The organism is Solirubrobacter phytolaccae, assembly GCF_027587195.1.
GTDB lineage: Bacteria > Actinomycetota > Thermoleophilia > Solirubrobacterales > Solirubrobacteraceae > Solirubrobacter > Solirubrobacter phytolaccae.
The window spans coordinates 1-113,531 of the sequence record NZ_JAPDDP010000016.1 but is presented as its reverse complement, the minus strand read 5'-3'; the positions used below and the strand labels follow the sequence as shown (position 1 = coordinate 113,531).

Genomic DNA, 113,531 nt, shown 5'->3' with positions numbered 1-113,531 from the left:
CGTGTCCCGCACGCCGTCGCGCACATCGATCGTGTCGTTCCCCGGTCCGGACGCGATGTCGTCCCGGCCTGAGCCCCCGTCGATCCGGTCCCGGCCGGACGCCGACTCGATCTGATCGTCGCCCGATCCGCCGTCGATCCGGTCGTTCCCGGACTCCGTCGCGATCAGATCGTCGCCCGCCCCGCCGTCGATCGTGTCCGACCCCGCCCCGGTCGCGATCCAGTCGTCCCCGGCACCGCCCTCGATCCGGTCCAGCCCGGTCCCGCCGTCGACCTCGTCGTCGCCGTCCCCACCGTCCACGCGGTCGTTGCCGGCGTCCGCCGAAAGCGAGTCGACCCCGGCGCCGCCCTCGAGCACGTCGTTCCCGCGCCCGCCGAGCAGGACGTCGTCCCCGTCCCCACCGCGCAGCGTGTCGTCCCCACCCGTGCGGTCGTCGTCGTCCGTGCACGCGTCGGGCCGCTCCGCGCCGGGCGGGCACACCCCGTCGCCGTGCAGCACGTCCCGCCCCGGCCCGCCGTCGATCCGATCGTCGTCCCCGAGCCCGAAGACGATGTCGTCCCCGCCCTTGGCAAGCACCTGATCGGCGGCCGGCGTGCCCTTCAGGAAGTCCGTGAGATCCGTGCCCTCGATCGTCGCGGGCGCGGCAAGGGCAAGCGTCGCGGCCGCGGCCGCCATCCATCCAGTCACGGGCATTAGAACCCAGGATGGCGCGTGGTGTTGCGGGCAGCGTGGGTAACGGCAACGGCTGACCACACCCACGGGCGCCGCGTCAAGCAATTCATGCCCGGGACGCCGAGGTTTTCGACGCGGTCGTCAGGAATTGCTTGACCCTTCGCGGCGGGCGTGGTGTGGGCAGGTGAGGAGGGTTCCCCTCACTGAGTGAACGCTCAGGCGTTCACCTCGACTCGATCACGAAGGACCAACCGTGACCGTTCGTGGAGGGGGTGCCGCAATTGGGCGCCACCTGTCGGCGGTCAGTTGCTGCACTCCCCTCGAACGGCGTGATCGAGGGGGTGCAGCAATCTCGTCACTAGGGGCGTGACGAGATTGCGGCACCCCCTGCGAAACCGGCCCTCGCTAGCGGTGCAGACGAGGAGCGATGATGCGGTAGGCCTTCAGGCCCAGGCCCAGCCGCTCGCGGTCCTCGGACAGCAGCGGGTCCAGCCCCGTCAGCTCCTTCACCCGCTCCAGGCGGTAGGCCACCGTGTGCCGGTGCGCGTAGATCGCCGAAGCGGTCGCGTTCATGTTGCAGTTGCGCTCCAGGTAGGCCGACAACGTGCCCACCAGGTCCGTCGAGTACTGGCCGTCGTAGGCGACCAGCGGCGCGACGGTGTCCTCGTAGAACGACCGCACCTCTTCGGGGTGCGAGGCAAGCACGCGGAACAGCAGCCGGTAGGTGCCGGTGCCGATGTCCTCGTCGATCGGGACGTCCGAGCGGCGGAGCACGTCGAGCACGAGCTCCGCTTCCTGGATCGCGCGCCCCAGGTCCGCCACGTCCGCGTAGAACGACGACACGCCGACCGTGCCGTGGCGCTGCAACCGCGCCGCCAGGCGGCGTGCCGCCGCCAACGTCGCCGACGCGTCCGCGCCGCCGACCGCCGGCAGGAGCGCATAGACGCGGCCGGAACCGCCACCGCCGTCCATGTGCTGGGCCAGCGCGCCGGGATGCTCCCCGGCGATCGTGGCCACGACGTGCCGCGGGCGGTCCGAGGACAGCTCCGCGCACAGGGCGACTGCGCCCTTGGAAAGATCACAGCCCAGACGCGCTGCCCGCCGCAGCACCTCGTCGGGTTCGATGTCGTCGCGTCCGCGCAGCTCCTCCAGGAAGGACCCGCGCAGGTTCTGCTCGACCTCCAGCCGGGCCTCTTCGACCGCGACCTCCGTCAGGCAGGCCACCGCCGCGACGTGCAGGAACTCCATCGCCTCGGGCGCGGGGGCCTCCTCGCCGAGCAGCAGGACCGCGCCGAGCTGCTCGTCACCGGAGACGATCGGCACTTCGGCCAGGATCCCGGGTGGCACGGCCGCCGCACGGTTGCGCGCCCGCTCACCCACGTACCGCCGTAGCGCCGGCAGCTCGGCCACCGGACCCGACGCGGCCGCCGCACCAAGGCGCGGGACCACGATCGCCACCACGCCGCCGGTCTCGCCGGCCGCAAGCGTCGCGACACCCTCGAGACCGTCACCGCTGAGCACGGCGTCAACCATGCGCAGGTGGATCGCCCTGACCCGCTCCATCACGGTGGCCCCGCGATCTTCGTTGGGGGCCTCCATCGCCACGTTCAATACGCCTCCTTCGCACGCGGGGCGGCTCTGGAGCCGCCCCGCGCAAGTCCGCCGTCTCTTAGATCAGCGCCCGCTAGGACGCCGGCTGCGCGACGCCCGGGTGGGCCTGCAGGGTCTCTTCGCCGGACTCGCCAGTGCGAATCCGGTAGGCCTCCTCGACGGGCAGGACGAACACCTTGCCGTCGCCGATCGAGCCGGTGCGAGCGTGCTTGAGGATCGCGTCGACGACCGTCTGGACGTCGCCGCTGGCCACGACGCACTCGAGCTTGACCTTCGGCCGCAGCCAGTTGGTCAGCTCCGCACCGCGGTAGCGCTCGGTGATGCCCTTCTGACGCCCGGAGCCCTTCACTTCCGAGATCGTCAGGGACGGGAACCCGAGCTCGAGGAGCTCGAGCCGGATCGGCTCGAACGCCTCATGTCGGATGTACGCCTCGATCTTTTTCACGCGGGAACCTCACGGGTCGTGGCCTTCGGAGACGCGGCGCCCGCCGGCGAAGCGGCCGGCGAGTAACCCACGAGCTCCGGGGCCGGGATGAACTGCTCCGGATACCCGTACATGCCGTGCTCCGAAATGTCCAGACCCGCTTCCTCTTCCTCGGCCGTAACGCGGAGGCCGTAGGTCTTCTTGATCAGCCAGAAGGTGACGAAGGAGGCCGAGAAGACGAAGACGAAGGCGACGACGACACCGACCGCCTGGTTGAACAGCTGGCCCGGGTCGCCCGAGTAGAACAGGCCCGGGTCACCGACCGCCGCGAGGCGCGGGGAGGTGAACAGACCGCAGGCGAGCGTGCCCCAGATGCCGGCCAGGCCGTGCGCGGAGAGCGCGCCCACCGGGTCGTCGATCCACTTGTCGATCGCGAGGATGCCGTAGACCACGATGCCGCCAGCCACGAGGCCGATGATCGGCGCCGCCCACAGCTCCACGAAGCCCGACGGGGCGGTGATGGCGACCAGGCCGCCGATCGCGCCGTTGCCGGCCATGCCGATGTCGATCTTCTTGACCTTCAGCCACATGATCGCGACCGCGGCGAGCACGCCACCGGCGGCGGCGAGGTTCGTGACCGCGGCGATCTCCGGGAACCGACCGTCCAGCGCGCCCAGGGTCGAGCCCGGGTTGAAGCCGAACCAGCCGAGCCACAGGATCAGCACGCCGAGGCCGAACAGCGGCATGCTGTGGCCCGGGATGGCGCGCGGCTTGCCGTCGTTGCCGTACTTGCCACGGCGAGCGCCGAGCAGGAGCAGCACCGCGAGGCCGCCGGTCGCACCGATCAGGTGGACCACCGTGGAGCCCGCGAAGTCCTGGATGTTGAACTGCTCGGCGACCCAGCCGCCGCCCCAGATCCAGTGCGCGCCGATCGGGTAGATGAGCGACGAGAACACGATCGCGTAGATCACGTACACGCCGAACTTGACGCGCTCGAGCGTGGTGCCCCAGACGATCGCCAGCGACACGGCGCAGAAGACGAACTGGAAGAAGAACAGCGTCTCGACCGTGACCGTGCCTTCGGCCACGTTGATGAGCGGGAACGAGGCGCTGGCGTTCTCGCCGGCCACGAAGAAGCCGCTCGTGCCGATCAGTGACCCTCCGTCACCGAACGCGAAGGCGAAACCAACGGCCCAGAAGCAGATCGCGGCGATCGAGAAGTTCACCAGGATCTTCGCGATGATCGTGCCCGCGTTCTTGCCGCGGGAGAACCCGATCTCCAGGAAGGCGAAGCCCGCCTGCATGAACATCACGAGGACGGCCGCAACCATCACCCAGATCGAGTTGATGCCGACTTCGATCGGCAGCTTGCCGTCGCCGGCCAGGCCCTGCGTCATGCCGTCTGCCATCGCTACCGCGGGCACGGCCAGTAGTGCGAGCAGCCCGGCCCCCATACCGGTCGCCCAACGGGTACTACGCATCGATCCTCCTCTGTGGAACAGCATCGACGAGCAGTCTCCGCGCTGAGCCCTAAACCGACATTGTCCCCGTGTCGAAGATTCGTTCGCCGCACTTCTCCCGACGGTCGATAGCCATCTATACGACCTGTCCAACGAGGACGGCGACGTCATCGCGCGCGACCCCGCCCCCGGCGCGAACCGCGGCCTCCAGGCAGTGCTCGGCGGTCTCGGCCGCGGTGGGCGTACGGACGGCGCGCAGCAGGTCCGCGACCTCTTCTGTGCTCAACGTCACCGCCGGTGCGCCCGCCTCGGTCAGGCCGTCCGTGTAGAGCAGGAAGGTGTCGCCGCGCTCGAGGTCGAGCTGCACGTCCTGCACGTGCGGGTCGTCGAGCACGCCGAGCAGCGTGCCCTTGACGTCGAGCGGCTTCGTCGCCCCGGACGCGGACAGCACGACCGGCGGCGGGTGCCCGCCGCACGCGACGGTCAAGGTGAAGCCCCCGCCCTCGCGCGCCGTCACGCGCGCGAAGATCGCGGTCAGGAACTGCCCCGGGCGCCCCTCGGCGAGCACGGCGCCGTTGAGCGCGGTCAGCACGGCGCTCGGCGCGAGCCCCTGCGCGGCCGCGGCGCGCACGGTGTGGCGCGCGAGCGCGGTCAGCGCGGCGGCGTCGACGCCCTTGCCGCACACATCGCCGATCGCGATCCCCCACGTGCCCTTCGCGATCGCGAACGCGTCGTAGAAGTCGCCGCCGACCTCGATCCCGGGCGCCCCGGCGTTCAGGCGCGCGTCGAGGTCGAGCCCGGGGATCTTCGGCACCTCGCGCGGCAGCAGCGACGCCTGGAGCGTCTGCGCGACCGTGTGCTCGCGCTCGTAGAGCTGCGCGCGGGCGAGCGCGACGGCGCACTGCGTGGCGAGCGCCTCCAGCAGCGCGCGTTCGCCGGTGTCGAACCGCATCGGGCGGTCGAACGCCAGCCCGATCACCGCCATCACGACGCCCGAGGCATCCGTGAGCGGCAGCACCGCGAGCGCCTGCGGGGCGTCGTCGTCGAGCTGCGGCCAGCGCCGCTCGATGTCGTGGCGCCCGCCCGCGTAGACGGGCTTGCCGAGCGTCACGGCCTCCGTCACCGGCAGCCGCGCGTGCAGTTGCACGGTCGCCCACCGGACCTCGTCGGCCGCGGACAGGCCGCGGTGGCGCAGCAGCGCGAGCTGCTCGCCGTCCAGCAGCATCACGGCGGCGCTCGCCGCCTCGCTCGCCCGGCGGGCCTCGTTGGCGGTCGCCTGGCCGACGTCGTCGACGGTGACGGTGGCGGCGAGCGCGGCGGTGGCGTGCTGCAGACGCTCGCGGGCCTCCTCGGCACGCCGGCGGGCCTCGATGTCCGACACCGCGGCGCCGACCGCCACCGGATCGTCGCCACCCGCCCGGACCGGGAAGTAGCTGGCCTCGAAGCGCCGTCCCTCGACGGCCACCTCCACGTCCAGCACCGGCCTCCCGGTGGCGAGGACGCGCTCGAGCGCGGCGACCGCGTCCGGGTGCGAGACGCGCTCGCCGATGTGCTCGGCCGCGGGCCGGCGGTTCATCCGGGCGAGCGCGTCGTTGACGCGCAGGTAGCGCAGCTCGCGGTCGACGAACGCGAGCCCGAGCGGCGCCTCGCGGAACACGGCGTCCAGCTCGGCCAGGTGACGCTCGCCGATCCGGCGCAGCTCGGACTCCGCCGCCTCCAGGCTCACGGCCGTGGCGTTGAAGGCCTGCGCGAGCTCGACGGTCTCGGGCGGGCCGGACTCCGGCAGCGCGCGCCGTAGCGGCGGGCGCCGAGGGCGCGCGCGAACCGCTGCAGGCGGCCGACGGGGATCACGACCGCGCGCACCGCGCCGTAGGAGATCAGGCCGATCAGCCCCAGCAGGACCGCGAAGCCGATGCTGGCGGTGATGATCGAGCGCTCGCGCAGGTCGGCGCTCTGCGCGCGGCGGCGCAGCAGCTCCTCACGCTCGGCGGCGTCGAGGTCGGCGAGGCTCTTGCGGACCGCGTCGAAGCGCTGCCGGCCGTCGACCGCCGTGGGCGCGCTGTTGTCCCCGCGCGCGACCACGTCCGCGAGGAACGCCGTGTACGCGTCCAGCTGGCCGCGCAGCTGGTCGATCCGCCTGCGCTGCGCGCCCGTCGCCCGGACCGCCGCGAGCCGGCGCAGCACGGCCGGCAGCTCACGCCGCGCGGCGTCGTAGGGGTCCAGGAACGTCTCCTCCTGGGTGAGCAGGTAGCCGCGCGCCCCGGTCTCGAGGTCCTGAGAGAGCCGCTGCACGTCGCCGATCGCGTTGCGCGCCTCCGTCACGGCGCGCGCGGGAGCCGCCGCGCGGTTCTGCGCGAGCAGCGCGTTCAGGAGCAGGCCGAAGGTGACCGCGGCGACCACCGCGATCGTTCCCGCCGCGGCCAGCACGCGGAATCGCAACCCCCAAGGTCGCCGCATCGGCCGCGAGTCTATGGCGTGAGGCGAAGCGGGCACAGCTCGATTTGGACACGTGGACAAAGAGTCATGCCTCGCGTGCGCCTAGGTTAAGAGCCGCTGTCTCGATCCTGAGGAGGACCACGCCCGACATGCCGACCCATTCCCGCACGCCAAACGTCGCCGCCGCTCAGTGGAGCCCGAACGGCGGCGCTCTCGGCCAGGCGGACCTGACCCAGCCCAGCGCCAACGTCTACGGAGCGAACGTCTTCTCGATCGCCGTCCAGCGCCAGCGGCTGCCGAAGGCGGTCTTCCGCCAGCTCGAGGCGACGGTCGCCAAGGGCAACCCGCTCGAGCCGGCGCTCGCCGACGCCGTGGCCTCGGCCATGCGCGAGTGGGCGATGGAGCGCGGCGCGACGCACTACACGCACTGGTTCCAGCCGCTGACCGGCTCCACCGCCGAGAAGCACGACTCGTTCTACGGCCCGACCGGCGACGGCAACGCGATCGCCGAGTTCTCCGGCAAGGAGCTCATCCAGGGCGAGCCGGACGCGTCCTCGTTCCCGTCCGGCGGCATCCGCTCGACGTTCGAGGCCCGCGGCTACACCGCCTGGGACCCGTCCTCGCCCGCGTTCATCCTCGAGAACCCGAACGGCGCGCTGCTCTGCATCCCGACCGCCTTCACCTCGTGGAGCGGTGAGGCGCTGGACAACAAGATCCCGCTGCTGCGCTCGATGGACGCGCTCTCGCGCAGCGCCATCCGCGCCCTCGGCCTGCTCGGGGAGACCGCCGAGCACGTCTTCACGACGGTCGGCGCCGAGCAGGAGTACTTCCTGATCGACGAGCAGTACTACTTCGAGCGCCCCGACCTGCTGACGACGGGCCGCACGCTGTTCGGCGCCAAGCCGCCGAAGGGCCAGGAGCTCGACGACCACTACTTCGGCTCGATCCCGGAGCGCGTGCTCGCCTACATGCTCGAGGTCGAGCAGGAGCTGGCGAAGCTCGGCGTGCCGATCAAGACCCGCCACAACGAGGTCGCCCCGGCGCAGTACGAGGTCGCCCCGATCTTCGAGAACTCGAACATCGGCGCCGACCACCAGCAGATCACCATGCAGGTGCTGCAGAACGTCGCCCGCCGCTACGGCCTCGTCTGCCTGCTGCACGAGAAGCCGTTCGCCGGCATCAACGGCTCGGGCAAGCACAACAACTGGTCGATGGGCACGGACACGGGCATCAACCTGCTCGATCCGGGCGACACGCCGCACGAGAACCTGCTGTTCCTGTTCTTCTGCAGCGCCGTGCTGAAGGCCGTCAACGCGCACCAGGCGCTGCTGCGCGCGTCGGTCGCCAACGCCGGCCAGGATCACCGCCTGGGCGCCAACGAGGCGCCCCCGGCGATCATCTCGATCTTCCTCGGCGCCGAGCTGGAGAAGGCCTTCGGTGCGATCGAGAGCGGCTCGGGCGACGCCGCCACGCCGCAGGCCTACCTCGAGATGGGCGCCTCGGTGCTGCCGCGCCTGCCGCTGCACGGCGGCGACCGCAACCGCACCTCGCCGTTCGCCTTCACCGGCAACAAGTTCGAGTTCCGCGCGCTCGGCTCGTCGATGTCGCTCGGCATGCCGAACACGATCCTCAACACGATCGCCGCGCAGGCCATCGACCAGCTCGCCGACCTCCTCGAGGAGGCCACCTCGGGCGGCACCTCGATCGAGGAGGCCGTGCTCGCGATCGTCAAGCAGACGTGGAGCGACAACAAGCGCATCGTCTTCTCCGGCGACGGCTACTCCGACGACTGGCACGCCGAGGCCGAGGCCCGTGGCCTCATCAACCTGCGCCAGTCCCCCGACGCGCTGCCGTGGCTCGTCGAGGAGAGCACCGTCTCGGTGTTCTCCAAGTACAACGTGCTCTCCGAGCGTGAGCTCGAGGCCCGCTTCGAGGTCGCCGTCGAGCAGTACGTGACGACGATCAACATCGAGGGCGAGACCGCCGCCGCGATCGCGCGCACGTCGCTCCTCCCGGCCGCCGTCCGCTGGCTCGGGACCCTCAAGGAGGTCGGCGTCGAGAAGCTCGTCGCCGAGACCTCCAGCCTCGTCGACGCGTTCATCGACGCGATCTTCGCGCTCGAGACCGCCAACCGCGACCACCCCGAAGGCGGCGAGGGCCTCGAGGAGGCCAAGTACGTCCAGGGCACCGTCCTCCCGGCCATGAACGCGGTCCGCGAGGTCGCCGACAAGCTCGAGAAGATCGTCCCGGACGACCTCTGGCCGCTCCCGAAGTACTCGGAGATCCTCTTCATCAAGTAGTCGAGGCGCTCCACCAGCTGTTCCCGAGGGCCCGCCATCGCGCGGGCCCTCGGTGTTTCCGGGAGTTCGGCGCGTCCACCCCCCACCATTGGTCCAAAAGTCGGACAAAGCCTCGGGGTGCCGGTAGGGTCCGGCGCCTCGATGTTGGTCGGACGGCTACGGATGGCTGTGGGGACGTTGGCTGCGCTGATCGCGTTCCAGGCGGCCCCGTCGGCCCAGGGTGCGACCTTCGCCGACCCGTTCGGCTCCTACGCCGAGACCGTGCTCGCCGACGCGCCCGCCGCGTACTGGCGACTTGGGGAGCGCGCGGGCACCAGCGCCGCCGACGCCTCGGGCAACGGTCGTACCGCGACCTACTCGGGCGACGTCGAGAACCACTCGCGCGTGGGCGCCCTCGCGTCCGACGAGGACCACGCGGTCGACGGCTGGAGCGAGGAGACGACGGTCGACCTGCTGACGGGTCCTGCCGCCGGGCTGCCCGCCGGTGACCGCACCGTCGAGGCGTGGGTCACCGCGAGCGCGCCGGGCACGCGGGTCATCGGCTACGGCGACTTCACCGTGGAGGTGGAGGACCGGGCGCTCGTCGCCGCCGGCCGGCGCTTCAGCCTCGGCGCCCACGAGAACCGGTTCCTGACCGACTCGCGCTGGCACCAGGTGGTCGTCACGTACGCCGCCGACACGCTGACCGCCTATCTGGACGGCGCGCCGCTCGGCACGCCGCAGCCGGTCCAGCTCGCCACCGAGACGACCGGCGCCTTCCACGCCGCGGGCGTTCCCGCCGGCGCGGGCGCGAGCTTCGACGAGCTGGCCGTCTACCCGCGCGCGCTCGACGCCGCCACCGTCGCCGCCCACTTCGCCGCTTCGGGCAACGTCCGCCCGTCCGCGGTCGTGGCGCTCGCGGCCACCGCGCCCGAGCCCAACCGCGTGCGCGTCGAGTGGGACCCCTCGGAAGGCGCGCACCCGGTCAACCAGCCGCTGGTCGACGACTACATCGTCGAGGCGTGGCAGGGCGACGTGCTGCGCGCCGCGCAGACGATCGATGCCAACCCGGTGACCGAGTCGTCCCCGACCGTGCGTACGTCCCGGACCGCACGCCCTGAAGGCGCGTTCGCCGCCGAGCTCACCGGCGTGCCCGCCGGGACGACCCGGGTGACGGTCCGCGCCGCCGGCGGGTTCGGCGAGAGCCCGGACGCCACGACGACGGTCGACGTCAGCGGCGAGCAGGCCACCTACCCGACCGCGGTCGCGGCCGATGCACCCGCGCTGTACTGGCGCTTCTCGGAGTCCGGCGGGCGGGTCAGCGACTGGTCCGGCCACGGTTTCGTCGCCCGCTACGGCAGCAAGGGCAACGCGTCGGGCGCGCTGGCCAACGACCACCGCGACGGGGCGCTCTCCTCCGGGCGCAACTTCGGCGGCGAACTCGTGTGGGCGCCGTCCGCCACCGGCCTGCCGACCGGCGCGCGCACGGTCGAGGCCTGGGTGGCGACCGACACACCCGGCACCACCCTCGTCGAGTACGGCGACTTCGACATCCAGGTCGAGGAGCGCGCGATCGTCGTCTCCGGCGAGCGCATCGCGTTGCCCGCGAGCGACCACCGGCGCCTGACCGACGACCGCTGGCACGCGGTCGCGGTCACCTACGACGCCGGCACGATCACGGCCTACGTCGACGGCGTGCTGTTCGGCACCGTCGCCAAGACGCTCGCGACGACGACGGAGGGCGCGCTGCGCGCCGGGCGCGTGCCCGACGAGACCCGGCTGCGCCTCGACGAGCTCGCCGTCTACCCCCGGGCGCTGGCCCCGGCCACGATCGCCGCGCACTTCGCCGCCTCCGGCAACGCCGTCCCGCCCGCGCCCGCGCTCCTCGGCACGTCGGTCGACGCCAACCTCGTCAGCCTCGGCTGGACGATCCCGGAGGGTGTCGCGCCCGACGGGCAGCGCTTCATCGAGGACTTCTGGGTCGAGGCGCACCGGGACGGCGTGCTGAAGGCCACGCGCGCGATCCGCGCCTACGAGGGGCCCAGCCTCGGCATCCAGCTGACCAGCCTGCCGCCGGGCCACTACGTGCTGAGCCTGCGCGCCCGCAACGCGTTCGGCGAGAGCCCGGCGACGACGGTCGAGGCCGACGTGGAGACGGGCACTGCGGACACGTACGCCTCGCGCCTGCTCGCGGACGCGCCCGCGCTGTACTGGCGGCTGGGCGACTACGAGAGCCCGCTCGTCCGCGACGTCTCCGGCCACGATCACCTCGCCTACGCCGTCGAGGACGTCTGGCCGGGCTCCGGCGCGATCGTCGGGGACGAGGACCGCTCGCTCAGCGCCTCGACGAACTGGAACGCCGGCCACGACCTGCTGCGGGCGCCCATCGCGGAGGGCCTGCCGACCGAGGACCGCACCGTCGAGGCGTGGGTGAAGACCGACGCCCCCGGCGCCCGTGTGCTCAGCTACGGCGACTTCAGCGTCGAGGTCGAGGACCGGGCCGTGCTCGTCGCCGGCACCCGCATCGGCCTGCCCGCGGGGGACCGGCGCCGGCTGACGGACAACCACTGGCACCACGTCGCCGTGACGTACACCGCGGGCACGGTGGAGGCCTTCCTCGACGGCGCCAAGCTCGGCGAGGGCACCGCGACGCTCGACACGCAGACGACCGGCGACCTCCGCGCGGCCTTCAGCCCGTCGGGGGCCGCGGTCAGCTACGACGAGCTCGCCGTCTACCCGCACGTGCTGGACGCGGCCACGATCGCGGCGCACTTCGCCGCGTCCGGCAACGTCAAGCCGGCCACACCCGCCGACCTCACCGTGACTCCCGGGGCGAACACGGCGACGCTGAAGTGGGCGGCCCCGGACAGCGCCACCGCTCCCTCCGGCACCGACCCCGTCGATCACTACCTGGTCGAAGCGCCCGGCGCGGCCCAGGCCGTCGCCGGCACCAAGACCGAGGTCACCCTCACCGGCCTGCCCGCGGGCACGACCCACGTCACGATCCGCGCCGTCAACGGCTACGGCGAGAGCGCCCCGGCCTCGATCGACGTGGACGTCACCGGGGCGGCCACCACCTACGCCTCGCTGGTCGCCACCGAGCAGCCCGCGCTGTACTGGCGCTTCGGCGAGAGCGCCGGCAAGGTCGCCGCCGACGCCTCGGGTCACGGGCGCGCCGGCGACTACACCGAGGACAGCAGCTGGGCCTCCCGCGCCGGCGCGATCGGCGGCGACGCCGACCGCGCGCTCTATGAGCCGTACGCGTGGAACGAGCGCGACCTCGTGACCGCCCCTTCCGCCGCCGGCCTACCCACGGGCGACCGCACCGTCGAAGGCTGGGTCATGACCGCCGCTCCCGGCGCGAAGCTGATCGGCTACGGCGACTTCAGCGTCGTGGTCGAAGCGCGCGCGCTGCTCGTCGCCGGGCAGCGCCTCGACGCCGGGCGCAAGCTCACCGACGACGTCTGGCACCACATCGCGGTCACCTACGCCGACGGCACCGTGACGGGCTACGTCGACGGTGCCCGCATCGGCGCCGCCCCCGCGACCCTCGCCACCGACGACACCGGCTCGCTCACCGCCGGGAACTCGTCGGACGAGGCGCCCACCGGCTTCGACGAGCTCGCCGTGTACCCGCGCGCGCTCCCCGCGGCCACCATCGCCGCCCACTTCGCGGCCTCCGGCAACGGCGTGAAGAGCGTGAGCGCGCTGCGGGCGACCGTCGCCGCCAACGCCGTCACGCTCACCTGGACCGCGCCCGCCGGCGCCCCCGCTTCCGGCACCAACGTGGTCGACCGCTACGTGGCCGAGGCCTGGCAGGGCACGACGCTGCGCGGCGCCCAGGCGACGGCCGGCGGCGTCACGACGGTCACGCTCGCCGGGCTCCCGGCGGGCACCTACACGTTCAAGCTGCGCGCGGTCAACGGCTACGGCTCCGGGGACGCCACGGTCGCGGGCACCGTCACCGGGAAGGCGACCACCTACGCCGGCGCCGTCACCGGTGACGCCCCGGCGCTGTACTGGCGCCTCGGCGAGCAGAGCGGGACCATCGCCGCCGACGCCTCGGGGCACGACCGGGTCGCCACGTTCGAGCGCCCCACGCTGCAGCGCACCGTGGCGGGCGCGGTCACCGGCGACGCCGACCGCGGCATCACCGCGACCTCGCCCTGGTACCGGTTCTACCTGCTGCGCGCGTGGGACCTCGCCGACCTCCCCACCGCCGAGCGCACGATCGAGGCCTTCATCTGGGCCGATCGCGCGGGCGGGACGATCGTCGGGCAGAGCACGGGGGACGTGAGCATCGAGGACCGGGCGCTCGTCGTCGGCGATGCCCGCCTCGAGCTGCCGGCCGACGACGACCGCCGCATCACCGACAGCAAGTGGCACCACGTCGCCATCAGCGCGGCCGCGGGCACGCTCACGCTGTTCCTCGACGGCGAGGCCGTCGCGTCCGCCCCAGGCACGATCGAGACGCCCGAGGACGGCATCCTCACCGCCGGCGAGGTCCCGCCGTACGGCGTCGCCGCCTTCGACGACCTCGCGATCTACCCGCGCGCGCTCAGCGCCGCTCAGGTCGCCGCGCACTTCGCCGCGTCCGGCCTGCCGTACCCGAACGACAAGACCGCTCCGAGCCCCGTGGTCGACGCCCCCGCCGCGGGCGCCACCACGACGACCCGCCCGAAGCTGCGCGGCCGCCTCGGCACCGAACCCGGCGACCTCGAGAGCGCTTCCGTCCGCATCTACAAGGGCACGGAGCTCCTGCTGGTCCGCGACGTCGACGGCGTCGGCGGTGCCTGGTCGTGGGACGTCGGGGTGGCGCTGCCGGTGGGCGACCTGACGGTCGAGGTCGTCCAGGCCGACAGCGCCGGCAACGTGGGCAGGACCGCACGGGCGTTCACCGTCGCCAACCGCGCGCCCGCGACGCCGACCCTGACGCTGGACAAGACCGACGGCGCGCTGCCGCTGGCCGTGCGTGCCGCCGTCGCCGGCACGGACCCGGACGGCGACCCGCTCACCTTCCACCTCGAGTTCGGCGACGGCGGCTGGGTCGACGGCGTGCTCCCGGTCTCACCGGTCGCGCACGTGTACGCGACCGCCGGCACGCACACCGTCAAGCTGACGGTCAGCGACGGCACGACCGAGGCGACCGCGTCCACGACCATCGCCACGCGCCTGGCCGAGCCGCTGAAGGCGGATGCCGGGGGCGATCGTATCGTCGAGGCCGGCACGTCGCTCACGTTCGACGCGAGTGCCTCCCGCCCGACGGTCGGGATCGAGCGCTACCGCTGGACCTTCAGCGACGGCACCGCCGCCGACGGCGCGGTCGTCCGCCACACGTTCGCCACGGCCGGCGCGCACACCGCGACGCTCGAGATCGGCAGCGGCACTCAGAGCGCCGCGGCGACCGCGAAGGTGACGGTGCTCCCGCAGGCGCCCGCCGTGACCGCGCGCGTCGTCAACAAGGGGAACCCGATCGCCGGGGCCGACGTGCTCGCGATCCTCGCCGACGGCCGCCGGATCTCCGCCACCACCAACGCGCAGGGCAGCGCGCGCCTCGCCGGTCTCCCCGACGGTCCGCAGACGCTCTACGCGTGGGCGCCCGGGATGCGTCCGCGCACGGCCGAGGTGACCGTCAGCGGCGGTGGCGGCAGCGCGAGCATCGCGCTCGTGGAGGGCGAGGTCGCCAGCGCGACGCTCGAGTCGCACCCGATGACGCACGCGGAGATCGTCGCCGCGGGCATCAATCCGAACACGCCGGGCAACCAGCAGGTCTACAGCTTCGAGGCCCAGATCCTCGTCGCCGGGCAGCCGCTCTCGCTGTCGGGCAGCCTGTCCGCGAACGGCATCTACGGCTGTGGCGCCGGCGCCCAGACCGGCTGCCTGGTCTCCAGCGGCGGGGGTGGCGGCACGGGCGGTGGCGGCGGCAGCTACGCGTACGCCTACCCGAGCTTCCAGAACGGCGTGCCGCTGCTGCAGTGGCTGATCCTGCCGGCGCGCGTCGGGTTCCTGAAGGAGTTCTTCCAGGTCTCGATGGTGGTCCAGAACCTCGCCGGGCCGGAGTTCACGCTCGAGCAGGGCAGCGCCTCGATCGACCTCCCCGCGGGGCTCTCGCTCGCGCCGACCGCGACGCCGCAGCGGACGACCGTCGCGCTGCCGGACATCGAGGGCGGCTCGGACGCGAAGACGAGCTGGATCGTCCGCGGCGACGCCGAGGGCGACTACCTCCCGCACGCCCGCTACTTCGGCACGCTGGACCCGATCGGCCTGCCGGTCTCGCTCGACGCGAAGCTGACCGAGCCGCTGCACGTCTACGGCTCGTCCGCGATGAAGCTCGTCGTCGACGCCGACGAGGAGCTCAGCGCGCGCCACCCCGGCCACGTCCGCGTCGGCATCCACAACGTCTCGCCGGTGCCGATCTCCAACGTGAGCCTGCAGGTGCCGGCCGCGGGCGCGGAGAACTTCGTCGCGCAGCCCCAGCAGCGGCGCGCGTGGACGGCCGCGAGCATCGCCCCCAACACAACGTGGTACCCGGACGCCGCCGCCGACCCCGACGACGACTTCATCATCGTCCCCAACGCGCACGGGGCGGTCGACCTCTCGAAGTCCTTCGTGACGTTGGCCGCCGGCGAGCAGTCGACCGTGCCCGCCGACTTGAAGACGCACCCGCGCGTGCAGGCCGCGGCGGACACCCCGCGGCTGGAGGCCTCGCGCCGCGGCGACTGGATCGCGCTGTGGTGGGAGACGGCGCCCGGCGACGGCTACCAGGTCTTCGGCGCGCCCGACGACACGACGGAGTTCGGCTCGACGCCGCTGGAGACCGTCGATCCGGCGAACCCGGGCGGCGCGACGCGCACGACGGTCCCCGCCGGTACGCAGCAGGTGCTCGTCCGCGCGGGCAACGCCAAGGAGATCGCGGTCTCCACCGTCAAGGGCACGCGGCTCGTGCTGCGCCATCAGGTCGCCGAGGTGGAGGACAACAGCGACCGCGGGCCGCTCCTGGGGATCGACAACCACCAGGAGTTCTGCAGCCAGAACGGTGGGACGCTGCGGGTGACCGGCTTCGACCGCGACCTGCCGATCAGCGAGCTGCAGGTCGACTGGGCGGGCGCCACCTACAAGCGCACCGTCACCGCGGACTACGACGTGGCGGCGACCTTCACCCTGCCCGTCTCGCCGTCGACCGAGACCGTGACGCTGCGCGCGGTCTACGCCACCGGCACCGTCGGCGAGGGCCGGACGATCACGCTGCGCAAGCGCGGCGACACCAACTGCGACGGCGTGATCCGCGCGGCGATCATGGGCGACTCGTACATCTCCGGCGAGGGCGCGTACAGCTACCTGCCGAGCACCGACGTCCACGCGGACGACGGGAACCTCTGCCACCGCTCGACCAACTCGTGGGCCGCGCGCGTGGCGACCTCGCTCGGCGCGACGCTCTGGGACCCGATCTACTCCTCCGCGCCCAGCGGGGATGCGGTCGCGTTCCTGGCCTGCAGCGGCGCGGTGACCAAGAACTTCCTCTGGGACACGCAGGCCGGCGACAAGAGCCCGCAGCTGAAGAAGCTCAGCGAGGACTACTGGCGCAGCGTCGACCTCGTCTTCATGTCCATCGGCGGGAACGACGCCGGGTTCGCCGACGTGATCAAGATGTGCACGGCGCTGGACTGCGCGACCGCGCTGCCCACCAGCCCGGTGATCGACGCGGCGATGGTCGCCTGGCGCAACTCGATGCTCGGCGGGCTGACCGAGGTCGGCCGCAAGATCGCCGGCGCGGAGCAGCTCGTGCGCGCCTTCGCGCCGTACGCCGAGGTCTACCAGGCCAACTACATGAACCCGCTGCTCCCGCTGCCGACCGTCACGTGCAGCTCGCTGAGCCCCTGGATCGCGCTCCAGGAGACCGACATCCGCTTCTACCTCGGCGACGTCCTCGGCATCCCGCAGTCGTTCATCCACCCGCTCATCCCGGACACCGGGTTCATCTCGCTGACGTTCGCCGAGCGTGAGTGGCTGGCCAACTCGTTCCTTCCCGGCCTGAACGCCACCGTGGCCAGCGTGGCCGCGCAGAACCTCGGGTCCTCGCACCTGCTCGACGCCAGCGGCGCGTTCGCGGGCCATCCGATCTGCTCCGCCGATCCCTACATCAACGGCTTCACGCTCGGCGACGACCAGCTCGGGATCCTGGGCAACGAGTCCTTCCACCCCAATGAGGCCGGCCACGCGCGCCTCGAGTTCCTCGCGAACCTGTACTGGGGCACCAAGTACGGCCAGAACCCGAACGAGGCCGGCTCGCTGAAGCGGGTCGCCGCCGCGCCTGCCGCGAGCACGGCGCCGCTGGGCCGGCTGACGCTCGACGCGCCGGCCTACGCCGCATCGGGCACCGGGACGTTGACGGTCGCGGAAGGCCCGCCGAACGCCGACGTGCGGGTGACGCTGGAGCCGTTGGCGACCGTCGTCGGCAGCGCCCGCACGGACGCCGACGGCAACGCGCGGATCGCGATCCGGATCCCGGCGACGGCCGCGCCCGGCTACCACCTGGCCACGCTCTGGAGCGGTGACGAGCGCGTGGGCCTCACCGCCGCGCTGATCGGCACGACGACCACCTGCGCGACCGGCGCTGACCTCGACGGCGACGGCCTGGCCGACGGCTGCGACGGCGACCCGCTCGACGGGCCCAAGGCCGACATCGACCGCGACGGCGTGACCAACGCCGGCGACAACTGCCCGCTCGTCGCCAACGCGGCGCAGGCCGACGCCGACGGCGACTTCGAGGGCGACGCCTGCGATCCCGACCAGGGCGCGGCCCGCACGGCGACGACGTTCCGCAACGGCGGCACCCAGACGCCGGCGGCCGCGCTCGCGCCGCGCAACGTGCAGGCCCGCGGCGACGGCCCGGGCCGCGCTGCGGTCACGTGGGACGCGCCCAACGGCGGAGCGACCGTCTCCGGCTACCGGATCAGCGCGGCGGGCCGCTCGACCGACGTGGGTGCGGATGGCCGCTCGGCCGCGCTCGACGCGCTCCCCGCCGGGGACGTGCGTGTGAGCGTGCAGGCGCTCACGGGCGCCACCGCGGGTGCGGTCGCGCTGTCGGACGCGATCACGATCACGGTCCCGCCCGCGGCGACCCCGACCCCGACCCCCGAGCCGTCCTCCACACCCGCGCCGTCCGCGGCCACCCCCACGCCCGTGCCGCCGGTCGCCACGCCCGTGCCCACCCCGGCCGCCAAGCCGTCGATCGCCTTCAAGGGCACGGCCAAGACGGTCAAGCTCGACCGCCGTGGCCGCTTCACCTTGCGGTTCACGGCCACCCCGCGCCTGTCCGGCACCTACACGATCACGGCCACCAAGAAGGGCGCGCTGAAGACGCTCAAGGGTCGCTTCACCGCCGACGCGAAGGGCAACGTCACGCTCACGCTCAAGCCGGCCAAGCCCCGCAAGCGGCCGGTGAAGCTCAAGCTCACCACGACGAGCGGCGCACTCCGCGCCACCCACGCCTTCACCCTGCGCTGAACCTAAAGCAACCTAAAGGGGTCTGACCCCTTTAACTTCGTTTAGGTTGCGTTCTAGGGGCGTGCGAGGCCGCGGTTGTGCTCCCAGCGGCCGCCGGCGCTGCCGACCAGCGGCGGCTGCGCGAACGTGTTGCGCAGCACCGTCCAGTTGTCCGGGGCCGCCGGCACCTGCATCGAATAAGACCCGCGCACCCGGCCGAAGGTGTTGCCGATCAGCGTCAAGCGGTCCGGGACCTTGCTGCTGAACAGGTGCCCTGAGCCGGCGTCGGACCCGGGCTTGAACACGCTGTTGCGGACGGTCACGTCGTCGGTGTCCTCGAGCCGAATGCTCTCGAGGTGCGGGAGCCCGTCGTTCTCGCCGCAGCCCGGGAGGTCCGGGGTCGGCGTCTGCTGGATCAGCCGCTTGCGGAAGACGACGCCGTCGATCACGGCGCCGTCCGCCTCGTCGAACAGCCACAGCGGCTCGCCGCCGCCCTCGGAGCAGGTGGTGCGCGGGAGGCCGTCGTCGTCCTCGCCGATCTCGCCGCCGAGCCACTTGAACCCGGGCGCGTTGACGGCGACGAACGGCTGATCGCCGTGGCACTTGAGGTCCTTGACGGTGACGTCGGTGGAGCCGGACGGGACGCGGAAGCAGCTCGAGAGCCCGGACACGTCTTCGCTGTCGAGCGTGACGCGGGCAAGCGTGAGGTGGTCGGCATCCAGGACGCAGAAGACGCTGATTGCGCCGAACACCTGCTCGCACTCGTGCGTGCCGACGAAGCGCACGCAGCCGGGCTCGCCGATCACCTTGGTCTCGCGCTGCTTGGGCCCCGACGCGCCCTGCCAGCCGTAGGTGCCGCAGGCTACGCGGATCGTGTCCCCCGCCTCGGCGACGGCCCACGCCTGCTCGACCGAGCACGCCTTCGCCGAGCCGGAGGCCGCGAGCGTCGTCATCACACGCGCGCGCGAGGGCGTCGTGTCGCAGTCGCCCTGGGCGACCCACACGTGGGCAGCCGGCGCGGTCGGATCGGCGGCGCGGTCGCCGCCGGACGCGCATCCGCTCAGGGCGCCGGCGAGGAGCAGGGTGGTCAGGCAGCGGCGCACGGGTGTCCTCTAGCCAATCACGCCACACGCGGTGCTCCCTCACCTTTCGTTCAGCTAGCTGAAGATCGCGTAGACAAGCAGTGGAGACCTCCTTAGCGTCGGGCGCATGTCCAAGGGTCATTCACTGGTCGCGATCCTTGCCGCGACTTTGATGCTGTTCAGCGCTTCGACAGCGCGAGCGGATAACAGCGGTCTGGTAGCTGCCTATGGGTTCGAGGAGACGTCCGGCGCCGCGGCGGCCGACGTCACGGGGACGAATCCGGGAACCATCACGGGCGCGACGCGCTCGACGGCCGGGCGCCATGGGTCCGCCCTGAGCTTCGACGGGATCAACGATCGCGTCGACATCGCCGACTCCGCCTCGCTGGACCTCACGTCCGGCATGACGCTCGAGGCCTGGGTGAAGCCGACGACGTCGAGCGACTGGCGCACGGCGATCCTCAAGGAGCGGGCCGGCGGGCTCGCCTACGCGCTGTACTCGAGCACGGACAACAGCCGTCCGAGTGCTGAGATCAGCCGTGGCAGCATGGCCGAGACGCGCGGCCCGTCGGCCCTGCCGGCCGGCACCTGGACGCACCTCGCCACCACCTACGACGGCGCCAACCTGCGCCTCTACGTCAACGGCACCGCCGTCTCCAGCGCCGCCGCCCCCGGGGCGATCACCGTCTCGACCGGCGCCCTGCGCCTCGGCGGCAACAACGTCTGGGGTGAGTTCTTCTCCGGCCTGATCGACGAGGTCCGCGTCTACAACCGCGCGCTGTCGGCGAGCGAGTTGGCGACCGACATGACCACGCCGGTCGCGGTCGACGCTGAAGCGCCCACGGCGCCGGCGCTCACCGCCGCGGTGCAGACCGGCAACGACGTCCTGCTCACGTGGACGGCCGGGACCGACAACGTCGGCGTCGCCCGCTACGACGTCTACCGCGGCGACACGCTGCTCACCCAGCGCGCCGCGAACCTGTCCCGCCAGTGGCTGGACTTCGACCGGCCCGCCGGCACGGCGAGCTACCGCGTCGTCGCGGTCGACGCCGCGGGCAACCCGAGCCCGGCCGGCACCGCCGAGGCGACGATCGCGGCGGACATCACGCCCCCGGCGGTCGAGCTGCCCGGCGACTGCACGGGCACGAAGCTCGCGCACGACCAGATCGAGCTCGCCCCGCTGGTCTCCGACGAGTTCGGCACCACGCAGGTGCGCCTGGAGCTCGACGGGCAGCCGCTGCACACGTACTCCGGCGGCGGCCTCTCCTACGGGTGGAACACGCGCACCGCCACCGACGGCGTCCACACGATCAAGGCGATCGCACGCGACGCGGCCGGCAACGAGGGCAACGACACCTGCGAGTACAAGGTGTTCAACCCCACGATCAGCGTCGCGATCATCGCCCCGGAGGCCAACGCGACGGTGCACGGCGACGTCGACTTCCGAGCGGAGGTGCGGGGCAACGGCGAGCCGCTTCCCACCGACGGCTGGTACGGCGGCGGCACGCCAGTGGACTACGTCGACTTCCGCCTGAACAGCGCCGCCCTCCGGCGGGTCGCCGAGGCCCCGTACGCGTTCACTATGAGCATGGTCCCGCTGACGCCCGGGACGTTCCCGTTGACGGTGACCGCGACCATCAACAGCGCCTGGGCCCCGAGCGCCCCGGTCACGGCGACCACGACGATCACCCTCGCCCGGCCGCCGGCGCCCACCGGGGTCACCGCGACGGTGGTCGACGACAACGACGTCAAGCTGACCTGGGATGCCGCCCCGGCTGGGTACGGCATCCAGTACTGGCGGGTCTACCGCGACGGCTGGCAGATCAGCTCCAACGTCTCGGGCAGGACGTTCACGGACACGGACCGGCCGCCCGGCACGTACCGCTACACCGTCAACGCCGGCAACGGCTACTACGGCGGCTTCCACTCCGAGCCGATCGACGTGACCGTCGGCGCCGACGCGACGCCGCCGACCGTCAGCCTCCCCGGGGACTGCACCGGTACCAAGCGGCTCTTCGGGACGCGTGAGCTCGCGCCGCAGACGTCCGACAACGTCGGGGTCACGCAGGTGCGCTTCGAGCTCGACGGCGCGCCGCTGCACACCGGCTCCACCTACCAGTGGGACACGAAGACCGTCGCCGACGGCGTCCACACGATCAAGGCGATCGCGCGGGACGCGGCCGGCAACGAGGCCAGCGCGAGCTGCCAGTACAACACCTACAACCCGGACTACTCGATCACGGTCACGCCCGCCGAGGGCTCGACCGTGCGCGGGATGGTCACCCACACCGCGACGGTCCTCGGAGACGGCGAGCCGCTCCCGGACGACGGTTGGCTGGACGGCAGCCCGGTGCAGGACGTGGAGCTCACCCCACCGTGGCCCGGCGCGAGCCCGGTCACCGACTCGACCGCGCCGTACGCGCTGACCCCATGGGACACGAGCGTCATGGGCTCCCGCCAGCAGCTGACGATCCGGGCGACGGCCAATCTCGTCGGCGGCGGCACGGTCACGGTCGCGAACACGTTCGTGGCCGACAACAGCATCCCGGCGCCGACCGGTCTGACGGCGACCGTCGTCAACGGCGACGACGTCAAGCTCACCTGGGATCCGTGGCCCTCGGGGTACGGCATCGCGTATTGGCGCGTGTACCGGGACGGCGTGATGCTCACCACCACGACGCTCACCCCGACGTTCACGGACGCGAACCGGGCACCCGGCACGTACCGCTACCAGGTCAACGCCGGCAACGGCCGCTTCGGCGGTGACTTCGCCACGGTGGACGTGACCGTCGCGGGCGACACCACGCCGCCCACGCTCTCCGGGCTCGCGTGCAGCCCGACCCCGGCGCAGAACACGATCACGTTCCGTCCCACGTACGCCGACGAGAGCGGAGGCGTGACGCTGACGATCAAGGTCGACGGCACGACGATCTACGAGGGCAGCGGGGGCGGCTCGCCGCTGTTCAACTGGAACTCGCGCACGGTGGCGAACGGCACGCACACGCTGTCGGCCGTCGCGCGGGACACGGCAGGCAACGAGACGCCGTTCTCGTGCAGCTTCTCCGTGCAGAACCCGGTGCTCTCGATCCCGTTCACGGCCCCCGCGGACGGGGCGACCGTGAGCGGGCAGGTCGTGGTCAGCGCGCAGCCGCGTGAGGACAACCAGCCGATCCAGTTCGTCGGGTCGGTCGAGTTCACCGGCGCGAGCGGGCTCGGCACGGCGACCTCGTCGCCGTGGCAGCGCACGTGGGACACGACGCAGGTCGCGAACGGGTCGTACACCCTGACGGCGAAGGCGTACCGCGGCACGGCGACGACGGCATCCGCGACGAGCACGCGCCAGGTCACGGTCGCCAACGTCGTGCCCAAGCCGACGGGCCTGGCCGCGACGATCATCGACGGCAACGACGTCCGGCTCACCTGGAACGCCGCGCCGGCGTCCTCCGGGGCGCTGGTCTATGACGTCTATCGCGGCGGGTCGTTGATCGGGATCGCCAACTCGACGTTCCTGGACCTCGACCGGCCGGCCGGGACGCACCGCTACACGCTCGTCGCCCGTAACGGCGGGGGTGAGGTGAGCGTGGTCTCCGACGAGCTGGCGGTGACGATCGATCCGCCCGCGCAGGCCACCGGGCTCGTCGCCGAGTACGCGATGGACACCGCCCCTGGCACGGCGACGGGCGCGGTGCCCGCGGCCGGCGGCAAGTTCGGCGGCGCGTTCTCGTTCGACGGCAACGGGGACTTCATCACGATCCCCGACGCCAACCCGTTCGACCTCCAGCCCGGCATGACGCTGGAGGCGTGGGTGAAGCCCGCGGCGGTCAGCGACTGGCGCACCGTGCTGCTCAAGGAGCGGCCTGGCCAGCTCGCCTACGCGCTCTACGCGGCCGCCGACGGCGGTCCCTGGGCCGAGGTCACGGCGGGCACCCAGCGCCAGGCGAACAGCGCGACGGCGATCCCCGTGAACGCCTGGACGCACCTCGCCGCAACGTACGACAAGAGCACGCTGCGGCTCTACGTGAACGGCACCCAGGTCGCGAGCGCGGCCGTCACCGGGAACCTGTTCAACTCCGCCGGGCCGTTGAAGATCGGCGGCAACGGCATCTGGGGCGAGTGGTTCAGCGGCCTCATCGACGAGGTGCGCGTGTACGAACGGGCACTCACCGGGGCAGAGATCCAGAGCGATTTGGCTCGACCGGTCGCTGCCGGGTAGCGAGCGGATGCCCGCCCTGGCCCATCGGCCAGGGCGGGCGCGCTCGCGCTCGGTTTAGGTCGGTGCATGAACGCAAGACGCCGGCTTTCGTCAATCACCGCTCTGTGCACCTGCACCATGTTGCTCGCCGCCCCGTCGGCCCTGGCCGCCAACGGCCTCGTGGGCGCCTTCGGCTTCGAGGAGGCGAGCGGCTCCGCGGTGACCGACGCTTCCGGGACCGGGAACAGCGGTTCCATCTCAGGCGCGACAAGGTCCGCGTCCGGACGTTTCGGCAAGGCCCTGACCTTCGACGGCGTCAATGACCGGGTCACGATCCCCGACGCCGCTTCACTGGACCTCACGAGCGCGATGACGCTCGAGGCGTGGGTCCGCCCGACCCGCGTCGACGACTGGCGGACCGTGCTGCTCAAGGAGCGCACGAACGGCCTGGCCTACGCGCTGTACGCGGGCGCGAGCTCCAACCGCCCGTCGACCGAGGGCGCCGGCGTCGAGTCGCGCGGCCCGTCCGCGCTCCCGCTCGACACGTGGAGCCACCTGGCCGCGTCCTACGACGGCGCGAAGCTGCGCCTGTTCGTCAACGGCACCCAGGTCGCCAGCAAGAACTCGACCTCCGGCCTGACGACGTCGTCAGGCGCGCTGCGGATCGGCGGCAACGCCGTCTGGGGCGAGTACTTCAAGGGCCGCATCGACGAGGTGCGCGTCTACAACCGCGCCCTGACCGCGACCGAGATCGCCGCGGACCTGGCCGCGCCGATCGTCGACACCCAGCCGCCCAGCGCGCCCGGCACGCTCACGCGGACCGTCGAGGGCGACGACGTGCAGCTCAACTGGGGCGCGGCGACCGACAACGTCGGCGTCACGAGCTACCGCGTCTACCGCAACGGCGCGCTCTACGACGAGACGCCCGAGACCAGCTACCGCGACATCGACCGCCCGGTCGGCAGCGCGACCTACAAGGTCGTCGCCGTCGACGCCGCCGGCCTCGCCGGCCCCGCCTCGAACACCGTGACGGCGACGATCACCCCCGACACCACGGCACCGACCGTGTCGCTGCCGAACGCCTGCAACGGCGCCACGATCCAGGGCTTCAGCTACGCGCAGGTCGCCTACAGCGACAACCGCGGGCCCGTCACGCTCACCGTCAAGGTCGACGGCGCCACGATCCACGGCCCGGTGACCAAGGGCGTCAGCGGGACGGAGCTGGTGCCGTGGAACACGCGCACCGTCGCCGACGGGCCGCACACGATGGTCGCGATCGCGCGTGACGCCGCCGGCAACGAGACGGTCAGCGCGCCGTGCCAGTGGACGGTCGACAACGTCGCGGTCGGCGTCTCGCTCGCCCAGCCGCTCAACAACGCGACGGTCGGCGGCACCGTGACGCTCAGCGCCCAGCCGACCGGCGACGGCCAGCCCGTCAACGGCTCGCCCGTGGACTTCGTCCGCTTCCGCATCGACGGGCAGGAGATCGGCGCGGCCTTCTGGGCGCCGTACGAGACCCAATGGGACACGACGACGGTCCCCGACGGCACCCACGAGATCGCCGTCGAGGTGATCTGGAGCGGCTACTTCACGCCGCTCGCGACGCAGACGATCACGGTCAACGTCGACAACTAGCCACCGCCGCCGGCCGCAACCTAAAGGCCCTGGGCCTTTAGGTTCGGTCGGCGAGCACGTTCGCGATGTCGCGGCGGAGCGCCATGGAGCGCAGCATGTCGAGGCGGTCCGTGTCCTCGGCCGCCTTCTTCTCGGTCTCCGTGTCGCCGCGTTTCTCGCGCTTCGCCGCGTTGGTGACCGGGTCGTTGTTGCGGACGGGAACGGCCTGGAGGCCGATGCGTGTGGCTGCAGCCATGTCGCGCGCGGTCAGCTCTTGCGCCGCGGGCGGGGTGGGCGGCGTGAAGCGCGCCGGGGCGAGGCTGGAGCCGTTGATGTTGAGGCTCATTCCTCCATCCCATCGGGTGCGCGCGTCACGATGCTGAGACGAGCGGGGACTGAGTCGACAACTGTTGGGTAAGACGCCCGCCGATGAAGACGCTCGCCGCCCGCGCCTGGATCACGCTCAAGCGCGCCGTGGTCGAGTTCGTCGACGACCGTGGCCACCGGGACGCCGCGCAGATCGCGTTCTTCGCCGTGCTCTCGTTCGTCCCGCTCTCGATGCTGCTCGTCGGTGGGTTCGGGCTGTTCTTCGACGACCGGGAGATCCGCGAGCGGGTCGTGCGCGCCGTGTTCGAGAACGTGCCGCTCTCGCAGGACACCGACCGCGCGCGGCTGGAGTCGACCGTCGGCGACGCGCTCGACAACACCGGCCGGCTCGGGCCGGTGTCCGTGCTGCTGCTGATCGTCGCGGCGAGCGGCGTGATGGGCGCGCTGCGCCACGCGATCAACCAGGCGTGGGACATCCACACCCGCCCGCCGCTGATCCGCCGCAAGGCGCTGGACCTCGCGCTCGTGCTCGGCGCGTCCACCGTGCTCGTGTTCAGCGTCTCGTTGAGCGCCACGCGCGAGGCTGCCGACTGGCTGGGCGACGCGGGCTGGGTACTCGACCTGCTCGGGGACGTGCTGCCGTTCGCGTTCACCGTCGCGGTCGTGCTGTTCCTCTACCGCGTGCTCCCGAGCCCGCGCCCCAAGACCAAGGAGATCTGGCCCGGCGCGGTCGTCGCGGCGCTGCTGATCAGCATCACGCGCGGGGCGCTGGAGATCTACTTCGAGCACCTCGCGGACTTCGGCGCGCTCTACGGGTCGCTCGGTGCGCTGATGGCGCTCCTGATCTTCGTCTACGCCGTGTCGATGATCCTCGTCTTCGGCGCCGAGTACGCCTCGGAGTGGTCGCGGCTGCCTACTGCTGAAGCTCGCGACGATCGCTGACGCCGAGCTTCTGCATCGCGCGGTAGATGTGCGACTCGACCGTGCGGACCGAGAGCGCGAGCCGCTCCGCGATCTCCGCGTTGGAGAGCCCGCGTGAGGCGAGCCCGACGAGCTGTGTCTCGCGGGGCGTGAGCTGGGCGGGCATGTCGTCCAGGCCCGTGATCACGATCGGCGCCGCGCCGTGCCCGGCGACCTGCAGCTCGCGGCAGCGCGCCGCGGCCCGCTGCGCGGAGTCCTGACGCCCCGCGGACGCGAACGCCTCCGCGGCGTGCGCGGCGCACTCGGCGGCGTAGCGGTCCGCGCCCATCCCCGCCAGGTGCTCCGCCGCCCGCATCAGCGGCGCCCCGTCGCGTGCCGCCAGCGCGGCCGCGTGCGCCGCGAACGCCGCGGACAGCGGCCCGTCCGAGCGCGCGGCCACGGCCACGAGCGCGTCGCAGGTCTCCCGGCCGTGCGAGCCCAGCCGGAGCGCCTCGTAGCGCAGCCGGCAGGCGTAGGCCGGCATCCAGTCCAGCGCCTCCGCGTGCGCGAGCAGGTGCCGCTGCGCGCGCAGCCCGTCGCCGCGCGCGACGAACGCCCACGCCTGCCCCAGCGCAAGGTACGGCAGCAGCGGTTCCGTGATCGGCAGCGAAGCGGCCGTCGCCTCGAGCCGCTGACCGGCCTCCACGCCGGCCTCGAAGGCGCCCGTGCCGAGCGCGGCCGCGACCTGGAACGCGCGCACGGGGACGAGGCTGCCGAACGGGTCCTGGCGCTCGAAGTGGGTGGCTGCCTCGGCCAGCCAGCGCGCCGCGTCCGCGTACCGCCCGGCGACGAGCGCGACGTCGCCGACCGTGACCGCGCACATGCCCGCGGCGGCGTGGTCGTTGGCCGCCACCGCGATCGTGAACTGCGCCTGGGCGATCTCCTCCAGCTCGGCCAGCCCGCAGCCGGAGACGGTGTTGACGATCGACCAGGTCGCGAGCGCGAGCGCGTCGTACTCGTCACGCAGCGGCAGCGCGGGCCGCAGCGGGTCGATCAGCGCCTGCGCCGCGCGCACCCGGCCGGAGTACAGGTGGTCGGCGGCGAGCGTGCGCTCCAGCCAGTGGCGGCTCTCGGCCGCAAGCGCGGACGACGCCAGGATCGCCTCCGCCTCGGGCGCGATCGTCCCCGGCGCGGTCGTGAGCGCTCCGAACTGCAGCCGGAGCGGCGCGAGCCGGACCTCCCACTCCGGGCGTGGCCACCAGCCGCGCGCGGTCTCGACCAGCGCGACCGCGTCCGCCGCGCGGCCGAGGCCCCAGAAGAGCACCGTCGCGCGCTGCTGCACGTACTCGTACGCGTCGTCCTGGTCGTCCAGCTCGCCCTCGACCGTCGCGAGCACGGCCTCGGCCGCGTCGTAGCGCTTCTGGATCGCGTGTGCGCGGGCGAGGATGAGCGCGGCCTCGACGCTCGCGCCGCCGTCCCGCGCGACCTGCGCGAGGTCCGCGGCCAGCTCGGGGTCGGCGGAGCGGCTCGCCGCGCGCGCCGCCGCGAGCGCGAGCAGCGGGTCCACCGGCGCGCCCGCGTCGAGCTGCCAGCGCGCGATCCGCAGCGCGTCGTCGGCGGTCAGGCTCGGCCGCTCGGCCAGGGCCTCCGCGAGCTTCAGCCGCAGGGAGCGCGCGAGCGTGATCGGCAGCGCGGCGCGCACCACCTCGCCGTAGAGCGGGTGCGCGAGCCGGAACTCACCCATCGACGCCGTCACCAGGCCCTGGGTCTCGAGCGCGATCAGCGCCTCGGGGTCCATCAGCCGCAGCACCTCGGCGAGCCCGAGCGGCTCCCCCAGCGAGAGCAGCTCCAGCGCGAGCCGCTCGGCGTCGTCCAGGCCCCGTAGGCGATCGGAGATCAGCTCGCGCAGCGGCTGGCTCGGCGCGGGCCGGCGGTGCAGCGCCCACAGCCCGCCCGAGTGCACGAACGCGCCCTCGGCGAGCCAGCCCGAGACGATCTGGTGCAGGTAGAGCGGGTTGCCGCGGCTGTAGGTCCACGCCCACCCGTGGGTACGTGCCTCGACCGGGCCGCCGAGCGCCGCCTCGACGAGCTGCTCGGTGGCCTCGGCGGTGAGCGGCTCCAGGTCCAGCCGCATCGACGCGCCGTCCTTCCACAGCGCCGTGACCGCGTCCGGGCACGGCTCGCCCGACCGCACGGTCGTGATCACGAACGCGGTGCCGCTCAACTGCAGGTGCAGCAGCAGCGCGGCCGACGTCGGGTCCAGCAGCTGCGCGTCGTCGACGCCGAGCACGAGCGGGCGGCCGCCGCTGCGCTCGGCCAGCGCCTCGGTGGCGCCGCGCAGCAGCGCCAGTCGGTCGTCGGAGCGCACGTTCGTGGGCAACACGCCGGCGAACGCGCCGAGCGGGAGCGCGGCGGCGCTGCGCGTGGCCTGCACCCAGACCGCGAGCGCGCCGTCGGCCTCGGCGTCCAGCAGCGCCTGGCGCGCCAGGCGGGACTTGCCGACCCCGGCGCCCGCGTGCACCGTCACGCCCCGCGCGCTTGCGAGGGCGCGCGCCTGCGTGATGTGCGCCAGCTCGCGCTCGCGGGCCACAAAGGGCCAACTCTGCGGCGGTGCGGTGGAATCCGCCATGTCGTGAGCGTATCCGTGCCAGTACCGTCTCGCGAGAAGAGATGCCACACCGGTTGTCATCTACGCAATGGCCGCTCGTCGGACGAAGCGATGAGCTGGACCGCCTCACCCGTCTGCGGACCGCCGCGTCCGGGGTGGTCCTGAGCGGGCCGGCGGGGATCGGCAAGTCACGGCTGATGCGTGAGGCACTGGCGGTCGGCCGCGAGTCCGGCGTGCACGTCGAGTGGGTCCAGGCCACCCGCAGCGCGGCCGCCGTGCCGCTCGGCGCGCTCGCGAGCCTGCTCGACGCGGAGGCCCGCTCGACGAGCCCGCTGCACGTGATGCGCTCGACCGCGGAAGGGCTGCGAGCCCGGGCCGGCACCCGGCCGATCGTGCTCGGCGTCGACGACGCCCAGCTCCTGGACTCGGCGTCCGCCGCGCTCGTGCTCCAGCTGGTCACCACCCGGACCGCGTTCGTCCTCGCGACGCTGCGTTCGGGCGAGCCGGTCCCGGACGCGATCGTCTCGCTGTGGAAGGACGCCGGCGCGGTGCGGATGGACCTGCAGGCGCTCGACGAGGCCGAGACGGGCGCGCTGATCGAGAGCGCGCTCGGCGGGCCGGTCGAGCAGGCCGCGAAGCGCTGGCTGTTCGAGAGCAGCTACGGCAACGTGCTCTACATCCGCGAGCTGCTCGTCGGCGCGCTCGAGGGCGGCGCGCTGGTCGAACGCGACGGGCTCTGGCGCCTGCCTGCCCATCCACCGCTCAGCCGCTCGCTCACCGAGCTCGTCAACGAGCGCATCTCCGGGCTCGACGACGCGACGCTGCGCGTGCTCCAGACGCTCGCGCTCGGCGAGCCCTTGACGCTCGCGGACACGGTGGAGATCGCGGGCGAGTCGGCGCTGATCAGCGCCGAACGTGACGGGCTGGTCACGGTCTCGGCTCCCGCCGACGGGGACGCGGTCCGCCTCGCGCATCCGCTCTACGGCGAGGTGATCCGCGCCGCGCTGCCGCTCGTGCGCGGGCACGAGCTGCGGGTGCGACTGGCGGCGATGGTGCAGGCGCGCGCCCCGCTGCGCGGCCGCGACGCACTCAAGGTCGCGCGCTGGCTGCTCGACGCGGGCGAGGCCGTGGGTCCCGACCTGCTCACGGACGCGGCGCGCGCCGCCAACGCGGCCGGCGACCCCACGTTCGCCGCCCACCTCGCCCAGCGCGCGCTTGCCGGGGGAGCGTCCTCCCGCGCGGCGCTCGCGCTCGCCCGCGCCCACATCGACGCGCGCAACTTCGAGGCCGCCGAGGCGGTGCTCGCGCCGCTCGAGGGGCGGCTGGACGGCCAGGACGCGGCGCTCGAGTACCTCGAGCAGCGCGTGATCGTGCTGTTCTGGGGCCTGCAGCGCCACGCCGAGCTGCCGGCGTTGCTCGAGCGCGCGCAGACGTGGTGGCCGGGGCCGGAGTGGTACCGCCGGCTCGTGTTCCTGCGCATGCACGTGACCGCGCTCGACGGCAACTACGAGCGGATGACCGAGGTGACGGCCGCGGCGCTCACCGACCCCGAGCTCGACGACGCGTCACGCCAGCAGATCGCGCCCTTCCACGGCCGCAACCTGCTCTATTCGGGCCGGACGCGCGAGGGCTACGAGTGGGCGCGCGCCCGGCGCCCGCAGCTCCCCCTGCGCGACTTCAGCGACGAGGTGGCGTTCGCGGTCTGGATCTCCGCCGCCGTGCAGTGCGGCTACGACTGGCCGCAGCTCGAGGCCGAGCTGCCGGGCGCGCTGGTGGAGGCCGTGCGCGCCGACGACCACGCGGGCGCCGGCCTCGCCGCGTTCGGGCTCGGCGGCATCGCGATGGGCGCGGGCCGGTTCGCCGACGCCGCGCGCTGGTTGACCGAGTCCGAGCTCCACTTCGGCCACCACGACGCCATCGACATGCTGCCGATCGCGATCGTCATGCGCGTGAAGGCGGAGGCGGGCGCGGGCGAGGTCGACACGGCGAGGACCGCGCTGCAGCGGTTGCGGGTGACGTTCGCGAGCCGCGAAGGGCTGGCGCGGGACGCGCCGCACTTCGCGGCCGCCGAAGCCGCGGTGGCCGCCGCCGACGGGGACCGGGCCACAGCGCGCCGGCTGCTCGCCGAGGCCACCGAGCAGGTCCCGCACGTGGCGCTGTGGGGCGCCCAGTTCACGCACGACGCGCTGCTCGAGGGCGCCGAGGCCGACCCCGCCGCCGTCGCGCTCGAAGCGCTGCGGGAGCGCTGCGACGCGCCGCTCGTGGTGGCCTTCGCCGACCACGCACGCGCCCGCGCCGACGACGACGCCGCCGCACTGGTCGCCACCGCCGACCGCTTCGAGGCGCTCGGCGCCCAGCGCGCGGCACTGCTCGCCAGCGTCGATGCCGCCCAGGCGTTCCTGCGCGCTGGCGATCAGGACTCGGCGCGCCGGGCGGCCGTGCGCGCGGACGCGCTGCACGTCGCCGGCCAGGGCACCGAGCCGCCGCAGATCGAAGGCCTCGGCGCCGTCGCGCTCAGCCCGCGCGAGCGTCAGCTCGTCGACCTCGCCGCGCAGGGTCTGACGAGCCCGGAGATCGCCGAGCAGCTCGTGCTGTCGGTCCGCACCGTCGAGTCACACCTGTACCGGGCGATGAACAAGCTCGGCATCAGCGACCGGCGCGAGCTCGCGAAGCACCAGTCGTAGGGGTCATTTTTTCGACAATTGTCGGAAGCGCGAAAAATCGCTCAAGGTTCTGAGAGAGCTGCCCGATGTAGGGATTGAGCCCGCCAACCCCCCTCTCGTCGGGCTCACCCTCCCCTCAAAACCCCGGCTTATCCGGCCTCGCCTCCCCCGGCGGGGCCGGTCGCCGTTAAGGGGTGCTTTCTTCGTCGTCCGAGACGAGCCCGCGCGTGGCCGCCCAGTGGCTGACCTCGTGGCGCGAGGTGAGCTGGAGCTTGCGCAGGACGTTGCCGACGTGGGTCTCGACCGTGCGGTCGCTGATGCCGAGCCGCGCCGCGATCCGCTTGTACGCGTAGCCGCGCGCGAGGTGGTGCAGGACCTCGCGCTCGCGTGGCGTGAGCGCCTCCAGCTCGGACTTGGGCTGGACCGGCGCCGAGAACGCCTGCAGCACGAACGCCGCGAGCCGCGGGCTGAAGTACGCGTCACCCGCCGCGACCGTGGCGAGCGCGACGAGCAGCTCGCTCGTGTCGATCGTCTTGGTGACGTAGCCGAGCGCGCCCGCGCGGATCATCGGCACGACGTCCTCGGCGGCGTCGGAGACCGACAGCGCGAGCACCTTCGGCGCACCGTCGCCGGCCAGCGCCTCGAGCACGGCGACACCGCCGCCGTCGGGCAGGTGCACGTCGAGCAGGACGACGTCCGGCTTGGCCTCGGCGATCACCGCGACGGCCTCGGCCGGCGTGCCCGCCTCCCCCACGACCTCGTGGTGCGGCGTGAGCTCGGCGCGGACACCCGCCCGGAACAGGTGGTGGTCGTCGACGACGACGATCCTCATCCCGTCACCCCGATCCGCAGCGCGACCTCGGTGCCTTCACCCGGCACCGAGTCGATCTCCGCGCGCCCGCCGACCGCCTGCATGCGGCCGATGATCGAGTCGCGCACGCCACGGCGCTCGGTCGGGACGGTGGCGAGCTCGAAGCCCGGGCCCTCGTCGCGCACGAACACCTCCGCGCCGTCCGGCGACGCTTGCGCGAAGACGAAGATCGGCGAGCCCGCGTGGCGCGCCGCGTTGCGCAGCGCCTCCCGCGCGGCGGCCGCCAGCGCCTCCGCCTCACGGTCGAGCACGCGCTCGCCCAGGATCGTCACTTCCACCGTCGCCTCATAGTCGTCTTCCACCTCGGCCACAGCCTTGCGTAGCGCCGCGCCGAGCGTCTCCGTCCCGAGCTCCACCTCGCCCGCCATCCAGGCGCGCAGCTCGTGCTCCTGGCGGCGCGCGAGCCGCTGCACCGCGGCCGGGTCGTGCGCCTGGCGCTGGACGAGCGCGAGCGTCTGGAGGACGGAGTCGTGCAGGTGGGCGGCGACGCGGCGGCGCTCGTCCTCGCGCGCGGTGGTCAGTCGCGCGCGGTCCGAGCGGGCCAGCCCCGCGATGAGGAGGGGCACGGCGATGATCGCCGCCGCGCCGCCGCCCAGCACGAGCAACAGGACCAGGGACAAGAGGTCACTGCTGCCACTGGCGCCGATGTAGCCCAGCCCGAGGATGAGGGCCAGACCCACCAGCGCAAGTCCACCGACGGCCCGCCAGGGCGCCGGCAAAGGTCGCTGCGCCGTGCCCGTCAGCCGCTGCCACGGCGTGAGCCCGCGCTGGGCGAGCCCGAAGCGGGCACGGAGGTCGTCCGCGATCAGGATCAGCCCGCCGAGCGCGGCCAGCGCGATGATCGCCAGCGGCACGAGCGCCACGACCAGCTCCGGGATCATCCAGAGCGTGCGGCCGTCGGCGAAGTAGCCGAAGAAGACGGTCATCGCGAGCGGGAGCGCGGCGAGCGCGACGCCGATCAGCAGCGCCGGGTGGCGGCGGACACCCGCGATCGCGCGCGGGACGAGCACGAACAGGCCGAGGACGGTGCCCGCGCCGAGCAGCGAGAGCGGCAGCGTCGAGCTGCCGCCGTCCAGGGACACCGCGAGCGCGGCGACGAGGAGGGCGCCGGCGACGGCGGTGATGCGCCCGGCGGGATCGGTGACGGCGTTCATCGGGCCTTCTTCCGCCGCTTCTTGGTCGCCTTCTTCGGCTTCGCCTGCTCAGCCGGCTTCGCGCACGGGCCGGCGATGTCGCGCTCGACGCGCGCCTTGTCGACCTCCTGCTCGGCGCGGCGCACGCGCCACTCGGCCAGCAGCTGCTCGCGCTCCTCGGCGAGGAGGCCGGTGGTGTCGGGCCGCTCCTCGGGATAGACCATGTAGCCGGGCCAGTCCGGGTTCCGGCGCGGCTCGACGTCGTCCGGATAGTCGCGGACGACCAGCTCGCCGCCCATCGTCTCGTAGTCGATCTCGAGCGTCGGGCCGGGCGCGGTCACGGTGGCGGTGGCGGGCGCGAAGCCGACGCTGTTGCTGCGGGTGGCCGCCTCCTCGTCGGTGACGGCGCCGTACTGGCCGAACAGGACCGGCGTCGGGCTCGCGAGGTTGCCCTCGCCCAGCAGCGCGGCGCCGACGCGCAGCGCCAGCGGCGGCTCGCGCTGGTCGATCTTCACGTGCACGCAGCGGTCGTGGGGGAGCGCGACCAGCGTCCGGCGCAGGCCGGCGTCGATCTTCAGCTTCACCGTCCCGCTCGCGGGCAGCGTGGTCTTGCGCAGGTCGAACGTGAGCAGGCCGAGGCCGCTCGTGTACTGACCGATCTCGGTGTAGGAGCCCGGCCTGACGGTCACCGAGTCCGTGCTCGGGTCCACGCGCACACCGCCCAGGGCGAGCGCAGCGCTGGGCAGCACGAGCGCGCCGATCGGCAGCAGCGCCCACGCCGGGCCGAGCTTGGCCCAGCCCGCGAGGGTGCCGACGAGGATCGCGCCGGCGAGCGTGACGATCACCCACCCGAAGCCGAACACCGTGGCCAGCGCGCCCGCGACGGCCAGCGTGCCGAGGCCGAGCAGCGTGCCGCACGCCTGGGCGAGCAGCACGATGCCGCGCTGGCCCGGCGTGACGCCGTCCTCGCTCTCGGCGGGGAAGATCAGCCAGGCCGCGACGTACACCATCACGCCGAGGCCGAACAGCACGCCGGCGACCGCGAAGCCGAGCCGCACGCGCGCGGCCGGCACGCCCCAGCGGGAGGCGAGGCCGGCGCACACGCCGCCGAGCCAGCGGCCACGGCGGGGGCGGGTGATCGGTGTGGGAAGTCCTTCGTCCATCGAGGAGCATTGTGTGCCGGGGATGCGGCCTTCACCAGTCGTGATGGCCCGGAACCTCCCTCCGGGATTTCACGGATACTTCGGACGATGGAGCGTGTGCTCATCACCGGCGCGGCGGGCGCCATCGGCACCGTGCTGCGCGAACCGCTGCGCTCAGGGCTGGTCGAGCTGCGGCTGTCCGACGTGGTCGACGTGACCGACCTGGCCGAGAACGAGACGTTCGTGCGCGCCGACCTCACCGACTTCGACGCCGTGCTCGCGGCGGTCGAAGGCGTCGACGCGGTCGTGCACCTCGGCGCGGTCCCGAACGAGGCGGCCTGGGACGTGATCGCCGGCCCGAACCTGCACGGCACCTACCACGTGTTCGAGGCCTGCCGGCGCCACGACGTGTCCCGGATCGTCTACGCGTCCTCCAACCATGCGACGGGGATGTACGACGTCGGCCTGCCCCTCGACGGCGAGGTCGCGCCGCGGCCGGACGGGCTCTACGGCGCGTCGAAGGTGTTCGGTGAAGCGCTCGCGCGCATGTACGTGGACCGCTTCGGGCTGAGCGCCGTATGCCTGCGCATCGGATCGTTCAAGCCACAGCCGGAGGAGGAACGCGAGCTGTCGACGTGGCTATCGCACGCGGACGGCGTCCGGCTCGTGCAGGCCGCGCTGACCGCGGACGTGGACTTCGCGATCGTGTACGGCGGCTCGCAGAACACGCGCCGCTGGTGGCCGGCGGACACGCTGATCGGCTTCGCGCCGGAGGACGACGCCGAGGCCTTCGCGCCGCTCCCGTCCAGTGCCTGGACCCGACAGGGCGGCCCGAACACCGACCGCGACCACGGTGGCTGGGTCGCATGACTCGCGCTGCGCGCTCGCATGCTTCGGCGAGAGCTCGCCTGGCGGCTCGCTCTCGCGCCGTTGCGAGGGGCATATGAGGTCCGTCGACGCGCTGCGCGCCCGGTTCGACGCGCCGGACACGATCGGCTACGGGATCGAGGAGGAGCTGTTCCTCGTCGACCACGAGCGGCTCGACGAGCTCCCGCTCGCCCGCGAGGTGCACGAGCGCGCCGACGGCGACCCGCGCTTCAAGCTCGAGCTGATGGCGGCGCAGTTGGAGATCGTCACGCCGCCTTCGCCGGACGTGGAGACCGCGGTGGAGGCGCTGCGCGTCGCGCGGCGCGACCTCGCCACGCTCGCCGAGCCGATCGGCCGGCTGATGAGCGCGGGCGCGCACCCGATCGCGCCCGAGCTCAGCGTGCTCACGGACGACCCGCGCTACCAGCACACGCTCGACGACTACGGCGAGCGCGCGCGTCGCCAGCTGGTGAGCGGGCTCCATCTGCACATCTCGCTCGGCGGCGCCGACCGCACGCTCGCGGTCTACAACGCGCTGCGCTCGCACCTGCCCGAGCTCGCCGCGCTGGCCGCCAACGCGCCGTTCCACGCCGGACGTGACACCGGGCTCGCCTCGATCCGCCCGACGATCGCCGTCAACCTGCGCCGCCAGGGCGTGCCGCCGCCGATCCCGAGCTGGGAGTGGTTCGCCGAGGCGCTGCAGTGGGGCCGCGCGTCGGACACGGTGCCGGACACGCGCCGCTGGTGGTTCGAGCTGCGCCTGCACGCGCAGTACGGGACGCTGGAGCTGCGCGCGCCGGACGCCCAGGCCAGCATCGCCGACGTGCACGGGGTCGCCGCGTTCGCCTTCGGGTTGATCGAGTCGCTGGCCGCGCGGCACGACGCCGGCGAGCCGCTGCCGGTGCACGACTCGTGGCGGATCGACGAGAACCGCTGGTCGGCCATGCGCGACGGCGTCGAGGGCACGCTCGCGGACCTCTCGACCGGCGAGCGCACGCCGACGCGCGAGCTGCTGCGCTCACGGCTGCCGTCGCTGCACCCGGAGACCGAGCGGCTGCTGGAGGCCAACGGCGCCCTGCGCCAGCGCGCGGCCGGCCTGGACGGCGCCGCCGCGTACCTCGTCGACGCCTACAACAATGCCGCGACGTCAGCGCCGTCCAGCGGGCGCGCGAAGTGATAGCCCTGCGCGAGGTCGGCGCCGAGCGCGCGTAGCCGGTCCGCCGCCTCGGCGGTCTCGACGCCCTCGACCAGCGCCACCAGCCCCATCGCGTCGGCGAGGCCGAGCAGGCCGCGCATCACGCTCGTGTCCTGGAGCCGGGCGGTGAAGGAGCGGTCGATCTTCAGCATCGCGACGGGGAGCCGGTCCAGCCGGGAGAACGACGAGTAGCCCGTGCCGAAGTCGTCGATCGCGAGCCGGATGCCGAGGCGCTGGAGCGCGGCGAGCGCGGTCATCACCGTGCCGGTCTCGTGCGCGAGCGCGGACTCGGTGACCTCGACCGTCAGCCGGTCGGGCGGGAACCCGGTGCGCTCGAGCACCTCGTGCACGCGCGGCACGTAGTCGGGGTGCTCGAGCTCGCGCACGGACACGTTGACGCCGAGCTCCAGGTCCCAGCCGACCGCGCTGCGACACGCCTCGGCGAGCACCCACGCGCCGACGTCGACGATCGTGCCGGTCTGCTCGGCCGTGGGGATGAAGTCGAGCGGCGGGACCAGCCCGCGCTCCGGGTGCGCCCAGCGCACGAGCGCCTCGACGCCGACCACGCGGTCGCGGCGCAGCGACACGACCGGCTGGTACTGCAGCCGCAGCTCGCCCCGTGTCGTCGCCCCGCGGACGTCCTCCGCCAGCGCGAGCCGGTCGACCGCGCGTTGGTGCATGGTCGGCCGGTAGGGCGCCCAGCGACCTTTGCCGGCGCGCTTGGCCTCGTACATGGCGAGGTCGGCGTTGCGCAGCAGCTCCTCGTACGTGCCGCTGCCCTCGTGGCCGGCGACGCCGACGCTCGCGCCGACCGTGAGCGAGCGGCCCTCGACGCCGACCGGGAGATGCAGCACGTCGAGCAGGCGCTCGGCGGTGACGTCGGCCTCCGCCGCGGACGCGCCGCGCAGCAGCACCGCGAACTCGTCCCCGCCGAGCCGGGCGACGACGTCCTCGGTGCGCAGCGAGCCGCGCAGCCGCTCGGCCATCTCCGCCAACAGCGCGTCCCCCGCGACGTGGCCGAGGCTGTCGTTGACCGCCTTGAACTCGTCGAGGTCGATCAGCAGCACGGCGATCCGTTCCTCCGGCGCGTGCTCGAGCGCGGAGACGACGGCGGCGGTGAAGCCCGCGCGGTTGGCGAGGCCCGTCAGCGGGTCCTCCAGCGCGCGCCGCTCGTGCAGTCGCGCGAGGGCGCTGAAGAGGTCCGCGACGGACACGCTGCGCACGCGGTCGCCCGGGCCGGTGACGAGCAGGTCGTCGTAGCGCCAGCCCGTCGGGCGCTCGAGCGCGCGCTGGCCCGCGGTGGTCAGCGGGGTGGACGCGTCGACCGCGAGGGTCGCCGCGCCCGTGAGCAGCTCACCGACGGGGCGCCGCGCGTGCAGCGCCCGGCCGAACCCGAGCCGGCCCGCCATGTGCAGCGAGAACCGCCGCAGCGTGAGCATCTCCAGCCGGCCGTCGGGCCAGCGCACCACGAAGCACGACAGGTCCGGCCGGCCGCCGAACTCGAGCTCGACCTCGGGACAGCGCATGTCGGCCTCGACCACAACGGCATCGACGGCCACGTCTTCAACGGCGGAGGCGGATTGCACGCCTTCGTTGTCGACGATGGCCGGGCCGTTTCGAGGATTCGTTCACGGCCCGGCCACAAATTTCGGTCAGTCGCGGGACGGCGCGAACCAGTCGTTCACGCGCAACCACGCCTGCGCGGCGGCCTGCGCGTTGAAGCGCGCGGGGTTCGTGTCGTTGAAGAACGCGTGCTGGGCCTCGGTGAACGTGAGGATCTCGTAGTCCACGCGCGCGGCCTCGAGCGCGCCGCGGGCCGCCTCCCGCGTGGCGTTCACGCGGTCGTCGACGCCGGCGAACACGCCGAGCACGTCGGCCTTGATCCCGCGCACGTCACCGCCGGTCGGGAACGGCCCGTAGAACGGCGCCGCCGCCGACAGCCGCTTCTCCTTCGCCACCAGCAGGCGCCAGATCATGCCGCCGCCGAAGCAGAAGCCGATCGCCGACAGCGGCGTGTGGCGGCCGACCCGCTTGGCGATCTCGGTCAGCGCGGCCTGCATGTCCTCGTCGAAGCGCCCTGGGTTGTTCGCGGAGATCTCCGACAGCTTGGCCATGATCGCCGCCTCGTCCGGGAACGCGGGCGTGCCGCCCTCCTCGGAGAGCAGGTCCAGCGCGAGCGCGGAGAACCCGTTGGCCGCGAAGCGTCCCGCCACGTTGGCGATGTGCGGCGTCAGCCCGCGGTTCTCGTGGATGACCAGGACGCCGCCCTTGACCTTCGGCGTCGCCGGCTGCGCCCATGCGCCGAGCAGGTTCCCGCGCGGGCCCGCGAACGTGATCGGCGTGGTCGCGACCGGCGCCCACGCGGTCACCGCGCGGTCGGGGTGGCCGTGCCCGCCGCCGCCGTGGCCATGCCCATGGCCGGGCTTGTCCCCGCCGCTGTTCTTGCCGCGCGTGCGCGCGTCGGCCTCCGCCGTGATCATCCCGGCCGCCGCCGTGGCGCCCACGCCCAGCATGGCGAGGCGCCGCATGGCCTCCCGCCGCGTGATGATCCCGTCGACATGGTCCTCGGCGATCTCTTCCGCCAAGTACCGCTCCAGCTCAGTCATCCGACCCTCCCGTCTCGATTGACCAACCTCGGCAGAGGTTGCCAGATGGGATACGCATGAGAACGCGTTCGAACGCGCCAAAACCCTGAACGGTCTGATTATTCGCGTTCGCGCCAGCGTGCCAGCAGCCCGGGGAGCTCGTCCCCGAGGAAGGCGAAGAACGAGGCGGAGTCCTGCAGACGGTGGCCGGCCGGTGTGTCCTCGCCGACCGCGGCGACGCCGTCCGACAGCGCGCGCTCCCAGCGGGTGATCAGCGCCTCGCGCCGGTAGATCGCCTCGTACCACGGGTCGTCGCCGAGCCGGTAGACGTCGCGGCGGGACCCCGGCTCGCGCTCGCGCTCGACCAGCTGCGTCTGCACGAGGTACCGCACGGCGCCGGAGACCGCCGCCGGGCTGACCTGGAGCTTGTCGGCCAGCTCCGCCGCCGTCAGCCGACCGCCGTCTGAGGCGAGCAGCGCGGTGAACACCCGCGCCGGCATCCGCGGCATGCCGCCTTCGACGAGCACCCCCGCGAACCGCTCGATGAACCGCGCGACCTCGTCCGGCACGGCACGGACTTTACATCCTTCACAAGATTCACGAAGTTGTGTATGTTCCGAACGGTGTCGGCGATCGCGATCTCCGGGCTGGTCAAGACGTTCGGTGCGTCACGTGCGCTTGACGGGCTGGAGCTCGAAGTGGCCGAGGGCGAGGTGCACGGGTTCCTCGGGCCGAACGGCGCGGGCAAGTCGACGACGATCCGCGTGCTGCTCGGGTTGCTGCGCGCGGACGCCGGGTCGGTGTCGCTGCTCGGCGGTGATCCGTGGGGCGAGGCGACCGCGCTGCACCGGCGGCTCGCGTACGTGCCGGGCGACGTGACGCTGTGGCCGAACCTGAGCGGCGGCGAGGTGATCGACCTGCTCGGCCGGCTGCGCGGCGGCCTGGACGAGGAGCGCCGCGCCGCGCTGCTGGAGCGCTTCGAGCTCGATCCGGCCAAGAAGGGCCGCGCCTACTCCAAGGGCAACCGCCAGAAGGTCGCGCTGGTCGCGGCGTTCGCGAGCGACGTCGAGCTGCTGATCCTCGACGAGCCGACGTCCGGCCTGGACCCGCTGATGGAGGAGGTCTTCCGCGCCTGCGTGGCCGAGGAGCGCGCCCGTGGCCGCACCGTCCTGCTCTCCAGCCACATCCTGTCCGAGGTCGAGGCGCTGTGCGACCGCGTGACGATCATCCGCGCCGGCCGCACGGTCGAGTCGGGCTCGCTCGCCGAGCTGCGCCACCTGACGCGGATCACGATCGAGGCCGAGACAACCGCCGGGCCGGTCCACGAGCAGGTCGAGCCGGGCGAGCTGCCCGCCACGCTTCAGCGCCTCGCACACGCGGGCGTCACGAACCTCGTCGCGCATCCGCCCACGCTCGAAGAGCTCTTCCTGCGCCACTACGGTGCCGCGCCCGAGGAGGCCGGACGGAGCGAGTGACCGGCCTGCGCATCCTCTTCGGGCTCGCCCTGCGGCGCGACCGCGTCATGCTGCCGGCGTGGGTGCTCGGGCTGGGCGCGGCCGTGCTCGTCACGTCCACGTCGTACGCCGACCTGTACAAGGACCCCGCTTCGCGGCGCGAGGTCGTCACGACGCTCGGCGAGACGCCCGCGACGCTCGCGCTGTACGGGCGCATCTACGCGGACTCCGTCGGCGGGCTCGTCGGCTGGCGGCTCGGCGGGATCGCGCTCGCGCTGGCCGGGCTGATGACGATCCTGCTCGTCACCCGACACACGCGCGCCGACGAGGAGACCGGCCGCGCGGAGCTGCTCGGCGCGACCGTCGTCGACCGCCGCGCACCACTGGCTGCCGCGCTGCTGGTCGCGACCACAGCGTCCCTCGCCCTCGGCGTGGTGGTCACGCTCGCCGTGCTCGCGGCCGGCGGCGGCGACGCCACCGCCAGCGCGCTCGTCGACGGCGCCACGCTCGCCTCGGCGGCGACCTCCGGCGGCACCACACTCGCCGACACCGCCGCCCTCGCCGCGGCAACCACCGGCGGCACCGCGCTCACCGACACCGCCGCGCTCGCCTCCGCGGCGACCACCGGCGGCACCGTGTTTGCCGACGGCGCGACGCTCGTCTTCGCGCCCGCCGCGAGCGCGGGGACCGGCATCGACCTCGCCGGGGCGCTCGCGCTCGGCGCGACGTTCGCGGCGGTCGGGCTCGCGTTCGCGGGTGTCGCCGCCGTCACGGCGCAGGTCACGGACTCCTCGCGCTCCGCGAACGGGCTCGCGGTCGGCGTCCTCGGTGCGGCGTTCGCGATCCGCGCGCTCGGCGACGCCGGGCCGCACTGGCTGTCGTGGCTGTCGCCGATCGGCTGGGGCCAGCAGGTCCGGGCGCTCGCCGAGAACCGCTGGCCGGTCCTGCTGCTCCCGCTCGCCCTGGCAGCGATCCTCACCGTCGTCGCCACCGTGCTGCACGCCCGCCGCGACCTCGGCGCGGGCCTGTTCCCGCCGCGCCCCGGCCCGCCGCGCGGGGCGCTCGCCACCCCGCTGCAGCTCGCGTTCCGCCTCCAGCGCGGCGCGCTGGTCGGCTGGGCGGCGGGCTTCGCGATCCTCGGCGCCGCGTTCGGCAGCATCGCGCAGGACATCGGCGACGTGATCGGCGACAGCACCGACGTCAAGCACGCGCTGCAGACGCTCGGCGGCCAGCAGGACCTCGTCGACGCCTACCTCTCCGCCACCTTCGGCATCCTCGCGCTGATCGCCGCCGCCTACGCGATCCAGGCCGTCCTACGCCTGCGCGGTGAAGAGACGAGCGGCCGCGCGGAGCCGATCCTCGCCACCGCCACCAGCCGCACCCGGTGGGCGCTCAGCCACGCGAGCATCGCCTTCGCCGGCGTCGCGCTCCTGCTTGCCGCCGCGGGCCTTGCCGCCGGCCTCGGCCACGCCGCGCAGACCGGCGACGCGAACGAGATCCCACGCCTGACCGCTGCCGCGCTGACCCAAGCCCCAGCCGCCTGGGTCCTCGCCGCCCTCGCGCTCGCCCTGTTCGGCGCCATCCCCAAGGGCACCGCCGCAGCCTGGGGCGCGCTCGCCCTCGCGCTCGCGTTGGTCGAGCTCGGCCCGCTCGCCGACCTCCCGCAGACCCTCATCGACGTGAGCCCGTTCGCCCACTCGCCGCAACTGCCCGGGGGCGAGCTGGGCGCCGGCCCGATCCTCAACGCCACCCTCGCCGCGGGGCTGGCCGCCGCAGGCCTGTACGGCCTGCGGCGGCGGGACCTCACTTCGTCTTAGCCACCAGCGCGCCCTTCGCGGTCTTCCCGACGCGCACGGTGAACCGCTTCTCAGCCGTCCCCGACGACACGGTCACGACGAGCTTCTGTGTCTTGCGCAGCCGCTTCGCCGCCTTGAACTTGACCTTCACCGCGCCCGTGCCCGACCGCGTGACGGTGCGCGACGTGTTCTGCACGCGCACCGCGCTCTTGAGCTTCGCCCCGTCGCCCGGCGGGACCGCGGTGATCGTGCAGCTGATCGACCGGCCGTCACCGGAGAGATCGCACGTGATGCGCACGTTCGGCGCGTCGCCCTTGTCGCCCTTGGGCCCTTGAGGACCGACCGGCCCCGCGGGACCGGGCGGACCCGGGACCTGGACGGGCGTGGCCGTGGGCGTGGGGGTCGGGATCGGCGGCGTCGTCGGTCCCGTTCCGCCGCACGGCCCCGCGGCGCTCCAGTCCAGGTCCACGCCCGCGCAGCCACCCGCGTCCTTCTGCGTCTGCACCATCTTCGCCACGTCGGCGAGCAGCGCCTTCGCGTCGTAGACGACGCCGTTGCGCACCGTCCACCGCACACCACCGACCCGCTCGAGCTTGCCCGTCGCGTCGTTCAGGCGCCCGGTGCCGGTCCCGTAGAGCGTCTTGAAGTTCGCCAGCGGGTTCTCCGGAGCGATCACCAGATCCGCGATCTGCCCGACGCGCACCATGCCGAACTCGGGGTCGGTGATCCCTTTCGGCTCCATCAGCGTCCGGGCGGCCTGGCGCGTGTAGGCGTTGATCGCCTCGTGCGCGGTGAAGCCGGCCTCCTGCATGAGCTCGAGCTCGCGGATCGCCGCGAAGCCGTAGAGCGAGTAGATGAAGCCCGCGTCGGTGCCGCCGGCCACGCGCCCGCCGATCGACTTGTAGTCGTTGATCAGCTGCATGTAGCGGTGGATGAAGCGCTTCCAGGACACCTCGTCCGCGGTCGTCCAGTCGTAGTAGAACGACCCGTGGTTCTCGCGGTTGGGCTCCCAGAACTTCCAGATCGACGGCATCGCGTACGTGCGGTGCCACTCCTGGGTGCGGGCGCGCATCAGGTCACGCCCGGCCTCGTAGACGCTCATCGTCGGGCCGAACGTGACGCCGTTGGCCTTCTGCTCGTTCAGGTACGCCCACCACTGCGGCGAGCCCGGCTCGAACGTGTAGTCGATCACCTTGGCCACGTGACGCCAGCGCGACTGCTCGTCGGCGTAGTTGTAGTCGTCCGGGAACGGGTGCGTCCGCCCGCTCTTGAGGATCGACTCGAAGTGCCCGTAGAAGTGCGTGACGGTGCCGAGCCCCATGCGCCCGGTCTCGACCGCGTTGACCTCCGGATAGACCGGCGGCGAGTGGTGCATCGTCGTGCCGAGGCCCAACTTCTTCGCCTCGTCGATCATCGCCGCCAGGATCCGCTTGTCCTGGTCGACGCCCGTGCCGGCGAACTTGACGCCGTCGACGCCGTTCACCGACGCCCAGCGCACCCACTCGCGCGCCTTCTCGGGCGTGTTCGGCGATCCACCGCTCCAGCCCGCCCCGGGCCGCTGGTAGTTGATGATGCGCGGCGCGACGATCGTGTTCGCCTCGGAAGCCGCCTTGTCGCGCACCGCCGCGGCGTTGCCCGTCAGGTTCACGCCACGCACCGTGGTCACGCCGTGCGCGAGCCACAGCTTGTAGGCGTACGTCAAAGGCGTGCCGCCCTGCTCGGCGTGCACGTGCTCGTCGACCAGGCCCGGCATCACCCACATGCCGGTCGCGTCGATCTCGTGGTCGAAGTCGCGCGGCGGCCGGTTCGGCTGCATCGGCAACCCCGGTGTCCCCGCCGACCGGATCTCCGTGATCCGGTTGCCCTGGATGACGATGTCGCGCGGCCCCTGGACGGTGCCGCCCGAGCCGTCGATGACGTTCACGCCGCGGATGACCAGCTTCGTGAACGGACCCTTGCCCTCGTCCGGCCCTCGCGGCGGCGTGGCCTGCGCACCCGCCGCAACGGGCACGGCGCAGGAAACGAGCAACGCGGTGGCGACCGCGCGCATGCGGAACCCCATGAATCCCCCCTGTTCTGACCCCCCGCACGGGCTTGTATCAAACGAGTCCTACGCGGCGTCGTCGCCCAACCTTGCCAAACTTGTGTCAAGGTTGCGCTAGCCTGTCTCGCAATGCGCGATTTCCTTGCCGCCACTCGTGACCGCGTCATCGTCTTCGATGGCGGTATGGGCGCGACCCTCGAGCAGTTCGACCTGTCGCTCGAGAAGGACTACAAGCTCCCCGGCCGCTGCCACGAGGCCCTGATCCTCAACCGGCCGGACGTCATCGAAGGCGTCCACGCGTCGATGGTCGAGGCCGGCGCGGAGGTCGTGGAGACCGACACGTTCCAGGCCTCCCGCCTGAAGCTCGAGGAGTGGGGTCTCTCCGAGCACACGCGCGAGATCAACGTCAAGGCCGCGCAGATCGCGCGCAAGGCCGTCGGCGAGGACCGCTTCGTGGCCGGCTCGATCGGCCCGACGGGCTTCCTGCCCGCGTCCGAGGAGCCCAGCCTCGGCCAGATCCGCTTCCGCGAGCTCGTCGCGATCTTCGCCGAGCAGGCCCACGGCCTCCTGGACGGCGGCGTGGATCTGCTGATCGTCGAGACCGCGCAGGACATCCTCGAGGTCAAGGCCTCGATCTTCGGCATCCGCGAGGCGTTCAAGCTCGCGGGCCGCTCCGTGCCGATCCAGGCGTCCGTCTCCCTGCTGCCCAACGGCGGCAAGATGCTGCTGGGCACGGACGTCAACGCCGCGCTCACGACGCTCGAGGCGCTCAAGGTCGACGTCATCGGCCTCAACTGCTCCACCGGCCCCGAGGACATGCGCGACGCGATCCGCTTCCTCGGCGAGCACTCGCCGGTGCCGGTGCACTGCATCCCGAACGCCGGCATCCCGCACCAGGGCCCGGACGGCGAGACCGTGTTCCCGGAGGAGCCCGGCCCGCTCGCCGAGAGCCTCGGCGAGTTCGTCGAGCGCTACGGCGTGAGCATCGTCGGCGGCTGCTGCGGCACCACGCCCGAGCACATCCGCGCGATCGCCGAGCGCTGCGCCTCGCACACGATCTCCAAGCGCCCCGCCGCGCGCCCGCCGCACGTGTCGAGCATGATCGCCGCCGCGCCGCTCGTGCAGGAGCCGGCCCCGACGATCGTCGGCGAGCGCGTGAACTCGCAGGGCTCCCGCAAGGCCAAGGAGCTGCTGCTCGCCGACGACTACGACGGCCTGCTGCAGGTCGCCGAGGACCAGGTCGAGGGCGGCGCGCACGTGCTCGACCTGTGCGTGGCGCTCGTCGAGCGCACGGACGAGGACGAGCAGATGCGGCTCGTGGCGAAGAAGGTCTCGCTCACGCAGCCCGCGCCGATCCAGGTCGACTCGACCGAGCCCGACGTCATCGCCACCGCGCTGGACCAGATCCCGGGCCGCGCGATCGTCAACTCGGTCAACCTCGAGGCCGGCGAGGACAAGCTCAACCAGGTCACCCCGATCGCGATGGCGCACGGCGCCGCGCTGATCGCGCTGACCATCGACGAAGTCGGCATGGCGAAGACGCGCGAGCGCAAGCTCGAGATCGCCAAGCGCATCACGGACCTCGTCTGCAACCAGCACGGGATGGACCCCGAGCTGCTGATCTTCGACGCGCTGACCTTCACGCTCACCACCGGTGACGAGGAGTGGAAGCCGTCCGCGGTCGAGACGATCGAGGGCATCCGCCTGATCAAGCAGGAGCTGCCGGGCGTCAAGACGTCCCTCGGCGTCTCCAACGTCTCCTTCGGCATCGGGCTCGCGGCCCGCTCCGTCCTGAACTCCGTGTTCCTGTCGCACTGCGTCGAGGCCGGCCTCGACCTGGCGATGGTCAACCCGAACCACATCACGCCCTACAGCGAGATCCCGGACCTCGAGCGCGAGCTCGCCGACGACCTCGTCTTCAACAAGCGTGAGGACGCGCTCGAGCGCTTCATCGCGCACTTCGAGTCCAAGGGCCCGGAGACCGAGGCCGACAAGGCCGACCCGACCGCCGACATGGAGCCGGAGGAGGCGCTGCACTGGCACATCCTGCGGCGCAAGAAGGACGGCGTGGAGGCCCAGATCGACGCGGCCGTCGAGAAGCTCGGCGCCGTCCCGGTCCTCAACGACGTCCTCCTGCCGGCCATGAAGGAAGTCGGCGACAAGTTCGGCGCGGGCGAGCTGATCCTGCCGTTCGTGCTGCAGAGCGCCGAGGTCATGAAGCGCGCCGTCGCGCGGCTCGAGCAGTACCTCGACAAGCTCGAGGGCTACACCAAGGGCACGGTCGTCCTGGCCACGGTGTTCGGCGACGTGCACGACATCGGCAAGTCGCTCGTGAACACGATTCTCACGAACAACGGCTACACCGTGATCGACTTGGGCAAGCAGGTTCCGATCCAGACCATCCTCGACGCGGCGAAGGAGCACGACGCGACGGCCATCGGCCTGTCTGCGCTGCTCGTGTCCACGTCGAAGCAGATGCCGCTCGCGATCCAGGAGCTGCACTCGCAGGGGCTCGAGTACCCGGTCCTGCTCGGCGGCGCCGCGATCAACCGCAAGTTCGCGCTGCGCGCCCTGTATCCGAAGGGCAAGGAGGACGACACGGTCTACGAGTCCGGTGTCTTCTACTGCCAGGACGCGTTCGACGGCCTCGCCGTGATGGACCGCCTCATCGACGCCGAGAAGAAGCCCGCGCTCGTCGAGGAGGTGCTCGCCGCCGGCGCCAAGCTGCGTGAGACGGGCGAGGAGGAAGAGGTCCTCGACACGACCGACGACACCGTCCGCTCGGCCGTGCGCACCGACGTCCCGGTCCCGACGCCGCCGTTCTGGGGCGTGCGCGAGATCGAGGTCGACATGGAGGAGCTCTACACCCAGCTCGACACGCACGTGCTCTTCAAGCTCCACTGGGGCGGACGTGGCGTGAAGGGCGAGGAGTGGCGCAAGCTGCTGGAGGAGGACTTCCGGCCGCGCCTGGAGCGCATGTGGGCGAGCGCCGACTACCTGCACCCGCGCGCGCTGCTGGGCTACTTCCCGTGCTACTCCGAGGGCAACGACATCGTCGTGCTGGACCCGGAGGATCGCGAGACGGTCCTGACCCGCTTCACCTGCCCGCGCCAGCCGAAGAACGACCGGCTGTGCCTGGCCGACTTCTACCGCCCGAAGGACAGCGGCGAGCTGGATGTCGTCGCCGTGCAGGCCGTGACCGTCGGCGACGACGTCACCGAGCTGATGGCCAAGCTCGAGCAGGAGGGCGAGTTCGCGGAGCAGCTCTTCACGCACGGCCTCGGCGTGCAGACCGCCGAGGGCCTGGCGGAGTGGCTGCACTGGCGCATCCGCCAGGACCTGGGCATCCCGGTCACGCAGGGCCGCCGCTACTCGTGGGGCTACCCGGCCGTCCCGGACCAGTCCGAGCACCTCAAGGTCGAGAAGCTGCTCGGCCTGGAGTCGATCGGCATGACGATCTCCGACGGCTTCGCGCCGGTCCCGGAGCAGTCGACGTTGGCCGTCGTCGCGCACCACCCGCAGGCCACCTACTACGGCATGCGCAACGGCCGTCTGCTGGTCGACGGCTCGCCCGATGACGTCATCCGCGGCACCGACCGCGATCCGTCCTCGTTCGCGGATGCTGAAGCGCTGGCGAACTGAGCTCATCGCCTTCGCCGTGGCCATCGGCCTCGGCGTCGGCGTGGCGCTGGTGTTCGGCGTGGGTCGCACGTCGGAGGAGGACAAGGTGCAGGACGTCGCCGCGACCTATCTGGCGGCGTTCGCGGACAACGATCCGGTCGCGCTGTGCAACGCGATCAGCCCGGTCGCGCGCGTGCAGTTCGAGTTCGCCTCGTCCGACTGCGCGACGAGCGCCAAGACGGCGATCCTGAAGGTGCCCGAGCAGGAGCGCGCGGCGTTGCGTGAGCCGTCGATCACCGTCGAATCGGTCAACGATGCCGAAGCGCGTGTACAGTTCTCGCCGAAGCTCAGCGGCTCCGGCGACATGCACCTCATCAAGCGCAACGACACCTGGTTCGTCAGCCCGTGACCCGGGCGCTGGCGATCGACGGCGGAGGGATCCGCGGGCTCATCCCTGCGCTGGTCCTCGCCGAGGTCGAGCGCCGCACGGGCCGCGGGATCGCGTCGCTGTTCGACCTCATCGCCGGCACCTCGACGGGCGGCATCATCGCCTGCGCGTTGACGAAGCCGCAGCCGATGTCCGCCGAGGAGGTCGCGGACATCTACGTCAAGGACGGGCCGAAGATCTTCAACCGGACGCTGCTGAAGACGATCAAGTCGGTCGGCGGCCTGCTCGACGAGGTCTACGACAAGCGCGGGACCGACGAGGTCATGGCGCGGCACTTCGGCGCCGTGAAGCTCGGCGAGGCGAGCACGCGCGTGCTCGTCACCGTCTATGACGTCGAGGCCCGTGAGCCGCTCGTGCTGCGGTCGACGACCGACCCGGACGTGACGATGGCCGAGGCCTCGTACGCGACGTCGGCGGCGCCGATGTACTTCGAGCCGATCCGCGTCGGCGAGCGCACGCTGATCGACGGCGGCATGTTCGCCACCAACCCGGCGATGTACGCCTATATCGAGTCGAGCCCGCGGCCGGAGCTGCTGCTCGCGCTGGGCACGGGCCGTCAGACCCGCCCGCTCCCCTTCGCCGACGTCAAGGACTGGGGCAAGTGGGAGTGGGGCAAGCCGCTCGTCGACATCGTCTCCGACGGCTCCGCGGGCGCCGCGGACACGTACCTCGCCGCCCTGGCCGGCGACACCTACGTCCGGATCCAGAACCGCCTTCAGCACGCGAGCGACAACCTCGACGACGCGAGTGCGGGCAACCTCGCGAACCTGCGCCGCGACGCCGAGCGGATGATCGCCGAGCACGACGCGGTGCTCGACCGTGTCTGCGCGCAGCTCGTCTCCTAGAAGCCGAGCGGGAACTCCTGCGTCCAGGTCTTGCCGCCGCGCAGGTGCGCGGTGACCTTGAGCTCGCCGTCGATGAAGTCCCCGTCGTAGACCGCGAGGAACGCGCGCCCGACCTCCGACGGCACGAGCGTGCGCACGTCGCGCGGGGTCTGGAGCGTCACGCGCTCGACCTCGGCGGAGCACTGCCCGTTGACCGTGGACCGCCCGGACTGCAGTCGGCGCTCCGAGCGGGCCTGGGCGAGGAACGCGTCGTTGCGCTCGAGCTCGACGTCGGCGCGGTAGCCCCAGCCGATGTCGCACGGCGTCTTGGCGTCCGGGCGAGTCTCCAGCGGGCGGCAGTACTGGCCGTTGGGGCGAGACTCGGTGAACAGGCCGAGCGCGAGGTCGACGTCGCCGGCGCGGTCTTCCACGACGCGCGCGGGCTGGCCGACGCACGGCGTTCCCTCCTTCGTCCGCGCGACCGGGAGCGCCCAGCGGGGGCCGCCACCGGGGTCGGGCGCGGGCGCCTCCGCGAGCTGGGCGCCGGGGAGCAGGGTCGGGAACGTGATCCGGCGGCCGACGGGGAACTCGGCGATCGGGTTGATCTCGTACGTCTTGCCGCCGGCGGTGATGCTCCCGCCGGGCCGCGCGTTCGGTCCACCGACCTTCAGGAAGACGCCGTCGCGCGTGGCCGCCGCGCCGTCGGCGGCGCCGGTGCCCGTGACGGTGACCGACGACGCGCCCGGGAGCAGGCCGTACACGACCGAGCCGGCGAGCTTCGGCGCCGCCGGGTCGGTGATCGCGAGCGTGCTGCGCAAGCTGACGATCGTGGCGGGGCGCTTGCGGCTCGTGCACTGCATCAGCCGGTCCTCGATGCCGGTGCGCCGGAAGACGCCGTCGCCGTAGACCCAGCCGAACGTCTGCCCGTCCAGCCGGCCGAGCTGGACGCAGCGGTTGCGCCCGATGACGTGCGCGCCCTTGAGCGTCCTGGCCGGAGCGTCGAGCGTGAGGCGGTCGGCCTCGAACGCCTTCACGACCCACGGGAGACCGCCGGCCGGGTCCTCGACCCGCACCGGGTAGCTGACGTTGCGCACGCGGTAGTGCGTGTAGGACGAGTCGTAGCGGCCGTCGGCGGTGCGGCCGCGCGGAGCGGCGGTCGGGACGGGCACGGGCGTGGCGGTCGCCGCGGCGATCGGGGCCGGTGCCGGCGCGGCCGGTTCCTGGGCCTGGACGGCCGCACCGGCGGCGCCCGCGAGCGCGCCGGCCACCAACGCGGAGATCAGTGCGGAGCGCTTCATCGGACGATCCTCGGTGGCTTGACGGTGGCGTGCTTGGGCCCGAAGCGCTTGCCGTCCACGGTGACCGTGACGGCCTTCGCGTCGGTGCCCTCGGGGAGGAAGACGAGGAACCCGCCGTTCAGGCGCGGCTTCGTGGTCGCGGAGAACGCGCCGCTGCGCACGACGACCGCCTTGCGTCCGGTCGCGGCGCCCCACACGGCGGTGCGCCCGCTGAACCGGCGCGTGGCGAAGAACAGCGAGTCGTGCTTCACGCCCGCCCGGGCCGGGGCGAGCCCGCAGACCGGCGGGGAGACGTTCGGCTCGGGCGTCACCCGGCCGCCCGGCTCGTGGCCGGTGGGCTCGGGCCGCGCCGGCTGGATGGTCACGCACATCGGCTGCAGCCGCGGCGACCGCTCGCCGGGTTCGACGGTGCCGTAGACCGTCCCGGAGATCCTCCACGCGGGCCCGCCGTCGGGGTCGACGACCGTGTAGCCGCTGCCGCCCGCGAACGCGTAGCGCCGCGGCTCGCCCGTCGCGTACGTGATCGTCACGACGGGAGCGAGGTCCTCGGGGTAGCTGCGCAGCGCGAGCACGAACGCGCCCTCGGGCGAGTGCGGCACGACGCGCGGCTCGCCGCCGCGCACGGAGACCATGACGCGCTTGACGCCCTCACCGGCGACGCCGTTGATCACCGTGCGCACGTCCTCCCGACGGTCGGCGGCGAACACGCGCGTGCCCAGCAGCACCCCCTCACCGCAGGAATCGGCGTTGGCCTCGGGCAGCGCGCGGAACGTCCCGTCGAGCCCGACGAGCCCGAACTCGCGGTCGCGCACCTGTCCGACCGTCGTGCACACGAGCCCCGTCCCCGAGCGGCTCACCCGCACCGCCCACGGCGCCAGTCCGCGTTCGGGGTCGGCGGCGCGCGGTTCGAGCACCCGGCTCGTCCCGGGCGCGACCCGCTGCTCGGGCGTGACGTCGGCGGCCGCGAACGGCGCGATGCTGCTCGCCCGCAGCGCGAGATAGGTGCCGCCGGCCGCGGTCCCGGCTACGCCCAGCGCGAGCGTGCCCGTCAGCGCGAACGCGGCGAACCGCCGCCGTGGCGAGCGCACCCGCTTGGCCGCCGCGCGCACGAGATCACGCTCGACGTCGTCGAAGAATCCGCGGCTCATCGCCCCACCTCGCTTCGTCCGGCTCCGTCGCGCACGTCACCCGCGCGGCTCATGCCACCACCCCCAGTCGGCGGCGCAGCGCCGACAACCCTCGTGCCACCCGCTGACGGACGACGGCCTCCGAGCAGTTCCACTCGGCCGCGAGCTCGCGGTAGTCGCGCTCCTCGACGATCCGGGCCTGCAGCGCGGCGCGCTGCTCGTCCGGAAGCTCGGCGAGCAGGGCGTCGAGGTCGCCCGCCATCCGCTGCGCGTCGATCAGCTCCTCCGCCCGTTCGAGCTCGGGATCGGTCACCGCGCGGACGGGCATCCCGAGCGCGCGCCGTGAGCGGTCCACGACCGCCCCGCGCCGCGCGGAGTCGCTCAGCTTGTTCGAGGCGATCGCGAACAGCCACCCGCGCGCCGAGCCGGTCGGCTCGAACCGCGACAGCGACTGCAGCGCGCCCGCGAACGTCTCCGCCGCGAGGTCGGACGCCAGGTCGGGCCGCCCGGTGCGGTGCACGAGGAACGCGAGCACCGCGCGCAGGTGCCGCCGGTAGAAGACGGCGAACGCCTCGGGGTCGCTCGCGGTGGCCGCGAGCAGCGCCTCATCGGTGCGTGGGTCCTCGGTGTCCACGCCCTATAGATCGCACGACCCGCCAAGCTGTGACCGCGTGCCCCGCGAAGCGCTCCCACCGATCGTCGGCCCGGACCTGCGGGTGCTGTTCGTCGGCATCAACCCGGGGCTGCGCTCGGCCGAGGTCGGGCACAACTTCGCGCGGCCCGGCAACCGCTTCTGGGGCGCGCTGCACGCGAGCGGGTTCACGCCCCGGATCCTCGAGCCCGAGGAGGACGGCACGCTGCCCGACTACGGGCTGGGCATCACCAACATCGCGCCCCGGCCCACCCGGGCGGCGGCCGAGCTGTCAGCCGATGAACTGCGCGAAGGGGCGGCGACGCTCGAGCGCCTCGTGGCGCGCATCACGCCGAAGCTCGTCGCGATCGTCGGCGTCACCGCCTACCGCACGGCGTTCGGTCGCCGCCGCGCGCAGCTCGGCCTGCAGGAGGACACGATCGGCGGCCGTCCCGTGTGGATCCTCCCGAACACCAGCGGGCTCAACGCGCACCACACGCCCGCGAGCTTCGCGCGCCTCTTCGCCGAGGCGCGCGAGTACGCCGAGGGTCTCTAGTAGCTGCAGTCCTTCGCGCCGCGCACCCACTGCAGCGGCCCGAACTGCTGGTTCGGCGGCCCGGACTGCGGCGAGCGGCCCGGCCCCCAGTAGCGCCCGTAGGCGACGCCCTGGTTGGAGACGCTCCAGGAGTAGAAGACCGTGTTGCCGTACGAGGACAGGTAGTACTCGACGCCCCACGAGCCGTCCGCGCCGTGCTCGGCGCCGCTGATCTGCGAGATCTCGCCGACCGAGCGGATGTCGCTGCCCGACGTCGGCGTGAGCCGGCAGTAGTAGTGCGAGCCGTCGGCGAAGTGCGAATAGCGCTCCTCGACCGCGCAGTTCGGCCAGCTCGCCGGGCAGTCCGTGAACCGCGAGTCGGCCAGGTAGGTCTTGATCTCCTCGAACGCCTGGTTGCCCGTGGTGGCCGCCGCCGGCGGTGGGAAGAGCGTCGTCGGCGCGGCCGGTGTCGGGGCGGGCGCGGTGGCCGGTGGCGCGGTGGGCGCGGGAGCGGGCGGCGTCGGCGCGGCGGGGACCTTCACGCTGATCGTCTTCGTGGCCCCGCGCGCCGGACGGACCTTCACCTTCACGGTCGTCCCGGCGATGCTCGGCACCGGCGTCAGTACCTTCGTCCGCCACTTCGAGCCGCTCTTGCTCAGCGTGTGGCGCTTCCCGGCCACGACGAGCGTGACCGCTTTCGCCTTCGTGCCCTTGACGGTCACGACCAGGCGGGAGCCGCTCACGGCGACCGTCGCAGTGACGGCGGCCTGCGCGGGAGCGGCGAGCAGCGCCGTGAGCAGCACGGCGACGGCGGCGAGGCGAACGAGCATGCCGCATGCTCCGCGCTCCACCCGCGTGTGACAACCGCAGTGTTACGTAACACGCGCCGAAGCGATAGGTGCGGACTAGTCTCCAGGCATGCGCCGCCTGATCGCGCTCGCCCTCCTGAGCGTCGCCTGCGTGGCCTGCGGCGACAGCGCGGCCGACGAGCGCCAGATCCGCGCGACGCTCGACGCCAGCCAGCGCGCCTGGATCGCTCAGGACGTGACGAAGGCGTGCACGCTGATGACCGCGCCGGCCCGGCGCGCCGAAGCGCCGTGCACCGAGCGGGAACCGCAGGAAGCGGCCGTCGTCCTTCTCGTCGGCAAGGCCCCGCCGATCACCGACATCGACGTGGACGGCGACACCGCCGAGGTCCACCGCGAGACCGGCGACCCGACCCGCATGCGCAAGCTCGACGGCCGCTGGCTGATCGACTGAACACCCAGTGCCCAGGCTCCGTCATCTCCCCGTTCTGGTCGCCCTGGCGCTGTCAGCGACGAGCTGCGGCGCCTCCGAGCCCCAGCACATCCAGGCCGCGCTCACCGCCTGGGACCTCGCCTGGGAGACGAACGACTATGCGGCGGCGTGCGCCCTCATGACGAAAGCGCGCCAGCGGCAGGACATGGGCTCCCGCGCCCACCCGCGCGATGCGACGTGCACCGAGGCCCTCACGGCCGTGTACGAACCCCTGGAGGACGACCCCTATTTCGACTCCACGTCGCCCGCCGAGGACCCGTACGCCACGTCGCCCATACGCACGACCGGCATTCGCGTCACCGGTGACGCCGCGGTCGTCGCCTACTCAGACGGCTACCGCGAGCGAATGGCGAAGGTCGACGGTCACTGGCTGCTCGACGCGCAGCGCTAGGCCTCGACCGGCTCGGGCTTCTTCGGCGCGGGCACGGATAACGAGACCGGCGCGCTGTGCATCGCGCGCAGGCGCACCTCGCGCCAGCTCAGCCCTTCCTTGACCAGCGCGGGCGCGCCCATCACCAGCGCGGTCACGACCTCGACGGCCTGCAGGATGATCCCGTAGCCCAGCGCCTGCGCCGGGGCGACGCCGTACGCGCCCACGAGCACCGCCATGCACGCCGCCTGGAAGACGCCGACGTTCGACGGGGTGACCGGCAGGACCGCGGTGACGTTGACGGCGAACAGGATCGCCGCCGCGGCGCCGAGATCGGCGCGGTGCTCGAGGCCCAGCGCGACCAGCAGCACGTAGCACGACACCCACTGCAGGGCCCACGCCCCGAGCTGCATGCTGATGGCGACGAAGCCCTCGCGCGGCCGCTTGAAGACGACGAGGCCGCTCCGCACCCGTGCCACCGCCGACCGGGCCTGCGCGACCCAGCGTGACCGCGCGGGCCGGCGCGACCGGATGAGCGCCGGAGCGACGAGCACGACCAGCAGCAGCGCGAACGGCGCGACCGCGTACCAGAGCAGCGCGCGCTGCTTGCCGTCGAACAGGCCGATCGTGGAGAACATGACCGCGCCGAGGATCACGAGCGCGAGCACGTTGATGAGCGTCTGGGACACGATCGTGCCGAGCACGACGGGCAGTCGGTCACGGGCGCGGCCCAGCCGGCGCGAGACGATGAGCGCGCGGGAGGGCTCGCCGAGGCGCGCCGGGAGCGTCGCCGACATCAGCACGCCGATGTTCGTGCCCTGAACCGCGTCCGCCAGCTTCGGGCGCGCGCCCGGGAGCGCGGCCTTCAAGATCGCGTGCCAGGAGACCGCGCGCAGCAGCATCGAGGCGCACATCAGCGCCACGCCGAAGAGCACCCACGGCGGGCTGGAGCGCACGAGCGCGTCGCCGATCCGCGCCGGGCCGATGTGCTCGACCGCCGCGACCGCGCCCGCCACCGTGGCCAGGCCGGCCAGGCCGATCGCGCCGCGGCGCAGCGCCGCTCCGCGACGGCGCTCGGGCGCCGGCTCCAGCGAGGGAAGCCGCTGCGCGGGCACGCGCGGGCGCCCGTCACGCGGCGTCGCGCCGACCTTCACCGCCGCGCGGGCCACCCGACCGCCCTCCACGGCAGGCACGACCTGCGCGTCCTCGTAGGCGCCGACGACCTGCTCGGCGACCCGCGGCCACGCGTAGCGCTCGGCGCTCACGGCCGCGCCGCGGGCGAGCGTCTGCACCCGCTTCGGGTCCAGCGCGAGGTCGCGCAGCGTCTCGGCCAGGGCGGTCGCGTCGGCGCGCGGCACGAGGACGCCGTCCACGCCGGCGGTCACGACGTCGCGGTAGCCCGCGATGTCCGAGGCGACGACCGGCGTTCCCGCCGCGAACGCCTCGGTCAGCACCATCCCGAACGACTCGCCCCCGAGCGACGGCGCGCACAGCACGTCCGCGTCGCGCAGGACGGCGGCCTTCACGACGTCGTCGACACGGCCCAGGGCGGTCACGCCCTCGCCTTCGACGAGCAGCGGCGCGAGCTCCTCCGGGGTCAGCCCGATGACCGTGAGCTCGGCGGGGATCTGCCCGCGCAGCGCCTCGAAGGCGCGCAGCAGCACCGGGAGCCCCTTGCGCTCCACGGCCTGGCCGACGAACACCACCCGCAGCGGCTCGCCGGCCCGGCGTACTCGCGGCCACGGCACGCCGCCCTCGGGCAGCACGACCCCGTTCGGGATGATCCGGTAGCGGCCGCCGTAGAAGCGCCGGCCGGTCCACGCCGCCGCCTCCGACACCGCGATCGAGACGTTCAGCCGGTTCAGCTTCCGGCGCGCGCCGAGCAGCGCGGCGACCTTGTGCGGCGCCACCGACTCCGAATAGCAGTGGAACGTGCCGACGAGCGGCGCGTCGGCGCTGGTGAGCGTGTCCCAGCCCGCGACCGGAGCGACCGGCTCGTGCAGGTGGATCACGTCGAAGCCGCCCGCGCGCAGCTCCCGTCGCAGCTTGGAGACCGCCGACGGCGAGCCCGAGACGTTCGAGACGGCGCCGTTGGACGGCCAGCCGATCGTCGCCCCCAGCGGCGTCAGCCACTCGGGCACCGGGCGCGCCTGGGGCCGCGCCCCGCGATGCATCCACGCCGTCTTCCGACGGTCGTGATCAAAGGGGGCGAACACGCGGACATCGTGGCCGGCACGGTCCAGCTCCGCCCGCAACGCCTCGATGTGGCGGGTCACCCCGCCGGGATATGTCCACGAGTACGGGGAGACCAGCGCGACCCGCATTGCGGGCGATCCTATTCGTCGAGGCGGCGAAAAAGGGTGCGGCTAACCGCTCTTCACGTATCCTGCAGGCCATAGCCGATGCCTGAACGCCAGTTCGTCAAGTACACGTTCCTGAAGGTGGACCCCGCCTGGAGGCGGCTGGACGCCGAGGAACGCGCCATCCACAAGCGCGAGTTCCTCGCCGCCTGCGAGGACTTCTCGTCCGAGCGCCTCCTGCGCGCTTTCTCACTGGTGGGTACGCGCGGTGACGCCGACCTGCTGCTCCTCACGCAGGCGACGAACCTCGAGCGCATCCACGAGTTCCACGTCGTGCTGTCGCAGAGCGGGCTGATGGGCTGGGCGGAGACGCCGTACAGCTTCCTCGCGATGACCAAGCCGAGCGAGTACTCCGACGAGTCCCGCCTCGAGGTCCGCCCGCAGCACTCCAAGTACCTGTTCGTCTACCCCTTCGTGAAGACCCGCGAGTGGTACGGGGTCGATCCGAAGGAGCGCTGGCGGATCATGCAGGAGCACATCCGGGTCGGCAAGGAGTACCCGGACGTGGACCTCAACACGAGCTACTCGTTCGGGCTGGACGACCAGGAGTTCGTCGTGGCCTTCGAGGGCGACGAGCCCGCGGTCTTCCTGGACCTCGTGCAGCGCCTGCGCACGACCGAGTCCAGCCTCTTCACCAAGCGCGACACGCCGACGTTCACGTGCATCGCCATGTCCGTCGAGCGCGCGCTGAACGCGCTCGACGGCGCCACGGTCGGCGTTACGGCGTAATTATCTCGGGCGTTCGGGCGCGGTCGCGGTCGAAGCGCCCGGTCGCGTCCTCGAGGTCCTCGCCGCGCATCGCGGCCTCGACCTCGCGGTCGACCAGCTCCGGGTCGTGCAACACCTTCTGGAAGTGCGCCTCGTCGAGCTCGCCCTGCCACTTGGCGATCACCATCACGGCGACCGAGTTGCCGATCGCGTTGGTGAGCGCACGGCCCTCGGACATGATCCGGTCGATGCCGACCACGAGCGCGATGCCGACGGCGATCGACTCGGCCGAGAAGAACGTGCCGCCGAAGGCCGTCAGCGAGGCGGTCAGCGTCACGAGGCCCGCACCCGTGATGCCCGCCGCGCCCTTGGAGGTGAGGATCATCAGGCCGGCGAGCGCGATCTGCTCGCCGATCGCCATGTCCTGCCCGGTCGCCTGGACGATGAACAGCGCGCCCAGCGTGAGGTAGATGCAGGTGCCGTCGAGGTTGAACGAGTAGCCCGTCGGCAGGACCATGCCGCTCACCTGGCGGGAGGCGCCCGCGGCCGTGAGCTTGGCCAGCAGGCGCGGCAGCACCGTCTCCGACGACGACGTGCCGACGATGATCAGCAGCTCGTCGCGGATCAGCCGCACCATCCGGAAGATCGAGAAGCCCGACGCGCGCGCCACGAGCCCGAGCACGACGAACACGAAGAACGCGCACGTGCCCCAGAAGACGACCATCAGCTGGCCCAGGTTCGACAGCGACTCCGCGCCGAACACCGAGACGGTGTAGGCCATGCCGCCGAACGCGCCGAGCGGCGCGGCCCACATGATCAGCCGGATCACGCCGAAGACGACCTTCGAGGCGATCTCGAAGACGTTGACGATCTGCTTGCGCTGCTTGTCGGCGAGCATCGAGATCGCGGCGGCGACGAAGATCGCCAGCACGAGGATGCGCAGGATCTCGTTCTCGACGAACGGCTGAACGAAGCTGGTCGGCAGCAGGTCGTCGGTGATGAAGCCGACGAGGCCGCCTTCCTCGCTCGCGCCCGCTTCGTCGATCGACTCCTGCGCGCTCGCCCGCGCCGCCTCGCTCGGATCGCCGTCGAAGCCCGACCCCGGCGCGAAGATGTTCGCCGCCAGCAGCCCGAGCGTGAGCGCGACGACCGTCATCCCGAAGAAGTAGCCGAGCGCCCGGAGCGCGAGCCCGCCCGCGCGCGCGAGGTTCCCGAGCGACGCGATGCCGATGACGACGGTCAGGAAGATCACCGGGCCGGTGACCGTCTTGATGAGCTGGATGAAGGCGTCGGCGAGCCATTTGGACTTCTCCGCCGCGCCTGGGAACACCAGGCCGAACACGATGCCGAGGGCGATCGCGACGATCACCCAGAACCACAGCTGCTTGAAGAGCCCTCTCTCCTTCATGGCTCATCTAAGTACCCGCTCACTGAACTTTCAGCGCGTACCGCCGACTAATCCGGGCAATGACTCCGACTATGACCTCCACCCACGCCGAGCGCTACCGGCTCGTCACCCGGTCGGACTTCGACGGGCTCGTGTGCGCGGCGCTGCTCAAGCACCTCGGCATCCTCGACGACATCCTGTTCGTTCATCCGAAGGACGTCCAGGACGGCAAGGTCGAGATCGGTCCCAACGACGTCACGACCAACCTGCCGTACAACGCCGACGCGGCCATCTCCTTCGACCATCACAGCTCCGAGGCCACCCGCGTCGGTGGCCCGCGCGCCAACCACGTGATCGTCCCCGACGCCCAGTCCGCGGCCCGCGTGGTCTACGACTACTACGGCGGCGCCGAGGTCTTCCCCGGCATCGAGGAGCTGATGGACGCGGTGGACAAGGGCGACGCCGCCCAGTTCACGCTCGACGAGATCCTCCACCCCACCGGGTGGGTCATGCTCAACTTCCTGATGGACCCGCGCACCGGCCTCGGCCGCTTCCGCGAGTTCCAGATCTCCAACTACCAGCTGATGATGGAGCTGATCGACATCTGCACCGCGATGTCGGTCGAGGAGATCTTCGAGAACCCGCACATCAAGGAGCGCGTCGAGCTCTACAACGCGCACGCCGCGGCCGCGGAGGAGCAGATCCGCCGCTGCACCACCGTGCACGGCAACCTCGTGGTGCTGGACCTCCGCGAGGAGGAGGTCATCCACCCGACCAACCGCTTCACGCTCTACGCGCTGTTCCCGCAGTGCAACATCTCGATCCACGTCCTCTGGGGTCTGCGCCAGCAGAACACGGTGTTCGCGACCGGCAAGTCGATCATCGACCGCGGCGCCAAGACCGACGTCGGCGAGCTGATGCTCAGCTACGGCGGCGGCGGGCACCACGCGGCCGGCACCTGCCAGGTCGAGAACGAGGACGCGCCGCGCGTTCTGCAGGAGCTGATCACCCAGATCAACGCCGACGGCTAGGGGATAACCTGCCGCGGCCATGGAGGCCGCCGACGCGCATCTCGCCAAAGACCCCGTGATGGCGGGGCTGATCGAGCGCTTCGGCGGCCCGCTCGACCGCGACGAGGACGGCTCGTCGCGCCGCCCGGCCGATCTCTACGGAGCGCTCCTGCGCTCGATCACGGGCCAGCAGCTGTCCGTGAAGGCCGCCGCCGCGATCTACGGCCGGCTGATCGCGCGCTTCGGCGACCGCGCGCCGACGCCCGAGGAGATCCTCGCCGACGACCCGGAGGAGCTGCGCGCCGCCGCCGGGCTGTCCCGCGCGAAGACGGCCTCGCTGCGCTCCCTGGCCGAGCACGTCATCGAGGGCCGGCTCGAGCTCGACAAGCTCGACGCGCTGCCCGACGAGGAGGTCGCGCGCGAGCTGATCGCGGTCAAGGGCATCGGCGAGTGGACAGCCCACATGTACCTGATGTTCACCCTGCACCGGCCGGACATCCTGCCCACGGGCGACCAGGGCATCAAGAACGCGATCATGACCGCCTACGGCCTGGACGCGGTGCCGTCGCCCGACGCGATGACCGAGCTCGCCGAGCCGTGGCGCCCGCACCGCACGCGGGCCTGTTTGTACCTCTGGCGCTCGCTCGACAACGAGCCATTGCCCTGAGGGCAATGGCTTGGCGAGTCCGCCGACGCGGCGCGGCGCGGCGAAGCCGCGCGCGGACTCGCGGGCGGGGCTAACGGAGCCGGGCTTCTTCGAGATCGAGGTCGCGCTCGATCTGGCGCTGCACGTCCTGGGAGATCCGCCCCTGGTTGCGCAGGCCGAGCACCGCGGCGCGCTCGGACTTGATCAGGTCGCGGCGCACGTCGGAGAAGCGCATCCGCTGCTCCTGGAGCACGTCGGGTGCCTTCTCGCCGCCGAGGACGGCCACGCACTGCTGGAAGCGCGCGCGGTAGAGCTCCCGCAGCCGGCGCAGCGGCTCCTCGTTGATGCGCTCGTCCTCCTCGAGCTCGTCGAGGCGGTCCAGCGCCGTCTGCGCGGCCTCCAGGCGGGCGATCGCCTCCTCGGGCGACCACTCGCGCTCGGACGGGATCCGCAGCGCCTTGACCACCGCCGGGAGTGTCAGGCCCTGCCCGACGAGCGTCACCAGGATCACGATGAACGTGAGGAAGATGACCTCCTCGCGGCCCGGGATGTCGGCCGCGATCGACAGCGCCGCGGCGAGCGAGATCGCACCGCGCATCCCGCACCAGCCCACGACGACGCGCTCCTTCACGCCGAGCCCGGGCGCCACCGGGAGCAGCGCGAACGCGAGCCGCACGACGATCACGATCCCCGAGATCGCGACGCCGGCGAGGATCAGCGACGCCGCGCGGTCGCTCCCCAGCTCGTCGATGATGTTCTCCAGCTGCAGGCCGAGGAGCACGAACAGCAGCGCCTCGAGCCCGAAGGTGAGGATGTTCCAGAACGAGTTGGCGGTCAGGCGCGTGTCGGCGTCGAAGTAGTCCGACTGCTTCCAGCCGCTGAGGACGCCGCAGGTGGCGGCGGCGAGGATGCCCGACGCGTGGATCTCCTCGGCCGCGATGTAGCTCGTGTAGGCGGCGAGGATCGTCAGCAGGACGGAGACCGTGACGTCGGCCTGCTTGCGGATCGCGCGCAGGCCGAGCATGGCGACGACGGCGCCGACCGCCACGCCGCCGACCGCGGCGACCAGGAACTCGACCGTGGCGTCGAAGAGCGAGAACGTGCCCGCGGTGGCCGCGCCGACCGCCACGCGGAAGCCGGTCAGGCCGGTCGCGTCGTTGATCAGGGACTCGCCCTCCACCAGCCGGCGCACGCGGCCCGGGACGCGCACGGTCGCGAACGTGGCGACGGCGGCGACCGCGTCCGTCGGCGCGATCACGGCGCCGAGCATGAACGCGGCCGGCCACGAGAGCCCGTCGACCAGGCCGTGCGCGGCGACGGCGACCACGCTCGTGGTCGCAAGCACGAGCGCCAGCGCGAGCAGGCCGAGCGCGCGGCTCTCCGCCCGCAGCTCACGCGCCGACGACGCCCAGCCGGCGCTCATCAGCAGCGGCGGGATGAAGACCAGCAGCACGACGTGCGGGTCCAGGTCCACGCGCGGCACGCCGGGCACGAAGGCGAGCGCCAACCCGCCCAGCACGAGCACGATCGGGTACGGGACGTGCAGCCGGTCCGCGGCGCGCACGAGCAGCACCGCCAGGAACAGCAGCGCGAAGAGGAGCTCGAGTTCGCCCACTGGGGTGGGCAGTCTAGGGCGCTATATCGCGCCACTAGCGGCTTCGCCGCTGGCTTTCGCGATCTCGGCTGAAGAGATCGCTTCGCGGATCTCTAGGATCGACGCGCCCAATGCCCCTTCCGCAGCCCATCGACGAGCACGATCACGTCGCCGGACCGTTCGACGCGCCGCTCGAGCTCGTCATGTACGGCGACTTCCAGTGCCCCTACTGCGTCGCCGCCCAGTCGATCGTGCGCCGCGTCCGCGAGCGCCTCGAAGGCCGCCTGCGCTTCGTCTTCCGCCACCTGCCGCTGACCGAGGTCCACCCGGACGCCGAGCGCGCCGCCGAGGCCGCCGAGGCCGCGTCCCTGCAGGGCTCGTTCTGGGAGATGCACGACGCGCTCTACGCGAGCGGCGGCAAGCTCTCCGACACCGACCTGCTCGCGCTCGCCGACCGCATCGGCCTGGACACCGAGCGTTTCAGCGCCGACCTCGCGACGGGCGCGCCGGCCGAGCGGGTTGCGCGCGACAACGAAGCCGCACGCGCGGCCGGGATCGCGTCCACCCCGGCGTTCTTCGTCAACGGCCGCAGGCATGAGGAAGCGTTCGACGCCCGTTCGTTGGTCGAGGCCCTCACGTCCGATTCGCCTGACGGCGACTAACCTAGCCCCGTCATGGCCCGGTTCGTTGCGCTGCTCGCTGCTGTTCTCGCCCTGCTGGTCGCCGCCTGCGGTGGCAGCGACACGCCGGACACGCCCAAGGATCCGGTGGAGAACGTGCCGCAGGAGGCGGGCGTCCGCGAGCGTGTGAAGGTGGCCGTCGGGCCGGACGAGGCCGAGTTCCCGCCCGCCGACGGCAAGACGCTCGAGGAGCTGGCTTCCGGGATGGCCGCGGGCCCGTCGCTCGGCTTGGCGACCTCGATCTTCACGACGGGCGAGCCCAGCCGGATGGCGTTCGGCGTCATCGGCGCCGACGGCAAGCCCGTCTACGGCCCGACCGCGATCTACGTGGCGCCGACGCCGGGAGAGCCCGCCGAGGGTCCCTTCGTCGCGCCCGCCGACGTGCTGCTCACCGACGCGCGCTACCGCTCCAAGCAGGCCGCCACCGAGCAGGACCCGTTCGCCGCGATCTACGCCGCCAACGTGGACTTCCCGAAGCGCGGCCAGTACGCCGTGCTCTCCGCCACCAAGCTGCCCAACGGCAAGTTCACCGGTGCGACCGGCCAGGTCCAGGTGTCCACCGCGGACGCGGACCCGATCCCGGCGGTCGGCGACGAGGCCCCGAAGGTCAAGACGGACACGCTGGAGACGACCAAGGGCAACCAGGAGATCCTGGACACGCGCGTGCCGCCGAGCGACATGCACGAGGTGAGCTTCGACGAGGTCGCCGGCAAGGAGCCGGTGGCGCTGCTGTTCGCGACGCCGCAGCTGTGCGCGTCGCGCGTGTGCGGCCCGGTCGCGGACATCGCGCTGCAGCTGCAGGCCAAGTACGGCAAGCAAATGAAGTTCATCCACCAAGAGGTCTACGTCGACAACGACGTCAGCAAGGGCCTGCGCGAGCCGCTGCGGCAGTTCAACCTGCCGTCGGAGCCGTGGCTGTTCGTCGTCGACAAGTCCGGGAAGATCACGTCCCGGCTCGAGGGTTCGATCGGCGTCCAGCAGTTCGAGGACGCCATCAAGACCGGGCTGTGAGACGCGCCCTCCCGGCGGCGGCACTGGCCGCCGCGCTTCTCTTCCTCGTCCCCGCCGCGGCCGAGGCGCACGGCCTCGTCCAGCGCCCGCCGCTCCCGATCCCGCAGTGGCTGTTCGCGTGGGCCGCCGCCGCGGTGCTGGTCATCTCCTTCTTCGCGCTGGCCGTGCTGTGGCCGACGCCGCGGCTCGAGCAGGACGACTGGCGTCCGCTGCCCGCCGGGCGCGCGCTGGCGAGCGTCCCGCTGCAGATCTTCTGGGGCACGCTCGGCGTGTTCCTGCTCGTCGTCACGATCCTCGCGGGCTACCTCGGGTCGGGCACCGCGCTGGACAACTGGGCGCCGACGTTCCTGCTGATCACGTTCTGGGTCGGCCTGGTCTTCCTGTCGATCCTGTTCGGCGACGTCTTCCGGGCCTTGAGCCCTTGGCGCGCGCTCGGCCGGCTGCTCCCGCAGCTGAACCGGCCCTACCCGGAGCGGTTCGGCCGCTGGCCCGCGGCGGCGTTCCTGTTCGCCTTCACCTGGATCGAGCTCGTCTCGGGCTGGGGCGACCATCCGTCGACGCTCGTGACCGCGGTCGTCGGCTACACGGTCGTGACGCTCGCGGCCCAGGTCTACTTCGGCGTGGACACGTGGTCGCGGCGCGGCGAGGCGTTCGCGGTCTACTTCAACCTGTTCGCGCGCATGTCGGTGCTGGAGACGCGCAACGGCACGCTCGGCTTCCGGCGCCCCCTGGGCGGCCTGCCGAAGCTGGACACCCCGCCGGGCACGGTCGCGTTCATCACCGTGATGATCGGCACCGTCACCTTCGACGGCCTGAGCCAGGGCTCGCTCTGGCTGGATCTCTCCTCGGGCGTGGTGGACACGCTCGACAGCCTCGGGATCGGCGCGCTGACCGCCTCCAAGATCGCGTCGACGCTCGGCCTGCTGTTCGGCGTCGGGCTCGTGTGGGGCTTCTACCGCCTCGGCGTCGAGGGCGCCCGCTCGGTCGGCGGCAACCTCAGCATCAGCAAGCTCGAGAACGGCTTCGCGCACTCGCTCGTGCCCATCGCGGCCGTCTACGTCGCCGCGCACTACCTCACGTTCCTCGTCTTCGAGGGCCAGGCGATCACCTATCTGGCGAGCGACCCGTTCTCCCAGGGCTGGAACCTCTTCGGCACGGTCGACTGGGGCATCGACTACACGGTCTTCCCGCAGGAGAACACCTGGTACGTCCAGGTCGCGGTCGTCGTCATCGGCCACGTCGCGGCGCTCGCGCTCGCGCACGACCGGGCTCTGACGCTCTACGGCGAGGCCAAGCTGGCGGTCCGCTCGCAGTACTGGATGCTCGGCGTGATGGTGGGCTTCACCTCCCTCGCGCTGTGGCTTCTGGCGCAAGCCGGTTCTTAAAGGCCCTGGGTCTTTAGGTTCGCGGGCAACCTCGCGGCAAGCGAACGGCAAGCGGCGCCGCCGATCATCGGCCGCATGATTCGCACTCTCTTCGCAGGCTTCGCCGCCGCCTTCATCGTGCTGGCGTGCGCGTCGAGTGCCTCGGCCGATTCGATCGCCTATGTCAAGGACGGCAACGTCTGGCTCACGACCCCGGACGGGTCGCGCCAGTACCAGGTGACTTCGACCGGCGGCTACTCCGACGTGACCCAGTCCGACGACGGCACGATCGTCGCCCTCAACGGCGTCCGCCTCCACCGGCTGGCGCGCGACGGCGCCGTCCAGGCCGACTTCGCCACGCCCGTCTCGAGCACGAGCCCGGGCAAGTCGTTCTGGGGTCCGTACGACCCCGCGATCTCGCCCGACGGCACGAAGGTCGCCTACACCTACTACTGGCTCTCGCAGACCACGACGCCGGACTGCTTCCCGCCCAAGTGCCTCGTCGCCCTCAACGAGGGCGGGACGGGCTACACGTGGTCGGATCGCATGACCGACTGGAAGACCGGCGACGCGATCGGCTACCACTCGGGCTGGCGCCACCCGTCGTGGATCGACAACGACATGACGCTGCTCGCCAACCCGACCCACCTCCCGAACCACGACCTGCTGCTCGACCGCATCTCCGACGGCGGCAACGGCCACGGCAACATGGTCATGGCCTGGTTCAGCGACACGGGCGACAACCCGCACATGAGCGGCGCCGAGCTCACGCGCGACAAGCGCAAGCTCGCGGCGCAGACCGGCGCCAACGACAGCACGCTCAGCGTCTACCTCATCCGTGGCTTCCCGAGCGGGTGGAAGGACGGCAACCCGATCGGCTCGGACGTGGTCCGTTGCTACCGCTACGAAGGGCCGGTCGGCGGCTCCTACAGCCAGCCCACCTGGTCGCCGGACGGCTCGAACATGGCGTTCACCGACGGCGCGGGGCTGAAGATCGCCGCGGTGCCGAACTTCGCCTCCGAGTGCACGCTCGACGGCGCCACGCCGACCCCCGCAGTGCTCATCCCGGGCGCCACGGAGCCCGACTGGGGTCCCGCCGACGTCCCGCCGGCCCGCCCCGCCCAGCCCACGCCTCCGGCTCAGCCGACGCCGCCCGCCCAGCCGACGCAGCCGACCGGCAAGTCGCTCTCGGTGACGGTCTCCAGCGCCAGCAAGAAGTCCGGCGTGAAGCTCTCCGTGAAGGTCACGGGCAAGGGCAAGCTCTCCGCGGTCGCCAAGGCCGGCTCCAAGACGGTCGGCAAGGCCTCCGCCAAGGTCAAGAAGGCCGGCACCGCCAAGCTCAAGCTGAAGGTCTCACGCAAGGGCAAGCTGTCCGTGAAGGTCACGTTCAAGCCGTCCTCGGGCGCCACGATCAGCAAGACGCTGAACGTAAACGTGCGCTAAAGGAAGCCTAAAGGCCCTGGGCCTTTAAGTTCCGCAGGCGTCTGCGGGAGGGGGTGCGGTCGCCGGCCGTGCCCCGCCCCAGGCCTGCCATTCCCGCAGCGCCGGGCGGGTCTCGGTGAGGTCGGTGGAGAACAGGCCGACCGGGAACTTGTCGTCCTCGCGGACCGTGTACTGGAAGGCCACGGTCACGCGCGGGTCGTTCCACCACTGGACGAGGCGCTCGTGCAGGTCGCGGCAGCCCGCGGCCGCGGGGTCCGGCACCGCGGAGTACTCCTCGGGCGCCGGACCGACGCCCGTCTCGGTGATCCAGATCGTGTGCGGCTCCGGGCAGCCCCGCGCGGCCAGCGCGGTGGCGGCCTGCTCGACCGGGTCGCGGCCGCCGATGTACGCGTGCTGGGAATAGACCGTCGAGGAGCACACGAGCTCCTCCGGAAGGCCGCGGATGAACTCGCCGACGCTCGTCACGAGCTTGGTGTCCTTCAGCAGGCCCGCGGTCTCGCCGATCACCAGCTGCTGCTCGCCCGGTGCCTCGTCGAGCGCGCTCGTCAGGGTCTTCGCCAGCTCGGTGTAGACGCCGGGCGCGAGGCTCGGCGAGGCAGGGTCGCACTCCGCCCGCTGCGGCGACACGAACGGCGGCAGGTTCGGCTCGTTCCACGGGCTCCAGAACCGCAGCGTCGCCCCCTCCTCCCGCGCGACCGTGAGCACGTCGAGCACGAGCTGCCGGTACGCGGGCAGCGTCTCGGGCCGGGGCGCCCGGGCTCGCACGGTGGCCTTCTCGCGCTCGCAGCCGGACGGCGGCGCGGCCGCCCACTCCGGCGTCCCGGTCAGGACGACCAGCGTCTGCCAGCGGTCCGGATCCTCCTTCTGGCGCGAAGCGAGCGCCGCGAGCTGCTGCCGCACGCCCGCCCATCCCAGGCACGGCTGGACCTCGCGCATGCACCCGGTCTCCGGCTTGTTCAGATCCGCCGGCGCCTCCGCCGTCGCCTGCAGGTGGTGCCAGTCGATCACGAGCCGGAAGAACGTGGGGTCGAGCGCCCCGATCGCCTGACGCGCCTGCTCCCACGGCTCCGGCGCGGGCGTGTCCGCGGCGACCAGGTTCGGGTTGAACTCCGTGATGCCGACCGCGAGGCCCGGCCCGGCGGCGGGCACCGGCGCGAGCGGCGAGGTCGTCGGCGCGGGAACGGGCGTGGCCCCGGGTGGCGCGATGACGTTGATGCTGATCGAGAGATCCGCCGTGTCGTCGCGGCTCAGCTCGAACGCGGACGCACCGACCAGCACAGCGGCCGCGAGGGCATAGAGGATCACCGGCCACCGCATCTGCATCGAGGCTACCCGCGCCGGCGCGGGTTACGGCACGTACGGCGGCGCGACGCCCCAGCCCCACCGAGGCACGGGGGCGTGCTCCACGACCTCCGCGCCGTCCGCCGAGTTCTGGACCGCCAGCCGCGTGCCCCACTCCGCGTAGCCCATCAGCGCCGCGCGGAACTCCGGGTCGTCAGGGAGGGCGGCGAGGTCGGCCGCGTGCGAGAGGAGCGTCACGAACGTCAGCCGCTGCTCCGGCGTGATCCCAAGCCCGACGTGCTTGGAGAGCATGTGCGCGTAGCCGCCGTGGTGCTCCGTGTAGGCGGCCGGACCGCCCATCACCTCGCACCACCAGGTCGTGACGTGCTCGCGGTGCTCCTCGCTGACGGTGCCGCCGAACAGCGGCGCCAGCTCGTCGTCGTCCTCGACGAGGTCGTAGAACGCGTTCAGCCAGCGCGAGAACGCCTCACGCCCGCCGCCCCACTCGTAGATCGTCGGTGTGTCGTCGGCCACCCGGCGAACGCTAGTAGATCGACGACCCCGCCCCGGGACGAGCGTTGTCCGGATAGGGCACGAAGTCGTCGAGGAAGCCCGGCAGCGCGCGCACGCGGTCCAGCCACGCGGCCACCGCGCCCGGCACCTCGACCGGCGCCACGCTCACGTACGCGAACAGCGACAGGTCCGCGATCGAGGGCGCCGCCCCCACGACCCAGTCGCGCGCCATCAGTTGGTCGCCGAGGATGGCCAGCGCCTCCCGGCCGGTCGCCAGCCGCGGCTCGACCTCCTCCGCCGTCGCGCGCCCGGTGAGCAGCCGGAACCGCGGTCCGCCGAGCCCACCCATCACCCGCTCCTGCTCGAACGACAGCCACTGCGCGACCTGCGCCCGCCCGAGCGGCGTGTCCGGCAGCCACGCCGTCCCCTCCGCGAGGTACCAGAGGATCGCGTTGGACTGCGTGATCCGCTCGCCCGAGTCCAGCTCGAGCACCGGCGTCTCGCGCACCGGGTTGAGCATCGCGAACTCGCAGGTGAGCGTGTCCCCGGCGAAGATGTCGATCGGCACCCGCTCGCAGTCGAGGTCCAGCATTCCGAGCAGGAGCCGGACCTTGAAGCAGTTCCCGGACGCGGCGTAGTCGTAGAGGCGCATGCGCCTCTAACGCACGAGCTCAGCCGAGTGTGAAGACGTCCTCGCTGTCGAGCCCCTCGGTCAGCCTCAGGTCGTTCGTGCTGAAGACGCCGTCGCGGATGCTGAGAAAGCGCCGCGTCCCGTCCGCCAGCAGGGCGACGATCGCGAAGTTCTTGGCGTCCGGGGCCCAGAAGCCCACCTTCCCGAGGGCCGGGGACTCATCCGGCGTGGCGAGCTCGACGACGTCCGGCCCGAGCAGCGTGTGCATCTTCTCGAGCGTGGTGTTGCCCGGGACCTTGAAGTCCGGCGAGAGCGCCGCACCGAGCAACGACGCGGTGAACGCCAGCTCGATCGTCCGTGCCCGCTCGTCGAGATACGCCGTGCCGGCGGGCGTGAGCGCCACCGCCACGCGCACGCAGAGCTTCGAGCCGACCTCAGGCGCGAAGCACAGCTCCTCGCCCTTGACCTTCTTGGTCGCGATCGCGCACAGCTCGGCCTTCGTGGTGCCGAGCCGCACCGACCCGCGGCGCTTCGGGAGCTTCCTGGTCGAGCTGAACCCCGCGCCGACCACGTCGAGCGGCCCAGCGTCGTTCCTGACGATCCGGGTGTTGCAGCTGATCTCGGCCGTCTTGCCGGCGATCGCCTTGTAGAGCTTCGCGGCCTTGGCGTCGAAGCGGATCACGTCCTCGCCGCTCGCGCGCTTGACGGCGCGGACGCCGTCAGCGGCGTCGTAGAACGGCAGGATCGAGTCGGCGACCGCCGCGTTCGCCGACGGGGCGAAGCACGCGGAAGCGAGCAGGGTCAGGCACAGCGCACGAATCTTCACGCGCGGCAGTAAAGCGGCGCGGAGGGCGCCGCTCAATGCAACAGGCGCCTAGACCGCGGAGACTTCTTCCTCTTCCTCAACGCGGAAAGAGGAGCCGCAGCCGCAGGCCGCGATGACGTTCGGGTTGTCGACCTTGAAGCCGGCGCCCTGCATGGACTCGACGTAGTCGACGACCGCACCCTTGACGTAGGGGAGCGAGGGGCCGTCGACGAGGATCCGCAGGCCGCGGTCGGTGAAGACCTCGTCACCCGGGCGCTCCTCGTCGAACGCGAGCGCATACTGGAAGCCCGAGCACCCGCCACCGCGCACACCCACGCGGAGGCCGGCGGTCTGCACGTCGGTGCTCTGGGACGCGAGAAACTCCTGGACCTTCTCGGCGCCCTTTTCGGTGAAGGTGATCAAGTGTCAGTACTCCCGTGCGGGTTTCCCAGCCAATACTTCCCGAAGTGTAGCGACCGCTACCCTTCCGGTGAATGCCCTCCACCGACGACCTCAAGCTGCGCATCGAGGCCGCGATCCCCGGCTCCTCCGCCGCCGTGACCGACCTCACCGGAACGGGAGATCACTTCCGCGCCACCGTCGTCGCGCCGGAGTTCGCCGAGCTGAGCCGCATCGAGCAGCATCGCCGCGTCTACGCGGTGTTCGGAGCCGACATCGGCGGTCCGATCCATGCCCTATCCCTCGTCACGAAGGCGGAAGCGTGAGCGCCACTGAGAACCCCATGCGCGACGAGATCCAGAACGCGATCTCCTCGCACGAAGTCATCCTCTTCATGAAGGGCCGTCCGGAGCAGCCGATGTGCGGCTTCAGCGCCCGCACGGTCGCCGCCCTGGACGCGCTCGGCGCTTCCTACGCGGCCGTGGACATCCTGCCCGATCCGCGGATCCGCCAGGAGCTGTCCGCCATCTCGAACTGGCCGACGATCCCCCAGCTGTTCGTCAACGGCGAGCTCGTCGGCGGCTGCGACATCGTCACCGAGATGTACGAGACGGGCGAGCTGGCCTCCACGCTCGGCATCGAGCCGAAGGCCGACGCGCCCGAGGAGGCCCCCGTGGCCTCGGAGCCGGGCGCCCCGCCCCTCCAGATCCGCAACGACCTCGCTTCCTAAGCCGCTCCTCGCCCTCGCGGCCACCGCTCTGGTGGCCGCGGGCGGCGACGGCAACGAGCAGCCCGCCCGCCGGACCGAGCCCAAGCCGCTCGTGTCCTCCTCCGGCCTCGAGCAGGCCACCACGTTCGCCAAGACCCGCGCCGGCACGGTCGCCTGGGCCGTCGCCACCGAGGATGGCAAGCTGCGCGGCCACAACGCCGCCGTCCAGTTCCGCTCCGCGAGCATGGTCAAGGCGATGCTGATGGTCGCCGTGCTGCGCCGCGCCGCCACCCGCACGGTCACCGCCGACGAGGCCGCGCTGCTCTCACCGATGGTCACGGCGTCCGACAACGACGCCGCGCACACCGTCTACGCCGCGGTCGGGGACGCGGGGCTCGCAGCCGTCGCCCGCGCGGCCCGGATGACGCACTTCCTCCCGGTCGGCGCCGTGTTCGAGACCCGCATCACCGCGGCCGACCAGGCCCGTTTCTTCCTGCGCATCGACCGGCTCGTCCCCAAGCGCCATCGCGCCTATGCGCGCGGGCTGCTCGGCGGGATCGTCAAGCCGCAGCGCTGGGGCCTCGCGCCCGTCGCCGAGCGCCGCGGCTTCCGCGTCTTCTTCAAGGGCGGGTGGCGCAGGGGCATCACCCACCAGTCCGCGCTCCTGGAGCGGGACGGCCGGCGCGTCGCGCTCGCGGTCCTCACGAGCGACGAGCCGAACCAGACCTACGGCCAGGCTACCCTCGCCGGGGTCGCCTCCCGCGTCCTGCGCCCATGACCCGCATCGCCGTCATTCACCATCTCCAACAGCCGTTCCTCGGCAACGCGGCCGCACCGCTCGGTGCGGTCTCCGAGCACTTCCGCGGCGAGCTGCCGTCGCTGGACGGCCTCGACGGCATCGTCTCCTTCGGCGGTGAGCAGGACGCGTGGGACCCCGCGCTGGCGCCCGAGGTGGAGTGGATCGCGGCCGCGGTCGAGCGCGAGGTCCCGTTCCTCGGCGTCTGCCTCGGCGCGCAGCTGCTCGCCCGCGCGACCGGCGGCGAGAACCTGCGGCTGCCGAAGCGGTTCGTGTCGTGGGAGCCGCTGACCGTGCTCGACCCGACCGACCCGGTGCTCGGCGCGATCCCCGACGGCGCGCACGCGCTGCACTGGAACCAGGACGGCTTCGAGCCGCCTGCGCACGCGGTCGAGGTGTACGCGCGGCCCGATGGCGGGCGCGCGGAGGGCTTCCGCGTCGGGCGCTGCGCGTGGGGCGTGCAGTTCCACCCGGAAGTCGACCAGCCCGCGTTGGACGGATGGTACGCGGGCTGGCCGGACTCCGTGACCGCGGCAGGGACGACCGAGGAGGACGCCCGCCGCGCGGACGCCCGCCACCTGCCGGATCAGACTGCGCTCTCGACCGCGATCTTCGGCGCCTTCGCCCGCTTGGTCCGGGAGAACGCGCGGTCGGCCCACGCCTGATCGCTCATCCGCGCGACCAGCACACCGATCCAGCCGAACCCGGCCAGCATCAGGACGGAGCCGATCGCGGCCAGGACGAGGCTGACCTCGGTCGCCATCGGGACGAGCCAGCCCGCGGCGATCAGCAGCGCGGTCCAGCCCGGCGCCGCGCCGGCACGCCAGGCGGCGACGCCGAGCACGATCAGGCCGATGATCACCGGGAACGCGCCGGTCATGAACAGCAGGATCGGCGCCCAGCCCTCCGTCGCCGCGTCGGCGATCTTCACGGACTCCTCGCGCGGGAGCGCCTCGGCGAGCGCCAGGTCGTAGAAGTCCGTGACGAGCAAACCCGGCAGCGTGGCGAGGCCGAAGATGGCGAGCAGCCCACCGACGTGCGCGAGCTTCGGCGCCGCACCGCGGGCGAGGTGCATGAGCCCGAGCGCCGCCGGCAGCAACAGCAGGAACCCAAAGTGCAGCAGCGTCGCCGCCACCTCCGCCTGGTCCGGGTGAGCGGCGAGCGCGTCGTGGTAGGCGGCGGTCGTGCCTTCGTCCTCCCACGGGGTCGCGACCATGCCGGCGAGCACCAGCAACGGCGCCGCGATCAACGAGAACGCGGCGATCAAGCGTGAGAAGCGGCGGGGATCCGAGAGCATGCGCCGACGCTACGAGCCCGCCACAGCCGGGTCGTCATCCGCAGGTCGGCGGCGCCTCAACCTAAAGAGGGACAGTCCCCTTTTAGAATTCTTGACCCGATGGCAAATGGGGTTGGCAGCTCGGGTGGGTGCGCCTATCGTCGGCGGCGTGCCTGCTCCTGATGCCATCGCCTTCGTCCGTGCCGCCCTCCCTCCGGCGCCCGCCCGCGTGCTCGAGATCGGCGCCGGGGACGGCGCGCTCGCGCAGGTGCTGCGCCGCGCCGGGTACGACGTGACCGCGATCGACCCACGCGGGGAGGGCGACGTGCTGCCCGTCCCGCTGCTCGAGCTGGAGGCGGAGCCGTTCGACGCCGCCGTGGCGATGACGTCGCTGCACCACGTCGAGCCGCTCGCCGACTCGCTCGCGCACCTGGCCGAGCTGCTGCGCCCCGGTGCCCGGCTGCTCGTCGACGAGTACGACGTCGGCGCCCTGGATGAGCGCGCCGCCGCGTGGTGGATCGCGCACGCCGGCGGGCATGAGAAGACGCCGGCGGAGTTCGTCGCCCACATGCGCGACCACATCCACACCGTCGCCCACGTCCGCGAGCAGCTCGCCCCGTGGTTCGACGTCTCCGAGCCCGTGCCCGGCGCCTACCTGTATCGCCACAAGATCGGCTGGCAGCACCGCGACGAGGAGGAGGCGAAGATCGCCGCGGGTGAGCTCCCCGCGACGGGCTCGCGCTTCATCGCTGTCCGCCGCTAGCGAGTCCGCGCTCGACCGCGGGGCGCGACGCCGCTTCGGCGGACTCGCCGAAGCATCGCCCCCTGGGCGATGCGACTAACGCTTGGCGAGCCGGCGTGCGCCCGCACCCGCCGGTGTGTAGTCGAGCGAGTAGTGCTCGTAGGTCTTGGCCTCGTCGTCGAGCGTGAGCTCGGTGTCGGTGTCGAAGCTCGGCGCCTTCTTGAAGACGGCCTTGCGGCGGTCCACGCGCACGTAGTCGCGTCCGACGCTCGCCCGCAGGAGCGGCACCAGCGTCAGCGACTTGGACACCAGGCCGGTCTTGACGGCCGCGAAAGCGGGCTCGTCGGTCTCGCCGTCGTAGTAGACCTCGTCGAGCTTGCCGAGCTTCTCGCCGTTGGGGTCCACGACCTCCTGGCCGCGCCAGTCCGCGATGTTCTCGACGGGGATCATGCGGTGGATCTACCCACCGCCCGCGCTCACAAGTCGCGCCGGCGGAACGCCCACAGCGAAACGAGCGCGATGGCGCTCAGGTACAGCACCGTGTACGGCCACAGGAACGCGCCGAACTCCTGCGCGCCGCCGAACGGCCCGAGGTTGATCGCGTAGCGCGTGAAGCCGGACGAGTCGGCGGTGATCTCACTCAGGGCGTCCTGGTAGTGCGCCTCGAACGGCAGGATCCAGGACGTGACCTGCGAGACGTCCTGGAGCGTGTCCGAGTCCAGCGCCTCGCCGATCTGCCCGAGCAGCCCCGCCGTCAGCCCGGCGCCGAAGAGCATGAAGATCGCGATCCCGTTCGCCGTGCTGGACAGCAGCACCGAGCCGCCGAGCGCGAGCGCCGCCAGCACCGCGACGGCGACGCCCATCTGCAGCGCCGGGGTGAGCAACCGGTCCGGCCACCAGTCGATGAACAGGTGCGTGATCACGACGGAGGCCAGGAAGACGAAGACGGTGTAGGCCACGCACACGCCGGCGGCCGCGACGTAGCGGCCGAGCAGGAACGTCGCGCGGCCGAGCGGCCGGACGACGATCGGTTGCAGCAGGCCGCGCTCGGCGTCGCCGCGGACGGCGTTCAAGGTCAGGAAGACGGCGAGGATCGCGCCCAGGAAGAGCGTCGCGAACATGGCCAGGCCGAGCAGCGTCGCGCCCGCGACGGTGTCCGGTTCGACGCCCGCCTGGAAGTCGCCGAATTCGGTCACCTCACGCGAGACGCGCCACACGCCGAGCCCGTACAGGCCGAGGAAGGCGACGGTGAGCAGCGCGACGACGACGAACACGCGCCGGCGCACCGACTCGCGCAGCGCGAAGCCCGCGACGATCCCGACGCCGCTCATCGCCCGCCCACCAGCTCGAGGTACGTGTCCTCGAGCGACGAGCGGATGACGCGGATCTCGTACACGTCTTCGCCCGCCTGCACCAGCTCGCGCACGAGCCGCGGGATGTCCTCGCGCGTGGCCTGCGCGAACAGCCGCGCGCCACGGCCGGTCGTGATCTCGATGCCACCCGCGTGCGAGAGCTCGGCGGGCGTGCCGGCCGCGACCACCTCGCCGCGGGCGATCATGATCACGCGGTCGCACACCAGCTCCACCTCGGACAGCAGGTGCGAGTTCAGCAGCACCGCGACGCCGCGCCCGCGCAACGTCTCCAGCAGCTCGCGCACGGTCCGCCGACCGGCGGGATCCAGCGCGCTCGTCGGCTCGTCGAGCAGCAGGAGCTTCGGGTCCCCGAGCATGGCCTGCGCGATCCCGAGCCGCTGCTGCATGCCCTTGGACATGTGCCCCACGCGCCGGTCCGGCACGTCGCCGAGCGCGACGAGCTCGAGCAGCTCCCGCCGCTCGGCAGCTCCCCCGCGTGACCCGACGAGCTTCTGGTGCAGCTGCAGCAGCTCGTCCGCGCTCAGCCAGTCCGGGAAGCGGAACAGCTCCGCGAGGTAGCCGAGCGCGGCGTTCGCGGCGGCGCTGCCGGCCTTCGCGCCGGCCACCTCGGCCGTGCCCGACGACGGGCCCACGAGCCCGCACGCGATCTTCACGAGCGTCGACTTGCCGGCGCCGTTGGGGCCGAGCAGGCCGACCAGCTCGCCTTCGCCGACCCTCAGGTCGACGCCTTTGAGCGCCTCGTTCGCGCCGTAGCGCTTGCGCAGGTCAGTAACCGAGAGGGCATCGGGCACGGCGCTCATCCTGCCCGATTCTCAGTGCGACCCGACCTTCTGCACCGAATCTGCACTCAGTCGTCACATCCGAAGTGCACGATCACGGGCGCGTACTGCGCCTCGGTGCCGTCGACGATCAGCGCCTCGGCGAGCGGGACGATGCCGCCGCAGCGGCCGCCGCCGTCCAGCACCGCCGGGTCGCGCTCCCGGGCGTAGTAGCGGTACACGGGGAACACGAGCACGCCGGCGGCCACGAGCACCGCACCGACCACGGGCGCGGGCGGCCGTTCACCCAGCACGAGCGCGACGAGCCCGCACAGCACGGCCGCGATCACGACGGCCACCACGAACGCGAACGCCGCGACGATGAGCCCGAAGCCGTACGCGTCGCTCCCGTCCTCCCGCGCCGCGTTCAACCCGCCGATGGCGAGCGCCAGGCCCAGCACCGCGAGCATCCAGCGGACGCGCATCTAGGGCGAGCGTAACGCGGCGAGCCGAGTGGTGAGGAAGTCGCGTTCCACCGGGCTCTCGGTGAGCGCGAGCGCAGCGCCGTAGGCCGCCTCGGCCTCGTCGAGGCGCTCCAGCCGGCGCAGCAGGTCGGCCCGCGCGGCGTGGAAGAGGTGGTAGCCGTCGAGGTCGCGGATGGCGTCCATCGCGGCGAGCCCGGCCTCCGGCCCGTCGCGCTCGGCGATCGCCACCGCGCGGTTGAGGGCCACGACCGGTGTCGGGGAGACCGCCCACAGCTCGTCGTACAGGGCCGCGATCCGCGCCCAGTCCGAGCCGCGCGCGTGCTCGACGGCGATCGCCGCCTGGATGAGGTAGACGCCCAGCCGCCCGAGCGCCCACCCACGCGCGACCAGCCGCTCGCCCTCCGCGATCTGCTCGCGGTCCCAGCGCGAGCGGTCCTGGTCGGCGAGCAGGATCAACGCGCCGTCCGCGTCCACGCGCGCCTCCCGCCGCGAGTCCTGGAGCAGCATCAGCGCCAGCAGCCCGGTCGCCTCGCTCTCGTCGGGCATCAGCGCCGCGAGCAGCCGGGCGAGCCGGATCGCCTCCGCGCACAGCGCCGCGCGCACGGGCGGGCCGTAGCCCGCGTTGAAGATCAGGTAGAGCGTCGTGAGCACGCTGCGCAGGCGCTCGGGAAGGTCGGCGTCGCGCGGGACCTCGTACTTGATGCCCGCGCCCGCGATCTTCTGCTTGGCCCGCGTGATGCGCTGCGCCATCGCCGGCTCGGCGACGAGGAACGAGCGCGCGACCTCGGCCGTCGTGAGCCCGCCGAGCGCGCGCAGGGTGAGCGCCACGCGGGCCTCCGGCGCCAGCGCGGGATGGCAGACGGTGAAGATCAGCCGCAGCCGGTCGTCGACGATCGGGCTCACGGGGTCGTCCTCCTCGGCCGCCGGCTCGCCGACCGTCCGCAGCTCCGCCTCGAGCGCCCCGCGCCGCCCGATCCAGCGCTTCTCGGAGCGCAGCCGGTCGAGCGCGCGGTTGCGCGCCGTCGTGACGATCCACGCCGCCGGGTTGTCCGGCAGCCCGTCCCGCGGCCAGCGCTCCAAGGCGACGAGGAACGCGTCCTGCACGGCCTCCTCGGCACGGTCGAGGTCCCCGAACACGCGCGCGAGCACCGCGACCGCCTGCCCGGACTGGCGCCGGAACAGGCGGTCGACGACGGCGACCTGTGGCCCGCCGGTCAGGCCCCGTCCGCGCCTTCGAAGCTCATGATCGGCCGCACCTCGACCGAGCCGTGCTGGGCCTCCGGGATCTGCGCCGCCCAGTGCAGCGCCTCATCGAGGTCCTTGCACTCGAGCACGTAGTAGCCGCCGATCGCCTCCTTGGTCTCCGCGTACGGCCCGTCGGTGAGCATGCGCTCGCCGTCGCGCACGCGCACCGTCGTCGCGGAGGTGGTCAGCTCGAGCGCCTCGCCGCCGACCAGCACGCCGGCCTGCCCGGCCGCCGCGCCGAACGCGTTGTGCGCCTCCATCGTGGCGGCCATGTCGGCCTCGGTGGCGTTGGTCCACCGGGCCTCGTCGGCATACAGCATCGCCAGGAACTTCATGGTCTGCACCCTCCTCGGGCGTCGTGGGTCGACCCTTCGACGTCCAGCGGGACGGTAATCGACATTCGTGGCGCGTAGGCGCTCATCCGCCCGTGGCACCGGATAGGGTTTGCGTGCGATGTCCAGGATCGCGGTCGTAACCGACACCACGCAGTACCTCCCCACCGAGGTGATCGAGCGTCACGGGATCCACCGTGTCTCGCTCTACGTCAACTGGGACGGGAAGACCGATCGCGAGATCGACCTGCCGGACTACGACGGCTACTACGACTACCTGAAGGGCGCGGGCGAGCTGCCCACCACCTCGCAGCCGTCGCTGGGAGACTTCCTGGAGGTCTACGAGCCGCTCGTCGAGCAGGGTGACAAGGTCCTGTCGATCCACCTGAGCGGTGGGATCTCCGGCACGGTGCGCACGGCCGAGCAGGCGCGCGAGCTGCTGATCGAGCGCGGCATGCCCGCCGAGCAGATGGTCGTGGTGGACTCGCGCACCGGGTCGGCCGGCCACGGCTTCATGTCCGTCGCCGCCGCCAACGCGATCGAGCGCGGCGCCGACCTCGCGGGTGCCGTCGAGGCCGCCCGCAAGCTCCGCGAGGACCTGCAGATCCTCGTGATGGTGGACACGCTCGAGTACCTGCGCCGCGGCGGGCGGATCGGCGCGGCCGCGGCCTGGATCGGCGCGACGCTCAAGGTCAAGCCCATCCTCACGATCGAGGGCGAGATGAAGCCCGTGGAGCGCGTGCGCACCGCCGGGCGCGCGTTCGAGCGCCTCGTCGCCCACCTCGAGCAGCGCCGCGAGGACGGCTGCGACGCGTTCGCCATCCAACACATCCAGGCGTCCGAGCAGGCCCAGCGCCTCGCCGAGCGCGGCCGCGAGATCTACGGGCGGGACCCGGAGCTCATCTCCGAGATCGGCCCCGTCATCGGCACCCACACCGGCCCGGGCATCCTCGGCGTCGCGGGCCTGCGGACCGAGCTACTCGGACCGATGTAAATGGAGGACTTCGCCGCGCGGGCTTGAAAGCTCCGCGCGGTGGGCGTCCCCCTCGATCCTCCGAAACGCCGCGAAGAGCCGCCGACCGTGCGCGTCGAGCCCGCGTTCTCGCCGCGGATCATCATCCGCACGCTCTTCATCGTCGTCTTCTTCGCGCTCGCGCTCTGGCTCGTGTTCCTTCTGCGCAAGCCGATCAGCTGGGTCCTGATCGCCGTGTTCCTGGCGGTCGCGCTCAGCGGCCCCGTCAACTGGCTCGACCAGTGGATGAAACGCGGGTTCGCGATCACGATCGTCTACCTCGCGCTGCTGCTGATCCCGATCGGGATCGCGAGCATCATCGTCCCACCGCTCGTCACCCAGGGCAACAACCTGATCCAGAACCTGCCGACGTACGCGCAGGACGCACAGGAGTTCGTCGAGGGCAACTCGCGCCTGCGCAGCCTGGAAGAGGACTACAACATCACCGAGAAGCTGCAGGAGGAAGCGGAGAAGCTTCCCGCGCGCATCGGTGACGCGGCCAACGTGCTCGGCGACATCGGCCTCGGCGTCGTCAACTCGCTCTTCGCGCTGTTCACGATCCTCGTGCTGACGGCGTTCCTGCTCGGCAGCGGACGGGGCTGGGTGGAACGCGCGATCGAGCTGCAGCCCCCAGCGCGCTCGGCCCGCATGAGCAAGGCGCTCGGGCACATGGGCAAGGCGGTCGGCGCGTACGTCGGCGGCGTGCTCGCGCAGGCCACGGTCGCGGCGGTGAGCGCGTACATCGTGCTGATCATCCTCGACGTGCCGTTCGCGGCGGCGCTCGCGATCATCATCTTCTTCGCCGACCTCGTGCCGCTTATCGGCGCGACGATTGGCGCCGTGCTCGTCGGCGTCGTCACGGTCTTCGCGGACTTCCCGACGGCGACGATCGTGTGGGCGATCTACTCGATCATCTACCAGCAGGTCGAGAACACGCTGATCCAGCCGCAGATCCAGAAACGCGCGGTCAACGTGCACCCGTTCATCGTGCTCGTCGCCGTGCTGTTCGGCTCGACGCTGCTCGGCGTGCTGGGCGCGCTGGTCGCGATCCCCGTGGCCGCGTCCGTGCAGATCGCGATCCGCGAGTGGTGGGACTACCGGCACGAACGCCACCGGGCCGAGCTGACGGCCGGCGCGGTTCCGCCCGGGGACATCACGCCCCCGAAGCCCGCGCCGGCGTAGCGACCTAGTAGTACCGGCGCGAGTTTCGGCGGCCGGTCAGCAGACCGGTCATGGCGGCGATCCCGCCGCCGACGACGAAGCCCGCGACGGCCGCGCCGATGATGACCTCGCGCTTATGCGCCTTCAGCTGCGAGCGCCAGTCCGTGGCCTTGACGATCTCGCCGCGGAGGTTCTCCACGGCGAGGCCGAGCTCGGCCCGGTTGGCCTCGATCGAGCGCCGGATCTCCTCCGGCGTGCGCTGAGCACTCATCGCTTGGCCTCCACCTTGCCGGGGGTGGTCGGCGCCACGACGCCCTGGGGCGTGGCCGGCTGCGACGACTGAATCGTGGCCTTGATGAGCTGTGCCTCCTCGATCGCCATCTGCGGGGTGGGCGGCGTGCCCTTCTTGAAGAAGCGCGCGGCCAAGAAGCCCGCGATGCCGCCGAACAGGAACAGCGCGCCCGACAGGATCAGGTAGCCGAGCCACGGGTTGGACCCGAGCACGTCCGCGATCAGCAGCGCGAGGAAGTGCAGGAAGTAGATGAGCCCCGCGAGCACGAAGATGCCGGCGGCGGCGCCGACGGCGATGCCCTTGACCAGGCCGGTGACCTTCTCGGTCACCTCGGCCTTGGCCAGCGCGATCTCCTCGCGCACCAGCAGCTGCCCCTTCTCGGTGACCTCTTGGATCGCCTTCGCGAGCTCTGATGTCTGATGTTCCGGGGGCACTAGTCGACCAGCCTCTTGAAGATGCGAGCGGCCAGGAAGGCGCCCACGAACACGGCGCCCGCGAGCACCTCGGGACGGTCGAGCGGGCCGGGCTCGCCCGGCTCCTTGGCGACGGGCGGACGGTACGCCGCCCCGCCGGCCGCCGACGCGGCGACGGCCGGGTCGGTGTCCGAGCCGAGGCCCGGGCTCATGACGTTGGCGCCCGAGACGGTCGCGGGCGCTTCCTTGGCGGGCGTGGAGGACTCGACCTTCAGCCGCTCCGCGGCCCCGGCCTGCTCACGTGCACGGCGCGCTTCGGCTTCGGCCCGCTCGGCCTCTTGGCGCGCGCGCCGCTCCTTGCGGGTCTGCTTCTCCTCTTCGCGGCGAGCGGCCTCGGCCTGCTCATGCGCCTTGGCCGTCTCCTCCTCGGCGCGGCGCGCGTCGGTTTCGCGCAGCTCGGCGCGCAGCTCGGCGCCACGGGCTTCGGCCTTCTGGCGCTCGGCCTGCTCCTCCGCCTCGCGTGCGGCCGCGGCGGCCGTGGCTTCAGCGGCCGTCGAGCCCGCGGCGGCGCTGCCCGCCTCGGCGGGCGTGCCGGGCGGCACGAGGTCCGGCGGAGCGTCCCACTCCTGGGTGCGGTCGGGATCGTTCGTGCTCACTCCGGCGGATCTTCCCCAAAGATGCGGCGGAAAACCACCGCGGCGAGACGCGTCGTCGCGATCGAGGCCAGTGCTCCGACGCCGGCGAGCAGGCCAGACCAGGCCAGGCGCTTGACGAGATCGTTGTCCATAGCGGCGGAGTCTATGCGGCCAGGCCACCGCAGATGGTCTGGACGATGTGGGCCTTGGCGCTGTCGTACGCGTCCTCACCCTCGTCGAGCAGCCCGAAGATCCATCCCGTCAACACCTGCTCGATCGCGCCGTAGAAGGACATGACCGCGAACTCGGCCGGGATCTCGGACCGGAATTCGCCGCGTTGCTGCGCCTTCTCGACCACCCCCCGGATGAGTGCGTAGGCCTCGTCGATCTTGCGGATGTGGACGGCGCCGAACGAGTTCGCGGCCCGCGTGACCTCGACGATGATGACCTTCATCAGGTCGGGATCGTGACGGTAGGAGTCGATGATGAAGCCCGCGATCGCGTGCAGCTTCTCCTCGGCGGGCAGGTCCGTCGCGTCCGTGTGGCGGATCGCCTCGAGCAGGACCTCCCAGCGCTCGAGGAAGAGCGTGTCGAGCACCTGGTCCTTGGACTTGAAGTAGTGGTAGACGAGCCCGTAGGCCACGCCCGCCTCATCCGCGATGTCCGACACGCGGCACTTGTGGAACCCGTCGCGCGCGAACACGCGGACGGCGGCGTCGAGGATGATCCGCCGCTTGTCGACGGGCGCCGCCTTCGTCACGCGGGGATCTCGGACGGCCACACGTACGCCTCCGGGCGCCGGTTGGCGAGCGAGGGCAGCGTGCGGCGGATCTCGGCCTGGCGCTCGAGGTCCAGCTCGGCGACGACGAACGTCTCCGTGTCCGGCGCGGTCGCGAGGACGACGCCCCACGGGTCGACGACCATCGACCGGCCTCCGGAGCGGATGCCGGGCGCGTGCTCGCCGATCTGGTTGGCGGCGACGACGAACGCCTGCCCCTCGATCGCGCGGGCGCGCAGCAGGATCTCCCAGTGGTCGCGCGTGGTCGCGAACGTGAACGCGGCCGGGACGGCGACGATCTCCGCGCCCTTGACCGCGAGGATGCGGTAGAGCTCCGGGAAGCGGACGTCGTAACAGATCGAGAGGCCGAGCCCGGTGCCGTCGCTCGTCTCCGAGACGACGATCTCCTCGCCCGGCGCCTCGTTGGCGGACTCCTTGTAGACGCGCCCGCCGACCTCCACGTCGAACATGTGGATCTTGCGGTAGGTCGCGCGAATCTCGCCGTCCGGCGAGACGTGCAGCGACGTGTTGCTGTGCCGCGGCTCGCCCTGCTCGGTGAACGAACCCGCGACCAGGTCGATCGACAGCTCGCGCGCGAGGCTCCGCGCCCACTGCGCGACGGGACCGTCCAGCGGCTCGGCCGCGGCGATCGTCTGCTCCGGCGTGCCCAGCGCGGGCCACTTCTCCGGCAGGACCACGAGCTCGGCGCCCGCCTTGGCGGCCGCCCGCGTCAGGCGGTCGGCGGTGGCGAGGTTGCGGTCGCGGTCAGGGGTTGACTGCAGCTGAACGGCGGCGGCGCGCACGGGGAAGTGTCCTCCTTCGTCGGGTTGACTAACGAGTCAATCCGGTGGCTGAGCATATCGTGTGAACCGCATGCCGCTACGGAAATCCTGGCGCTGGATCGGCGCGTTCGGCCCCGACACGATGCTGTGCGTCGCGCACGCCCGCGTCGGCGTGATCCGCCGCTCCTGGTGGGCCGTGTGGGACGGGACGACGCTGCACGAGGGGACGCGTGCGCCGTTCGACCTGCAGGTCGACCACGGCGAGCCGATCGAGGTCACGACCGGCCCGGCGTTCACGCGCAAGACGCCGCTCCGCGTGCGCGGGACCGTGCTGGGGAAGGACATCGACCTGCCCGGCCTGCTCGACGAGTCCCACGGCCGCCACGCGCGGCGCACGTCCTGGATGTGGTCGGCGGGCGCGGGGCGCACCGTCGACGGCACGCCGGTCGTCTGGAACCTCGTCGACGGCCTGCACGACGGGTCGCCGAGCGAGCGCACCGTCTGGCTCGACGGCGTCCCGCACGAGGTCGGCGCGGTCGTCTTCGACGGCCTCGACGGCGTCGCCGACCTGCGCTTCACCGCGTCCGCCACGCGGGCGAAGAAGGAGAACTACCTCGTGCTCGCCTCCGACTACGAGCAGCCGTTCGGCACGTTCACGGGACGCCTGCCGACGGGCGAGACGCTCGCCGAGGGCTACGGCGTGATGGAACGCCACGAGGCGCTGTGGTGAACATAAAGCCCCTGGGGCTTTATGTTCGCGCGGGGCGCGCGTGATCTTCGCCGCGGCGGCGCTCGTCGCCGCCATCGCCGCCGCGATCGCGCGGCGCGCGCCCGAGGCCCTGGTCGCGCTGGCGGGCGCGGCACTGCTGCTCGTGATCGGCGTGCTCGAGCCGGCCGACGCGCTGGACGAGGCCGAGTCGCTCGCGTCCACGCTCGTCGTGCTCGCGGCGCTGCTCGTGCTCGGTGACGGGTGCCGGCGGGCCGGGCTGTTCGACGCGCTCGCCGCGCGGATGGCGGCCCGCGCGCGCGGCTCGGGTCCGCGGCTGCTCGCGTACGTGTTCGCGGCCGCCGTCGCGGTGACCGCCGTGCTCGGGCTCGACGCGACCGTGGTGCTGCTCACGCCCGCCGCCTTCGCCGCCGCCGCGAAGGCGCGCATGCCCGGCCGGCCGCACGTCTACGCGACCTCCCACCTGGCCAACTCCGCTTCCCTCCTGCTGCCCATCTCCAACCTCACGAACCTGCTCGCGTTCAAGGCGACGGAGCTGTCGTTCGCGGGCTTCGCGGCGAAGATGGCGCTGCCGACCGCGGTCGCAGTCGCGATCGAGTGGCTCGTGCTCCGCCGCGTGTTCCGGAACGCGCTCGAGACGCCCGGCCGCGCGCCCCGCACCGACCTGCCGCCGCTCCCGAAGCGGCCGCTGATCATCCTCGCGCTCACGCTCGCGGGGTTCGTCGCCGCGGGCCCGCTGGGCATCGACGCGGCGTACCCCGCCGTGCTCGGCGCGCTGGCGATGGTCCCGCGGCTGAAGGCGATCGACCTGCCGCTGATCGCGTTCGTGCTCGGCCTCGGGCTGATCGTCCGCGCCCTGGCCGACGCCGGGCTCGCCGACGTCGTCGAGGACATCCTCCCGCACGGCACGGGGCTGCTCGCGCTGCTCGGCGCGACGTTCCTCGCTGCGGCACTCGCGAACGTCCTCAACAACGTCCCCGCCCTGCTCGTGCTGCTGCCCGCGGCCGCCGCGGCGGGCCCGCACATCGTGCTCGCGGTGCTGATCGGCGTCAACGCCGGGCCGAACCTCACGTACACGGGCTCGCTCGCGACGCTCCTCTGGCGCCGCGTGCTGCGCGAGCAGGGCGAGGAGGTCAGCCACCGCGAGTTCCACCTCCTCGGCGCGCTCTCGGTCCCCCCGATCCTGATCGGCGCTACGGTCGCCCTATGGCTGACGGTGTGAACGTCCTCGCCTGGATCACCGAAGGCGGCTGGGAGGCCGCGATCGACGCGGTCGCGCAACTGCACGCGACCGAGGTCACGCTCGTCCACGTCGACACGGTCGACCTGCCCGGCCGCGGGCATCGCCACCACGAGGTGATGGAGCGGATGCACGCGCTCGCCGGCGAGGCCGCGCTCGCGCTGCTCGAGGATGCGGAGGAGCGGCTCGGATACGCGACGACCAAGCGCGCGGAGACCGGCGTCGCCGAGACGATCGTCTACGCGCTGGCGCAGGAGCACGACGTGCTGGTGGTCGCGCGTGACGGACGTCACATCGGCCCGCACTCGATCGGGCATGATCAGCGTTGGGTGATCGATCACGCGCCCTGCACCGTGATCGTCGCCTGGCCCGAAGGCGCGCCCGATCCCCGCGACGAGCCGCCGAAGCCAAAGCCGAAACCGCCGCACAGCAAGCCCAAGCCGAAGCCAAAGCCGAAACCGCTATGAGCCTCCCGCCCGGCCCGTCAGGTCCTCACATCCTGCAGACGATGGGCTGGCTCTCGCGCCCCGGCCCGTACTCGCGCCGGCTGCGCGCCCGCTACGGCGACGTCATCACGCTGCACGTCGAGCAGCACGCGCCGTGGGTGCTGCTCGGCCACCCAGACCACGTCAAGCAGGTCTTCACCGGAGACCCGAACGTCCTGCACGCCGGGGAGGGCAACGCGATCCTCAAGCCGCTGCTCGGCCCGCGCAGCGTGCTGCTGCTCGACGGCAAGGAGCACCTGCAGCAGCGCAAGCTGATGCTGCCGCCCTTCCACGGCGAGCGCATGCAGGCCTACGGCGACATGATCCGCGAGATCGCGCGTGAGGAGGTCGCGAGCTGGCCGACGGGCGAGCCGCTCCCCACCCGCCTGCGAACGCAGGCGTTGACGCTCGAGATCATCATGCGCGCGATCTTCGGCACGCGCGACGAGCGCCTGCGCGACGCGATCAACACGCTGCTCGAGTTCGTCGGCCGTCCGAGCTCGCTCGTGCTCGCCGTGGTCGGCGGCAAGCGCGCCAACCACTACGTGTACGGCCGCGTGCGCGCCGAGGTCGACCGGCTGCTCGCGGAGCTGATCGCCGCCCGCCGCGCCGACCCGGAGCTCGACCACAAGGACGACATCCTCTCGCTGCTGATGTCCGGCACCGACATGGACGACGCGACGCTGATCGACGAGCTCGTGACGCTGCTCGCGGCCGGGCACGAGACGACCGCGACCGCGCTCGCCTGGGCGCTCGAGCGGCTCTCCCGCCATCCCGCCGCGTGGGCGCGGCTGCGCGAGGGCGAGGACGACTACCTGGACGCCGTGTGCAAGGAGACGCTGCGCCTGCGCCCGGTCATCCCGGCCGTGATCCGGATGCTCAAGGCGCCGTACGAGATCGGCGGCTACGAACTGCCCGCGGGCGTCGCCGTCGTCCCGTCGATCCATCTGGTGCACACGCGCGAGGACACCTACCCGGACCCGCTCGTGTTCCGCCCCGAGCGGTTCCTCGAGCAGCCCGCCGGGACCTACACGTGGATCCCGTTCGGCGGTGGCGTGCGCCGCTGCCTCGGCGCGACCTTCGCGCTGTTCGAGATGCGCTGGGTGCTGCGCGCGATCGCCGACGCGGTGGTGGACCTGCAACCGGCGACGCCACGCTCGGAGGGCACCAAGCACCGCAGCATCACCCTCGCGCCGCAGGCCGACGGCCGCGTCATCGTGGCGCGACGAACAACGCCTGCGCGCCGCGCGCAACCGGTCCCGACCGGTCGCTGAGCACGCTCGAAGCGAGCCCCGCCCCACCTTCCGCGAGCTGCGTCGCGGCGTCCAGCAGCACCCACTCGCCGACCGGCTCGCGCGCGAAGTGCACGGTCAGCTCGGTGTTGATGAACAGGTAGCGGCTCCAGTCGAGCACGTTCGACGCGCCGTTGCCGGAGTCGGCGACGACCACCACGCGCTGCCGCGGCGACGGCTCCTCGCCCTCCACGAGCGGGAGCTTCATCCGCGTCCACACGGTCGCCGGCCCGCGGTCCAGCCAGCCGCCGCGCACCCACCGCCACTCGACGGCGTGCGCGTACCCGAACGCCTCGCCGAGCGCCGCGGGCGGCACGTCGTCGGCGTCGGGCAGCGAAGTTAAAGGACCTGGGGCTTTATCTTCGGGCATCCCCACCGGCGAGGCCCGTACCCGCCACGCCCGTGCCCGCAGCACGTCGCGCCCGTCCGCGCTCAGCGTTCCCGCCAGCAGCTCGACCGACCGTCCTGGCCGCTCGACCTCGGCACGCACCTCCAGCTCGCCGATCGGGACCGGCCCGAGGATCTCGACCGTCATCCGCGCGATCACGAGCTCCGAGCCGTCGAGCTGCTCGAACGCGCGCAGCAGCAGGGCCGACGGCGGCCCGGCGTGCTGGTGCTGTGGGTCCCACGGCCCGCTCGTCCGCTCGGTCGCGCGGAACCGGCCCTCGCCCAACGGCACGTAGAACGCGCTCACGACAGACCCAGCAGCGCGCGCGCCTCGTCGACGGTCGCCAGCTTGCGTCCCGCGTCGATCGCCATCCGCGCGCCGCGCGCCACGAGGTCCCCGTTCGACCGCGCCATCTCGCCCTCGGGCAGGTAGAAGTTGTCCTCGAGCCCGACGCGGATGTTCCCGCCCAGCGACAGCGCGGCGGCGAGCAGGCCCCACTGGGCGCGGGAGATGCCGATCACGCCCCACTGGTGCGGCACGTCCGGCACCTGCTCGGCCATGTGCGCGACGTTGCGGGCGGTCGGCCGGATGCCGCCGGTCACGCCCATCACGAACGACACCTGCAGCGGCGGCGTCAGCACGCCCATGTCGAGCAGGGGATCCAAGGACGCCACGTGCCCGGAGTCGAAGCACTCGTGCTCAGGCCGGATGCCGGTTTCGACCATCGTCGCCAGCAGCGCAGTGATGTCGTCGAACGAGTTCTCGAACACGGCCTTGAACACGAAGTCCTTGCGACGGGCCGAGTACTTGGCGTAGTTCATCGAGCCCATGTTCAGCGCGCCGACCTCGGGCCGCAGCTCGCGCAGATACGCCTGCTTGGTCTCGAGCGGCACGCCCAGCGCGCCCGTCGAGTAGTTGATGATCAGCCCGCGCCCGACCTCCGCGCGGATCGCGTCCGTGATCGCCGCGAAGTCCTCCACCGCGTGCGACGGCGTGCCGTCGGGCCGGCGCGCGTGGATGTGGATCATCACGCCGCCCTCGTCGGCGATCCGCCGCGCCTCGGCCGCGTATTCCAAAGGCGTGTACGGGATCGCCGGGCACTGGTCGCGCGAGGCGAGCGCGCCGGAGACGGCGCACGTCAGGATCACGGGGTCGTCCACGCGCGAAGGCTTATCGCAACGAGCCGTTGCGCGCGCCCTTGTCCACGTACATCGCCCGATCGGCGTGCGCGAGCAGGTCCTCGGCCGTCCCGCCGTCGGACGGGTACAGCGCCACGCCGATCGCCGCGCCCAGCTCCATCTCCTCGAACGCCGGGACGAGCGCCTCGCGCACGCGCTCCACGGCTTCGGCCACCGCGCCGGCGCGCTCGAGGTCCGTGAGCACGACCACGAACTCGTCGCCGCCGAGCCGGGCGACCAGGTCGCGCTCGCGCACGCAGCGCCGCAGCCGCGCCGCCACCTCGCGCAACGCGAGATCGCCCGCCGCGTGCCCGCGGGTGTCGTTGATGGCCTTGAAGCCGTCCAGGTCGAGCATGACCACGCCGACCGCACGGGAGCGCGCACCCGCCCGCCCCAGCGCGGCCTCCAGCGTCCGCTCGAGCGCCCGCCGGTTCGCGAGCCCGGTCAGCGCGTCGTGGTCGGCCTCGTGGCGCGTGCGCCGGTTCTGCTCCACCCGCTCGGTGACGTCGTCGTAGGAGGCGACCGCACCGTACTGCTCCCCGTGCTCGTCACGCAGCGGGTTCGCGTGGATCTCGACCCACAGCAGCGAGCCGTCGCGACGCACGAAGCGCACGACCTGGTCGGAGACCTCCTCGCCGCGCAGCGCGCGGGTGAGCGGCAGCTGCTCGTCGGTCAGCAGGTGCCCGCGCTCGTCGAGCAGGTCGACGGGCACGCCGTCCAGCGGCCGGTCCGCCAGCTCCTCGACGGTCACGCCGAACAGCGCCGCGGCGGCGTCGTTGACGACCACCACGCAGGCCTCCATGTCGATCACGACGACGCCCTCCTGCAGGCGCGAGAGGATCTCGCCGTTCAGCTGCTCGGACGCCCGCAGCGAGCGCAGGTGCGCGCGGCGTGCGGTGATGTCCTCCAGCGCCGCGAGCACCGACGTGCCGCCGAGCGGGATGATCTGCACCCGCCACCAGCGCTCGCGGTCGCCGGGCCACTCGAGCACCATCGGCTCCTGCGCCTGGCACGCCGCAGCGAGCGCATCAGCCTCGCACGGGAGGTCGATCCGCCGGCGCGCCTCCTCGCTCGCCCAGGAGCGGGTCAGGATGCCCCGGCTGAGCTCCCACAGCTGGAGTGCGACCGGCACTTGATCAAGCACATGGCGATCGGTCACGCGCAAGTCGTTTACCCACTCAAACGGGGATCACACCCCGCTTGCGGTAAGGACGCTCCAATTTCTTGCCTTCTGCGAGTCGCAGCGCCTTGATGATCGTGGGACGCGTCTCGCGCGGATCGATGACGTCGTCGATCATGCCGTTGCTCGCCGCGATGTAGACGTCGATCATCTTGCGGTAGGCGTCGACCATGTCGGCCTTGTTCGGCGCGTCGCGGAACAGGATCTCGGCGGCGCCCTCCGCGCCCATCACGGAGATCTCCGCCGACGGCCAGGCGACGATGAGGTCGGGCTCGTAGGCGCGACCGTTCATCACGTAGTAGCCGGCGCCGTAGGCCTTGCGCAGCACGACCGTGATCTTGGGCACCGTGGCGGACGCCACCGCGTGCAGCATCTTCGCGCCGTGGCGGATGATCCCGGCCTGCTCGACCTTCGTGCCGACCATGAAGCCGGGCACGTCGACGAGGAACACCAGCGGGATCCCGAACGCGTCGCACAGCTGGACGAAGCGCGCGGCCTTGTCGGCGGAGTCGTTGTCGAGGATGCCGCCGAGTTGGCGCGGCTGGGACGCGACGATCCCGACCGGCATCCCGCCCATCCGCGCGAACGCCGTGATGATCGTCTTCGCCCACTTGGGCTTCAGGTCCAGCCACGAGCCGTCGTCGACGATCAGCTTGATCACGTCGTACATGTCATAGGGCTTACGATTGGACTCCGGGAGGACGTCCAGCAGCGCGTCCTCCATGCGGTCCACCGGGTCGGACACCGGGAGCCGCGGCGGCGCCTGCTCGCAGTGCGCAGGGAAGTACGACAGGTACTCCTTGATGCGCGCGATGCACTCCTCGTCGTCGGCCACCTCGAGGTCCCCGACGCCCGACTTGCGGCAGTGCACGCGCGCCCCGCCGAGCTCCTCCGGCGTGACGTCCTCGCCGATCGCGGCGCGCACCAGGTGCGGCCCGGCGAGCGCCATCGACCCGCGCCCGCTGACCATCGGCACGAAGTCGGCGAGCCCCGGGATGTACGCCGTGCCCGCCGCGCACGGCCCCATCACCGCGGCGACCTGCGGGACCACGCCGCTCATCACCGACTGCTCGCGAAACAGTGCGCCCGTCTGCGCGAACTGCGCGCCGACCGCCTCCTGGATCCGCGCGCCGGCGGAGTCCAGCAGCCACACGATCGGGATCCGCTTGCTGAGCGCCAGCTCGCGCACCCGCGCGACCTTGATCTCGCCCGTCATCCCCATCGCCCCGGCCATGACCGTGAAGTCGTAGGCGACGATCGCGACGGGCCGCCCGTCCACGTGGCCCCAGCCCGTGATCACACCGTCGGCGGGCGCGTCCTTGCCGTCCATCGCGCGCTGGGAGAAGTGCGGGCGGGCGTGGATGCCCAGCTCCGTGAAGTCTTCGGTGAGCAGCGCGATCCGCTCGCGTGCGGTCAGCTTGCCCGCTTCGTGCTGGCGGGCGATCTTCGCTTCTCCACCGCCCAATCGGGCGGCGGCACGTCGTTCCTCGAGCTCAGCGGCCAGCGGTCGCAACATATCCGTAGCCTGCCAGCCGCGCGTCGGCGAGGCGCAGCACGGCGGCGACGGAGCCGCCTTCCCTCGGCAGGTCCACGGTGACGCCGCGACAGCGCACGCCGCTGGCGCGATCGCGCACCCCGGTGCAGGCCGCGGCGACGACCTCGGCCGTGCCCTCGTCCAGCAGCGCGCACAGCTGCACGCCGCCGAGCCGGTACACGTGGCCGTGGCCGACGAGGATGCTCTCCAGACGGGCGCCGAGCCGCGCCAGCAGCGCGTCGCCGGCGACGTGCCCGTGCGCGTCGTTGTAGCCGCGCATGCCGTGCAGGTCGAAGAGCGCGAACGTCGCGGGGTGCCCGTCCTCGAGCAGCTGCCCGAGGTCGTCGAGCAGCGCGCGGCGGTTGCCGAGGCGGGTGAGCGTGTCGTGCGTCGCCGCGAAGTGCAGCTCGGCCGCGGCCGCCGCCACCGCGCGGTTCGCACGCCTCAGCTCCACCTCGGCCATCGCCGCGCCCGCGAGGTCCTCCAGCACACCCTGGTCGCGGCCCGTCCACTGGCGCGGCTCGTGGTCGACGGCGCACAGCGCGCCGAGGCGCTCGCCGTGGGAGGTCGTGAGCGGGATGCCGAGGTAGGAGACGACGCCGAAGTCCTCGATCGCCGGGTTGTCGCGCACCTTCGGATGCTCACGCGCGTCGACGACCTCGAGCGGGCCGCCGGACTCCACGACGTACTTGCAGAACGAGTGCGAGAGCGGCGTCTCGCGCACGTGCCCGAGCCCGACCGAGCTCTTGAACACCTGGCGATCCTCGGTGATCAGCGTGAACAGCGCGACGGGGACGTGCAGGACCTCGGCGACGAGCCGCGTGACGCGGTCGAACGCGGCCTCGGAGTTGTTCTCGAGCAGGCCGGTCTCGGCCAGGGCCGCGAGGCGGCGCGGATCGCCGACGCCGGTCATGGCAGGACCACCCGCACGATCGACTCGACGAGCTCCACGTTCGCGGGCTCCGGGTACTCGAACGCGGTCACCTCGAGGCCCACGATCTCGCACTGCTCGGCGACCTGGCCGAGCAGCGTCCGCAGGCCCGTGTCCGACAGCCCACCCGGCACCGCGAACTGCGAAGGCAGGATGTCCGGGTCCAGCACGTCGAGGTCCAGGTGCACGTAGACCTTCTGGCCCGCGAGCCGGCTCGCGACGTCCGACGGCCGCAGGTTCTTGACGCCGGTCGTGTCGACGAGCACGCGCTCGCCCGCGTCGAGGTCACGCACGCCACACATGAGCACGCGCGCGGGGTCGATCGACTTCTCGAAGCCCGCGTCCCACACGCCGCACGCCGCGGACAGGCACATGCCGCCGAGGAAGCCCGACGGGGTCGTGTCCGGCGTGTTGTAGTCGCCGTGCGCGTCCAGCCACAGCACGCGCGCATCCGGCTCGTGGCGGGTGACGGCCTGGAAGGTCGTCATGCAGATCGAGCAGTCGGATGAGGTGAGCACGGGGAAGCGGCCATCGGCGAGCATGTCGTCCACCTGCCCTCCAGCCTCGAGCAAGCAGCCGTGCGAATCTCTCAGGTCCGCGTCCCAGTTGGCAATGCGAGGTTTGCCGTATGACCCCACGAGGCGCGCGTCGGGATCGAGCGCGAGCGCCAGGGCCTCGGCCCCGCGGGAGCCGCCGGGCGTCCGGTCCGAGGTCCGGCAGCGGAGGGCGGTGACGCTCAGCGGCCGGTCCACACCGGCTCCCGCTTCTCCATGAAGGCGGTCACGCCCTCCTTGATGTCGTCGGTCGAGAAGGCGAGCGAGAGCTGCGCGTGCAGGTACTCGAGCGCGTCGGCGAACGCCATGTCCTGCTGGCGGTACATCGCGGCCTTGCCCATGCGCATCAGCAGCGGCGACTTGGCCGCGAGCTTGCCCGCCCAGTCGGCGACCGCCGCGTCGAACTCCGCGTCCGGCACGACCCGGTTGACGATGCCGATCCGCTCGGCTTCGGCGGCGGAGATCTGCTCGCCGAGCAGCAGCAGCTCGTTCGTCTTCTTGCGCCCGACGTTGCGGTAGATCAGCGCCATGATCATGAACGGGAACACCCCGACGTTGATCTCGGGCGTCCCGAAGCGCGTGGACTCCTTGGCGATGATCAGGTCGCAGGCGAGCGCGACGCCGAGCGCGCCGGCGAGCACGTGGCCGTTCGCGGCGCACAGCGTCGGCTTGCCGAGCCCGCCGATCGCCTGGAAGAGCGCGACGAAGCGCTCGCTCGCGAAGTGCTTGTGCACGAGCGGATCCTCGGCCGTGAAGCCCTTGAGGTCGCCGCCCGCGGAGAAGACCTTCTCGTGCGTGGAGGTGAGCACGACCACGCGCACGTCGTCGTCGGAGCGGGCGTTCGCGAACGCGCCCAGCAGGTCGTCGAGCAGCTCGTCCGAGAGCGCGTTGCGCGCCTCGGGACGATCCATGGCGATGGTCGCGACGTGATCCCGGACGCCGTATCGCAGAGTGGTGAAACCCATCGGCAGTCGAGCCTATCCGCAGCGCGTATCGTGCCGCTATGGCCGCGACCGAAGTCCAGAAGCCCGACCACGCCGCGCCGCGGCGTCACTTCATCTTCACCGAGGAGCACGAGGCGCTCCGCGAGTCCATCCACAGCTACGTCGTGAAGGAGCTGGCGCCCCACGCCGAGGAGTGGGAGGAGACGACGTTCCCGGATTCCGTGTTCCCCCGTATGGGGGAGCTGGGCTTCCTCGGGCTCTCGATGCCAGAGGCCTACGGCGGTCAGGGCGGGGACTACTTCTGCAACCTCGTGCTGGCCGAGGAGCTCTCGCACTCGGGCTCCGGCGGGCTCGCGATGGGGATCGCGGTGCACACGGACATGGCCACGCCGCCGATCCTGCAGTTCGGCAGCGAGGCGCAGAAGCAGAGCTACCTGGCGCCGGCGATCCGCGGCGAGAAGATCGCCTGCCTGGGCATCACCGAGCCCGACGCGGGCAGCGACGTCAAGGGCATCCGCACGCGCGCCGTGCGCGATGGCGACGAGTGGGTCATCAACGGCTCCAAGACCTACATCACGAACGGGTCGCGCGCGGACTTCATCGTGCTCGTGACCAAGACGGACGTGGACGCCGGCTACGACGGCTTCACGCTGTTCATCGTCGACATGGACGCGCCCGGGGTCATCCGCGAGAAGAAGCTCGAAAAGCTGGGGATGCACGCGAGCGACACTGCGCTGCTCGCCTTCAACGACGTGCGCGTGCCCGACACCGCCGTGCTCGGCCAGGTCGGCAAGGGCTTCTACCACATCATGTGGGAGCTCCAGGGCGAGCGGCTGATCGGCGCCGCGGGCTGCGTCGCCGGCGCCCAGCGCGCCTTCGACCGCACGCTCGCCTACGCGATGGAGCGCAAGGCGTTCGGCCGCGAGATCGGCCACTTCCAGGTCATCCGCCACAAGTTCGCGGCGATGGCGACCAAGATCGAGCGCTCCCGCCAGCTCGTCTACTCGACGGCGTGGCGCTTCGCGAACGGCGAGTACCCCGTGCGCGAGATCTCGATGGCCAAGCTGGACTCCGCGCAGATGTGCAACGAGGTCGCCGACGAGTGCCTGCAGATCTTCGGCGGCGCGGGCTACATGCGGGAGTACCAGATCGAGCGCGCCTGGCGGGACCTGCGGCTCAACCGGATCGGCGCCGGCACGGACGAGATCATGCTCGATGTCATCGGGCGCTCATACGGGCTCTGAGACCTGGTCGTTCGGGCGATGACCGCCGCGCGGAGCTCCTGTAGCTTCGCGCAATGCGGAGGGTCTACCTCGGCGCCATGGTCGGCGCCCTGGTTTCGCTCGGTCTCACGCAGCCTGCGCTGGCTGCCGATCGCGCGGAACCGCTGAACCAATACATCGTCACCGGCACGGATGCTGAGCTCAAGACGCTCGGCGCCGAGGGCTATGACGTGACAGAGGGCGCGGACGCGCCCGGCAGGACCGGCATCGTCGCCACGCCGGCGCAGGCCGATCGGCTCGAGGCCAAGGGCTACGACATCGCCCCGGTCGGCAAGGAGCTCACGGCGACCACGGCCGCGCTCGCGGCGGGCATCCCGCTCGCCGATCCCACGTGGGGCTACGACGTCTTCCGGCCGTACGCGCTCAAGCCCGCGGCGTGCCAGACGACGTGCTCGGGGGCGGTCGACGCCAGCGGCGCCCCGGTGAACCTCAAGACGTACTACGACACGCTCGCGTCCGCCAACCCGACGCTCGTCAAGCGCGTCGTCTACGGCCAGTCGCTCAACGGCCTGGACCTCGTCGCCTACAAGGTCACGGCCAACGCCAACACGGTCGCCGACGGCGGCAAGCCCGGCGTGATGTTCCACGGCGCGCAGCACGCGCGCGAGTGGATCTCGGCCGAGGTCGTGCGTCGCGGCTTCCAGTACTACCTCGAGCACGCGACCGACGACGCCTCCGGCATCCCGGCGGTCCTGCAGTCGACCGAGACGTGGTTCATCCCGGTCCTGAACCCGGACGGCTACGACTACACGTTCCAGAGCTCGTCCACCCGCCTGTGGCGCAAGAACCTGCGCGACACGAACGGCAACGGCACGATCCAGTCCGGCGACGGCATCGACACCAACCGCAACTTCTCCGAGAAGTGGCGCTACGACAACGAGGGCGCGTCCAACACGCCGTCGAGCGACACCTACCGCGGCCCGACCCCCGAGTCCGAGCCCGAGGTCAAGTCGTTCCACGAGCTGATGACGCGGATCAAGCCCGAGTTCTACATCGACTACCACTCGTACGCGCAGCTCGTCCTGTACCCGGTCGGCTGGCAGGTGGAGACCTACGGCGGCGACAACCCGCTGATGGAGTCGCTCGCCGGCACCGACCGCGTCCCGGCCGTGGCCGGCTACGACCCCGACGTCGGCGGTGAGCTCTACACCACCAACGGCGAGATCACCGACACGATGTACCTCCAGGAGAACGTCCTCGGCTACACGGTCGAGCTCGACGGCGGCTCCGGCGGTGCGGTCGGCGGCACGCGCTCCCCGGGCAGCAACAACCCGAGCGGCTTCGTGTTCCAGGACCGCGAGTCCGACGTGCAGGCCGTGTTCGCCAAGAACCTGCCGTTCATGCTCGACCTCGCGAAGTCGGCGCCCACGCCCGACCAGCCGTCCTCGCACATCAACGCGAAGATCCCGGACTTCGTGCCGGCGCCCTTTTCGACGTCCTACGGCGTCGGCTCGCAGGTCGTCGAGGTCAACACGCGCCGCGCGCTCGGTGACGTGACGGTCAAGTGGCAGATCAACGGCGGCGCGGTCCAGAGCGGCCCGACGACGGAGTTCGACGGCGGCGAGCGCTACGGCGAGTCCGGCGTCTACTACCACCACATGCGCGGCGCGGTCTCCGGCTTCAAGGCCGGCGACAGCGTGAAGGTGTGGTTCGAGGCCGGCGGCAAGACCGCCGACGCGTTCACGTTCATGGCGTCCGCGCTCGGTCGCGGGAGCCAGGTGCTCGTGCTGGCCGCCGAGGACTACAGCGGGACCTCGCCCAACGCGGCCCCGGGCACGGGTCCGAGCTACCTCGCGACCTACCTCGAGGCGCTCGCCGACGCCGGCATCCCGGCCGACGTCTACGACTTCGACGCGCAGAGCCGCAACCTCGCGGACGTCGACGGCGTGCTCAGCCACTACAAGGCCGTCATCTGGTACACGGGCACGGACGACTACGTGCGTGACCCCGGCCAGACGACCGGCGTCTCGAAGGTCTTCGACGACCAGATCATCGCCGTCCGCGACTACCTCAACGAGGGCGGCAAGGTGCTCGTCGCCGGCCAGCGCGCGCTCCAGGGCGCGTGGTCGCAGTACTCCTACAACCCGCTCGGGCGCGTCCCGGCGGCGCCGCAGTGCTCGAACACCGGCAACGCGTCCGGCCAGCTCGAGAACTGCGTGCAGGTGTCCAACGACTTCCTGACCTACTGGATGGGCGCGGGCAGCTCGCGGACCAACGTCGCGCAGACCGAGGCCGCCGTGCTCACGCGCACGATCACGGGCGTGTCGCCGTTCTCGGCGGCGTTCTCGCTGACGGGCCAGTCGTACCTGCCGGGCTTCGTGCCGACCTCGTCGACGCTGGCGCCCGCGCTGTTCCCGTGGTTCGCGTCCTCGAAGGGCACGCACACGATCTCGGGCGCGACCCAGTTCGCCGGCGTCTCGACCGACGACACGCTGCTGTGGGGCTTCGGCCTGGAGAACGTGGCGGACCGGGCCAAGCGCAAGTCGCTCGTGTTCGAGGCGATGAAGCACCTCGGCGTGAACCCGTACACGTCGACCACCGGCCCCGCCGGTGGGACCGTTCCGGCCACGCTGTCGCTGGCGCTCGGCGCTCCGGCGACGTTCGGCGCGTTCACGCCGGGCGCCGACAAGGAGTACACGGCGCAGACGGACGCGACGATCATCTCCACCGCGGGTGACGCGGCGCTGACGGTGTCCGAGCCGGGCTTCCTGGCCAACGGCGCGTTCACGCTCGCCGAGCCGCTGCGCGTGGCCTTCTCGAAGTCCGCGTGGACCGGCCCGACCTCCAACGAGAAGGTCGACATCACGTTCAAGCAGCTGATCAAGAAGACCGATCCGCTGCGCACCGGTTCCTACTCGAAGACGCTGACCTTCACGCTTTCGACGACGAACCCGTAGTTCCCCTTCCGATAGTCGGGGGTCCGCGTAATTCGCGGACCCCCGTTATCGTCCGGGTCTATGGGAGTCCTGGACGACAAAGTCGCGATCGTGACCGGGTCGGCGCGTGGCATCGGCCGCGCGACGGCGGAGCTGCTCTCCGAGCACGGCGCGAAGGTGATCATCAACGACCTTGACGCGGACCTCGCCGAGCAGGCAGCGTCGGAGATCGCGGGCGAGACGGCGGTCTACGGCGGTGACCTGACGAAGGAGAGCGCCCCGGACGCGTTGATCAAGACGGCGATCGACGCCTTCGGCAAGATCGACATCATCGTCAACAACGCGGGCTACACGATCGACGCCCCGGTCCACAAGATGTCCGACGACGCGTTCCAGCGCATGCTGGACATCCACACGGTCGTGCCCTTCCGCGTCCTGCGCGCCGCCGCTCCGCACCTGCGCGAGCCCGCCAAGTCCGAGCGCGAGCAGGGCGTCGAGGTCTTCCGCAAGATCGTCAACGTGTCCTCGATCAGCGGCACGATGGGCAACGCGGGGCAGGCCAACTACTCCGCGGGCAAGTCCGCCGTGGTCGGCCTCACGAAGACGCTGGCCAAGGAGTGGGGCCAGTTCAAGATCAACGTCAACGCGGTCGCGTTCGGCTGGATCGAGACGCGCCTGACCGCGACCAAGGACGCCGACAACACGATGGAGATCGACGGCCAGAAGGTGCAGCTCGGCATCCCCGAGCAGATGCGCACGATGGCCCCGATGCTCATCCCGATCGGTCGGCCGGGCACGCCGGAGGAGGCCGCCGGCGGCGTGTTCTTCCTCTGCTCGCCGTGGTCGAACTTCGTCCACGGCCAGGTGCTCAACCTCACCGGCGGCCAGTTCACGGGGATGACGTCATGAAGCTGGTCAAGGCCTCCGGCGAGGAGCGCGACGTCCCGCGCGGCGTCGTCGGCGGCGCCGAGATCTCCCAGGCGACCACGGGCGCGCACAACCTCTACATGGGCATCTTCCGCGTGCCGGCCGGCGCCCGCGGCCGCCCGCACTACCACGACAACTGCGAGAGCGCGCTCTACATGCTCTCCGGCTCGATCGAGATCCGCTGGGGCGACCAGCTCCAGGACTCGCTGATCGTCGAGGCCGGCGACATGCTCTACGTCCCGCCGCGCGAGACCCACACGGTCACGAACACGAGCGAGTCGGAGCCGGCCGAGTACGTCGTCGCCCGCGACTCGCCCACGGAAGACTCCGTCGAGGTCCCCTGGGCCGACCAGCCCACCTAGTTAGTCGCCACTTATCTTGGCGCGTTCGCGTTCTTGAAACGACATGGAAGTGAGTGGACACTTACTTCCATGTCGCGTTCAGCTTGGACCTTCGCGGTCACCTCGGTCGCCCTCTTCATGGTCGTGCTCGACAACCTCGTCGTCACGACCGCGCTGCCGTCCATCCGCACGGACCTCGGGGGCAGCCTCGAGGACCTGCAGTGGACGGTGAACGCCTACACCCTGTCCTTCGCGGTGCTGCTGATGACGGGCGCCGCGCTCGGCGACCGCTTCGGTCGCCGCCGCATGTTCCTCGTCGGGCTCGGCACCTTCACGGTCGCTTCAGCCCTCGCCGCGCTGGCGCCTTCGGCCGGCGCGCTGATCGCCGCCCGCGCGCTGCAAGGCATGGGCGCCGCGATCGTCACGCCGCTCACGCTCACGCTGCTCTCGGAAGCGTTCCCGCCCGGCAAGCGCGGGCTCGTGATCGGCCTGTGGTCGGGCATCTCCGGGCTCGGCGTCGCGCTCGGGCCGCTGATCGGCGGCGCGGTCGTCGACGGCATCTCGTGGCACTGGATCTTCTGGATCAACGTGCCGATCGGCCTCGCGCTGCTGCCGCTCGCCCACGCCCGCCTCAGCGAGTCGCACGGTCCCGCCGACCGCCTGGACCTCCCCGGCCTCGTGCTCGCCGGCGTCGGCCTGCTCGGCGTCGTGTTCGGCATCGTGCGCGGTGAGACGCTCGGCTGGACGTCGTCCACCGTGGTCGGCTCGATCGCCCTCGGCGTCGTCGCCCTCGTTGCGTTCGTGGCCTGGGAGCTGCGCGCGCCCGCCCCGATGCTGCCGATGCGGTTCTTCCGCTCGCGCGCCTTCGCGGCCTCCAACGGCGTCTCGCTCGCGATGTACTTCGGCGTCTTCGGCTCGATCTTCCTGCTTGCCCAGTTCTTCCAGGTCGCGCAGCACCTCTCCCCGCTCGAGGCCGGCCTGCGCACGTTGCCGTGGACGGCGATGCCGATGCTCGTCGCGCCGATCGCGGGTCTGCTGAGCGACAAGATCGGCTCGCGGCCGCTGATGTTCACCGGGCTCGCGCTGCAGGCCGTCGCGATCGGCTGGATCGCGGCCGTGTCGGAGCCGACGGCGGCGTACATCACCTTCGTCGCGCCGTTCATCCTCGCCGGCACGGGCATGGCGCTCGTGTTCGCGCCGACCGCCAACGCCGTGCTGGCGGCCGTGCGGCCGGAGGAGGCGGGGCAGGCGAGTGGCGCCACGAACGCGATCCGCGAGGTGGGCGGCGCGCTCGGCGTCGCCGTGCTGGCGAGTGTCTTCGCGGCGAGCGGCTCCTACGCGTCCCCGCAGGCGTTCGTCGACGGCATGACGAGCGCGGCGTGGGTCGGCGCGGCCGTGCTGGCCGTCGGTGCGCTCCTCGCCCTGCTCGTGCCCGGGAAGCGACGCGTCACTCAGGAGTCGGGCGAGCCCGTCTTGGTAGTCGCCGCGTCGTAGAGCTTGCGGACCTCCGCGAAGATGGCGTCGGCGACGGCCTGCTCCTGGTCGCGCGTCGGCGCCTCGACGCGGTCGTAGGCGAACGGCTCCCCGTAGTACACGCGCACCTTCGGGAACTGGAGCTTCTTCCAGTTGCGCACGTGGCTCGAGCCGACGATCGCGATCGGCACGATCGGCGCGCCGGACAGCAGCGCCAGGCGCCCGATGCCGCGCTTGGCCTTCTTCGCCGGCTCCCCCGTCCGCGAGCGCCCGCCCTCGGCGTACATCGCCATCGTGTCGCCGCGGTCGAGCACGGTCACGGCGGTCACGAACGCGTCCTCGTCGGCGAACCCGCGCCGGACCGGGAACACGCCGCCGTGCGTGTAGATCCACGACATCGGCGGCTTGAACAGCTGCGACTTGGCCATGAAGTGGACCTTGCGGCGCAGCCCCACGCCCAGGAAGAAGTGATCCAGGAACGAGAAGTGATTGGGCGCGAGGATCACGGGGCCGGAGGCCGGGACGCGCTCGGGATGGGAACCGCGGACGCGGAAGAACCCCCAGGACATCAGGCTCATCAGGATCCGGACGACCTCGTACATGAAGTCGGGCTCGCGCGTACGCGTGCGCTCGTGGAAGCGGTCGAAGCTCTCCTTGGACCGCGCGTCCTTGTACTGCTGCTCTTTGAGCTCGACCAGCTCGTCCTGGCTCATAGCCGCAGATTATGGCGGCCGGTTGCGGCGGGCGGGACCGTCCAGGAGTCCCCACCCGCCGCTTCCTTCGCCGGTTCGCCATGCGCCGCGGGAGGAGAGATCGCGACGAACAGCAAGGACCATGGTGCCGGTCGCACCCGTGATCACCAATCGACCGCGCGTACGGAATCGCTGGGATCCCAATCGACCGCGTGTCTATATCGTGCGGCCTGTGACGCAAATCGAAGCTCACATCACCGGCACGGTGTGGAAGATCGAGGTGGCGGTCGGCGACGCCGTCGAGGAGGGCGACACGGTCGCGATCCTCGAGTCGATGAAGATGGAGATGCCCGTCGAGGCCGAGGATCCCGGCACCGTGGCGAGGATCCTGGTCGAGGAAGGCCAGGCCGTCAAAGAGGGCGACCCGCTGGTCGAGCTCGAGTAGTGGGCTCCGTTCGCGTCGACCAGCCGGCCGACGGCGTCGCGCGGGTCACGATCGACAACGCGGCCAAGCGCAACGCGCTGGACACCGAGATCCTCGAAGGGCTGGCGCGCGAGCTGCCGGCGCTGGACGCGCGCTGCGTGGTCGTGACCGGCGCGGGTGGCGCGTTCTCGGCGGGCTACGACATCGGCAACCTCACGCCGGAGCGGCTGGCGGACGTGCTGATCCACCCGTTCGAGGCGGCGCTGGCGGCGCTCGACGCGGTGCCGGTGCCGATCGTCGCGGACGTCAACGGCCACGCGTTCGGCGGCGGGCTGGAGCTGGCGCTCGCGTGCGACCTGCGCGTGTGCGCTCCCGGCGCGAAGCTCGGCATGCCCCCGGCGCGGCTCGGCGTCGTCTACTCGCACACGGGGCTGCGGCGGTTCGTCGACGCGATCGGGACCGCGCGGACGCGGCAGCTGTTCCTGACCGCGGAGCCGGTGGACGCCGAGACCGCGCTGGCGTGGGGGCTCGTGAACTGGGTCGGCGAGGACGCCGTCGCGCTGGCCGTGCGGATCGCCGCGCTCGCGCCCCTGTCCCTGCGCGGGAACAAGCGCGTGCTGAACGCGCTCATCCCGCCGCTGGACGAGGCGCTGGAGGCCGAGCTGGAGGCCCTGCGGCGCGAGGCGTTCAGCTCCGAGGACTTCGCCGAGGGGGTACGCGCTTTTGTAGAGAAACGCGCACCGAGTTGGCGAGGCAAATGATTCGTCCGAGCTGACCCGTAGCTTCCGGGCAACGTCACTCGACTTGAGGATCGTGGATGCTGGATCTCGAGGACCGCCTGGACGAGCTCAACCAGCTCGGCCTGCACCAGCGCATGCGGATGGTCTCCGGCCCGCAGGGGCCGCGCGTGGTGCTCGACGGGCGGCCGGTGCTGTTGCTGTGCTCGGGCAACGCGCTCGGGTTGGCCGATCATCCGAAGGTGCGCCAGGCGGCCGCGGACGCCGCCATGCGCTGGGGTGTCGGCGCGGGCGCCGCGCGCGTGTCCTGCGGCACGATGACGTTGCACCGGCGGCTGGAGGAGCGGCTCGCCACCTTCACCGGCCAGCGCGCGGCGCTGCTGTTCGGGTCCGGCGCTCTGGCCAACCTCGGTGTGATCCCGGCGCTCGCCCGCCGCGGTGAGGTCGTCCTGCACGACGAGCTCGCGCACTCCTCGATCGTCGACGGCTGCAAGCTCTCGGGCGCCGACGCGATGTCCTACCGCCACGCCGACGCCGACCACCTCGCCTGGACGCTCCGCCAGTGCGACGGCCGCGCGACCCTGATCGCGACGGACGGCATGTTCGGCATGGACGGCGACGTCGCCCCGCTGCACGAAATCGTCGCCCTCGCCCGCCGTTACGACATCCGCGTGCTCGTCGACGAGGCCCACGCGCTGGGCGCGCTCGGCCCGGACGGTCGCGGCACCGTCGCCGAAGCCGGCCTGCAGGGCGAGGTCGACGTCATCACCGGCACGCTCGGCAAGGCCCTCGGCTCGTACGGCGGCTTCGTGGCCTGCGACCACGTGACCGCCCGCTTCCTCGTCCACTCGGCGCGCACGTTGCTCCACTCGACAGCGCTGCCCCCGGTCGCCGCGGCGGCCGCCATGGCCGCGCTGGACCTCCTCGAGGAGCAGCCGCGCCGGGTGGCGAAGCTGCGCGCCAACGCGGAGACGCTGCGCGACGCGCTGGCCCGCGAGGGCTTCGACGTCTCCGGCGCCGCCGCCCACGTCATCCCGCTGGTCGTCGGCGACTCCGAGCGCGCCGCGCGGATGGTCGACCTCGCGCTCGAGCAGGACGTCTTCGCCGAGGCCGTGCGCCCACCGGCGGTCCCGGAGGGCACGGCGCGCGTGCGCCTGTCCGTGATGGCCTCCCACACCAAGGAAGAGCTGCGCGAGGCGGCGACGGTGCTGGGCCGCGCGGCGCTCCGGGCCGGCTTCCGGCCGGGCTACGGCGTCCCCGTCGCCGCGGCCCAGCTCGCGGCTTAGCCACGCGGTACACCACGCGGTCCGACATTTCGGACAGCGGTCCAAACTGAAAACGCCCTCGCGCGAGTTGAATCAGAAGACATGGCCGCTCCCGCCACCGAGCTTCATGTGCTCCCGCATGCCACCACCGGGGGTTGGACCCTCGACGCCGCCGGTCACGGGCCGGCGTGGTTCGCGACCCTGAGCGAGGCCGAGCAGGCCGCGCGCCGTCAGGCCTCGCACGCGGACGCCCCGATCTACCTGCATGACCGCTACCACCGCGTCCGCACGATCGGCGGCCGGCGGCCCGGTCAGCCGTAGCGCAGGACCGCTTCGACGACGAGCGCCGCGTTGTCGGGCGCGCGCCGTCCGTCGGGCAGGGTCGTGACGTCTTCCAGCCCGATCCGGATGTCGTGGCCGCGCGGCACGGCCGCGTCCATGACCGCCCAGGTCGCGGCGCCCACGCCGTGATGCAGGCGCGGGACCTCGTTGCCGGCGGCGTCCAGCACCGCGTCGATCTCGTCGGCGACCGCGATCGCCTCGTGCGCGTTCTCCGAGCGCGGCTCCACCAGGATCCGCCGCACCCCGACGCCCGTCGAGAGCAGGTGCTCGGCGTCGGCCGCGGTCCAGACGCCCGCCTCGATCCCGATCCCGTGCCCCGCGAGCACATCGGCCAGCTCGCGCCAGCCCTCCTCGCTCAGGTTGAGCGACACGAGGTCCGGCACCTCGGTCCAGCTCGAGACCGCGCGCAGCCGGGCCTCGACATCGCCGGCCGTGATCCACAGTCCGGTCGACAGCGAGATCTCGACCCCGCACGGGCGGAGCGCCCGGACCGCCTCGAGGATGTGGTCCGGCTCGAGCGTCTCGTGGCCGTCCGGATCACGCGGGTGCGCGTGGATCGAGGCCGCGCCCGCCGCGACGCAAGCCACGGCCTCCGCGCCCAGCTCCTCGGCCGAACGCGGGACGCCGGACTCGCGGTCCCCGTTCAGGCAGGCTTGGAGGACCATGCCTTCGGGAGACACACGCCGGCGAGCAACGCCGCCGCGATGATGAACGTCCAGGTCGTGCCCACGAGTGGGATCAAAGCAAGTGCGGCGGCGAAGTTGCCGACAAGTCCGCCGGCGGTCGACAGCGCGTAGAGCCGTCCGGTCGCGTCGCCGGCGCCGGCGACGGAGTCCACGCGCAGGCGGATCGCCCACGGCGTCAGGGCGCCGAGCACCACGAGCGGCGGCGCGACGAGCACCAGCTGCGCCAGGAAGGAGCCGCCGAACTCGCCGACGTCCTCCGTCAGGTTCAGCAGCGGGATCGCGACCAGCGGGATCAGCGCGACCATCACCGAACCGGCGAGCCCGCCGCGCGCCATCGCGCGCGGGTTCGGGTGGCGGTCCGCCAGGCGGCCGCCGAGCCAGTAGCCGATCGCCAGCGCTGCCAAGGCGATGGCAATGGTATTCGCCCACACGACGGTCGAGGCGCCGAAGGCCGGGGCGATCAGCCGCGCCGCCGCGAGCTCGGCCGCGAGGGTCGTCACGCCCGAGACGAACTTGACGAGCTCGACGAAGCCCCAGCGCGGCGCGGCGGGCGCGACGGCGGCGGCGCTCACTTGTTCTCCTCCGCCGCGTAGGACACGATCGACGCGTCGATGAGCCACTCGACCGGTGCCCGGTCGTCGGTGAAGACGCTGCCGCCACGCAACGGCGGCTCCAGCCGCGCGGCGCTGTCCTGCGCGAGCTCCTTCAGGTCCGAGGCCACCGGCGCGTTGGCGATCCCGCTCGCGCTCAGCGGCGTGTCCGAGGCCATCACGAGCGAGTTCTGCGAGCGGATCGGGTCGCGCACGACGTGCTTGAAGACCGCGGCCATGGTCGCGCTCATCGCCTCCTCGAGGGCGGGCGAGTCGTTCGGATGGCCGATGTTGACGATCACCGATCCGCCGGGAGCGAGCCGGTCGCGCACAAGCTCGAAGAACTCCTTCGTCGTCAGGTAGAAGGGGATGTACGGCTGGCGGTAGGCGTCGACGAAGATCGCGTCGTAGGGCCCGTCGTGCTGGCGCAGGAACGGCCGCGCGTCCTGTGTGTGCTCGCGCAGCTGCGGGCGCTCCTCCAGCCCGAAGTAGCGGTGCCCGATCTTGAACAGCTCCGGGTCGATGTCGACCGCGTCGATCACCGTCTCCGGGTAGTACTGGGCGTACGCCCGCGGCACCGTTCCGGCCGCCGTGCCGAGCGCGGCGACCCGCGCCGGCGGCCGGCCGGAGCCGTTCGCGAACGGCATCGTCAGGAAGCCGTCCCAGTAGCCGCCGGTGAGCACCGTGTCCTGCCGCCACAGCGAGTGGATGGCCTGGCCCTCGTTGAGCTCGAGCAGCCGGTCGCCGTCCTCCTGCTCGATCACCCGCGCGTACTGGTAGGGCGTCTCGCGCTCGTAGAGCACGCGGTCACCTTCCTCGGCGGGCTTGGTCGCGCCGGCGGGGATGAACAGCGCGCCGCCCAGCACGACCGGGACGACCAGCGCGCGCACGTCGAAGAGCGAGAGCGCGGCGATCAGGGCCGGGAACAGCGCGAGGACGAGGAACGTGCGCTGGGAGCCGATCGCCTCGATCGCCCACAGCGCCACGAAGAACACGCCGATCAGCGAGCCGACGGTGGACAGCGCGTAGAGCCGGCCGCTCACCGACCCCGCCTCCTCGACCGTGTCGAGCTTGATCCGCGTCGCCCACGGCGACACCGTGCCGAGCAGCAGCAGCGGCACCGCGACGAGCACGAGCGTCCCGAACAGGGAGGCCGCGAACGCGCCGACCGACACCTCGTCGAACGCGTCCACGCTCAGCGACAGGAACGGGTGCGCGATGAACGGCACGACCGCGAGCAGCCCCGAGCCGACGAGCACGCACACGCACAGCGCGCGCGGCTCCGGCCGCCGGTCGGCCAGCGTCCCGCCGAGCTTGTAGCCCGCCGAGAGCGCCAGCAGCACGACCGCGATCGTGTTCGCCCAGATGACCGTCGAGGTCCCGAAGAACGGCGCCAGCAGGCGCGTCGCCGCGATCTCGGCCCCCAACGTGGAGAGGCCGACGGCGAAGACGAGCGCCTCGAGCGGCAGGCGCAAGCCGCGCTCGGCGCCTCGGGACTCGAGCGCTGTCACTTAGATGAGGCTAGTAGCGACTAGCCCTCGAACGGCGAGAAGTCTGCCTTCCTGGCGCCGCAGACGGGGCAATACCAGTCCTTCGGAATGTCCTCGAAGGCGGTGCCTTCGTCGATCCCGCCGTCGGGATCGCCTTCCTCCGGGTCATAGATGAAGCCGCAGGATTCGCAGATCCACTGCCGGTCCGTGTCCGTGCTCATGTGCGCGCATATTAGGCTGGCGGGATGGCGCAGCACGGTCCAGAGCCCGGCACGATCCTCAACGAGAGCGGCGTTCCCACCGCTCCGCGGCAGGCGGCGACGGTGATCGTCGTCCGCGGCGGCGCCGAGCGACTCGAGCTGCTGATGGCCCAGCGCACCCCCAAGGCGCGGTTCATGGGCGGCGCGTGGGTGTTCCCCGGCGGTGCTGTCGACGCGCACGAGGGCACGGGTGACGCGTCCCACCGCGCCGCGGCCGTGCGCGAGGTCGAGGAGGAGGTCGGGATCACGCTGCCCGACCCCGCCGCGCTCGTCCCGTTCGCGCGCTGGATCACGCCGCCCGAGGTCTCGATCCGCTTCGACACGTACTTCTTCCTTGCGGTCGCGCCCGAAGGCGCCGAGGTGCAGATCGACGGCTCCGAGATCGTCGACGCGCGCTGGTTCGAGCCGAGCCGGGCCCTGGAGGGCAGCGAGGCGGGTGAGCTGCTGATGGTGTTCCCGACGATCAAGAACCTGGAGCGGATCGCGCGCTTCGCGAGTGCCGAAGCGCTGCTCGAGTGGGCCTCGACGCACGAAGTGCGGCCGGTCCAGCCGCGCGTCGAGGGGCACGGCGAGACCGCGCGGATCGTGCTCGACGACGACGAAGACCTCTAACGGCGCCACAAACCGTCAGCCGCTTCGCAACCGGGGTATGCCCCTTTGCGAAGGGTCGTGGCTTTGGTGGAGGAACATTGGTTCGATGCGAGCCGAGTGCGCCGTGGCGCCTCAGCGGCGGCGATCCTGATCGCCGGGAGCATGCTCGTCGCGTGGGTCGCCCGGCTGGAGATCGCCACCCGCACGGACCAGCTCGCGCCGATGTCGCCGCTGGCGTGCCTCGGGTTCCTCGCGGCGGGCGCCGGCACCTGGGCGCTGCCTGACCGCCGCCGGACGGCCGCGGTGGCCGGAACGCTCGCGGCCGCGGCCGGTGTCGCGGGCCTGCTCGACACGCTGATCGCCGACGGCCGCACGCTCAACCGGGCGCTCGTCGACGGCGACGTCGCGATCTCGACCCTGACCGCGACCGCGCTCGTCCTGCTCGGCGGCGCGACCGCCGTCGACGGCCGCGAGTGGCTCCTCACGCGCAAGCTCGCGATGGCCGCGGGCGCGGTCGGCGGCGCGGCCGCGATCGGGTCCCTGCTCGGCGTCCCGCTCTTCTACGGCGCTTCCCGTCCGGTCCAGATGTCGTGGCAGGCGGCGCTGTGCTCGCTGCTGGTCGCGCCGCGATCGTGTGGTCGCACCCGACCGGCGCGTTCTTCGAGCAGGGCTTCGCGGGCCGGTTCGCGCGCCGGACGCTGCCGGCGGTGATCGGCATCCCGGTCTTGTCGGGCGCGCTCGCGACGGCCGCCGCGCGTGCCGACTGGTGGGACTTCAGCGTCGCCGCGTGGGTGATGACGCTGACCGCGGTCGGCGGGCTCGCGCTGGTGGTGGCGATGGCCGCCGGACGCCTCGCGGAGGACGACCGGCGCCTGACCGAGCTCGCCATCCGCGACCCGCTGACCGGCGCGTACAACCGGCGTCACTTCCTCGCCCAGGCCGAGCACGCCGCCGCCCGCACGCGGCGCTACGGCGAGCCAGCGGCGATCGCCGTGGTCGACCTCGACCGCTTCAAGCAGGTCAACGACGACTGGGGCCACGCCGCGGGCGACGAGGCGCTCGTGCGGGTCAACCGCGCCCTGCGCGCGCGGCTGCGCTCCAGCGACGTGCTCGGCCGGATCGGCGGCGACGAGTTCGCGGCGCTGATCCTCCACGTCACCCCCGCCGAGGCCTCGCTCGTGGCCGCGGAGATGCGCGCCGCCGTCGAGCAGGTCGGGCGGGAGCTGACCGCGGAGGGCCGGCGCAACCGGCTCGGCGCGAGCGTGGGGATCGCGTCATTGACCGGGGACGTGGCCGTCGAGGACCTGCTCGAGGTCGCCGACCAGCGGATGTACGACGCGAAGCGGCTAGGACAAGAGGTCGAGCGCAGCGCCAACCACTGACTCGGCGTCGATCTCGTGGTGCTCGTAGAGGTCGACGATGTCGCCGGCCTGGCCGAAGCGCTGCACGCCGAGGCAGGTGATCGGCGAGCCGAGGAAGCTGAGCGTGTGCGGGTGGCCGTCGAGGAGCGAGACGATCGGCACGCCCGGGCGGAAGAGGCTCGAGAGCGTGTCCGGGTTCCCGTCGCCGTGACCGGAGCGGGCCTGGAAGGAGCGGAACAGCTGGTCGGCGGACGTGATGCAGACGACCTCCGCGTTGCCGAGGATCTCCGCGGCCTCGAGCGCTTCCGGCACGAGGGCGCCCATCACGGCGATCGTCACCTGCGGGCTGTCGTGCGGCTTGAGGCGGTAGCCGCCGGCGATCGCGGCCTCCCTCGTCCCCGTGTGATGCGACTGGTCGATCGGGCGAGTGGAGAGCCGGAAGTAGGCGGACGTGCCGCCGGGCTTGCCGAGCTGGGAGAGCGCGTGCAGGAAGCACCACTCGAAGTCCTGGCCGAAGGCGGGCTCGTAGGCGATGCAGCCGGGCTGCTCGATGCCGATCGACGGCGTGATCACGGACTGGTGCGCACCGCCCTCGGGGCCGAGCGTGACGCCGGACGGCGTGCCGACGAGGATCGACTGGCCGCCCGCGTAGATGCCGAACGACCACGGCTCCAGCGCCCGGCTCACGAACGGGTCGTAGATCGTGCCCACCGGGAGGAGCGGCTGGCCGTCGCGTGACCAGGTCGCGCCGAGCTCCCCGAGCAGGCCGACGAGATTGACCTCGGCGATCCCGAGCTCCAGGTGGCGGCCGTGGTCGTGCTCGCGCCAGCGGACGAGCGTGTCCGTGTCGTCGGCGAACCAGTCGATCCGGTCGCCGACGGACCAGATGCCGGCCTTGTTGATCCAGCCGCCGAGGTTGGTGGAGGTGCCGACGTCCGGGCTCACCGTGACGACGCGCTCGGCCACTTCCGGCGCTTCTCTGGTCAGGTCGACGAAGAAGCGGCCGAACGCCTGCTGCGTGGAGGCCTTGCCCGTGTGCGTGCGGCCGAGCGACTCCGGCACGCGCGGCGCGCTGACCGCGCGCATCGCCCCGCGGCGCAGCCGGCCGCCGGTCTCCCGGCACAGGTCGGCCTCGGGCGAGCCGGGCGCGAGCGGGGCGAACGGATCGTCGGCGTCCTCGCCGAGCTTGGCCGCCAGCTCCCGGTACTGCTCGTGGTTGAGCAGCGCGGAGTGGTTGGCGGGGTGGCCTTCCGTCGGCAGCGACCAGCCCTTGATCGTGTACGCGAAGACGACGGACGGGCGGTCGGTGACGGCGTCGGCCTGGCGGTAGCCGTCGATGAGCGCGGCGAGATCGTGGCCGCCGAGGTCGCGGAAGGTGGCGAGGAGGTCTTCGTCGCTCAGGTCGTCCGTGTTGACCTCGAGGCGCTCGCGGAGCTGGGGCGCGGGCGCCCGCATGAGCCGCTGGTACTCCTCGTTGGGCATCCCGTCGATGCGGGCGCGCAGGTCGTGCCGCTGGGCGAGCCGCGGGCCGTACTTGACCATCACGGTGTGCCAGCCGGCGGCCTCGAACATCGCGGCGAGGCGGCCGGCGGCGATGTCGGGGACGACGCGGTCGAGCGACTGGCGGTTGAGGTCGACGACCCACATCACCTCGCCGAGGCGCGAGACCATCGGGTCGGCGATCGCCTCCCAGCACGCACCCTCGTCGAGCTCGGCGTCACCGATCAGCGCGATCTGGCGACCGCCGCGCGGGACGTCGAAGTGCCCGGCGACGTAGCGGTGCGCGAGCGCGCCCCAGATCGGCGCGGTCGCACCGAGGCCGACGCTGCCGGTGGAGTAGTCGACGGGGTCCGGGTCCTTCGTGCGGCTCGGGTACGACTGCAGCCCGCCGTACTGGCGCAGCGTCGTCAGGTAGCGGCGGTCGAGCCGGCCGAGCAGGTGGTTGATCGCGTGCAGGACCGGGCTCGCGTGCGGCTTCACGCTCACCCGGTCGGGCGCTTCGAGCACCGCGAAGTACAGCGCGGTCATCAGGCTCACCATGCTCGCGCTGGACGCCTGGTGCCCGCCGACCTTCACCCCGGAGCGGTTCGGCCGCACGCGGTTGGCGTGGTGGACGATGCTCGTCGCCAACCACAGCACCCGCTGCTCGACGCGCTTGAGCGTCTCGAGATCGATCTCCTCCACCGCGCGAAAGATAAAGGCCCTGGGTCTTTATGTTCCGAAGCAGTACTTCACGGTCTGGAACCCGGCGCGCAGCTCGAGCGCCTCCTGCTTGACGTGCTCCGGATCGCGGCCCTCGACGAGCACCCCGGCGATCATGTCCGCGATCGCCTGCATCTCCAGCTCGCCCATGCCGAGGCGGGTGACCTCGGTGGTGCCGATGCGCAGGCCGGACGGGCGGTCCCAGTCCTCCGGCGTGTCGTTCGGAAGCAGGTTCTTGTTCGTGATGAGGTTGGCCTTGGCAAGGCGGTGCGCGACCTCCAGGCCGCCGCCGAACTGGCGCACGTCGCCGATCACCTGGTGCGTGCGCGTGTAGCCCTTGTGCGCGCCGAGCACCGGCACACCGCGGGTGTGCAGCGCGTGGGCGAGCGTCTGCGCGTTGGCGACGATGTTGGCCATGTACTCGGGGCCGAACGCGAGCAGCTCCGCGGCCGCGGCGGCCAGCGCGGCGACGCGGTTGACCTGGTGCGTGGCGGCGAGCGCCGGGAAGACGGCGTCGAGCAGCGGCTTGGTGAGCTTCGGGTCGTTCCAGACGGCGACGCCCGACTGCGGGCCGCTGAACGTCTTGCCCGCGCTGCCGGTGATGATGTCGGCGCCCTCGCGCAGCGGGTCCTGGAACTGGCCGCCGGCGATGAGGCCGAGCTGGTGGGCGCCGTCGAAGAAGACGATGCCGTCCCACTCTTTGACGATCTCGTTGATCTCGCGGACGGGGAGTGGGAACAGGGTCATGGAGGCCCCGAGCGCGACGAGCTTGGGGCGGGCCTTGCGGGCCTCGGTCGCGAAGGCGTCGAGGTCGGCTTCGAGCTCGTGCGTGTCGTAGGGCACGTCAAGGATGTTCAAGCCGCGGATGCCGGCGGGGCCGTCGTAGCGGTTGGAGCTGTGGCCGCCGACGGGCTGCGGGATCGTCATCACCGTGTCGCCGGGCTCGGTGAGCGCGGCGTAGACGGCCATGTTGCCGATCATGCTCGCCACGAGCCGGTGCTCGGCGTAGTTGCTCTTGAACAGGCGCTTGAGCAGCTCGACGCACAGCGCCTCGACCTCGTCGATGTGCTTCGTGCCCGCGAACCAGCGGTTGACCGGGCCGATATGCCCTTCGGCGGCGCGCTGGCCGATCTCGGCGCTGAGCAGGTGCCTCACGGTTGGGGAGACGAGCGCTTCGGGCGCGAGCAGGTTCACGCACTCGTTGCCACGCCACTGCTCGTTGCGCGCGACCGCGGCCAGGACTTCCTTCTGCATCGCCTCCGGGTCCGCGGCCGCGTCGAGCAGCGCGCGGGCGGCGCCGAGCGTGTCGGCGTCGTGGATGTCGGGCGGGGCGATGGCCGTCATTCGAAGCTCCGGTCGATCAGGGCTCCCAGCGAGAGCCAGTTCTGCTTGACGAGGTCGGCCACGTCTTCCGGCGCGGCCAGGAGGATCTCGGCGTGCTGCTTGACGGACGCACGGCCCGAGAGCGAGCCGAAGCGCAGCCGCTCCAGCCGCCGGATGCGCGGCATCAGCCGCTCCAGCGTGCGCGGGATCTCCGCGTTCGCGGCGGCGGTGACGAACACGCCGTGGAAGGCGTCGTCGGCGGCGAGCGCGGCGTCCACGTCGCCGTCGCGCAACGCGTAGGCGAAGCGGTCGTTGGCGGCGCGCATCGCCTCGCGGTCGGCGTCGGTGAGCCGCGAAGCGCCGGCGGCGCCATCGCCGCGCAGGACGTCGCCGGCGCGCGCCACGCCGCCGCCGCGCGGGCCGCCGCCGGCCACCCCACCGCCAGCGCGCTCGTCGACGGCGCCACGCCCGCCTCGGCGGCGACCTCCGGCGGCACCACCCTCGCCGACACCGCCGCCCTCGCCGCGGCAACCACCGGCGGCACCGCGCTCCCCGACACCGCCGCGCTCGCCTCCGCGGCGACCACCGGCGGCACCGTGT

101 protein-coding genes and 2 pseudogenes (1 of these 103 running past the window's edge) are annotated in these 113,531 nt (G+C 72.2%); 47 read left to right on the top strand and 56 right to left on the bottom strand.

The genetic code is table 11. The annotated features are described in order from the left end of the window. The 6 genes from OJ997_RS11305 to OJ997_RS11280 all read right to left on the bottom strand — a co-directional run. A protein-coding gene (locus OJ997_RS11305) for a calcium-binding protein (protein ID WP_270025196.1) crosses the window boundary here: on the bottom strand, positions 1-693 show its 5' portion. The gene continues 84 nt to the left of window position 1, outside the view; the window shows 693 of its 777 coding nt (coding positions 1-693); its start codon is at positions 691-693; its stop codon lies off the left edge, out of view. A 384-nt stretch (positions 694-1,077) separates the two neighbouring features. Further along, positions 1,078-2,271, bottom strand: a complete 1,194-nt coding sequence (locus OJ997_RS11300) for a PucR family transcriptional regulator (RefSeq protein WP_270025195.1) — start codon at positions 2,269-2,271, stop codon at positions 1,078-1,080. An 85-nt stretch (positions 2,272-2,356) separates the two neighbouring features. Further along, positions 2,357-2,728, bottom strand: a complete 372-nt coding sequence (locus OJ997_RS11295; RefSeq protein ID WP_270025194.1) for a P-II family nitrogen regulator — start codon at positions 2,726-2,728, stop codon at positions 2,357-2,359. Then, entirely contained in the window at positions 2,725-4,104 is a 1,380-nt protein-coding gene (locus tag OJ997_RS11290) for an ammonium transporter (RefSeq protein WP_270025193.1), read from the bottom strand. Before OJ997_RS11290 ends, OJ997_RS11295 begins: the two co-directional genes overlap by 4 nt. Positions 4,105-4,303: 199 nt before the next feature. Next, positions 4,304-5,893 carry a SpoIIE family protein phosphatase gene (locus OJ997_RS11285; protein WP_270025192.1) on the bottom strand — a complete coding sequence of 530 codons (1,590 nt, stop codon included), beginning with the start codon at positions 5,891-5,893 and terminating at the stop codon, positions 4,304-4,306. After that, positions 5,890-6,624: a CHASE3 domain-containing protein gene (locus tag OJ997_RS11280; RefSeq protein WP_270025191.1), complete on the bottom strand. Its 735-nt coding sequence runs from the start codon at positions 6,622-6,624 to the stop codon at positions 5,890-5,892. The genes OJ997_RS11285 and OJ997_RS11280 overlap by 4 nt, the downstream gene beginning before the upstream one ends. Before the next feature lie 128 nt (positions 6,625-6,752). Between OJ997_RS11280 and OJ997_RS11275 the strand changes: the two genes are divergently transcribed. Together OJ997_RS11275 and OJ997_RS38090 are read left to right on the top strand one after the other, a co-directional pair. Next, positions 6,753-8,903, top strand: a complete 2,151-nt coding sequence (locus OJ997_RS11275) for a glutamine synthetase III family protein (RefSeq protein ID WP_270025190.1) — start codon at positions 6,753-6,755, stop codon at positions 8,901-8,903. A gap of 177 nt (positions 8,904-9,080) precedes the next feature. Continuing rightward, positions 9,081-18,389: a LamG-like jellyroll fold domain-containing protein gene (locus OJ997_RS38090; protein WP_270025189.1), complete on the top strand. Its 9,309-nt coding sequence runs from the start codon at positions 9,081-9,083 to the stop codon at positions 18,387-18,389. A gap of 53 nt (positions 18,390-18,442) precedes the next feature. Here OJ997_RS38090 and OJ997_RS11265 read toward each other — a convergent pair whose 3' ends face one another. Further along, complete coding sequence (locus OJ997_RS11265; RefSeq protein ID WP_270025188.1) at positions 18,443-19,471, bottom strand: hypothetical protein; 1,029 nt, start codon at positions 19,469-19,471, stop codon at positions 18,443-18,445. Positions 19,472-19,577: 106 nt separating this feature from the next. On the opposite strand from OJ997_RS11265, the gene OJ997_RS11260 reads away from it, so the two are divergent. After that, positions 19,578-23,663 carry a LamG-like jellyroll fold domain-containing protein gene (locus tag OJ997_RS11260; protein ID WP_270025187.1) on the top strand — a complete coding sequence of 1,362 codons (4,086 nt, stop codon included), beginning with the start codon at positions 19,578-19,580 and terminating at the stop codon, positions 23,661-23,663. A gap of 117 nt (positions 23,664-23,780) precedes the next feature. After that, positions 23,781-25,277, top strand: coding sequence for a LamG-like jellyroll fold domain-containing protein (locus OJ997_RS11255; RefSeq protein ID WP_270025186.1), 1,497 nt, complete (start codon positions 23,781-23,783; stop codon positions 25,275-25,277). Positions 25,278-25,314: 37 nt separating this feature from the next. Here OJ997_RS11255 and OJ997_RS11250 read toward each other — a convergent pair whose 3' ends face one another. Then, positions 25,315-25,602 carry a hypothetical protein gene (locus OJ997_RS11250; RefSeq protein ID WP_270025185.1) on the bottom strand — a complete coding sequence of 96 codons (288 nt, stop codon included), beginning with the start codon at positions 25,600-25,602 and terminating at the stop codon, positions 25,315-25,317. A gap of 83 nt (positions 25,603-25,685) precedes the next feature. Between OJ997_RS11250 and OJ997_RS11245 the strand changes: the two genes are divergently transcribed. After that, complete coding sequence (locus tag OJ997_RS11245) at positions 25,686-26,525, top strand: YihY/virulence factor BrkB family protein (RefSeq protein WP_270025184.1); 840 nt, start codon at positions 25,686-25,688, stop codon at positions 26,523-26,525. On the opposite strand, the gene OJ997_RS11240 is transcribed toward OJ997_RS11245, so the two are convergent. Further along, positions 26,497-29,112 carry a helix-turn-helix transcriptional regulator gene (locus tag OJ997_RS11240; protein WP_270025183.1) on the bottom strand — a complete coding sequence of 872 codons (2,616 nt, stop codon included), beginning with the start codon at positions 29,110-29,112 and terminating at the stop codon, positions 26,497-26,499. The two genes, OJ997_RS11245 and OJ997_RS11240, sit on opposite strands and share 29 nt — an antisense overlap. 41 nt (positions 29,113-29,153) lie before the next feature. On the opposite strand from OJ997_RS11240, the gene OJ997_RS11235 reads away from it, so the two are divergent. Beyond that, positions 29,154-31,775 carry a helix-turn-helix transcriptional regulator gene (locus tag OJ997_RS11235; protein ID WP_270025182.1) on the top strand — a complete coding sequence of 874 codons (2,622 nt, stop codon included), beginning with the start codon at positions 29,154-29,156 and terminating at the stop codon, positions 31,773-31,775. Between the two features lie 166 nt (positions 31,776-31,941). On the opposite strand, the gene OJ997_RS11230 is transcribed toward OJ997_RS11235, so the two are convergent. Genes OJ997_RS11230 through OJ997_RS11220 form a run of 3 tightly spaced genes read right to left on the bottom strand, consistent with a single transcriptional unit; the run spans position 31,942 to position 34,921 of the window. Then, entirely contained in the window at positions 31,942-32,586 is a 645-nt protein-coding gene (locus tag OJ997_RS11230) for a response regulator (protein WP_270025181.1), read from the bottom strand. Then, a complete protein-coding gene (locus OJ997_RS11225) occupies positions 32,583-33,779 on the bottom strand; it encodes a sensor histidine kinase (RefSeq protein WP_270025180.1) in 1,197 nt (398 codons plus the stop codon). The genes OJ997_RS11230 and OJ997_RS11225 overlap by 4 nt, the downstream gene beginning before the upstream one ends. After that, positions 33,776-34,921, bottom strand: coding sequence for a PspC domain-containing protein (locus tag OJ997_RS11220; RefSeq protein WP_270025179.1), 1,146 nt, complete (start codon positions 34,919-34,921; stop codon positions 33,776-33,778). Before OJ997_RS11220 ends, OJ997_RS11225 begins: the two co-directional genes overlap by 4 nt. A gap of 87 nt (positions 34,922-35,008) precedes the next feature. Between OJ997_RS11220 and OJ997_RS11215 the strand changes: the two genes are divergently transcribed. Both OJ997_RS11215 and OJ997_RS11210 read left to right on the top strand, forming a co-directional pair. After that, positions 35,009-35,770, top strand: a complete 762-nt coding sequence (locus OJ997_RS11215) for an NAD-dependent epimerase/dehydratase family protein (protein WP_270025178.1) — start codon at positions 35,009-35,011, stop codon at positions 35,768-35,770. Positions 35,771-35,843: 73 nt separating this feature from the next. Further along, entirely contained in the window at positions 35,844-36,944 is a 1,101-nt protein-coding gene (locus tag OJ997_RS11210; RefSeq protein ID WP_270025177.1) for a carboxylate-amine ligase, read from the top strand. Here the strand turns inward: OJ997_RS11210 and OJ997_RS11205 are convergent. The 3 genes from OJ997_RS11205 to OJ997_RS11195 form a co-directional block, all read right to left on the bottom strand. Continuing rightward, positions 36,896-38,521 (bottom strand): putative bifunctional diguanylate cyclase/phosphodiesterase, encoded by a 1,626-nt coding sequence (locus OJ997_RS11205; protein WP_270025176.1) that lies wholly within the window; start codon positions 38,519-38,521, stop codon positions 36,896-36,898. The genes OJ997_RS11210 and OJ997_RS11205 overlap by 49 nt on opposite strands. Before the next feature lie 93 nt (positions 38,522-38,614). After that, positions 38,615-39,568 carry a dienelactone hydrolase family protein gene (locus OJ997_RS11200; RefSeq protein WP_270025175.1) on the bottom strand — a complete coding sequence of 318 codons (954 nt, stop codon included), beginning with the start codon at positions 39,566-39,568 and terminating at the stop codon, positions 38,615-38,617. Between the two features lie 98 nt (positions 39,569-39,666). After that, entirely contained in the window at positions 39,667-40,116 is a 450-nt protein-coding gene (locus OJ997_RS11195) for a GbsR/MarR family transcriptional regulator (RefSeq protein WP_270025174.1), read from the bottom strand. Between the two features lie 42 nt (positions 40,117-40,158). Between OJ997_RS11195 and OJ997_RS11190 the strand changes: the two genes are divergently transcribed. Together OJ997_RS11190 and OJ997_RS11185 are read left to right on the top strand one after the other, a co-directional pair. Beyond that, positions 40,159-41,022 carry an ABC transporter ATP-binding protein gene (locus OJ997_RS11190; protein ID WP_372517887.1) on the top strand — a complete coding sequence of 288 codons (864 nt, stop codon included), beginning with the start codon at positions 40,159-40,161 and terminating at the stop codon, positions 41,020-41,022. Beyond that, positions 41,019-42,818 carry an ABC transporter permease gene (locus tag OJ997_RS11185; RefSeq protein ID WP_270025172.1) on the top strand — a complete coding sequence of 600 codons (1,800 nt, stop codon included), beginning with the start codon at positions 41,019-41,021 and terminating at the stop codon, positions 42,816-42,818. The genes OJ997_RS11190 and OJ997_RS11185 overlap by 4 nt, the downstream gene beginning before the upstream one ends. Here the strand turns inward: OJ997_RS11185 and OJ997_RS11180 are convergent. Then, positions 42,805-44,847, bottom strand: coding sequence for an amidohydrolase family protein (locus tag OJ997_RS11180; protein WP_270025171.1), 2,043 nt, complete (start codon positions 44,845-44,847; stop codon positions 42,805-42,807). The genes OJ997_RS11185 and OJ997_RS11180 overlap by 14 nt on opposite strands. Before the next feature lie 123 nt (positions 44,848-44,970). Here OJ997_RS11180 and OJ997_RS11175 point away from each other — a divergent pair, with 123 nt between their 5' ends. From OJ997_RS11175 to OJ997_RS11165, 3 genes are read left to right on the top strand one after another with little or no spacing between them, the layout of a single operon-like run. After that, positions 44,971-48,483: a methionine synthase gene (locus OJ997_RS11175; protein WP_270025170.1), complete on the top strand. Its 3,513-nt coding sequence runs from the start codon at positions 44,971-44,973 to the stop codon at positions 48,481-48,483. Continuing rightward, positions 48,461-48,871: a hypothetical protein gene (locus OJ997_RS11170; protein WP_270025169.1), complete on the top strand. Its 411-nt coding sequence runs from the start codon at positions 48,461-48,463 to the stop codon at positions 48,869-48,871. The genes OJ997_RS11175 and OJ997_RS11170 overlap by 23 nt, the downstream gene beginning before the upstream one ends. Further along, positions 48,868-49,755 carry a patatin-like phospholipase family protein gene (locus OJ997_RS11165; RefSeq protein ID WP_270025168.1) on the top strand — a complete coding sequence of 296 codons (888 nt, stop codon included), beginning with the start codon at positions 48,868-48,870 and terminating at the stop codon, positions 49,753-49,755. Before OJ997_RS11170 ends, OJ997_RS11165 begins: the two co-directional genes overlap by 4 nt. Here OJ997_RS11165 and OJ997_RS11160 read toward each other — a convergent pair. Genes OJ997_RS11160 through OJ997_RS11150 form a run of 3 tightly spaced genes read right to left on the bottom strand, consistent with a single transcriptional unit; the run spans position 49,752 to position 52,793 of the window. Beyond that, a complete protein-coding gene (locus OJ997_RS11160; protein ID WP_270025167.1) occupies positions 49,752-51,032 on the bottom strand; it encodes a hypothetical protein in 1,281 nt (426 codons plus the stop codon). The genes OJ997_RS11165 and OJ997_RS11160 overlap by 4 nt on opposite strands. After that, complete coding sequence (locus OJ997_RS11155) at positions 51,029-52,180, bottom strand: hypothetical protein (RefSeq protein WP_270025166.1); 1,152 nt, start codon at positions 52,178-52,180, stop codon at positions 51,029-51,031. Before OJ997_RS11155 ends, OJ997_RS11160 begins: the two co-directional genes overlap by 4 nt. A gap of 49 nt (positions 52,181-52,229) precedes the next feature. Continuing rightward, positions 52,230-52,793, bottom strand: a complete 564-nt coding sequence (locus OJ997_RS11150) for an RNA polymerase sigma factor (RefSeq protein ID WP_270025165.1) — start codon at positions 52,791-52,793, stop codon at positions 52,230-52,232. A gap of 37 nt (positions 52,794-52,830) precedes the next feature. Here OJ997_RS11150 and mug point away from each other — a divergent pair, with 37 nt between their 5' ends. Further along, positions 52,831-53,346 (top strand): G/U mismatch-specific DNA glycosylase, encoded by a 516-nt coding sequence (gene mug / locus OJ997_RS11145; protein ID WP_270025164.1) that lies wholly within the window; start codon positions 52,831-52,833, stop codon positions 53,344-53,346. Here the strand turns inward: mug and OJ997_RS11140 are convergent. Then, positions 53,343-54,155, bottom strand: coding sequence for a hypothetical protein (locus tag OJ997_RS11140; RefSeq protein ID WP_270025163.1), 813 nt, complete (start codon positions 54,153-54,155; stop codon positions 53,343-53,345). The two genes, mug and OJ997_RS11140, sit on opposite strands and share 4 nt — an antisense overlap. 88 nt (positions 54,156-54,243) lie before the next feature. On the opposite strand from OJ997_RS11140, the gene OJ997_RS11135 reads away from it, so the two are divergent. Together OJ997_RS11135 and OJ997_RS11130 are read left to right on the top strand one after the other, a co-directional pair. Then, on the top strand, positions 54,244-54,585 hold the full coding sequence (locus tag OJ997_RS11135; RefSeq protein ID WP_270025162.1) for a hypothetical protein: 342 nt from the start codon (positions 54,244-54,246) through the stop codon (positions 54,583-54,585). 7 nt (positions 54,586-54,592) lie between these two features. Then, positions 54,593-55,015 (top strand): hypothetical protein, encoded by a 423-nt coding sequence (locus OJ997_RS11130; RefSeq protein WP_270025161.1) that lies wholly within the window; start codon positions 54,593-54,595, stop codon positions 55,013-55,015. Here OJ997_RS11130 and OJ997_RS11125 read toward each other — a convergent pair. Continuing rightward, positions 55,012-57,318 (bottom strand): lysylphosphatidylglycerol synthase domain-containing protein, encoded by a 2,307-nt coding sequence (locus tag OJ997_RS11125; RefSeq protein WP_270025160.1) that lies wholly within the window; start codon positions 57,316-57,318, stop codon positions 55,012-55,014. The two genes, OJ997_RS11130 and OJ997_RS11125, sit on opposite strands and share 4 nt — an antisense overlap. 78 nt (positions 57,319-57,396) lie before the next feature. Between OJ997_RS11125 and OJ997_RS11120 the strand changes: the two genes are divergently transcribed. Next, positions 57,397-58,083, top strand: coding sequence for a chlorite dismutase family protein (locus OJ997_RS11120; RefSeq protein ID WP_270025159.1), 687 nt, complete (start codon positions 57,397-57,399; stop codon positions 58,081-58,083). Here OJ997_RS11120 and OJ997_RS11115 read toward each other — a convergent pair. Beyond that, the gene (locus tag OJ997_RS11115; RefSeq protein WP_270025158.1) at positions 58,073-59,470 is read right to left on the bottom strand and encodes a cation:dicarboxylate symporter family transporter; all 1,398 of its coding nucleotides are present in this window, start codon (positions 59,468-59,470) and stop codon (positions 58,073-58,075) included. The two genes, OJ997_RS11120 and OJ997_RS11115, sit on opposite strands and share 11 nt — an antisense overlap. 71 nt (positions 59,471-59,541) lie before the next feature. On the opposite strand from OJ997_RS11115, the gene OJ997_RS11110 reads away from it, so the two are divergent. Together OJ997_RS11110 and OJ997_RS11105 are read left to right on the top strand one after the other, a co-directional pair. After that, the gene (locus OJ997_RS11110) at positions 59,542-60,480 is read left to right on the top strand and encodes an exopolyphosphatase (protein WP_270025157.1); all 939 of its coding nucleotides are present in this window, start codon (positions 59,542-59,544) and stop codon (positions 60,478-60,480) included. Positions 60,481-60,499: 19 nt separating this feature from the next. After that, complete coding sequence (locus OJ997_RS11105) at positions 60,500-61,126, top strand: DNA-3-methyladenine glycosylase family protein (protein ID WP_270025156.1); 627 nt, start codon at positions 60,500-60,502, stop codon at positions 61,124-61,126. Between the two features lie 70 nt (positions 61,127-61,196). On the opposite strand, the gene OJ997_RS11100 is transcribed toward OJ997_RS11105, so the two are convergent. Beyond that, on the bottom strand, positions 61,197-62,720 hold the full coding sequence (locus OJ997_RS11100) for a Na+/H+ antiporter (RefSeq protein WP_270025155.1): 1,524 nt from the start codon (positions 62,718-62,720) through the stop codon (positions 61,197-61,199). 110 nt (positions 62,721-62,830) lie between these two features. Here OJ997_RS11100 and OJ997_RS11095 point away from each other — a divergent pair, with 110 nt between their 5' ends. The 4 genes from OJ997_RS11095 to OJ997_RS11080 all read left to right on the top strand — a co-directional run bounded on the left by OJ997_RS11095 (position 62,831) and on the right by OJ997_RS11080 (position 67,197). After that, the gene (locus tag OJ997_RS11095; RefSeq protein WP_270025154.1) at positions 62,831-63,361 is read left to right on the top strand and encodes a DsbA family protein; all 531 of its coding nucleotides are present in this window, start codon (positions 62,831-62,833) and stop codon (positions 63,359-63,361) included. Positions 63,362-63,373: 12 nt separating this feature from the next. After that, the gene (locus OJ997_RS11090) at positions 63,374-64,390 is read left to right on the top strand and encodes a hypothetical protein (RefSeq protein WP_270025153.1); all 1,017 of its coding nucleotides are present in this window, start codon (positions 63,374-63,376) and stop codon (positions 64,388-64,390) included. Continuing rightward, the gene (locus OJ997_RS11085) at positions 64,387-65,775 is read left to right on the top strand and encodes a fenitrothion hydrolase (protein ID WP_270025152.1); all 1,389 of its coding nucleotides are present in this window, start codon (positions 64,387-64,389) and stop codon (positions 65,773-65,775) included. The genes OJ997_RS11090 and OJ997_RS11085 overlap by 4 nt, the downstream gene beginning before the upstream one ends. Positions 65,776-65,850: 75 nt before the next feature. After that, positions 65,851-67,197, top strand: a complete 1,347-nt coding sequence (locus tag OJ997_RS11080; RefSeq protein WP_270025151.1) for a TolB-like translocation protein — start codon at positions 65,851-65,853, stop codon at positions 67,195-67,197. A 24-nt stretch (positions 67,198-67,221) separates the two neighbouring features. Here OJ997_RS11080 and OJ997_RS11075 read toward each other — a convergent pair whose 3' ends face one another. From OJ997_RS11075 to OJ997_RS11055, 5 genes are read right to left on the bottom strand one after another with little or no spacing between them, the layout of a single operon-like run. Next, positions 67,222-68,514, bottom strand: coding sequence for a hypothetical protein (locus OJ997_RS11075; protein ID WP_270025150.1), 1,293 nt, complete (start codon positions 68,512-68,514; stop codon positions 67,222-67,224). A 30-nt stretch (positions 68,515-68,544) separates the two neighbouring features. Continuing rightward, positions 68,545-69,012: a group II truncated hemoglobin gene (locus OJ997_RS11070; protein ID WP_270025149.1), complete on the bottom strand. Its 468-nt coding sequence runs from the start codon at positions 69,010-69,012 to the stop codon at positions 68,545-68,547. A 10-nt stretch (positions 69,013-69,022) separates the two neighbouring features. Then, on the bottom strand, positions 69,023-69,643 hold the full coding sequence (locus OJ997_RS11065; protein ID WP_270025148.1) for a glutathione S-transferase family protein: 621 nt from the start codon (positions 69,641-69,643) through the stop codon (positions 69,023-69,025). Between the two features lie 19 nt (positions 69,644-69,662). Next, positions 69,663-70,448 (bottom strand): hypothetical protein, encoded by a 786-nt coding sequence (locus OJ997_RS11060; RefSeq protein ID WP_270025147.1) that lies wholly within the window; start codon positions 70,446-70,448, stop codon positions 69,663-69,665. A gap of 48 nt (positions 70,449-70,496) precedes the next feature. After that, positions 70,497-70,850 carry a HesB/IscA family protein gene (locus OJ997_RS11055; RefSeq protein ID WP_270025146.1) on the bottom strand — a complete coding sequence of 118 codons (354 nt, stop codon included), beginning with the start codon at positions 70,848-70,850 and terminating at the stop codon, positions 70,497-70,499. Between the two features lie 71 nt (positions 70,851-70,921). Here OJ997_RS11055 and OJ997_RS11050 point away from each other — a divergent pair, with 71 nt between their 5' ends. The 4 genes from OJ997_RS11050 to OJ997_RS11035 are packed head-to-tail and all read left to right on the top strand — an operon-like array spanning position 70,922 to position 72,996. Continuing rightward, positions 70,922-71,152 carry a BolA/IbaG family iron-sulfur metabolism protein gene (locus OJ997_RS11050; RefSeq protein ID WP_270025145.1) on the top strand — a complete coding sequence of 77 codons (231 nt, stop codon included), beginning with the start codon at positions 70,922-70,924 and terminating at the stop codon, positions 71,150-71,152. Then, the gene (gene grxD, locus OJ997_RS11045; protein WP_270025144.1) at positions 71,149-71,556 is read left to right on the top strand and encodes a Grx4 family monothiol glutaredoxin; all 408 of its coding nucleotides are present in this window, start codon (positions 71,149-71,151) and stop codon (positions 71,554-71,556) included. The genes OJ997_RS11050 and grxD overlap by 4 nt, the downstream gene beginning before the upstream one ends. A gap of 31 nt (positions 71,557-71,587) precedes the next feature. Beyond that, positions 71,588-72,313, top strand: coding sequence for a serine hydrolase (locus tag OJ997_RS11040; protein WP_270025143.1), 726 nt, complete (start codon positions 71,588-71,590; stop codon positions 72,311-72,313). Further along, the gene (locus OJ997_RS11035) at positions 72,310-72,996 is read left to right on the top strand and encodes a type 1 glutamine amidotransferase (protein ID WP_270025142.1); all 687 of its coding nucleotides are present in this window, start codon (positions 72,310-72,312) and stop codon (positions 72,994-72,996) included. Before OJ997_RS11040 ends, OJ997_RS11035 begins: the two co-directional genes overlap by 4 nt. Here the strand turns inward: OJ997_RS11035 and OJ997_RS11030 are convergent. Further along, complete coding sequence (locus tag OJ997_RS11030) at positions 72,918-73,628, bottom strand: hypothetical protein (RefSeq protein WP_270025141.1); 711 nt, start codon at positions 73,626-73,628, stop codon at positions 72,918-72,920. The genes OJ997_RS11035 and OJ997_RS11030 overlap by 79 nt on opposite strands. 148 nt (positions 73,629-73,776) lie before the next feature. Between OJ997_RS11030 and OJ997_RS11025 the strand changes: the two genes are divergently transcribed. Beyond that, the gene (locus OJ997_RS11025) at positions 73,777-74,370 is read left to right on the top strand and encodes a class I SAM-dependent methyltransferase (RefSeq protein WP_270025140.1); all 594 of its coding nucleotides are present in this window, start codon (positions 73,777-73,779) and stop codon (positions 74,368-74,370) included. A gap of 75 nt (positions 74,371-74,445) precedes the next feature. Here OJ997_RS11025 and OJ997_RS11020 read toward each other — a convergent pair whose 3' ends face one another. Genes OJ997_RS11020 through OJ997_RS10995 form a run of 6 tightly spaced genes read right to left on the bottom strand, consistent with a single transcriptional unit; the run spans position 74,446 to position 78,545 of the window. After that, positions 74,446-74,799, bottom strand: coding sequence for a PRC-barrel domain-containing protein (locus OJ997_RS11020; protein WP_270025139.1), 354 nt, complete (start codon positions 74,797-74,799; stop codon positions 74,446-74,448). A 26-nt stretch (positions 74,800-74,825) separates the two neighbouring features. Continuing rightward, the gene (locus tag OJ997_RS11015) at positions 74,826-75,680 is read right to left on the bottom strand and encodes an ABC transporter permease subunit (protein WP_270025138.1); all 855 of its coding nucleotides are present in this window, start codon (positions 75,678-75,680) and stop codon (positions 74,826-74,828) included. After that, positions 75,677-76,522, bottom strand: a complete 846-nt coding sequence (locus OJ997_RS11010; RefSeq protein WP_270025137.1) for an ABC transporter ATP-binding protein — start codon at positions 76,520-76,522, stop codon at positions 75,677-75,679. The genes OJ997_RS11015 and OJ997_RS11010 overlap by 4 nt, the downstream gene beginning before the upstream one ends. A gap of 47 nt (positions 76,523-76,569) precedes the next feature. Further along, positions 76,570-76,965 (bottom strand): hypothetical protein, encoded by a 396-nt coding sequence (locus tag OJ997_RS11005; RefSeq protein ID WP_270025136.1) that lies wholly within the window; start codon positions 76,963-76,965, stop codon positions 76,570-76,572. Then, a complete protein-coding gene (locus OJ997_RS11000; protein WP_372517889.1) occupies positions 76,966-78,183 on the bottom strand; it encodes an RNA polymerase sigma factor in 1,218 nt (405 codons plus the stop codon). Then, the gene (locus OJ997_RS10995) at positions 78,180-78,545 is read right to left on the bottom strand and encodes a YciI family protein (protein WP_270025135.1); all 366 of its coding nucleotides are present in this window, start codon (positions 78,543-78,545) and stop codon (positions 78,180-78,182) included. Before OJ997_RS10995 ends, OJ997_RS11000 begins: the two co-directional genes overlap by 4 nt. A 118-nt stretch (positions 78,546-78,663) precedes the next feature. On the opposite strand from OJ997_RS10995, the gene OJ997_RS10990 reads away from it, so the two are divergent. Together OJ997_RS10990 and OJ997_RS10985 are read left to right on the top strand one after the other, a co-directional pair. After that, positions 78,664-79,536, top strand: coding sequence for a DegV family protein (locus OJ997_RS10990; RefSeq protein ID WP_270025134.1), 873 nt, complete (start codon positions 78,664-78,666; stop codon positions 79,534-79,536). Between the two features lie 39 nt (positions 79,537-79,575). Beyond that, positions 79,576-80,736: an AI-2E family transporter gene (locus OJ997_RS10985; RefSeq protein ID WP_270025133.1), complete on the top strand. Its 1,161-nt coding sequence runs from the start codon at positions 79,576-79,578 to the stop codon at positions 80,734-80,736. Between the two features lie 4 nt (positions 80,737-80,740). Here the strand turns inward: OJ997_RS10985 and OJ997_RS10980 are convergent, their stop codons facing one another. The 6 genes from OJ997_RS10980 to OJ997_RS10955 are packed head-to-tail and all read right to left on the bottom strand — an operon-like array spanning position 80,741 to position 83,636. Further along, entirely contained in the window at positions 80,741-80,986 is a 246-nt protein-coding gene (locus OJ997_RS10980; RefSeq protein ID WP_270025132.1) for a DUF3618 domain-containing protein, read from the bottom strand. Beyond that, positions 80,983-81,441 carry a phage holin family protein gene (locus OJ997_RS10975; RefSeq protein ID WP_270025131.1) on the bottom strand — a complete coding sequence of 153 codons (459 nt, stop codon included), beginning with the start codon at positions 81,439-81,441 and terminating at the stop codon, positions 80,983-80,985. The genes OJ997_RS10980 and OJ997_RS10975 overlap by 4 nt, the downstream gene beginning before the upstream one ends. Further along, complete coding sequence (locus tag OJ997_RS10970) at positions 81,441-82,076, bottom strand: hypothetical protein (RefSeq protein ID WP_270025130.1); 636 nt, start codon at positions 82,074-82,076, stop codon at positions 81,441-81,443. Before OJ997_RS10970 ends, OJ997_RS10975 begins: the two co-directional genes overlap by 1 nt. Next, complete coding sequence (locus OJ997_RS10965; protein ID WP_270025129.1) at positions 82,073-82,207, bottom strand: hypothetical protein; 135 nt, start codon at positions 82,205-82,207, stop codon at positions 82,073-82,075. The genes OJ997_RS10970 and OJ997_RS10965 overlap by 4 nt, the downstream gene beginning before the upstream one ends. An 11-nt stretch (positions 82,208-82,218) precedes the next feature. Further along, the gene (locus tag OJ997_RS10960; protein WP_270025128.1) at positions 82,219-82,815 is read right to left on the bottom strand and encodes a TetR/AcrR family transcriptional regulator; all 597 of its coding nucleotides are present in this window, start codon (positions 82,813-82,815) and stop codon (positions 82,219-82,221) included. Then, positions 82,812-83,636, bottom strand: a complete 825-nt coding sequence (locus OJ997_RS10955; RefSeq protein WP_270025127.1) for a carbon-nitrogen hydrolase family protein — start codon at positions 83,634-83,636, stop codon at positions 82,812-82,814. The genes OJ997_RS10960 and OJ997_RS10955 overlap by 4 nt, the downstream gene beginning before the upstream one ends. A gap of 70 nt (positions 83,637-83,706) precedes the next feature. Here OJ997_RS10955 and OJ997_RS10950 point away from each other — a divergent pair, with 70 nt between their 5' ends. The 4 genes and pseudogenes from OJ997_RS10950 to OJ997_RS10935 all read left to right on the top strand — a co-directional run bounded on the left by OJ997_RS10950 (position 83,707) and on the right by OJ997_RS10935 (position 87,341). Then, the gene (locus OJ997_RS10950) at positions 83,707-84,345 is read left to right on the top strand and encodes a DUF2804 family protein (protein ID WP_270025126.1); all 639 of its coding nucleotides are present in this window, start codon (positions 83,707-83,709) and stop codon (positions 84,343-84,345) included. 10 nt (positions 84,346-84,355) lie between these two features. Continuing rightward, positions 84,356-85,564: pseudogene (locus OJ997_RS10945) on the top strand (SLC13 family permease); the annotation flags it as partial. Beyond that, entirely contained in the window at positions 85,549-86,049 is a 501-nt protein-coding gene (locus tag OJ997_RS10940) for an adenine nucleotide alpha hydrolase family protein (RefSeq protein ID WP_270025125.1), read from the top strand. The pseudogene OJ997_RS10945 and the gene OJ997_RS10940, both read left to right, overlap by 16 nt. Then, positions 86,046-87,341, top strand: coding sequence for a cytochrome P450 (locus OJ997_RS10935; protein WP_270025124.1), 1,296 nt, complete (start codon positions 86,046-86,048; stop codon positions 87,339-87,341). Before OJ997_RS10940 ends, OJ997_RS10935 begins: the two co-directional genes overlap by 4 nt. Here the strand turns inward: OJ997_RS10935 and OJ997_RS10930 are convergent. The 7 genes from OJ997_RS10930 to OJ997_RS10900 are packed head-to-tail and all read right to left on the bottom strand — an operon-like array spanning position 87,280 to position 94,089. Continuing rightward, the gene (locus OJ997_RS10930) at positions 87,280-88,053 is read right to left on the bottom strand and encodes a thioesterase family protein (RefSeq protein ID WP_270025123.1); all 774 of its coding nucleotides are present in this window, start codon (positions 88,051-88,053) and stop codon (positions 87,280-87,282) included. The genes OJ997_RS10935 and OJ997_RS10930 overlap by 62 nt on opposite strands. After that, the gene (locus OJ997_RS10925) at positions 88,050-88,907 is read right to left on the bottom strand and encodes a beta-keto acid cleavage family enzyme (RefSeq protein WP_270025122.1); all 858 of its coding nucleotides are present in this window, start codon (positions 88,905-88,907) and stop codon (positions 88,050-88,052) included. Before OJ997_RS10925 ends, OJ997_RS10930 begins: the two co-directional genes overlap by 4 nt. 10 nt (positions 88,908-88,917) lie before the next feature. Further along, the gene (locus tag OJ997_RS10920; protein ID WP_270025121.1) at positions 88,918-90,057 is read right to left on the bottom strand and encodes a diguanylate cyclase domain-containing protein; all 1,140 of its coding nucleotides are present in this window, start codon (positions 90,055-90,057) and stop codon (positions 88,918-88,920) included. Between the two features lie 46 nt (positions 90,058-90,103). Next, positions 90,104-91,621 (bottom strand): acyl-CoA carboxylase subunit beta, encoded by a 1,518-nt coding sequence (locus tag OJ997_RS10915; protein ID WP_270025120.1) that lies wholly within the window; start codon positions 91,619-91,621, stop codon positions 90,104-90,106. Next, positions 91,599-92,552, bottom strand: a complete 954-nt coding sequence (locus OJ997_RS10910; protein WP_270025119.1) for a sensor domain-containing diguanylate cyclase — start codon at positions 92,550-92,552, stop codon at positions 91,599-91,601. Before OJ997_RS10910 ends, OJ997_RS10915 begins: the two co-directional genes overlap by 23 nt. Next, complete coding sequence (locus OJ997_RS10905) at positions 92,549-93,322, bottom strand: arginase family protein (protein WP_270025118.1); 774 nt, start codon at positions 93,320-93,322, stop codon at positions 92,549-92,551. The genes OJ997_RS10910 and OJ997_RS10905 overlap by 4 nt, the downstream gene beginning before the upstream one ends. Continuing rightward, positions 93,307-94,089 (bottom strand): enoyl-CoA hydratase/isomerase family protein, encoded by a 783-nt coding sequence (locus OJ997_RS10900; protein ID WP_270025117.1) that lies wholly within the window; start codon positions 94,087-94,089, stop codon positions 93,307-93,309. The genes OJ997_RS10905 and OJ997_RS10900 overlap by 16 nt, the downstream gene beginning before the upstream one ends. A 38-nt stretch (positions 94,090-94,127) precedes the next feature. Between OJ997_RS10900 and OJ997_RS10895 the strand changes: the two genes are divergently transcribed. The 5 genes from OJ997_RS10895 (at position 94,128) to OJ997_RS10875 (ending at position 100,989) form a co-directional block, all read left to right on the top strand. After that, positions 94,128-95,312 carry an acyl-CoA dehydrogenase family protein gene (locus tag OJ997_RS10895; protein WP_270025116.1) on the top strand — a complete coding sequence of 395 codons (1,185 nt, stop codon included), beginning with the start codon at positions 94,128-94,130 and terminating at the stop codon, positions 95,310-95,312. 53 nt (positions 95,313-95,365) lie between these two features. Then, entirely contained in the window at positions 95,366-98,248 is a 2,883-nt protein-coding gene (locus tag OJ997_RS10890; protein WP_270025115.1) for a M14 family metallopeptidase, read from the top strand. A gap of 60 nt (positions 98,249-98,308) precedes the next feature. After that, positions 98,309-99,136 (top strand): SDR family NAD(P)-dependent oxidoreductase, encoded by an 828-nt coding sequence (locus tag OJ997_RS10885; RefSeq protein ID WP_270025114.1) that lies wholly within the window; start codon positions 98,309-98,311, stop codon positions 99,134-99,136. Then, complete coding sequence (locus tag OJ997_RS10880) at positions 99,133-99,516, top strand: cupin domain-containing protein (RefSeq protein ID WP_270025113.1); 384 nt, start codon at positions 99,133-99,135, stop codon at positions 99,514-99,516. Before OJ997_RS10885 ends, OJ997_RS10880 begins: the two co-directional genes overlap by 4 nt. 69 nt (positions 99,517-99,585) lie before the next feature. After that, complete coding sequence (locus OJ997_RS10875; RefSeq protein WP_270025112.1) at positions 99,586-100,989, top strand: DHA2 family efflux MFS transporter permease subunit; 1,404 nt, start codon at positions 99,586-99,588, stop codon at positions 100,987-100,989. Here the strand turns inward: OJ997_RS10875 and OJ997_RS10870 are convergent. Beyond that, a complete protein-coding gene (locus OJ997_RS10870) occupies positions 100,947-101,681 on the bottom strand; it encodes a lysophospholipid acyltransferase family protein (RefSeq protein WP_270025111.1) in 735 nt (244 codons plus the stop codon). The two genes, OJ997_RS10875 and OJ997_RS10870, sit on opposite strands and share 43 nt — an antisense overlap. Before the next feature lie 211 nt (positions 101,682-101,892). On the opposite strand from OJ997_RS10870, the gene OJ997_RS10865 reads away from it, so the two are divergent. The 4 genes from OJ997_RS10865 (at position 101,893) to OJ997_RS10850 (ending at position 104,407) form a co-directional block, all read left to right on the top strand. Next, entirely contained in the window at positions 101,893-102,105 is a 213-nt protein-coding gene (locus OJ997_RS10865) for a biotin/lipoyl-binding carrier protein (RefSeq protein WP_270025110.1), read from the top strand. Further along, positions 102,105-102,845 (top strand): enoyl-CoA hydratase/isomerase family protein, encoded by a 741-nt coding sequence (locus OJ997_RS10860; RefSeq protein WP_270025109.1) that lies wholly within the window; start codon positions 102,105-102,107, stop codon positions 102,843-102,845. Before OJ997_RS10865 ends, OJ997_RS10860 begins: the two co-directional genes overlap by 1 nt. Positions 102,846-102,901: 56 nt before the next feature. Next, positions 102,902-104,107 (top strand): aminotransferase class I/II-fold pyridoxal phosphate-dependent enzyme, encoded by a 1,206-nt coding sequence (locus tag OJ997_RS10855; RefSeq protein WP_270025108.1) that lies wholly within the window; start codon positions 102,902-102,904, stop codon positions 104,105-104,107. Between the two features lie 81 nt (positions 104,108-104,188). After that, positions 104,189-104,407 carry a DUF2188 domain-containing protein gene (locus OJ997_RS10850; protein ID WP_270025107.1) on the top strand — a complete coding sequence of 73 codons (219 nt, stop codon included), beginning with the start codon at positions 104,189-104,191 and terminating at the stop codon, positions 104,405-104,407. Here OJ997_RS10850 and OJ997_RS10845 read toward each other — a convergent pair. Genes OJ997_RS10845 through OJ997_RS10830 form a run of 4 tightly spaced genes read right to left on the bottom strand, consistent with a single transcriptional unit; the run spans position 104,398 to position 107,415 of the window. After that, positions 104,398-105,093: a 3-keto-5-aminohexanoate cleavage protein gene (locus OJ997_RS10845; RefSeq protein ID WP_270025106.1), complete on the bottom strand. Its 696-nt coding sequence runs from the start codon at positions 105,091-105,093 to the stop codon at positions 104,398-104,400. The genes OJ997_RS10850 and OJ997_RS10845 overlap by 10 nt on opposite strands. Then, entirely contained in the window at positions 105,072-105,686 is a 615-nt protein-coding gene (locus OJ997_RS10840) for a fused MFS/spermidine synthase (protein WP_270025105.1), read from the bottom strand. The genes OJ997_RS10845 and OJ997_RS10840 overlap by 22 nt, the downstream gene beginning before the upstream one ends. Further along, positions 105,683-107,215, bottom strand: coding sequence for a spermidine synthase (locus tag OJ997_RS10835; protein WP_270025104.1), 1,533 nt, complete (start codon positions 107,213-107,215; stop codon positions 105,683-105,685). The genes OJ997_RS10840 and OJ997_RS10835 overlap by 4 nt, the downstream gene beginning before the upstream one ends. A 20-nt stretch (positions 107,216-107,235) precedes the next feature. Continuing rightward, positions 107,236-107,415, bottom strand: a complete 180-nt coding sequence (locus OJ997_RS10830) for a rubredoxin (RefSeq protein ID WP_121251882.1) — start codon at positions 107,413-107,415, stop codon at positions 107,236-107,238. A 24-nt stretch (positions 107,416-107,439) separates the two neighbouring features. On the opposite strand from OJ997_RS10830, the gene OJ997_RS10825 reads away from it, so the two are divergent. The 3 genes from OJ997_RS10825 (at position 107,440) to OJ997_RS10815 (ending at position 109,427) form a co-directional block, all read left to right on the top strand. Continuing rightward, complete coding sequence (locus OJ997_RS10825; RefSeq protein WP_270025103.1) at positions 107,440-108,066, top strand: NUDIX hydrolase; 627 nt, start codon at positions 107,440-107,442, stop codon at positions 108,064-108,066. A gap of 96 nt (positions 108,067-108,162) precedes the next feature. Beyond that, on the top strand, positions 108,163-108,756 hold the full coding sequence (locus tag OJ997_RS10820) for a hypothetical protein (protein ID WP_270025102.1): 594 nt from the start codon (positions 108,163-108,165) through the stop codon (positions 108,754-108,756). Next, complete coding sequence (locus OJ997_RS10815) at positions 108,651-109,427, top strand: GGDEF domain-containing protein (RefSeq protein WP_270025101.1); 777 nt, start codon at positions 108,651-108,653, stop codon at positions 109,425-109,427. The genes OJ997_RS10820 and OJ997_RS10815 overlap by 106 nt, the downstream gene beginning before the upstream one ends. On the opposite strand, the gene OJ997_RS10810 is transcribed toward OJ997_RS10815, so the two are convergent. Genes OJ997_RS10810 through OJ997_RS10800 form a run of 3 tightly spaced genes read right to left on the bottom strand, consistent with a single transcriptional unit; the run spans position 109,392 to position 113,257 of the window. Further along, a complete protein-coding gene (locus OJ997_RS10810; RefSeq protein WP_372517888.1) occupies positions 109,392-111,581 on the bottom strand; it encodes a thiamine pyrophosphate-binding protein in 2,190 nt (729 codons plus the stop codon). The genes OJ997_RS10815 and OJ997_RS10810 overlap by 36 nt on opposite strands. Before the next feature lie 36 nt (positions 111,582-111,617). Beyond that, on the bottom strand, positions 111,618-112,952 hold the full coding sequence (glyA, locus tag OJ997_RS10805; RefSeq protein ID WP_270025099.1) for a serine hydroxymethyltransferase: 1,335 nt from the start codon (positions 112,950-112,952) through the stop codon (positions 111,618-111,620). Next, positions 112,949-113,257 (bottom strand): FCD domain-containing protein, encoded by a 309-nt coding sequence (locus OJ997_RS10800; RefSeq protein WP_270025205.1) that lies wholly within the window; start codon positions 113,255-113,257, stop codon positions 112,949-112,951. Before OJ997_RS10800 ends, glyA begins: the two co-directional genes overlap by 4 nt. Between OJ997_RS10800 and OJ997_RS10795 the strand changes: the two are divergent. Then, positions 113,174-113,531: pseudogene (locus OJ997_RS10795) on the top strand (hypothetical protein); the annotation flags it as partial. The gene OJ997_RS10800 and the pseudogene OJ997_RS10795 overlap by 84 nt on opposite strands.

Excerpts from the sequence above, each read along its gene's own strand:
- OJ997_RS11160 (WP_270025167.1), bottom strand. The coding sequence starts at position 51,032 with ATGAAGCGCTCCGCACTGATCTCCGCGTTGGTGGCCGGCGCGCTCGCG.
- OJ997_RS10965 (WP_270025129.1), bottom strand. The coding sequence starts at position 82,207 with ATGGACAACGATCTCGTCAAGCGCCTGGCCTGGTCTGGCCTGCTCGCC.
- OJ997_RS11255 (WP_270025186.1), top strand. The coding sequence starts at position 23,781 with ATGTTGCTCGCCGCCCCGTCGGCCCTGGCCGCCAACGGCCTCGTGGGC.
- OJ997_RS10800 (WP_270025205.1), bottom strand. The coding sequence starts at position 113,257 with ATGCGCGCCGCCAACGACCGCTTCGCCTACGCGTTGCGCGACGGCGAC.
- OJ997_RS10915 (WP_270025120.1), bottom strand. The coding sequence starts at position 91,621 with ATGTTGCGACCGCTGGCCGCTGAGCTCGAGGAACGACGTGCCGCCGCC.
- OJ997_RS11240 (WP_270025183.1), bottom strand. The coding sequence starts at position 29,112 with ATGGCGGATTCCACCGCACCGCCGCAGAGTTGGCCCTTTGTGGCCCGC.
- OJ997_RS11220 (WP_270025179.1), bottom strand. The coding sequence starts at position 34,921 with ATGGACGAAGGACTTCCCACACCGATCACCCGCCCCCGCCGTGGCCGC.
- OJ997_RS10885 (WP_270025114.1), top strand. The coding sequence starts at position 98,309 with ATGGGAGTCCTGGACGACAAAGTCGCGATCGTGACCGGGTCGGCGCGT.
- OJ997_RS10935 (WP_270025124.1), top strand. The coding sequence starts at position 86,046 with ATGAGCCTCCCGCCCGGCCCGTCAGGTCCTCACATCCTGCAGACGATG.
- OJ997_RS10870 (WP_270025111.1), bottom strand. The coding sequence starts at position 101,681 with ATGAGCCAGGACGAGCTGGTCGAGCTCAAAGAGCAGCAGTACAAGGAC.
- OJ997_RS10825 (WP_270025103.1), top strand. The coding sequence starts at position 107,440 with ATGGCGCAGCACGGTCCAGAGCCCGGCACGATCCTCAACGAGAGCGGC.
- OJ997_RS11020 (WP_270025139.1), bottom strand. The coding sequence starts at position 74,799 with ATGATCCCCGTCGAGAACATCGCGGACTGGCGCGGCCAGGAGGTCGTG.
- OJ997_RS10980 (WP_270025132.1), bottom strand. The coding sequence starts at position 80,986 with ATGAGTGCTCAGCGCACGCCGGAGGAGATCCGGCGCTCGATCGAGGCC.
- OJ997_RS11005 (WP_270025136.1), bottom strand. The coding sequence starts at position 76,965 with ATGCGCGTCCGCTGGATGCTCGCGGTGCTGGGCCTGGCGCTCGCCATC.
- OJ997_RS10995 (WP_270025135.1), bottom strand. The coding sequence starts at position 78,545 with ATGAAGTTCCTGGCGATGCTGTATGCCGACGAGGCCCGGTGGACCAAC.
- OJ997_RS11260 (WP_270025187.1), top strand. The coding sequence starts at position 19,578 with ATGTCCAAGGGTCATTCACTGGTCGCGATCCTTGCCGCGACTTTGATG.
- OJ997_RS11015 (WP_270025138.1), bottom strand. The coding sequence starts at position 75,680 with ATGAGCGGCGTCGGGATCGTCGCGGGCTTCGCGCTGCGCGAGTCGGTG.
- OJ997_RS11090 (WP_270025153.1), top strand. The coding sequence starts at position 63,374 with ATGGCCCGGTTCGTTGCGCTGCTCGCTGCTGTTCTCGCCCTGCTGGTC.
- OJ997_RS10940 (WP_270025125.1), top strand. The coding sequence starts at position 85,549 with ATGGCTGACGGTGTGAACGTCCTCGCCTGGATCACCGAAGGCGGCTGG.
- OJ997_RS11120 (WP_270025159.1), top strand. The coding sequence starts at position 57,397 with ATGCCTGAACGCCAGTTCGTCAAGTACACGTTCCTGAAGGTGGACCCC.
- OJ997_RS11230 (WP_270025181.1), bottom strand. The coding sequence starts at position 32,586 with ATGAGGATCGTCGTCGTCGACGACCACCACCTGTTCCGGGCGGGTGTC.
- glyA (WP_270025099.1), bottom strand. The coding sequence starts at position 112,952 with ATGACGGCCATCGCCCCGCCCGACATCCACGACGCCGACACGCTCGGC.
- OJ997_RS11110 (WP_270025157.1), top strand. The coding sequence starts at position 59,542 with ATGACCTCCACCCACGCCGAGCGCTACCGGCTCGTCACCCGGTCGGAC.
- OJ997_RS11210 (WP_270025177.1), top strand. The coding sequence starts at position 35,844 with ATGAGGTCCGTCGACGCGCTGCGCGCCCGGTTCGACGCGCCGGACACG.
- OJ997_RS11190 (WP_372517887.1), top strand. The coding sequence starts at position 40,159 with ATGTTCCGAACGGTGTCGGCGATCGCGATCTCCGGGCTGGTCAAGACG.
- OJ997_RS10845 (WP_270025106.1), bottom strand. The coding sequence starts at position 105,093 with ATGGTCCTCCAAGCCTGCCTGAACGGGGACCGCGAGTCCGGCGTCCCG.
- OJ997_RS11175 (WP_270025170.1), top strand. The coding sequence starts at position 44,971 with ATGCGCGATTTCCTTGCCGCCACTCGTGACCGCGTCATCGTCTTCGAT.
- OJ997_RS11105 (WP_270025156.1), top strand. The coding sequence starts at position 60,500 with ATGGAGGCCGCCGACGCGCATCTCGCCAAAGACCCCGTGATGGCGGGG.
- OJ997_RS10950 (WP_270025126.1), top strand. The coding sequence starts at position 83,707 with ATGCCGCTACGGAAATCCTGGCGCTGGATCGGCGCGTTCGGCCCCGAC.
- OJ997_RS11125 (WP_270025160.1), bottom strand. The coding sequence starts at position 57,318 with ATGCGGGTCGCGCTGGTCTCCCCGTACTCGTGGACATATCCCGGCGGG.
- OJ997_RS10895 (WP_270025116.1), top strand. The coding sequence starts at position 94,128 with ATGGCCGCGACCGAAGTCCAGAAGCCCGACCACGCCGCGCCGCGGCGT.
- OJ997_RS11300 (WP_270025195.1), bottom strand. The coding sequence starts at position 2,271 with ATGGAGGCCCCCAACGAAGATCGCGGGGCCACCGTGATGGAGCGGGTC.
- OJ997_RS11050 (WP_270025145.1), top strand. The coding sequence starts at position 70,922 with ATGCCCTCCACCGACGACCTCAAGCTGCGCATCGAGGCCGCGATCCCC.
- OJ997_RS10855 (WP_270025108.1), top strand. The coding sequence starts at position 102,902 with ATGCTGGATCTCGAGGACCGCCTGGACGAGCTCAACCAGCTCGGCCTG.
- OJ997_RS10990 (WP_270025134.1), top strand. The coding sequence starts at position 78,664 with ATGTCCAGGATCGCGGTCGTAACCGACACCACGCAGTACCTCCCCACC.
- OJ997_RS11155 (WP_270025166.1), bottom strand. The coding sequence starts at position 52,180 with ATGAGCCGCGGATTCTTCGACGACGTCGAGCGTGATCTCGTGCGCGCG.
- OJ997_RS11035 (WP_270025142.1), top strand. The coding sequence starts at position 72,310 with ATGACCCGCATCGCCGTCATTCACCATCTCCAACAGCCGTTCCTCGGC.
- OJ997_RS11280 (WP_270025191.1), bottom strand. The coding sequence starts at position 6,624 with ATGCGGCGACCTTGGGGGTTGCGATTCCGCGTGCTGGCCGCGGCGGGA.
- OJ997_RS11115 (WP_270025158.1), bottom strand. The coding sequence starts at position 59,470 with ATGAAGGAGAGAGGGCTCTTCAAGCAGCTGTGGTTCTGGGTGATCGTC.
- OJ997_RS10880 (WP_270025113.1), top strand. The coding sequence starts at position 99,133 with ATGAAGCTGGTCAAGGCCTCCGGCGAGGAGCGCGACGTCCCGCGCGGC.
- OJ997_RS11245 (WP_270025184.1), top strand. The coding sequence starts at position 25,686 with ATGAAGACGCTCGCCGCCCGCGCCTGGATCACGCTCAAGCGCGCCGTG.
- OJ997_RS11095 (WP_270025154.1), top strand. The coding sequence starts at position 62,831 with ATGCCCCTTCCGCAGCCCATCGACGAGCACGATCACGTCGCCGGACCG.
- OJ997_RS11250 (WP_270025185.1), bottom strand. The coding sequence starts at position 25,602 with ATGAGCCTCAACATCAACGGCTCCAGCCTCGCCCCGGCGCGCTTCACG.
- OJ997_RS10910 (WP_270025119.1), bottom strand. The coding sequence starts at position 92,552 with ATGACCGGCGTCGGCGATCCGCGCCGCCTCGCGGCCCTGGCCGAGACC.
- OJ997_RS11235 (WP_270025182.1), top strand. The coding sequence starts at position 29,154 with ATGCCACACCGGTTGTCATCTACGCAATGGCCGCTCGTCGGACGAAGC.
- OJ997_RS11080 (WP_270025151.1), top strand. The coding sequence starts at position 65,851 with ATGATTCGCACTCTCTTCGCAGGCTTCGCCGCCGCCTTCATCGTGCTG.
- OJ997_RS11225 (WP_270025180.1), bottom strand. The coding sequence starts at position 33,779 with ATGAACGCCGTCACCGATCCCGCCGGGCGCATCACCGCCGTCGCCGGC.
- OJ997_RS11180 (WP_270025171.1), bottom strand. The coding sequence starts at position 44,847 with ATGCGCGCGGTCGCCACCGCGTTGCTCGTTTCCTGCGCCGTGCCCGTT.
- OJ997_RS11010 (WP_270025137.1), bottom strand. The coding sequence starts at position 76,522 with ATGAGCGCCGTGCCCGATGCCCTCTCGGTTACTGACCTGCGCAAGCGC.
- OJ997_RS11135 (WP_270025162.1), top strand. The coding sequence starts at position 54,244 with ATGCGCCGCCTGATCGCGCTCGCCCTCCTGAGCGTCGCCTGCGTGGCC.
- OJ997_RS10875 (WP_270025112.1), top strand. The coding sequence starts at position 99,586 with ATGTCGCGTTCAGCTTGGACCTTCGCGGTCACCTCGGTCGCCCTCTTC.
- OJ997_RS10850 (WP_270025107.1), top strand. The coding sequence starts at position 104,189 with ATGGCCGCTCCCGCCACCGAGCTTCATGTGCTCCCGCATGCCACCACC.
- OJ997_RS11170 (WP_270025169.1), top strand. The coding sequence starts at position 48,461 with ATGCTGAAGCGCTGGCGAACTGAGCTCATCGCCTTCGCCGTGGCCATC.
- OJ997_RS11215 (WP_270025178.1), top strand. The coding sequence starts at position 35,009 with ATGGAGCGTGTGCTCATCACCGGCGCGGCGGGCGCCATCGGCACCGTG.
- OJ997_RS11290 (WP_270025193.1), bottom strand. The coding sequence starts at position 4,104 with ATGACGCAGGGCCTGGCCGGCGACGGCAAGCTGCCGATCGAAGTCGGC.
- OJ997_RS11275 (WP_270025190.1), top strand. The coding sequence starts at position 6,753 with ATGCCGACCCATTCCCGCACGCCAAACGTCGCCGCCGCTCAGTGGAGC.
- OJ997_RS11200 (WP_270025175.1), bottom strand. The coding sequence starts at position 39,568 with ATGACTGAGCTGGAGCGGTACTTGGCGGAAGAGATCGCCGAGGACCAT.
- OJ997_RS10900 (WP_270025117.1), bottom strand. The coding sequence starts at position 94,089 with ATGGGTTTCACCACTCTGCGATACGGCGTCCGGGATCACGTCGCGACC.
- OJ997_RS11030 (WP_270025141.1), bottom strand. The coding sequence starts at position 73,628 with ATGCTCTCGGATCCCCGCCGCTTCTCACGCTTGATCGCCGCGTTCTCG.
- OJ997_RS11075 (WP_270025150.1), bottom strand. The coding sequence starts at position 68,514 with ATGCGGTGGCCGGTGATCCTCTATGCCCTCGCGGCCGCTGTGCTGGTC.
- OJ997_RS11140 (WP_270025163.1), bottom strand. The coding sequence starts at position 54,155 with ATGCTCGTTCGCCTCGCCGCCGTCGCCGTGCTGCTCACGGCGCTGCTC.
- OJ997_RS11065 (WP_270025148.1), bottom strand. The coding sequence starts at position 69,643 with ATGCGCCTCTACGACTACGCCGCGTCCGGGAACTGCTTCAAGGTCCGG.
- OJ997_RS10890 (WP_270025115.1), top strand. The coding sequence starts at position 95,366 with ATGCGGAGGGTCTACCTCGGCGCCATGGTCGGCGCCCTGGTTTCGCTC.
- OJ997_RS10830 (WP_121251882.1), bottom strand. The coding sequence starts at position 107,415 with ATGAGCACGGACACGGACCGGCAGTGGATCTGCGAATCCTGCGGCTTC.